The 115,343-nt window shown below is 41.4% G+C and carries 90 protein-coding genes, 5 tRNA genes and 5 rRNA genes (1 of these 100 running past the window's edge); 41 read left to right on the top strand and 59 right to left on the bottom strand.

Annotated elements, in window-relative coordinates:
- The 6 genes from QUE03_RS00500 to QUE03_RS00475 all read right to left on the bottom strand — a co-directional run.
- Positions 1 to 2,868, bottom strand: a 23S ribosomal RNA gene (locus QUE03_RS00500) (it extends 13 nt beyond the left edge of the window).
- 389 nt (positions 2,869 to 3,257) lie between these two features.
- Positions 3,258 to 3,333 (bottom strand) — tRNA-Ala (locus QUE03_RS00495).
- A 25-nt stretch (positions 3,334 to 3,358) separates the two neighbouring features.
- A tRNA-Ile gene (locus QUE03_RS00490) sits at positions 3,359 to 3,435 on the bottom strand.
- Positions 3,436 to 3,548: 113 nt separating this feature from the next.
- Positions 3,549 to 5,091, bottom strand: a 16S ribosomal RNA gene (locus QUE03_RS00485).
- The 16S and 23S rRNA genes sit together here with 2 tRNA genes alongside, the layout of an rRNA operon.
- A gap of 638 nt (positions 5,092 to 5,729) precedes the next feature.
- On the bottom strand, positions 5,730 to 7,085 hold the full coding sequence (gorA, locus tag QUE03_RS00480) for a glutathione-disulfide reductase (RefSeq protein ID WP_286264032.1): 1,356 nt from the start codon (positions 7,083 to 7,085) through the stop codon (positions 5,730 to 5,732).
- 76 nt (positions 7,086 to 7,161) lie between these two features.
- Positions 7,162 to 11,769: an EAL domain-containing protein gene (locus QUE03_RS00475; RefSeq protein WP_286264030.1), complete on the bottom strand. Its 4,608-nt coding sequence runs from the start codon at positions 11,767 to 11,769 to the stop codon at positions 7,162 to 7,164.
- A gap of 228 nt (positions 11,770 to 11,997) precedes the next feature.
- On the opposite strand from QUE03_RS00475, the gene prlC reads away from it, so the two are divergent.
- The 5 genes from prlC to QUE03_RS00450 all read left to right on the top strand — a co-directional run bounded on the left by prlC (position 11,998) and on the right by QUE03_RS00450 (position 18,197).
- Positions 11,998 to 14,043: an oligopeptidase A gene (prlC, locus tag QUE03_RS00470; RefSeq protein WP_286264029.1), complete on the top strand. Its 2,046-nt coding sequence runs from the start codon at positions 11,998 to 12,000 to the stop codon at positions 14,041 to 14,043.
- Between the two features lie 3 nt (positions 14,044 to 14,046).
- A complete protein-coding gene (locus QUE03_RS00465; protein ID WP_286264027.1) occupies positions 14,047 to 14,745 on the top strand; it encodes a DNA-3-methyladenine glycosylase I in 699 nt (232 codons plus the stop codon).
- Positions 14,746 to 15,537 carry a class I SAM-dependent methyltransferase gene (locus QUE03_RS00460; RefSeq protein ID WP_286264025.1) on the top strand — a complete coding sequence of 264 codons (792 nt, stop codon included), beginning with the start codon at positions 14,746 to 14,748 and terminating at the stop codon, positions 15,535 to 15,537.
- A gap of 117 nt (positions 15,538 to 15,654) precedes the next feature.
- Positions 15,655 to 17,613, top strand: a complete 1,959-nt coding sequence (locus QUE03_RS00455; protein ID WP_286264023.1) for a methyl-accepting chemotaxis protein — start codon at positions 15,655 to 15,657, stop codon at positions 17,611 to 17,613.
- 113 nt (positions 17,614 to 17,726) lie between these two features.
- Entirely contained in the window at positions 17,727 to 18,197 is a 471-nt protein-coding gene (locus QUE03_RS00450) for a c-type cytochrome (protein WP_286264021.1), read from the top strand.
- 49 nt (positions 18,198 to 18,246) lie between these two features.
- On the opposite strand, the gene QUE03_RS00445 is transcribed toward QUE03_RS00450, so the two are convergent.
- Positions 18,247 to 18,939, bottom strand: coding sequence for a cytochrome b/b6 domain-containing protein (locus QUE03_RS00445; RefSeq protein ID WP_286264019.1), 693 nt, complete (start codon positions 18,937 to 18,939; stop codon positions 18,247 to 18,249).
- Between the two features lie 138 nt (positions 18,940 to 19,077).
- Between QUE03_RS00445 and QUE03_RS00440 the strand changes: the two genes are divergently transcribed.
- The 3 genes from QUE03_RS00440 (at position 19,078) to ftnA (ending at position 20,386) form a co-directional block, all read left to right on the top strand.
- Positions 19,078 to 19,233, top strand: coding sequence for a hypothetical protein (locus tag QUE03_RS00440; protein ID WP_286264018.1), 156 nt, complete (start codon positions 19,078 to 19,080; stop codon positions 19,231 to 19,233).
- 22 nt (positions 19,234 to 19,255) lie between these two features.
- Positions 19,256 to 19,729 (top strand): peroxiredoxin, encoded by a 474-nt coding sequence (locus tag QUE03_RS00435; protein ID WP_286264015.1) that lies wholly within the window; start codon positions 19,256 to 19,258, stop codon positions 19,727 to 19,729.
- Between the two features lie 129 nt (positions 19,730 to 19,858).
- A complete protein-coding gene (gene ftnA, locus QUE03_RS00430) occupies positions 19,859 to 20,386 on the top strand; it encodes a non-heme ferritin (protein ID WP_286264013.1) in 528 nt (175 codons plus the stop codon).
- Positions 20,387 to 20,494: 108 nt separating this feature from the next.
- Here the strand turns inward: ftnA and QUE03_RS00425 are convergent, their stop codons facing one another.
- Together QUE03_RS00425 and QUE03_RS00420 are read right to left on the bottom strand one after the other, a co-directional pair.
- On the bottom strand, positions 20,495 to 21,178 hold the full coding sequence (locus QUE03_RS00425; RefSeq protein WP_286264010.1) for a response regulator transcription factor: 684 nt from the start codon (positions 21,176 to 21,178) through the stop codon (positions 20,495 to 20,497).
- A gap of 43 nt (positions 21,179 to 21,221) precedes the next feature.
- Complete coding sequence (locus tag QUE03_RS00420; protein ID WP_286264008.1) at positions 21,222 to 22,736, bottom strand: hypothetical protein; 1,515 nt, start codon at positions 22,734 to 22,736, stop codon at positions 21,222 to 21,224.
- A gap of 267 nt (positions 22,737 to 23,003) precedes the next feature.
- Between QUE03_RS00420 and QUE03_RS00415 the strand changes: the two genes are divergently transcribed.
- Positions 23,004 to 24,191, top strand: a complete 1,188-nt coding sequence (locus tag QUE03_RS00415; RefSeq protein ID WP_286267710.1) for a BaiN/RdsA family NAD(P)/FAD-dependent oxidoreductase — start codon at positions 23,004 to 23,006, stop codon at positions 24,189 to 24,191.
- A 131-nt stretch (positions 24,192 to 24,322) separates the two neighbouring features.
- On the opposite strand, the gene QUE03_RS00410 is transcribed toward QUE03_RS00415, so the two are convergent.
- Positions 24,323 to 24,484, bottom strand: a complete 162-nt coding sequence (locus tag QUE03_RS00410; protein WP_286267708.1) for an ATP-binding protein — start codon at positions 24,482 to 24,484, stop codon at positions 24,323 to 24,325.
- Between the two features lie 388 nt (positions 24,485 to 24,872).
- Between QUE03_RS00410 and QUE03_RS00405 the strand changes: the two genes are divergently transcribed.
- Together QUE03_RS00405 and QUE03_RS00400 are read left to right on the top strand one after the other, a co-directional pair.
- Complete coding sequence (locus tag QUE03_RS00405) at positions 24,873 to 26,669, top strand: Vgb family protein (protein ID WP_286264006.1); 1,797 nt, start codon at positions 24,873 to 24,875, stop codon at positions 26,667 to 26,669.
- A gap of 66 nt (positions 26,670 to 26,735) precedes the next feature.
- Complete coding sequence (locus QUE03_RS00400) at positions 26,736 to 27,449, top strand: PEP-CTERM sorting domain-containing protein (protein ID WP_286264004.1); 714 nt, start codon at positions 26,736 to 26,738, stop codon at positions 27,447 to 27,449.
- 206 nt (positions 27,450 to 27,655) lie between these two features.
- Here the strand turns inward: QUE03_RS00400 and QUE03_RS00395 are convergent, their stop codons facing one another.
- Entirely contained in the window at positions 27,656 to 29,722 is a 2,067-nt protein-coding gene (locus QUE03_RS00395; RefSeq protein WP_286264002.1) for a TonB-dependent receptor plug domain-containing protein, read from the bottom strand.
- Positions 29,723 to 29,973: 251 nt separating this feature from the next.
- Between QUE03_RS00395 and QUE03_RS00390 the strand changes: the two genes are divergently transcribed.
- From QUE03_RS00390 to QUE03_RS00380, 3 genes are all read left to right on the top strand, one after another.
- Positions 29,974 to 30,636, top strand: coding sequence for a hypothetical protein (locus QUE03_RS00390; RefSeq protein ID WP_286264000.1), 663 nt, complete (start codon positions 29,974 to 29,976; stop codon positions 30,634 to 30,636).
- Between the two features lie 63 nt (positions 30,637 to 30,699).
- Positions 30,700 to 31,725, top strand: coding sequence for a TolB family protein (locus QUE03_RS00385; RefSeq protein WP_286263998.1), 1,026 nt, complete (start codon positions 30,700 to 30,702; stop codon positions 31,723 to 31,725).
- 91 nt (positions 31,726 to 31,816) lie between these two features.
- Positions 31,817 to 33,889 (top strand): amidohydrolase family protein, encoded by a 2,073-nt coding sequence (locus QUE03_RS00380; RefSeq protein ID WP_286263996.1) that lies wholly within the window; start codon positions 31,817 to 31,819, stop codon positions 33,887 to 33,889.
- 421 nt (positions 33,890 to 34,310) lie between these two features.
- Here QUE03_RS00380 and QUE03_RS00375 read toward each other — a convergent pair whose 3' ends face one another.
- From QUE03_RS00375 to QUE03_RS00365, 3 genes are all read right to left on the bottom strand, one after another.
- Positions 34,311 to 34,979, bottom strand: coding sequence for a response regulator (locus QUE03_RS00375; RefSeq protein WP_286263994.1), 669 nt, complete (start codon positions 34,977 to 34,979; stop codon positions 34,311 to 34,313).
- Positions 34,980 to 34,992: 13 nt separating this feature from the next.
- Complete coding sequence (locus tag QUE03_RS00370; protein ID WP_286263993.1) at positions 34,993 to 36,459, bottom strand: ATP-binding protein; 1,467 nt, start codon at positions 36,457 to 36,459, stop codon at positions 34,993 to 34,995.
- Between the two features lie 405 nt (positions 36,460 to 36,864).
- The gene (locus QUE03_RS00365; protein ID WP_286263991.1) at positions 36,865 to 37,359 is read right to left on the bottom strand and encodes a helix-turn-helix transcriptional regulator; all 495 of its coding nucleotides are present in this window, start codon (positions 37,357 to 37,359) and stop codon (positions 36,865 to 36,867) included.
- A 138-nt stretch (positions 37,360 to 37,497) separates the two neighbouring features.
- Between QUE03_RS00365 and QUE03_RS00360 the strand changes: the two genes are divergently transcribed.
- From QUE03_RS00360 to QUE03_RS00345, 4 genes are all read left to right on the top strand, one after another.
- A complete protein-coding gene (locus QUE03_RS00360) occupies positions 37,498 to 38,037 on the top strand; it encodes a cytochrome b (protein WP_286263989.1) in 540 nt (179 codons plus the stop codon).
- Positions 38,038 to 38,108: 71 nt separating this feature from the next.
- Positions 38,109 to 38,351, top strand: coding sequence for a DUF4266 domain-containing protein (locus QUE03_RS00355; RefSeq protein WP_286263987.1), 243 nt, complete (start codon positions 38,109 to 38,111; stop codon positions 38,349 to 38,351).
- A complete protein-coding gene (locus QUE03_RS00350; protein ID WP_286263985.1) occupies positions 38,342 to 39,646 on the top strand; it encodes a DUF3570 domain-containing protein in 1,305 nt (434 codons plus the stop codon). The genes QUE03_RS00355 and QUE03_RS00350 overlap by 10 nt, the downstream gene beginning before the upstream one ends.
- Positions 39,647 to 39,664: 18 nt before the next feature.
- The gene (locus QUE03_RS00345; protein ID WP_286263983.1) at positions 39,665 to 40,570 is read left to right on the top strand and encodes an FAD:protein FMN transferase; all 906 of its coding nucleotides are present in this window, start codon (positions 39,665 to 39,667) and stop codon (positions 40,568 to 40,570) included.
- 7 nt (positions 40,571 to 40,577) lie between these two features.
- Here QUE03_RS00345 and QUE03_RS00340 read toward each other — a convergent pair whose 3' ends face one another.
- Positions 40,578 to 41,324 carry a hypothetical protein gene (locus tag QUE03_RS00340; RefSeq protein ID WP_286263981.1) on the bottom strand — a complete coding sequence of 249 codons (747 nt, stop codon included), beginning with the start codon at positions 41,322 to 41,324 and terminating at the stop codon, positions 40,578 to 40,580.
- A gap of 213 nt (positions 41,325 to 41,537) precedes the next feature.
- On the opposite strand from QUE03_RS00340, the gene QUE03_RS00335 reads away from it, so the two are divergent.
- Together QUE03_RS00335 and QUE03_RS00330 are read left to right on the top strand one after the other, a co-directional pair.
- Positions 41,538 to 41,960 (top strand): GFA family protein, encoded by a 423-nt coding sequence (locus tag QUE03_RS00335; protein ID WP_434019798.1) that lies wholly within the window; start codon positions 41,538 to 41,540, stop codon positions 41,958 to 41,960.
- 248 nt (positions 41,961 to 42,208) lie between these two features.
- Positions 42,209 to 44,392, top strand: coding sequence for a putative bifunctional diguanylate cyclase/phosphodiesterase (locus tag QUE03_RS00330; RefSeq protein ID WP_286263978.1), 2,184 nt, complete (start codon positions 42,209 to 42,211; stop codon positions 44,390 to 44,392).
- Between the two features lie 10 nt (positions 44,393 to 44,402).
- On the opposite strand, the gene QUE03_RS00325 is transcribed toward QUE03_RS00330, so the two are convergent.
- The 3 genes from QUE03_RS00325 to QUE03_RS00315 form a co-directional block, all read right to left on the bottom strand.
- Positions 44,403 to 45,152, bottom strand: a complete 750-nt coding sequence (locus QUE03_RS00325; protein ID WP_286263976.1) for a substrate-binding periplasmic protein — start codon at positions 45,150 to 45,152, stop codon at positions 44,403 to 44,405.
- 96 nt (positions 45,153 to 45,248) lie between these two features.
- Positions 45,249 to 45,998 carry a substrate-binding periplasmic protein gene (locus tag QUE03_RS00320; protein ID WP_286263974.1) on the bottom strand — a complete coding sequence of 250 codons (750 nt, stop codon included), beginning with the start codon at positions 45,996 to 45,998 and terminating at the stop codon, positions 45,249 to 45,251.
- 17 nt (positions 45,999 to 46,015) lie between these two features.
- The gene (locus tag QUE03_RS00315; RefSeq protein WP_286263972.1) at positions 46,016 to 46,417 is read right to left on the bottom strand and encodes an acyl-CoA thioesterase; all 402 of its coding nucleotides are present in this window, start codon (positions 46,415 to 46,417) and stop codon (positions 46,016 to 46,018) included.
- A 184-nt stretch (positions 46,418 to 46,601) separates the two neighbouring features.
- On the opposite strand from QUE03_RS00315, the gene ubiE reads away from it, so the two are divergent.
- The 7 genes from ubiE (at position 46,602) to QUE03_RS00280 (ending at position 52,149) form a co-directional block, all read left to right on the top strand.
- Positions 46,602 to 47,378 (top strand): bifunctional demethylmenaquinone methyltransferase/2-methoxy-6-polyprenyl-1,4-benzoquinol methylase UbiE, encoded by a 777-nt coding sequence (gene ubiE, locus QUE03_RS00310; RefSeq protein ID WP_286263971.1) that lies wholly within the window; start codon positions 46,602 to 46,604, stop codon positions 47,376 to 47,378.
- Positions 47,379 to 47,399: 21 nt separating this feature from the next.
- Positions 47,400 to 48,044, top strand: coding sequence for a ubiquinone biosynthesis accessory factor UbiJ (locus QUE03_RS00305; protein ID WP_286263969.1), 645 nt, complete (start codon positions 47,400 to 47,402; stop codon positions 48,042 to 48,044).
- Positions 48,045 to 48,049: 5 nt separating this feature from the next.
- The gene (gene ubiB / locus QUE03_RS00300) at positions 48,050 to 49,684 is read left to right on the top strand and encodes a ubiquinone biosynthesis regulatory protein kinase UbiB (RefSeq protein ID WP_286263967.1); all 1,635 of its coding nucleotides are present in this window, start codon (positions 48,050 to 48,052) and stop codon (positions 49,682 to 49,684) included.
- Positions 49,685 to 49,864: 180 nt separating this feature from the next.
- Positions 49,865 to 50,569 (top strand): DUF1538 domain-containing protein, encoded by a 705-nt coding sequence (locus QUE03_RS00295; protein ID WP_286263965.1) that lies wholly within the window; start codon positions 49,865 to 49,867, stop codon positions 50,567 to 50,569.
- Complete coding sequence (locus QUE03_RS00290) at positions 50,566 to 51,372, top strand: DUF1538 domain-containing protein (RefSeq protein ID WP_286263962.1); 807 nt, start codon at positions 50,566 to 50,568, stop codon at positions 51,370 to 51,372. Before QUE03_RS00295 ends, QUE03_RS00290 begins: the two co-directional genes overlap by 4 nt.
- A gap of 19 nt (positions 51,373 to 51,391) precedes the next feature.
- Entirely contained in the window at positions 51,392 to 51,742 is a 351-nt protein-coding gene (locus QUE03_RS00285; RefSeq protein WP_286263959.1) for a P-II family nitrogen regulator, read from the top strand.
- Positions 51,739 to 52,149 (top strand): CBS domain-containing protein, encoded by a 411-nt coding sequence (locus tag QUE03_RS00280; RefSeq protein WP_286263957.1) that lies wholly within the window; start codon positions 51,739 to 51,741, stop codon positions 52,147 to 52,149. Before QUE03_RS00285 ends, QUE03_RS00280 begins: the two co-directional genes overlap by 4 nt.
- A gap of 80 nt (positions 52,150 to 52,229) precedes the next feature.
- Here the strand turns inward: QUE03_RS00280 and rep are convergent, their stop codons facing one another.
- A complete protein-coding gene (gene rep, locus QUE03_RS00275; RefSeq protein WP_286263955.1) occupies positions 52,230 to 54,251 on the bottom strand; it encodes a DNA helicase Rep in 2,022 nt (673 codons plus the stop codon).
- Positions 54,252 to 54,401: 150 nt separating this feature from the next.
- Between rep and ubiK the strand changes: the two genes are divergently transcribed.
- On the top strand, positions 54,402 to 54,680 hold the full coding sequence (gene ubiK, locus QUE03_RS00270) for a ubiquinone biosynthesis accessory factor UbiK (RefSeq protein WP_286263954.1): 279 nt from the start codon (positions 54,402 to 54,404) through the stop codon (positions 54,678 to 54,680).
- A 31-nt stretch (positions 54,681 to 54,711) separates the two neighbouring features.
- On the opposite strand, the gene QUE03_RS00265 is transcribed toward ubiK, so the two are convergent.
- The 10 genes from QUE03_RS00265 to ilvG all read right to left on the bottom strand — a co-directional run bounded on the left by QUE03_RS00265 (position 54,712) and on the right by ilvG (position 66,278).
- On the bottom strand, positions 54,712 to 55,161 hold the full coding sequence (locus tag QUE03_RS00265; protein WP_286263953.1) for a hypothetical protein: 450 nt from the start codon (positions 55,159 to 55,161) through the stop codon (positions 54,712 to 54,714).
- Between the two features lie 3 nt (positions 55,162 to 55,164).
- Positions 55,165 to 55,833: a PEP-CTERM sorting domain-containing protein gene (locus QUE03_RS00260; RefSeq protein WP_286263951.1), complete on the bottom strand. Its 669-nt coding sequence runs from the start codon at positions 55,831 to 55,833 to the stop codon at positions 55,165 to 55,167.
- Between the two features lie 206 nt (positions 55,834 to 56,039).
- Entirely contained in the window at positions 56,040 to 57,545 is a 1,506-nt protein-coding gene (locus QUE03_RS00255; protein WP_286263949.1) for a S10 family peptidase, read from the bottom strand.
- A 93-nt stretch (positions 57,546 to 57,638) separates the two neighbouring features.
- Positions 57,639 to 58,355, bottom strand: a complete 717-nt coding sequence (locus tag QUE03_RS00250; RefSeq protein ID WP_286263946.1) for a helix-turn-helix domain-containing protein — start codon at positions 58,353 to 58,355, stop codon at positions 57,639 to 57,641.
- 205 nt (positions 58,356 to 58,560) lie between these two features.
- Positions 58,561 to 59,487 carry an SPFH domain-containing protein gene (locus QUE03_RS00245; RefSeq protein ID WP_286263944.1) on the bottom strand — a complete coding sequence of 309 codons (927 nt, stop codon included), beginning with the start codon at positions 59,485 to 59,487 and terminating at the stop codon, positions 58,561 to 58,563.
- A gap of 185 nt (positions 59,488 to 59,672) precedes the next feature.
- Positions 59,673 to 61,235 (bottom strand): threonine ammonia-lyase, biosynthetic, encoded by a 1,563-nt coding sequence (gene ilvA, locus QUE03_RS00240; protein ID WP_286263942.1) that lies wholly within the window; start codon positions 61,233 to 61,235, stop codon positions 59,673 to 59,675.
- Complete coding sequence (ilvD, locus tag QUE03_RS00235) at positions 61,228 to 63,111, bottom strand: dihydroxy-acid dehydratase (RefSeq protein ID WP_286263940.1); 1,884 nt, start codon at positions 63,109 to 63,111, stop codon at positions 61,228 to 61,230. The genes ilvA and ilvD overlap by 8 nt, the downstream gene beginning before the upstream one ends.
- A 189-nt stretch (positions 63,112 to 63,300) precedes the next feature.
- Positions 63,301 to 64,227 carry a branched-chain amino acid transaminase gene (locus QUE03_RS00230; protein ID WP_286263938.1) on the bottom strand — a complete coding sequence of 309 codons (927 nt, stop codon included), beginning with the start codon at positions 64,225 to 64,227 and terminating at the stop codon, positions 63,301 to 63,303.
- 129 nt (positions 64,228 to 64,356) lie between these two features.
- Positions 64,357 to 64,614: an acetolactate synthase 2 small subunit gene (ilvM, locus tag QUE03_RS00225; protein WP_286263935.1), complete on the bottom strand. Its 258-nt coding sequence runs from the start codon at positions 64,612 to 64,614 to the stop codon at positions 64,357 to 64,359.
- A complete protein-coding gene (gene ilvG, locus QUE03_RS00220; protein WP_286263932.1) occupies positions 64,614 to 66,278 on the bottom strand; it encodes an acetolactate synthase 2 catalytic subunit in 1,665 nt (554 codons plus the stop codon). Before ilvG ends, ilvM begins: the two co-directional genes overlap by 1 nt.
- A 353-nt stretch (positions 66,279 to 66,631) precedes the next feature.
- On the opposite strand from ilvG, the gene QUE03_RS00215 reads away from it, so the two are divergent.
- Positions 66,632 to 68,155, top strand: a complete 1,524-nt coding sequence (locus QUE03_RS00215; protein WP_286263929.1) for a YifB family Mg chelatase-like AAA ATPase — start codon at positions 66,632 to 66,634, stop codon at positions 68,153 to 68,155.
- Positions 68,156 to 68,178: 23 nt separating this feature from the next.
- Here QUE03_RS00215 and ilvY read toward each other — a convergent pair whose 3' ends face one another.
- A complete protein-coding gene (ilvY, locus tag QUE03_RS00210) occupies positions 68,179 to 69,060 on the bottom strand; it encodes an HTH-type transcriptional activator IlvY (protein ID WP_286263925.1) in 882 nt (293 codons plus the stop codon).
- Positions 69,061 to 69,210: 150 nt separating this feature from the next.
- Between ilvY and ilvC the strand changes: the two genes are divergently transcribed.
- Entirely contained in the window at positions 69,211 to 70,695 is a 1,485-nt protein-coding gene (ilvC, locus tag QUE03_RS00205) for a ketol-acid reductoisomerase (RefSeq protein ID WP_286263923.1), read from the top strand.
- Between the two features lie 229 nt (positions 70,696 to 70,924).
- Positions 70,925 to 72,850, top strand: a complete 1,926-nt coding sequence (locus QUE03_RS00200) for a methyl-accepting chemotaxis protein (protein ID WP_286263920.1) — start codon at positions 70,925 to 70,927, stop codon at positions 72,848 to 72,850.
- A 17-nt stretch (positions 72,851 to 72,867) separates the two neighbouring features.
- Here QUE03_RS00200 and QUE03_RS00195 read toward each other — a convergent pair whose 3' ends face one another.
- Positions 72,868 to 73,767: a LysR family transcriptional regulator gene (locus QUE03_RS00195; RefSeq protein WP_286263918.1), complete on the bottom strand. Its 900-nt coding sequence runs from the start codon at positions 73,765 to 73,767 to the stop codon at positions 72,868 to 72,870.
- Between the two features lie 116 nt (positions 73,768 to 73,883).
- Between QUE03_RS00195 and QUE03_RS00190 the strand changes: the two genes are divergently transcribed.
- The 3 genes from QUE03_RS00190 to QUE03_RS00180 all read left to right on the top strand — a co-directional run bounded on the left by QUE03_RS00190 (position 73,884) and on the right by QUE03_RS00180 (position 78,422).
- Complete coding sequence (locus QUE03_RS00190; RefSeq protein WP_286263916.1) at positions 73,884 to 75,515, top strand: amidohydrolase family protein; 1,632 nt, start codon at positions 73,884 to 73,886, stop codon at positions 75,513 to 75,515.
- 15 nt (positions 75,516 to 75,530) lie between these two features.
- A complete protein-coding gene (locus QUE03_RS00185) occupies positions 75,531 to 76,634 on the top strand; it encodes a dipeptidase (RefSeq protein ID WP_286263914.1) in 1,104 nt (367 codons plus the stop codon).
- Positions 76,635 to 76,784: 150 nt separating this feature from the next.
- Positions 76,785 to 78,422 (top strand): response regulator, encoded by a 1,638-nt coding sequence (locus QUE03_RS00180; protein ID WP_286263913.1) that lies wholly within the window; start codon positions 76,785 to 76,787, stop codon positions 78,420 to 78,422.
- A gap of 94 nt (positions 78,423 to 78,516) precedes the next feature.
- Here the strand turns inward: QUE03_RS00180 and QUE03_RS00175 are convergent.
- From QUE03_RS00175 to QUE03_RS00150, 6 genes are all read right to left on the bottom strand, one after another.
- Positions 78,517 to 78,601, bottom strand: a tRNA-Tyr gene (locus tag QUE03_RS00175).
- A gap of 44 nt (positions 78,602 to 78,645) precedes the next feature.
- A 5S ribosomal RNA gene (gene rrf / locus QUE03_RS00170) occupies positions 78,646 to 78,760 on the bottom strand.
- A gap of 162 nt (positions 78,761 to 78,922) precedes the next feature.
- Positions 78,923 to 81,803 (bottom strand): 23S ribosomal RNA (locus QUE03_RS00165).
- Between the two features lie 389 nt (positions 81,804 to 82,192).
- Positions 82,193 to 82,269, bottom strand: a tRNA-Ile gene (locus QUE03_RS00160).
- A gap of 29 nt (positions 82,270 to 82,298) precedes the next feature.
- Positions 82,299 to 82,374 (bottom strand) — tRNA-Ala (locus QUE03_RS00155).
- Between the two features lie 105 nt (positions 82,375 to 82,479).
- Positions 82,480 to 84,022, bottom strand: a 16S ribosomal RNA gene (locus QUE03_RS00150).
- 697 nt (positions 84,023 to 84,719) lie between these two features.
- Between QUE03_RS00150 and QUE03_RS00145 the strand changes: the two genes are divergently transcribed.
- Positions 84,720 to 85,262 carry a gamma carbonic anhydrase family protein gene (locus QUE03_RS00145; protein WP_286263911.1) on the top strand — a complete coding sequence of 181 codons (543 nt, stop codon included), beginning with the start codon at positions 84,720 to 84,722 and terminating at the stop codon, positions 85,260 to 85,262.
- 1 nt (position 85,263) lies between these two features.
- Here QUE03_RS00145 and QUE03_RS00140 read toward each other — a convergent pair whose 3' ends face one another.
- The 12 genes from QUE03_RS00140 to QUE03_RS00085 all read right to left on the bottom strand — a co-directional run bounded on the left by QUE03_RS00140 (position 85,264) and on the right by QUE03_RS00085 (position 94,591).
- A complete protein-coding gene (locus tag QUE03_RS00140) occupies positions 85,264 to 85,497 on the bottom strand; it encodes a hypothetical protein (protein ID WP_286263909.1) in 234 nt (77 codons plus the stop codon).
- A complete protein-coding gene (gene aroE / locus QUE03_RS00135) occupies positions 85,494 to 86,318 on the bottom strand; it encodes a shikimate dehydrogenase (RefSeq protein WP_286263907.1) in 825 nt (274 codons plus the stop codon). The genes QUE03_RS00140 and aroE overlap by 4 nt, the downstream gene beginning before the upstream one ends.
- A gap of 117 nt (positions 86,319 to 86,435) precedes the next feature.
- Positions 86,436 to 87,137 (bottom strand): OmpW/AlkL family protein, encoded by a 702-nt coding sequence (locus QUE03_RS00130; RefSeq protein ID WP_286263905.1) that lies wholly within the window; start codon positions 87,135 to 87,137, stop codon positions 86,436 to 86,438.
- A 216-nt stretch (positions 87,138 to 87,353) separates the two neighbouring features.
- A complete protein-coding gene (locus QUE03_RS00125; protein ID WP_286267935.1) occupies positions 87,354 to 87,605 on the bottom strand; it encodes a diacylglycerol kinase in 252 nt (83 codons plus the stop codon).
- A gap of 123 nt (positions 87,606 to 87,728) precedes the next feature.
- Positions 87,729 to 88,640, bottom strand: coding sequence for an oxygen-dependent coproporphyrinogen oxidase (hemF, locus tag QUE03_RS00120; protein ID WP_286263902.1), 912 nt, complete (start codon positions 88,638 to 88,640; stop codon positions 87,729 to 87,731).
- Positions 88,637 to 89,197: an L-threonylcarbamoyladenylate synthase type 1 TsaC gene (gene tsaC, locus QUE03_RS00115; protein ID WP_434020234.1), complete on the bottom strand. Its 561-nt coding sequence runs from the start codon at positions 89,195 to 89,197 to the stop codon at positions 88,637 to 88,639. The genes hemF and tsaC overlap by 4 nt, the downstream gene beginning before the upstream one ends.
- 76 nt (positions 89,198 to 89,273) lie before the next feature.
- Positions 89,274 to 90,413 carry a 5-(carboxyamino)imidazole ribonucleotide synthase gene (locus tag QUE03_RS00110; RefSeq protein WP_286263901.1) on the bottom strand — a complete coding sequence of 380 codons (1,140 nt, stop codon included), beginning with the start codon at positions 90,411 to 90,413 and terminating at the stop codon, positions 89,274 to 89,276.
- Positions 90,414 to 90,423: 10 nt separating this feature from the next.
- Positions 90,424 to 90,906 (bottom strand): 5-(carboxyamino)imidazole ribonucleotide mutase, encoded by a 483-nt coding sequence (gene purE, locus QUE03_RS00105; protein WP_286263899.1) that lies wholly within the window; start codon positions 90,904 to 90,906, stop codon positions 90,424 to 90,426.
- Positions 90,907 to 91,055: 149 nt separating this feature from the next.
- Positions 91,056 to 91,616 carry a DNA topoisomerase family protein gene (locus tag QUE03_RS00100; protein WP_286263895.1) on the bottom strand — a complete coding sequence of 187 codons (561 nt, stop codon included), beginning with the start codon at positions 91,614 to 91,616 and terminating at the stop codon, positions 91,056 to 91,058.
- Positions 91,617 to 91,719: 103 nt separating this feature from the next.
- Positions 91,720 to 92,196 carry a DUF494 family protein gene (locus QUE03_RS00095; RefSeq protein ID WP_286263891.1) on the bottom strand — a complete coding sequence of 159 codons (477 nt, stop codon included), beginning with the start codon at positions 92,194 to 92,196 and terminating at the stop codon, positions 91,720 to 91,722.
- 2 nt (positions 92,197 to 92,198) lie between these two features.
- A complete protein-coding gene (gene dprA / locus QUE03_RS00090; protein WP_286263887.1) occupies positions 92,199 to 93,299 on the bottom strand; it encodes a DNA-processing protein DprA in 1,101 nt (366 codons plus the stop codon).
- A 140-nt stretch (positions 93,300 to 93,439) separates the two neighbouring features.
- Positions 93,440 to 94,591 (bottom strand): LysM peptidoglycan-binding domain-containing protein, encoded by a 1,152-nt coding sequence (locus QUE03_RS00085; protein ID WP_286263886.1) that lies wholly within the window; start codon positions 94,589 to 94,591, stop codon positions 93,440 to 93,442.
- Between the two features lie 115 nt (positions 94,592 to 94,706).
- Between QUE03_RS00085 and def the strand changes: the two genes are divergently transcribed.
- The 5 genes from def to QUE03_RS00060 all read left to right on the top strand — a co-directional run bounded on the left by def (position 94,707) and on the right by QUE03_RS00060 (position 100,031).
- Positions 94,707 to 95,225 carry a peptide deformylase gene (gene def, locus QUE03_RS00080; protein ID WP_286263881.1) on the top strand — a complete coding sequence of 173 codons (519 nt, stop codon included), beginning with the start codon at positions 94,707 to 94,709 and terminating at the stop codon, positions 95,223 to 95,225.
- 16 nt (positions 95,226 to 95,241) lie between these two features.
- Positions 95,242 to 96,219 carry a methionyl-tRNA formyltransferase gene (fmt, locus tag QUE03_RS00075; RefSeq protein ID WP_286263879.1) on the top strand — a complete coding sequence of 326 codons (978 nt, stop codon included), beginning with the start codon at positions 95,242 to 95,244 and terminating at the stop codon, positions 96,217 to 96,219.
- Positions 96,204 to 97,493, top strand: a complete 1,290-nt coding sequence (gene rsmB / locus QUE03_RS00070; RefSeq protein WP_286263875.1) for a 16S rRNA (cytosine(967)-C(5))-methyltransferase RsmB — start codon at positions 96,204 to 96,206, stop codon at positions 97,491 to 97,493. Before fmt ends, rsmB begins: the two co-directional genes overlap by 16 nt.
- Before the next feature lie 41 nt (positions 97,494 to 97,534).
- A complete protein-coding gene (trkA, locus tag QUE03_RS00065; RefSeq protein ID WP_286263874.1) occupies positions 97,535 to 98,911 on the top strand; it encodes a Trk system potassium transporter TrkA in 1,377 nt (458 codons plus the stop codon).
- Positions 98,912 to 99,068: 157 nt separating this feature from the next.
- Positions 99,069 to 100,031 carry an SEL1-like repeat protein gene (locus tag QUE03_RS00060; protein WP_286263871.1) on the top strand — a complete coding sequence of 321 codons (963 nt, stop codon included), beginning with the start codon at positions 99,069 to 99,071 and terminating at the stop codon, positions 100,029 to 100,031.
- A gap of 9 nt (positions 100,032 to 100,040) precedes the next feature.
- On the opposite strand, the gene QUE03_RS00055 is transcribed toward QUE03_RS00060, so the two are convergent.
- The 4 genes from QUE03_RS00055 to QUE03_RS00040 all read right to left on the bottom strand — a co-directional run bounded on the left by QUE03_RS00055 (position 100,041) and on the right by QUE03_RS00040 (position 105,522).
- Positions 100,041 to 101,492: a TrkH family potassium uptake protein gene (locus tag QUE03_RS00055; protein WP_286263867.1), complete on the bottom strand. Its 1,452-nt coding sequence runs from the start codon at positions 101,490 to 101,492 to the stop codon at positions 100,041 to 100,043.
- A 43-nt stretch (positions 101,493 to 101,535) separates the two neighbouring features.
- Positions 101,536 to 102,153, bottom strand: coding sequence for a YigZ family protein (locus QUE03_RS00050; protein WP_286263864.1), 618 nt, complete (start codon positions 102,151 to 102,153; stop codon positions 101,536 to 101,538).
- Positions 102,154 to 103,473, bottom strand: a complete 1,320-nt coding sequence (gene pepQ / locus QUE03_RS00045; RefSeq protein WP_286263861.1) for a Xaa-Pro dipeptidase — start codon at positions 103,471 to 103,473, stop codon at positions 102,154 to 102,156. It lies immediately after the preceding gene.
- A 126-nt stretch (positions 103,474 to 103,599) separates the two neighbouring features.
- On the bottom strand, positions 103,600 to 105,522 hold the full coding sequence (locus QUE03_RS00040; protein WP_286263857.1) for a transglycosylase SLT domain-containing protein: 1,923 nt from the start codon (positions 105,520 to 105,522) through the stop codon (positions 103,600 to 103,602).
- A gap of 203 nt (positions 105,523 to 105,725) precedes the next feature.
- Here QUE03_RS00040 and tusA point away from each other — a divergent pair, with 203 nt between their 5' ends.
- Positions 105,726 to 105,977 carry a sulfurtransferase TusA gene (gene tusA / locus QUE03_RS00035; protein ID WP_286263854.1) on the top strand — a complete coding sequence of 84 codons (252 nt, stop codon included), beginning with the start codon at positions 105,726 to 105,728 and terminating at the stop codon, positions 105,975 to 105,977.
- A gap of 30 nt (positions 105,978 to 106,007) precedes the next feature.
- Here the strand turns inward: tusA and glyS are convergent, their stop codons facing one another.
- From glyS to dnaA, 6 genes are all read right to left on the bottom strand, one after another.
- On the bottom strand, positions 106,008 to 108,074 hold the full coding sequence (gene glyS, locus QUE03_RS00030; protein ID WP_286263851.1) for a glycine--tRNA ligase subunit beta: 2,067 nt from the start codon (positions 108,072 to 108,074) through the stop codon (positions 106,008 to 106,010).
- On the bottom strand, positions 108,074 to 108,994 hold the full coding sequence (gene glyQ / locus QUE03_RS00025) for a glycine--tRNA ligase subunit alpha (protein WP_286267931.1): 921 nt from the start codon (positions 108,992 to 108,994) through the stop codon (positions 108,074 to 108,076). The genes glyS and glyQ overlap by 1 nt, the downstream gene beginning before the upstream one ends.
- Before the next feature lie 143 nt (positions 108,995 to 109,137).
- Positions 109,138 to 111,576 carry a DNA topoisomerase (ATP-hydrolyzing) subunit B gene (gene gyrB, locus QUE03_RS00020; RefSeq protein WP_286263848.1) on the bottom strand — a complete coding sequence of 813 codons (2,439 nt, stop codon included), beginning with the start codon at positions 111,574 to 111,576 and terminating at the stop codon, positions 109,138 to 109,140.
- 3 nt (positions 111,577 to 111,579) lie between these two features.
- Positions 111,580 to 112,671 (bottom strand): DNA replication/repair protein RecF, encoded by a 1,092-nt coding sequence (gene recF / locus QUE03_RS00015; RefSeq protein ID WP_286263846.1) that lies wholly within the window; start codon positions 112,669 to 112,671, stop codon positions 111,580 to 111,582.
- Positions 112,671 to 113,774 carry a DNA polymerase III subunit beta gene (dnaN, locus tag QUE03_RS00010; protein WP_286263844.1) on the bottom strand — a complete coding sequence of 368 codons (1,104 nt, stop codon included), beginning with the start codon at positions 113,772 to 113,774 and terminating at the stop codon, positions 112,671 to 112,673. Before dnaN ends, recF begins: the two co-directional genes overlap by 1 nt.
- A 32-nt stretch (positions 113,775 to 113,806) precedes the next feature.
- The gene (gene dnaA / locus QUE03_RS00005; protein ID WP_286263840.1) at positions 113,807 to 115,168 is read right to left on the bottom strand and encodes a chromosomal replication initiator protein DnaA; all 1,362 of its coding nucleotides are present in this window, start codon (positions 115,166 to 115,168) and stop codon (positions 113,807 to 113,809) included.
- Between the last annotated feature and the right edge of the window lie 175 nt (positions 115,169 to 115,343).

The following is a 115,343-nucleotide window of genomic DNA, read 5'->3' as shown; positions in this document are numbered from 1 at the left end:
ACGGGCAATTAGTATCAGTTAGCTCAAGGCCTCACAACCCTTACACACCTGACCTATCAACGTTGTAGTCTCCAACGACCCTTTAGGGGACTTAAAGTCCCAGTGAGAACTCATCTCAAAGCCTGCTTCCCGCTTAGATGCTTTCAGCGGTTATCAGTTCCGAACGTAGCTACCGGGCAATGCCATTGGCATGACAACCCGAACACCAGAGGTTCGTCCACTCCGGTCCTCTCGTACTAGGAGCAGCCCTCTTCAATTCTCAAACGCCCACGGCAGATAGGGACCGAACTGTCTCACGACGTTCTAAACCCAGCTCGCGTACCACTTTAAATGGCGAACAGCCATACCCTTGGGACCGACTTCAGCCCCAGGATGTGATGAGCCGACATCGAGGTGCCAAACACCGCCGTCGATATGAACTCTTGGGCGGTATCAGCCTGTTATCCCCGGAGTACCTTTTATCCGTTGAGCGATGGCCCTTCCATACAGAACCACCGGATCACTATGACCTGCTTTCGCACCTGCTCGACGTGTCTGTCTCGCAGTTAAGCTGGCTTATGCCATTGCACTAACCGTACGATGTCCGACCGTACTTAGCCAACCTTCGTGCTCCTCCGTTACTCTTTAGGAGGAGACCGCCCCAGTCAAACTACCCACCAGACAGTGTCCCCAAGCCCGATTAGGGCCCTAGGTTAGAACATCACGCATACAAGGGTGGTATTTCAAGATTGGCTCCACCACATCTAGCGACGCGGTTTCAAAGCCTCCCACCTATCCTACACATGTAGGAGCAATGTTCACTGTCAAGCTATAGTAAAGGTTCACGGGGTCTTTCCGTCTAGCCGCGGGTATACGGCATCTTAACCGCAAATTCAATTTCACTGAGTCTCGGGTGGAGACAGTGTGGCCATGATTACGCCATTCGTGCAGGTCGGAACTTACCCGACAAGGAATTTCGCTACCTTAGGACCGTTATAGTTACGGCCGCCGTTTACCGGGGCTTCGATCATGAGCTTCGCAGAGCTAACCCAATCAATTAACCTTCCGGCACCGGGCAGGCGTCACACCGTATACGTCATCTTTCGATTTTGCACAGTGCTGTGTTTTTAATAAACAGTTCCAGCCACCTGGTTACTTCGACTCTCCTGTGCTTACTCCGCAAGGGATTCACACTAGAGAGCGTACCTTCTCCCGAAGTTACGGTACTATTTTGCCTAGTTCCTTCACCCGAGTTCTCTCAAGCGCCTTAGTATTCTCTACCTAACCACCTGTGTCGGTTTGGGGTACGGTTCCTATATATCTGAAGCTTAGAAGCTTTTCCTGGAAGCATGGCATCAATGACTTCAAACCCTTGGGTTCTCGTCTCGTATCTCAGCCTTAAGAAGACCCGGATTTACCTAAGTCTTCAGCCTACATACTTTCACACGGACTACCAACGCCGTGCTCACCTAGCCTACTCCGTCCCTCCTTCGCAATATATAGAAGTACAGAAATATTAATCTGTTTCCCATCGACTACGCGTTTCCGCCTCGCCTTAGGGGCCGACTTACCCTGCCCTGATTAACATGGGACAGGAAACCTTGGTCTTTCGGCGGGGGAGTTTTTCACTCCCCTTATCGTTACTCATGTCAGCATTCGCACTTCTGATACCTCCAGCAAACCTCTCAGTTCACCTTCAACGGCTTACAGAACGCTCCCCTACCACTTAACTTAAAAGTTAAATCCGCAGCTTCGGTGCATAGTTTAGCCCCGTTACATCTTCCGCGCAGACCGACTCGACTAGTGAGCTATTACGCTTTCTTTAAAGGATGGCTGCTTCTAAGCCAACCTCCTAGCTGTCTGGGCCTTTCCACATCGTTTCCCACTTAACTATGACTTTGGGACCTTAGCTGGCGGTCTGGGTTGTTTCCCTCTTCACGACGGACGTTAGCACCCGCCGTGTGTCTCCCGGATATCACTCATCGGTATTCGGAGTTTGCAAAGGGTTGGTAAGTCGGGATGACCCCCTAGCCTTAACAGTGCTCTACCCCCGATGGTGTTCGTCCGAGGCTCTACCTAAATAGATTTCGGGGAGAACCAGCTATCTCCCGGCTTGATTAGCCTTTCACTCCGACCCACAAGTCATCACCGCATTTTTCAACATACGTGTGTTCGGTCCTCCAGTTGATGTTACTCAACCTTCAACCTGCCCATGGGTAGATCGCCGGGTTTCGGGTCTATTCCTTGCAACTAAACGCGCAGTTAACACTCGCTTTCGCTACGGCTCCCCTAATCGGTTAACCTTGCTACAAAAAATAAGTCGCTGACCCATTATACAAAAGGTACGCAGTCACCCGAAGGCTTCCACTGCTTGTACGTATGCGGTTTCAGGTTCTATTTCACTCCCCTCACAGGGGTTCTTTTCGCCTTTCCCTCACGGTACTGGTTCACTATCGGTCAGTTAGGAGTATTTAGCCTTGGAGGATGGTCCCCCCATATTCAGTCAACATTTCACGTGTGCCGACCTACTCGATTTCATGGTAAGTTTGTTTTCGTGTACGGGGCTATCACCCTGTATCGCTAAGCTTTCCAGCTTATTCCACTAACTTACAAACCACTTAAGGGCTAATTCCCGTTCGCTCGCCGCTACTAAGGAAATCTCGGTTGATTTCTTTTCCTCGGGGTACTTAGATGTTTCAGTTCTCCCGGTTCGCCTCACTTAGCTATGTATTCACTAAGTGATAGTGTCTTATGACACTGGGTTTCCCCATTCAGAAATCTGAGTCTATAACGGTTTTTATCACCTCAACTCAGCTTATCGCAGATTAACACGTCTTTCATCGCCTCTAACTGCCAAGGCATCCACCACATACGCTTAGTCACTTAACCATACAACCCTAAGTAGTCTTAGAATGTTCGGAGACTAATCCGAACTAATCGTACAGCCTGACATTTTCACGTACTCTCACATCTTTCGATGTAGATGAGTTACTTGATTTAGATTTTTTATTAACATTCTCCGAGGAGGAGAAGTTAATCAGCTTGTTCGATAAACGATAAGGTTATCTCACTCGCTGTTGGTATCTATATGTTGATGTATTGAAACGCGCGACACGTTCAACACCATATAAACACCGGGTATTTATATCAGCTTTCCAGATTGTTAAAGAGCTTCAAACTAGCGCGCATTCGGCTAATTCGTGGTTTAAAAAAACCAAATTGAAAACATCTATCAGATATCTTTAATTTGGCTTCCCTATTCTCTATGAAGAAGTAAGTGGTGGAGCTAAGCAGGATCGAACTGCTGACCTCCTGCGTGCAAGGCAGGCGCTCTCCCAGCTGAGCTATAGCCCCATCTGGGCAACACGTAGGTAGAACTTGGTAGGTCTGGGCAGACTTGAACTGCCGACCTCACCCTTATCAGGGGTGCGCTCTAACCAGCTGAGCTACAGACCTATATTTATATGTCCGAAGCTTACATGTTAGGACTTCTTCTAATTTGTTATCAGTGCAATTTGTGTGAACACTCATGAAACCCGAAGGCTTCCATTAGGCGTTTTACTTCAAGATAAGGAGGTGATCCAACCCCAGGTTCCCCTAGGGTTACCTTGTTACGACTTCACCCCAGTCATGAATCACAAAGTGGTAACCGTCCTCCCGAAGGTTAGACTAGCTACTTCTTTTGCAACCCACTCCCATGGTGTGACGGGCGGTGTGTACAAGGCCCGGGAACGTATTCACCGTAGCATTCTGATCTACGATTACTAGCGATTCCGACTTCACGGAGTCGAGTTGCAGACTCCGATCCGGACTACGACGTACTTTATGGGATTCGCTCCACCTCGCGGTCTTGCTGCCCTTTGTATACGCCATTGTAGCACGTGTGTAGCCCATCCCGTAAGGGCCATGATGACTTGACGTCGTCCCCACCTTCCTCCGGTTTATCACCGGCAGTCTCCTTAAAGTTCCCGACATAACTCGCTGGCAAATAAGGATAGGGGTTGCGCTCGTTGCGGGACTTAACCCAACATTTCACAACACGAGCTGACGACAGCCATGCAGCACCTGTCTCAGAGTTCCCGAAGGCACTAAACTATCTCTAGTAAATTCTCTGGATGTCAAGGGATGGTAAGGTTCTTCGCGTTGCATCGAATTAAACCACATGCTCCACCGCTTGTGCGGGCCCCCGTCAATTCATTTGAGTTTTAACCTTGCGGCCGTACTCCCCAGGCGGTCAACTTAGCGCGTTAGCTACGCTACCCACAGATCAAGTCTACAGACAGCTAGTTGACATCGTTTACGGCGTGGACTACCAGGGTATCTAATCCTGTTCGCTCCCCACGCTTTCGTACCTCAGCGTCAGTATTTGTCCAGGTGGCCGCCTTCGCCACTGATGTTCCTTCCAATCTCTACGCATTTCACCGCTACACTGGAAATTCCACCACCCTCTACAATACTCTAGTTTGCCAGTTCAAAATGCAGTTCCAAGGTTGAGCCCTGGGCTTTCACATCTTGCTTAACAAACCGCCTACGCACGCTTTACGCCCAGTAATTCCGATTAACGCTCGCACCCTCCGTATTACCGCGGCTGCTGGCACGGAGTTAGCCGGTGCTTCTTCTGTCGCTAACGTCACAGTACTAGTTTATTAAACTAGCACCTTTCCTCACGACTGAAAGTGCTTTACAACCCGAAGGCCTTCTTCACACACGCGGCATGGCTGCATCAGGCTTTCGCCCATTGTGCAATATTCCCCACTGCTGCCTCCCGTAGGAGTCTGGGCCGTGTCTCAGTCCCAGTGTGGCTGATCATCCTCTCAAACCAGCTAGAGATCGTCGCCTTGGTAAGCCTTTACCTTACCAACTAGCTAATCTCACTTGGGCTAATCAAATGGCGAGAGGTCCGAAGATCCCCCCCTTTGGTCCGTAGACATTATGCGGTATTAGCAGTCGTTTCCAACTGTTGTCCCCCACCATAAGGCATATTCCCAAGCATTACTCACCCGTCCGCCGCTCGACGCCAAAGTAGCAAGCTACTTTTCGTTTCCGCTCGACTTGCATGTGTTAAGCCTGCCGCCAGCGTTCAATCTGAGCCATGATCAAACTCTTCAATTAAAATCGTTTGTGCATCATAAGATGCGGCTCAATGAATTCTGTACATTTAAAACATATGTTCTTATAACCCGAAGGTCATAAGTAGTTTTGCGTGAACTTCATCATTAAGCTGTTTTTTTTGTCCCGAAGGACTATGTAAAATCAACACTAATGTGAGTGCTCACACAAATTGCATGATAACTAATTGTTAAAGAACACTACTTGATTAAGTAGTCAGTGTAAGTCGCATTCGCTTATCACTGTTTGCTTGGAGCTGGCTAGTAGCCTGTCCCGAAGCGAGATGCGCATTCTACGCAACTCAGTTTTGATGTCAACAACTTTTTGAAAAATAATTTAACTTGTTTTTCTAAGTTATCTTCGAGCTTAACCAAACTATTGTTTAACTAAACTGTTCAAAACAACCTCTTGGGCTTGTCCCGAAGAAGTGGAGCGCATTTTAGGGATTTTTAGGAAAGGATCAAGCTTTATTTTAAATTAATTTACTGTTCGTTTAATTAGTGTGCAAACCGCTTAATTAAAGGCTTTTATGGTGATTAAAACAACAAATATTTAGGCGTATTAGTTTTTACGCGCAAGAACTTAAAAAAACAAAAAAGCGTAAGCCTATGCAGTGGCTACGCTTTTATTTAACTCACCGATTAGGTCAAGGTAACAAATTCTTCAGCCGAAGTTGGATGAATTGCCACTGTATTATCAAAATCAGCTTTGGTTGCCCCCATTTTCATAGCAACTGCAAATCCTTGTAAAAGTTCATCACTGCCAAAACCGATAGAATGAATACCAACTATCTTTTCTTCTTTACCAACACAAATGAGCTTCATGCGTGTTGGATCACGGTATTCTTCAGTCATCGCCTGGTATAAAGCAGTGAATTGCGACTTATATACCTTTACCTGATCTACCCCGTATTCGGTAATTGCTTCATTTTCAGTCAAACCTACAGTACCAATCACGGGGTGACTAAAAACAACCGTAGCAATATTGGAGTAATCAAGATGTTCATAAGTTTTATTATTGAATAACCTTTCTGCCAAGCGACGACCCGCTGCAACAGCAACTGGCGTTAATTGTGCTCTTCCGGTGTTATCACCTACCGCATAGATATTATCAATATTGGTGTTTTGATATTTATCAGTATCAATATAGCCTTTCTCGTTAAGTTCAACGCCTGCCGAAGCGAGATTGATATTATCTGTTGCTGGTTCTCTACCAATCGCCCATACAAGGGTATTTACCGGACCGATAGTTTGACCGTTTTCCAAGTGTACTAATAATCGGTCATCATCGAGTTTCTCTACTTTAGTCGGTACGCTATGAGTGTGAAGCGCAGGACCATGCTGGGCCATTTGCTCAACTAAAGTGTCACTTAGCATATCGTCAAATGAACGAAGTGGCTTTTCTTTACGAACAATAAGGTGGGCCTGAGAGCCTAAGGCGTGAAAGACACCTGCTAATTCAACTGCAATATACCCCGCACCAACCACAGCAACTGTGTCAGGTTGCTCAGTTAACGCAAAAAAACCGTCTGAATCAATGCCATATTCAGCGCCTTCGATATTAGGTATTTGTGGGCGACCACCTGTGGCTATGACAATATGATCGGCAGTAATCCGCTCTCCATTAACTTCTACTGTATTGCGATTAACAAATTTACCGAAACCCTCAATCACTGTTACATTATTGGCAGAAAAACCACGTTGATATGCCGCATGTATACGTTCGATGTAAGCTTCGCGGTTTTTAACCATGGTTGACCAATCATAATTACCCGTGGTGATATTAAAACCATAATCTTTACCGTATTTAATAGCATCAGCGATTTGCCCTGCATACCACATTGCTTTTTTGGGTACACAGCCTACGTTGACACATGTACCACCTATTGCTTTTGCTTCGATTACCGCTGCTTTCATGCCATGCTTGGCTGCTCTGTTCGCTGAAGCTATTCCACCGCTACCTGCGCCAATTGCCAAAAAATCAAAATGTCGAGTCATATTAAGTGTCCTTTGGGGGTCATCTTATGATCACCTATGCGTTATAAAATAGGTACGAAAGCAAGTTTTACAAGCACTAATTGATGATTAAGTTGTCGTTGTTACTACTAGAACCGTTAGGCAGTAATTTAGTTTCAACTTTATTTTCCTCTATATGTTTATAAATCTCATCCGCAGACAGGGGCTTGTAATAAATATAACCTTGGATCAAATTACATTCTCTATCTACTAAGTATTGAAGTTGCTCATCTGTTTCAACGCCTTCTGCGATGCATGACATATGAAGGCTTTTAGCTAGCACCAGGGTTGCATCAACAATCGCTTCATCAGTTTTTTCAACCGCAATACCTGAGACAAAGCTTCGATCGATTTTGATGATATCTAACGGCAATCTCTTCAAGTAAGAAAGTGATGAAAAGCCAGTACCAAAATCATCTAACGACAACATGACACCCAAAGACTTCAGATCATTCATAGTTTTTATTGCCTGTTCAGGATCAGAGATAAATGCATTTTCAGTTACCTCTACCTTCAGTGCATGGGCAGGTAAACCATGCTTGGCTAGTATTTTTTCAATCGAAGGGACTAAATCGTCAAAGGTAAAATGAACTGCCGAAAAATTAACAGACAGATAAAAGTCACTTCTTAGCTGTCGCCACTTCTTCAGCTCTACGAACCCTTTTTCCATCGCCATATCGGTCATCATTAATATCAAACCTAATTCTTCCGCAAGCGGAATAAACTCTATCGGAGAGACAACCTTCCCTTTGTGCTCCCATCTCATCAATAACTCAGCACCTACCGCTTTACCGGTATTGGCATTAACTATGGGTTGATATAAATTAAAAAATTCATCGTTACTAACTGCTAGTTTCAGATTTAATTCTTTGCTTAAGCGCTGCTTTGCTTCTAAGTTCATACGTTCAGTAAAGAACTGGTAATTATTTCTTCCTTGTTGTTTAGCGTGATACATCGCAACATCCGCATTCCTTAGCAGCTCATCAGAACTTGCTGAATCTTCTGGATACATTGATATACCTATGCTTGCGCCAATACTGACATCATGACTATTCAACGATACCGGCTGCTCAAGCGCATTAATAATTTTTTGTGCGATACGACTAAGCTCATTGTTATTTTTGTATGACTCTAACAATACTACAAATTCATCACCACCAATGCGGGCAATAGTATCGTCAACACGTAAATTATGATTCAAGCGAATCGTAACTTCTTTGAGTAGCAAGTCTCCGTAATCATGACCAAGAGAGTCATTAACTTGCTTGAAACGGTCTAAATCAATAAAAAATAAAGCTATCGAGTTAGCTTTGCGAGAAGAATATTCCATTGCATGGCTTATTCTATCCAATAGTAAGGTTCTGTTAGGCAAACCTGTTAAGTGGTCATAATTTGCCATATAGCGGAGTTCATTCTCTGCAAACTTTTGCGCCGTAATATCCGTCAAGACACAGATGAAATGGCTGCTCTCTAAATGATCTCCCTGACTCAGGCTGATATTAATAATCACGTGATATTGTTCACCACTTGGTGTAGTGATCAATTCTTCACCACGCCAATGCCCTTTAGCTCGAATTTTTGGAAATAACCTAGTATAGAAACTAACGCGTTCTTGGCTCAAGCCTAATATATTTCGTTTAAAGCTAAGCTCTTCCTGTTGCCAACCAAACACTTGTGCCATTGATTTATTAACACGAATTTTTGAAAAATGTTCATCAATAATTATTACCCAATCTTTGGTTTGTTCAAATGCCGCGCCATAATATTGGGCGCGCTCCATATTTGCTTTGGACTCAGTAATATTGGTATATGACCCTGTCACCCGCTGAGGTAGTCCATCCTCATTAAAAGCGACTATTTTGCCTAGATCTTTATACCAAAGCCATTCACCATTGGAGGCACGTAAACGATAACTGCATTCAAAGCTTTGCTCTTGATCACCATTGACCATAAACAATTGCCACTTAGTTAAGAAGTTATTGCGGTCTTCTGGGTGGATTAGGCTAAGGTGTTCATCAAAACTATGACTTAGAGTTGCTTCGTCATAGCCCAAATCATCACTTAATCGTTTACCAAAAATTACATTATTTTTTTCTTTCCAGTCCCAAACTTCGCTGTTACTACCACTTAATGCTAGCTGCAGTCGGTTTTCTCTGTATGCCACCTGCTTGTGAGCGTTGATGAGTGTTTTCTGTCTTAAGTATCTATTTCGTTGCCAATAGAAAACCAGCATACAAATTAATACGATATAGATAGTTAACGCGGTTGGTGAACGCCATGGCGCAAAACTGACATGAATCTCTACACGTGCTGGCTCAGAATACTGTCCAGTGGAAGGAGATTTTGTTTTCACTTCTAAAACATGGGTACCCGAATCAAGCTCTGAAAACACAGCATAATTTTGTTTTGATGCCGGGTAACTTACGCCATTAATGAATCGATATTCGTATAACGGTTTCTCTTGGTTACCATAAGCGAAGTTAGAAAAATCTAGGCGAATACCAACATCATCATAGGCCAAATTGATCACAGCATTGCTTTCAATATTCAAAGGTAAATTGAGATCTCTAGACAATGTACTGACCCCAACAATAGATACTTGTGAAGCCATTTTGGTATCATTTTGACCTAACGATGCTGGGGCAAAAATACTGAACCCAGATACTCCACCATAGGCTAAGAAGCCGTTTTTTAACTTAACATTTGCTTCCGCATTATGTTCTTTACTTACAAGACCGTCATTTAAGCCGAATGAGCGTATATGCCGACTCTCAATATTCAAACGATAAAGCCCTGCATGACTTGAAAACCACAAATTATTTTCTTCATCTAAGTTGAGGCCATAGATATCATTGTTGATGCCTGAGTTCGCCTGAGTATACATCCTTTCTAGCTCATAACTTTCTCCGGAAAACACCAAAATACCAACACCTGTAAATAACAACCAAAAGCGGCCATCTTTATCAACCTGCCAACTATCAAAATAATTAAATGACGAACTTTTACTGTCCGGATGACGATAAATTTCTTTAAATTTATTGGACTTAGCGTCAAATAACCATAAGGCATTATTAGTAGAAACAAACACTTCATCTGCATTACCAGAAGGAGCTGGCATAAGGTTATACACTTGATTCAAATGCATTGACGTAGGCAAATTATCAAATTTTGTCCGTGAGCCGGTTTTAATATCTAGCTGATAAAATCCGTCTTCTGAAACAACCCAAAACTTTCCCTTTTGAAGCAAAGTAACAGCAAATAAATCCGTTAACCATGTTGAAATCTCTGGCATATAATCAAATGGGCGTAATTGTTTACTCTCTGTATCAAACAATCTCATCCCTAACGCAGTGTTTAGCCATAAATTATGCTGTTCATCTTCTGCAATGGTATAAATATTCCCCTCAGTCTCTGTCGTTTTGTAATTTTGGACTGCCAAAAAATGTTCCACTGAATTTCGGCTTATGTCGACCAAATTCAGCCCAACTTCGGTACCAACCCACAATAAATTTTCATCACGACTTGATTGTATAATCGACGATACAGAGCTTGCAGTTAAGCTGTTAGCGGCATTTTTCCGGTATTGATAAACGTCCACCTGGGCCGTTACAGGATCCCAACTAAAAGCGCCAGCAGCACTCGAACCGAGCCACACCAACCCGTCTTGATCAATATATAGGCTTCTAACCTCAGAGTTGGCCACAGACGGATCATAATCTGAATACTCTAGTAATTTCTCATGCTCATGAGTTAGCACATTGAATTGGTGTAAACCATCTGTTGAGGCTACATATGCTTGTTGTTTATGAATTTGGATATCCCAAACCGACACATTAGGCACAACAAGTTCATAACTAATTTCATGGTTCGCGCCTTCGATAAACTGTTCTATATCTGTAAGCGAAACACTAAAAACACCATCATTACTCCCTACATAAATAAGGCCGTCATGGACAGTGAAACTATATATTTTTTCAAGTTCTTTTTGAGACAAATGGAATTGGTTGTACCTGTCTGCCTCAATAGCTGGCAATCTAAATAATTTGTCGTAGTTCAATGAGTAAACAAAAGAACCCACTCGCGTGGCAATATAAATATTTTCATCAACAATCATCGCATAATGAATATAGCCCCATTTAAAATCCAATTGTTGAGCAAGATCGATGCGCTTTACTATTTTTTGAGTTTGCGGTTGATACAATAGGAGTGACTTTTCAGTCACAATCCATATTCTATCGCTGTTTGGGTCTATCAAGATATCAGACGTTGGCGATTGGGGGTTCTCTGGATCTGAGTCCAAGATAAATTCATAGGTATTGGTTTTTGGGTCAAAGGTATATATGCCATTGTTCCAAAATGACATCCATATTTTACCTGTTTTATCTTTTCGAAGGTAATAATTAGCAAGGTTAGTAAATTCACCATTTGGCCCAGGTAATACTTTAACGCTATAGCCATCGTAAATATTGACACCACTTTCATTGCCAAACCACATAAAGCCAGCATCATCTTGCAAAATGGTATTAATTGTTGCTTGAGACAGGCCATCATCAACGGTAATTTGTTCTAGAACAACATTATTAACTTTCGCATGCACAGCAATTGGCAATGCTAGAAGGAAAATAAAAAACAATGCCAAAAAATAATTAACTACATTATTACTCATAGTGATGTTTTATCATTTCTCATATGTCCACAACTAATCAAATCAATGCTAAGTACTGCCCTAATAATTATGTCACAAAATGTTATCACTGTATGTATAGCATACAATTTAGTAACATATGGGCCAACCGTACTAAAATAATTGGCTTCACTATACCTCTTCCCCTTGATTTAACCACTTAGAAACATTACATCTATCTCAATGATTAAATTTGAGACCGTTTCACTTATGAGCAACCCACTTCTTCAACAACACGCCTTACCGCTATTTTCCCAAATCAAGCCTGAACATGTGAAGCCTGCAGTGGAAAAGGCTATCAATGATTGCAAACAAGCCATAGAAAAGGTGCTCAATGAAAATACTGTTTATACATGGAGCAATCTGGTCGCACCAATTGACGACGTTGACGATGTATTAGGCAAGCTATGGTCACCTGTTTCTCACATGAATTCCGTGGTTAATTCTGATGAGCTACGTGACGCACACGAAAGTTGCCTACCTTTGCTGTCAGAATACGGCACTTATGTTGGTCAACACGAAGGCCTGTATAACGCATACAAACAATTATCAGAAAGTGAGCATTATCACACTTTAGATACCGCTCAGAAGAAAGTCATTGATAATGCTATGCGCGATTTTAAACTGTCAGGCATAGCACTCGCGCCAGAAGAAAAAAAGCGCTACGGCGAAATCGCCACTCGATTATCCGAGCTGGGTTCAAAATTTAATAACCATTTACTCGATGCAACTCAAGCCTTTAAAGTATTCATTGAAGATGAAAATGAGCTATCTGGATTACCAGATAGTGCCAAAGCAGCAGCTGCAGCTCTTGCTAAGTCCGAACAGAAAAAAGGCTGGTTATTTACGCTCGACTTTCCAAGCTACCTACCAGTGATGATGTATTGTGACAATGCCAACTTACGCAAAAAAATGTATACCGCTTTTGTTACGCGAGCTTCGGATCAAGGACCGAACGCAGGCGAGTTTGATAACAGCGAGGTGATGGCTGAACTCCTGAAATTACGCCACGAACTAGCACAATTGCTTGATTTTAATAACTACGCTGAAAAATCATTAGCCACTAAAATGGCGGGCAATATTGAAGAAGTATTAGCTTTCCTTAACGAGCTAGCGTCTAAATCAAAAGAACAAGGGCGAAAAGAATTAGATGAAGTACTCGCCTTTGCCAAAAAAGAGCACGACACCGAACACTTGAATCCGTGGGATTTGCCTTACTACAGCGAAAAACTTAAACAGCAACGCTATGCGATTTCAGACGAAGAATTACGTCCCTATTTTCCTAAAGATAAAGTGGTGGATGGTCTATTCGAGGTTGTTCATCGCTTATTCGGTTTAACCATCAAAGAGCGAGAAGGTGTTGACGTTTGGCATGAAGACGTCAAATTTTACGATGTGTATGACAGCAATAAATCCCTGCGCGGGAGTTTTTACCTTGACCTCTACGCGCGAGCGAAAAAACGTGGTGGCGCTTGGATGGATGAATGTGTCGGTCGACGCGCATTAACTGAAAATGCCGTTCAACTTCCTGTCGCTTATTTAACCTGTAATTTCAATGGGCCGGTTGGCGATAACCCAGCTTTATTCACGCACGATGAAGTGGTCACTCTATTCCATGAATTTGGCCATGGTATCCATCACATGCTGACACAGATAAATGCGGCGGGTGTTGCTGGCATCAGTGGTGTGCCGTGGGACGCCGTTGAGCTACCGAGCCAATTTTTGGAAAACTGGTGTTGGCAACCTGAAGCACTCGCGTTTATTTCCTGTCATTATCAAACAGGCGAATCATTGCCACAAGCATTACTCGATAAAATGCTTGCGGCAAAAAATTATCAATCAGCCATGCAAATGCTGAGACAACTCGAATTTAGCCTATTCGATTTTACCATGCATGCTGAATATAGCCCTGAGCAAGGCGATCAAATTCAACAAGTACTTAATCGCATTCGTGATAAATATGCCGTAGTGAAAGCTGCTGATTTTAATCGTTTTCAACACAGTTTTGGTCATATATTTGGTGGCGGTTATGCCGCGGGCTATTACAGCTACAAATGGGCTGAAGTACTTTCCGCCGATGCCTTTAGTCGTTTTGAAGAAGAAGGGGTATTTAATACCAAGACAGGCCGTGATTTTTTAGAGAACATATTGGAAAAAGGCGGTTCACAAGAGCCAAGCGAATTGTTCAAGGCATTTCGAGGCAGAGCACCACAAATTGACGCCCTACTTCGTCATAGCGGGATAGATGCGGCTTAATTCATGAAAAATCTTGAGTCTTTTGACGCGCTTTATCAGCGTGCCGCCGAACGAAAACACGGCGTAAAAGCCCTAAATGCACTTTTGGGGCCCGCTGAAAACCAAGCAGCGTTACTTGAGCTATCTGATGATCGCTACTTAGCGGCTATGACCAAGAAAGTTTTTCAATCTGGCTTCGTTTGGCGAGTGGTTGAAAATAAATGGCCGGATTTTGAAGATGTCTTTTTCGGTTTTAACATTGAGAAAGTGTTGATGATGCCTGAAGAAATGATGGAGCGAAAAGCCAGTGATCCGAAAATCATTCGCAACTTTAATAAAGTCAAAACCATCAAACAGAACGCACAGATGATCTTCGAAGAGCAACAAAACGGACACACCTTCGCAGAGTTTATCCAACGCTGGCCTTGTGAAGATATAATAGGGTTATGGGCTTATTTAAAGAAAAATGGCTCACGCCTTGGTGGTAACACAGGTCCTTATGCGCTAAGAGCCTTGGGCAAAGACACGTTTCTTTTATCTCGCGACGTAGAAGCGTACTTTAGAGCCCAAGACCTGATCTCGGGAGGTCTTCAAACCAAATCAAGTTTAGCGACCATTCAACAAGCCTTTAATCACTGGCAACAAGAAAGTGATTTAACACTTTCACAACTGAGTCGATTAGTTGCCTACGCCACAGGCGATAACAGTGTCCAGTTAGGGTAAATGATGATAAATGTAGCGGTTGCCTATCAGCACCCCGAAGACGCAACGCAAGCAAAAACGATTGCTGCAAAATGGGATTTTACCTATATCGGTGATTTTGCTGCTACATCGAACCATCCAGATCTCGACTTTATTTTAAGGGTAAATGAGCAGGTATTAGAGCTAATTAAGCTCGATGAGCCAAAGCTTTCTCCAATCAAAGTCGACTTTGTTGAAGGAGCCAGTGCTCACCGACGAAAATTCGGCGGCGGTCGTGGTCAAGACATTGCTAAAGCCGTTGGCTTAAAGCATGGCTTTGAACCCACCGTACTTGATGCAACTGCCGGACTGGGCAGAGATGCCTTTGTACTAGCTAGTTTAGGCTGCAAGGTTACCTTAATGGAGCGAAATCCAGTCGTTGCCGCATTACTAGACGACGGTATTGCACGGGGCATACTCAACGTTGATACACAGGCCATCATCAACAATATGTCGCTCGTTCATGCCTCATCAATAAAAGAAATGGCTGAACAACCACAACATGACATTGTTTATCTGGATCCTATGTACCCGCATAAAGGAAAATCCGCGTTAGTGAAAAAAGAAATGCGTGTTTTTCAATCATTGGTCGGTGAAGACCATGATGCCGATGCACTCTTAGCACCGGCAAAAGCGATCGCCGAATATCGTGTGGTAGTGAAGCGACCCAATTATGCCGAACCAATCAATGGTCAAAAACCATCAACAACGATAAAAATGAAGAAAAATCGCTTCGACATTTATGTCAATAAAGGCATTCCTAAACAACACTAATCAACATTTTTTGGTTACGACACTGCGTGAGCTAATAACTGCAACCTCAACCGTAACAAAACTGTCATAAAAACTTAGTAGACTCAACCGCATAGACATAACTTACGGATTTGAATTGTGCGTGTTTCAACTTTTTCTAAAATTTCTGCGATAGGCATTTTTCTCTTTGCCATGACCTTTCTACTGGCGATGTACCAAGTGGCAAACACTCTCGCCAGTAACAGGCTCCAGCTCGCTGAGTATCAACATTTAAAATCGCTAACTACAGTTGATTTTTATCGCACAATCGCCGACTACCTCCAAACCGGCGACGCAAGCCTATTAAATAAAGCAGAAATACAACTGAAGGAAATCAATGCGAATGGTCAGCGTATTGATATTGCCGATCTCGCCGCACGTATTAATGAAAAAACAACGACACTCCAACAAGACATCAACGAAAAGTACCGAGCGTGGGGGAAACTCAGTGGTGATCCTCTGGCACTGCTACGCAATAGTGAACAAGGACTCATTGCAATTGGCTTTAATCTGGCCACATTTGCTAAACAAAGCAAAGAATTAACAGGCACACAGCGCCTAAACTACCTCTCTACGCTCGATGAAACTCTGCTAAATCTGCACAATATAATCCGGATCAGAGAAAAACTATTTGGCAGAGAAAATACCAATATTCTCGCTATCGATCGGCCTCTAAAGGAGCTCAATCGATTAACCGTTAAACTACAACAATATCCCCTACTGGGTATCTTTGAACAGTACGATGACAATGATGAGCTGAGCGATGATGAATTACTCATCGATGACGATAAAGTACAGGCCGATTTAAGTGAAGATGCACTAAACGAATTTGCCTCACTCATCAGTCGTTACCGCAGTGAACTAAACAAAACCCTAGCGCAAGAACATCAACGTAGAGAAGGATTTATACAACTCAACCAAGATGTGAAAATAATAGAAGATATGATCTTACTTGGTGAAGCCGATATCCAGAATTCACAAAACAATATTAACAACAAGATCACTTGGGCAGTGATTATCTTACTGACCATGTTAGTAGTCTTCTTGGCCGCTAATTTTTGGTTAACCCGCCGTGTTGTTTTGCAACCACTGAGACGCCTTAGAGATAGTTTCGTCTTACTTGTTGACCAAGGTCGCGTTGAGTTTATTACTGGTATTTCGGCAAAAACAGAATTAGGTCAAATATCCGCCAGTTTCAATAAAATGGTCTCGCAACTTGCAGAAGAAGGTAAACAAAAAGCGCAACAATTAACCTTAGTATCACATGCGATGCAAACCATGGAAACTCAAGCGCAAACCATTTTATGTTCATCCACAAGCACCAGTGAGCAATTGATCGCCGTTGATGAAGTTATGCGATCATTATCACAAGTTTCAGACACAGTTAATTCATTATCTAAGCAAGTGGTTGATACGGCACAAGCGACTCAACAAGCGATGGACGACAGTCAAGCAAAGGTAGCGGAAGTACTAGTCGCCAGTGAAGTTACCAACAAAGCCGCTAACGCCGGAAAATTGGCGATAGAATCACTGACACAATCGGTAGACAGCGTTGGGTCAATTGTTGATGTCATTAGCTCTATTGCCGATCAAACCAATTTATTAGCGCTCAATGCGGCAATTGAAGCCGCTCGCGCCGGCCGTCATGGTCGCGGATTTTCGGTTGTCGCCGACGAAGTCAGACAGTTGGCAGGAAAAACACAAGACTCGTTAAAGCAAGTCAGCTCTCGACTCGCGCAACTCAATCATGCGAATAAAACTCTTGAAGACAACATTCACGGCATTGAACAAGCGTCAGAGCAACAAAAAAGCATTGCGGTTGTACTCAGTGATAATGCGGCTAGCGTTGTGACTCAAGCAATTACCTCGGCAAATGTAGCGGCACAAACCTTAGCGCAAATAAATCAACAACAAAGTCATTTTAGCCAATTTGAATCAGCCATGGAAAAAGTGAACAGCGAAGTGTCTCAGTCTAAACAGCTGGCTGAGAACATCTCTAAAGACGTTGCCAATCAAGTCAGCGATATTAGCCAAACATTAACGCCAGTGACTTGTTAGTTGCACAATCATCGCAAAAACACGGTGGGCTATCGAAATAATGTGGGTTCGTAAGCCAAACTCGTGTTAAATAGACGTTAAAAAAATAACACGAGAAATCTGGAGTCTATTTAATGAGAAAACTAACTAAGTCAATTGTTGCTGCAGTGGCTGCACTGACATTATCATCTGCATTCGCTCAAACCGTAAAAACTGAAGACCAAGCGAAAAAGGTGATCAAGCATCGCCAATCAGTGTTTACTCTACTTGCTAGCAATATGGGGCCGCTTGGCGCCATGGCAAAAGGTAAAATGCCATTAGAGAGTAGCAAAATTGAAAAATACGCCACGCGTATTGAGCAACTCAGCTTAATGATGCCGGACTATACTAAGTTTGATACATCACACTTCAAACTCAAGACCGAAGCACTACCGAAGATTTGGCAAGAGCCGGCTAAATTTGCAGAAAAAGTACAAGCACTACAAAAAGCGGCCGCCCACTTACGTTCAGTTGCCAATAGCGGCGATAAATCAACAATAAAGAAAGCCATTGGTGGTGTTGGCCGTTCTTGTAAAGGTTGCCATGACGCCTTTAAAGCGGAATAAAACATAGATTAGATAACTACTCATGGCGCACAGCGCGCCATGTTATATCTTAGAAATAAAGCTCTTCAACAACAGGGGCATTGGTCACAACCAGCCAGTAAACAAAACAGATAACCGCCGCAATAACGATGCTGGCAATAATCAGTTTAGAATGCGGAATGTCATCACCCGGGTTAATTTCTTTTGCATCTTTTTTCCCCGTAACCATCGGCTTAACTAAACTCTTCTTTTTTACTGTTTTATAGTAAACAACTGCGCCAATATGCAGCGCGATAGCACCTAGAAGAACGTCAAACAGGTTGTGATGAATAGTCGCCATCACTTTTTCCCAAGTAGCATTGAGCACTCCATAGTAAGGGCCTGATGAAAACACATCATCAGTGATGAATAAACCACTGAGTGCCTGCAACAAAACCAAGAAGAGAAGCGTTACCACCATTAAGCTACCTAATGGGTTATGCCCAGCATACCTAGCTTGCTCATTATTCGATGATGCATGGACGTACCTTTTCAGCGTTGAAAATGATGGAACAAATTGGCCAAAGCGCGCATGCTTAGTACCAACGACCCCCCAAATAAGCCTGAACAAAACTAAACCCAGTGCTACATAGCCCAATTGCATATGTAGGTCGACCATATCGCCCTCTTGCTCAGAGGTATACCATAATGCGCTAAGCATTATCACTAAACTCCAATGAAATGCTCTTACGGGTAAGTCCCATACAAGATATTTCTGTGTCATCACGTTACTACCTTATTAGCCGTTATTATTCCTAATGGAGATAACGAAACATTCAAATTCTGATAAAATAAAGTTGCCATGCTACCTGAAAAATATCGCTATTTCTCGTACAATGAAGAAGATTGATGAGGTTTTATTATGGCTAAATCCCTGTGTAAATGGAAAAAGAAAGATATTGAACGCGATATCCATGAACTTATTCATATCGTCGACAAACCGCGCTTTGTTTGTAAAGATTGTGCACGAGCAGCACACGACAAAGGCTTTTTGTGTAAGGCCCTCAAACTAAAATAACAACAGCTTGTTTAGGAGAATTATGATCACACTTAATGAAAAAATGCCAATCGGACAATTACAGCAATTAAAAGATGGCAACCTGATCACCCACAATACCGCAGAATTATTCGCCAATAAGAAAGTCGTGCTATTTGCTGTACCTGGCGCGTTCACCCCAACCTGTTCTGCTGCTCACCTACCGGGCTATGTTGTTGGTGCGGATGATCTAAAAGCAAAAGGCGTTGATGAGATTATCTGCTTATCGGTTAACGATGCCTTTGTCATGTCGGCATGGGGTGAGTCACAAAATGCTGAGCATTTAATGATGCTGGCAGACGGCGATGGTAGTTACACTAAAGCATTAGGATTAGACATGGATACTGCGCATTTCGGTGGCGTTCGCTCACAGCGTTACGCGATGATAATCGAAAACTGCGTTGTAACAAGCTTACACATTGAAAAACCTAAGGAATTTGATGTCAGTAAAGCCGAGGTTATTTTAGACGCGCTTTAAAACCGTAATGGAAACAATTATCATTATTTATATATTTGTTTTTATTAGGTTTTTGTTAAAATTTTAATTTGATAATTTTTGTCAATATTGGCAAAATTAGGTCATTATATTCTCAAATAAGGTCATCAAATGTTAAAACCTGAAATGGTTGAGCAGTTAAACGAGCAAATAAATTTGGAGTTTTACTCTTCTAACTTATATTTGCAAATGAGTGCATGGTGCGAAGAACAAGGTTTTGAAGGTGCTGCAGAATTTATGCGTAAGCATGCATTAGAAGAAATGGATCATATGACTCGCTTATTCACTTATGTTAGTGAAACCGGCGCTCTTCCTATTCTAGGCGCCATTGAAGCGCCCCCACACACGTTTGACTCTTTAGCTGATGTGTTTGAAAAAACCTATCAACACGAATGTGATATTACCGAGCGCATTAATAAATTGGCTCATCAAGCATTTAGTAACCAAGACTATTCTACGTTTAACTTTCTGCAGTGGTACGTAGCAGAGCAACACGAAGAAGAAACACTATTTAAGAGCGTGTTAGACAAGATAAACCTTGTCGGTCACGATGGACATGCTCTATTTTTTGTTGATAAAGACTTGGCTGAAATGGCAAAAGCTGGCAACAGCAGTGTCATGACAGATACCGCGGTATAAAACAGGATTGCACAATTAGTAAATAAAAGGCTTTCTTCTATACCTTGTGTAGAAGAAAGCCTCTTTTGTTTTTGTGCGAAGGAAAGCTTCCAAAGGCTTTATGTATGGTTAAAGAAATACGTAACCTGCACCTCGCACGGTTTTGATCGAACTAGAGTCGCTGACTTCTTTTAGTTTTTTTCTTAAATTTGACACATGCATATTCAAACTACGATTACAGTAAGAAATATTTCGTTTAAATACACATTTGCCAATGGCCCCTCTTGAAACAATGTCACCAGCATTCGACATCAACAAATAGAGCAATTCAAATTCAAGCCCCGTAATCGCAATTTTGATGTCATTGCATTTCACTTCCCTGCTACTCATGCATAAAGAAAAACCATTAAGCTCTAATCTTTTGTGAGGCCGATGAGAATCAGTTGCTTTTGCTCTGCGCAAGCAAACATTGATCCTCGCTATCATTTCACGCACTGGTGCCGTTTTTAGCACATAGTCATCGGCCCCCGCTTCTAGCACATTGATGTGGTCGATTGTATTTAGCTCCTGAGAAAATACCATTACAGGACTTGTTGATATGTTAACAAGGTGCACCAAAAGGTCTATGTAATCATGCATAGATTTATTATTATCAATAATAATCAAATCTATTTGCTGGCTTTTTAGTGTATAGAAAGCTTCTACCGGTGTTTGACATAGATGCACGTCATGTTCATATCCAGCAATAAAATCTGCATAAGGAATTTCACCCTCTGCATCAAGACATAAAATTAATAATTGCTTCTTTAGCATCGGCTTATTTTCTCGCTATATGCTTTTGATTAAGGGCTTAACGCTAGGTTTCATTCTGCTCAGCAAGCGTTATTTTGTAGCCTGTTGCCGAGAGTTCATCCCCCTCAATAACTAAAAACAGTTCTTTAGACTCTTCATTTAAGGTCAGCTCGAAGCTAGATAAAATGATGTCACTACTGTTTTGCTGGGCAATCGCAAAAACCTGATATGTATTATTCAAAAGGTTAAGCGACAAAGACTGAGCGTAACCCACGCTTTTGTAATACAGTGCGCTGTCGATGGTTTCATCGCTACGGACGAAATAAAACTTCACTAAAGAAAAATCATCACTATCCACTAAATTGATCATCGCAATATTGTGATCGTAAATGCTTTCTCGCTGACTATTATCAACCACCAACGAATTGACCGATATTTCGATTTCATCAACAATGCCATCACCATCTTCATCAACATCGCCATCATTGTCATGATCAACGTCATCTTCTTTTAGATAGAAAAACACGGTTTTATTAGCGTCTTCAGGCAAAGTTAGTAGGTGGTTTTTAAGGATGCGTTCCTCTGTGCCTGATGCAACAAGGTCTACACTGTAGTCGCCGTTAGGTTGTACTAAAGTTTCACTTAATGCCCCCATCGCTAGCGAGGTTATCTCTGCTTGGTCGTCAACACCATTTAAATGTACGTCAAACTCACTTTGATAGTGCGGCAATAAATCGTGGCGGTTAATCGCGTTATATACTCTAACATTCGCTGCTGAGTTGGCATCTAAGTATTCAACAGTTGATGATGTAGAAACCCAATCGACAGCGTAAGGAGACGTACTGGCGGCAGCGCTTTCTCTCACCACTAATACATATTGTGATGGATAGTCGTAATCTATTTCACCTGATTGAAATAACACCTCATTACTGCCCGCTTGTGTGATATAGACAACATATTCATCCTGATCTAATTTTTGATTGTCTGACAATTGACCGTTAGTGAACTGCCCTATTAAAGTAGCTTCGTTGAAGGTTTCATTTGATTTTGACATGTAGACATCCACACCCGCGTCATCTGATGCTAAATTTAATAACCTTAAATTAAACAGATCTTCATCTTCGTCAATATCGTCATCAATTACGTCTATTTCGTATATTTGAACCTGAGGTGACGCAATGTCTTCGCTTAATACGATAAATTGAATGACATCTTTTTTTACTGAAAGTTGCCCTTCACTAATTAGCGCAAGATCTTCTCTATCATTCGAATCTTCATTTTGCCATGCCAATTCATAGTAATAATGTTGATCGGCCACTTCTTTAGCTGAGGTAGCCACGCCATATTCAACTGCACTGTATGTGATCTCAATTTCATCTTCATCGTCTTCATTGAGGTTTTCATCAATCGTGAGGAACACCGCAGGCGCATTTTTTGAACCATTATAAAATTGCAGATAACCATTACCGCTATCACCATCGCTACTGGAGCCACAACCTGCTAACAATAAAGTAAAAGAAATCAGTGCCAACACCGATAAATTTGTGCCTATAAAAGCACTTCGTAAATAACTCATCATCTAATCCATTCCCAATATATCAACGTGACAGACAAAAATTGCCACAAATTTAGCTGTACCTACTATCGTGTAAGGCTTAAAGCTGCCTTAGTAGAACAAGTTGAGAAGGAATAGTTCTGATATTTACACAATCTTTGCACTTCTTTATCTTTGTTTGCACAAGCTTACGTTGCTGCACATTATTTGCATATTTCTCGCGACATATTCGCGACCTGAGCATAACTCACGTATAATGCCGGCCAATAAATTGATGACCGAGTTTTGCTTTTGATTTCTACTGATGTACTTGTTTTAGGCGCAGGCGCCGCTGGACTAATGTGTGCTGCCACAGCGGGCTATCGAGGTAAAAATGTCATTGTGGTCGACATGGGGAAAAAACCAGGCAGAAAAATTTTGATCAGTGGCGGTGGCCGTTGTAACTTCACTAATGAAAATGCCAGCCCCGAAAACTATCTGTGCCAAAATCCTCACTTTGTGAAGTCAGCATTGAGTCGCTATACCCAGTTTGATTTTATTGACTTAGTTGAGCGTCATGGCATGCCCTTCCATCATAAAACCCTAGGCCAACTGTTTTGTGACAATGGCGCTCAAGACATTGTTGATATATTGATGACCGAATGTGAATGGGCAGGTGTTGAAGTGCACCTGAGAAGCGAAGTACTTCACATTGAAAAGAGCGATAGCGGTTATATTGTAAAAACCACTGACAAAAGTTTTCAATGTCAGTCTCTTGTTGTTGCTTCGGGTGGCCTTACTATGCCCAAGTTAGGCGCAACGCCAATCGGCTATAAAGTGGCAGAGCAATTTGGTCTCGAAGTACTGCCGACCAAAGCAGCACTAGTGCCCTTTACCTTACATGAACACGATAAACAGCGTTTCGATGGTTTATCCGGCATTAGTATTCCAACAACGGTTTCAAGTGAAGACGGTACCAGTTTTAAGGAAAATATATTGTTTACTCATCGCGGTTTATCTGGTCCTGCGATCTTACAAATATCGTCTTTTTGGCGAGCAGGCCAAACGGTCACCATTGACCTACTACCAGAATCAGCAATTTCCGATTTGATCCAACAATGGCGTGAAACACAAAGTCAAAAATCACTTAAGAATTTACTATCGACCGTGCTCCCAAAGCGGTTTGTTGAAAGCTTAGTGAATCATAAAGACATTACCGATAAAGCCATCAATCAACTTAGCAAAGACGACGTTGCTTATTTAGTCCAGTACTTACATCACTGGCAAATCAAGCCTAATGGCACTGAAGGTTACAGAACGGCAGAGGTTACTCTAGGCGGCGTCAATACTGATGAACTTTCCAGTAAAACTTTCGAAGCTAAAAAAGCCAAAGGATTGTACTTTATTGGTGAAGTAATCGACGTGACCGGCCACCTTGGCGGGTATAACTTTCAATTTGCTTGGTCTAGTGGTGTGGCTTGTGGACAAGCAGTAAGCTAATGATTTGATGAAATTAAAACGAAGACAATCTTTTGATTAAAAAACCTACTTAAGGCTTAACCACTTAATAATTTAAAGACAGTCTTCGGTGAAAAACGGCGCTAAGCAGTCTTTATTTCTTCTTGATAAACTCAAATTGGCAGCTCTATTTTAAAAAACGCACCGCCAAAGCTCAAATTAGAAGCACTTATTTCTCCCTCAAGTTGATTTACTGCACTCTTCACAATCGCTAACCCTAGTCCTATTCCACCTGTTTTTCTGGTGCGACTATCATCTAGTCGAGCGTAAGGAATAAAATTGTCTTCGTTATCATGATGTCTACATCACTAATCGTTACCCTAAAATAAACAGATACAAAAGCGATTCAATATCAACTAGCTCACTCTCCATAAACTCTTTCTCGACAGGTCAATTCTAATGGCGCTTAAGTCAGCCAGCGGCAAAACCACAAATATTGTCAGGGTATTTTACAGTTGACTAAATCGGCTCCTCATAACCGTTTGTTAAATCTATGCTTTATATTTCGGCTCAATATATGCTTATTTTTCAACCATTCTGTGCGCTCGACACACTGATACTGTGTTTAGCGTTTAATTTGAATACTTAGAAATGAGAAAGTTGTTTGTTGTTTAGTTGTCTCTCATTGATGACACTTTTCCGAAATGATAAAAGGATATTCTCATGAATAAATTGACAGTATTTCTGTCTGCATTTCTAGCGTCACTTGTTGGCTTTGCAGGCAGTACATCTGCGAATACTTATACCACCAATGCCCAGTTTGATCTGGGTATCCTAAACAGTGTTAACCACGACAATCCAAATGATGACCAACTGCAACTCAGTACAACCGGTAGTACCTTCCCGTTATTGTGGGCGGCTAACGCTGGTGAAGACTCTGTGTCTAAAGTTGATACGGATGCTGACTGTGAAGTTGCTCGCTATGCTACATGGCATATAGGCCCTTTCCACTCAGCGTGGAGTGGACCTGCACCCTCACGTACCGCAGTTGACTCAGAAGGTAATGTCTTTGTCGCCAATCGACAGTTTGATGGCCGTCCGATGAATGTATTGAAGATTTTATCGGAAGGTGGTGTAGATCGTAACGGCAATGGTGTTATTGATACATCGACCGATGTCAATGGTGACTGTATCATTGACCGAAGTGATCCAGCAGAATTTCTGCCACCGGTAGATGATAACCTTGATGGCATATTACAAACCTCTGAAATAAGAGATGAGCGAGTTGTATGGATCAATCATGTTGGCCCTGCGAATAGTTTAGGTCGCTCTTTGTGTATCGGTACCGACGGCAATTTGTGGATGGGAGACTATACCAATAGAAGCTACTACAAAGTTCAAGCATCTGATGGTGCAGTGCTTGCAGGGCCAATAGCCACAACAGGCTCACTATCGCCATACGGCTGCTTAGTAGATGGTGACGGTATTTTATACAGCTCTTCACTCTCTTCGACCATGGGCATCCTTGATACCAATACCAATACGTGGCTAGCAACGTTAAATACTGGCGCTTCGGTTTACGGTATAGCTATAGGCAATGGCATGGTTTACACCAGTGGTAGCGGTAGTTATAGACAATATGATCAAAATTCAGGAGTTGGCGAACCAGATGGCAATCCTGCCACCGGCACATTCTCCTCTCCAGGCGATGTCGGTAACTCTACCTTGGGGATTTCCGTCGATGGCGATGGAAGTATTGTTTTAGGCCAATCGCCAATCCGTAAATATAGCTCAGCTGGCGTCACACAATGGGCTACACCAAATGCGGCAAGCGATACACGTGGCGTTGTTCCTGATTCTAACAATAACATTTGGGCAGTAAATAGGGGCAGTAATAACTCCACCAAATTTAACAAAGATACTGGGAATTTGATGGCGACAGTGCCTCTTGGCAATCAGCCTTATACCTACAGTGATGCAACAGGTTTTGCCGCAACAAACACCACTGACCCATCAGGTATTTGGACAATAATTGAAGATGGCGGCGACGCAGGTAATCCTTGGGACGAGATTAGTTGGAATAATGAGCCCGAAGGCAGTATTCCTGCTGGAGGTAGCATTACCGTAGAAGCACGAGTGTCTGATACGCAAGTAGGTTTGGGTTTAGAAACCTATGCCGCAATGACTAATGGATTATCAGGAATTGCAATGAACGGTAGATTTATACAAGTACGTGCCACCTTAAGACCGGGTGATAACGGCGAAAGCCCAGTACTTTCAGACCTTAGTATTGAACCTTTAGTCATTGTTAACGAGGTTAAAATTTGTGATGTGGACCTTGATGATGATATCGACAGAGTTGATTTAAGAGCAATTAGCCTAGCCCGTAACCAAACAGCATTACCTGACGACCCTAGAGACGCCAACTTTGACGGCACTATAACTCCGTCAGATATTAAAGTGTGTATACCACTTTGTACCTTGCCTCGTTGCGCCATAGTCGATAACGGACCACTGTAATTTTTACCCAGAATTTATTACAAAACTGATTTAACGAAAATTAGATTAATAATAAGGAACATATATATGAGAAAATTTATACTAATAGCCAGTTTACTGTTCTCAATGAATGCCAACGCGGTACTGTTGACCGAATTATTAAATGGCGGCTCAATTACTGTCGGCGATAAGTTATTTGATCAATGGGAAGTAATATTTGAAGACTCCAGTGATTTTTCTTTCAATGGCGTAAACACTGATGATATTGACGTTACCGGCTTACCGGATGGCGGCTTAGATCCTGGTCCTGGCTTACACTTTGAGGTAGCGAACGACGCCCTAAGTATTTTAGGAGACGGGTTGTTTTTTTCCTACTTAGACTTTCACTTTGGTTTTAGGGTTTCAGTGCTTGATGATGATTTTCTAATAAAAGATAATTCATTGTATTTAACAGATTATGGATTGAGTTTGGATCCTTTGGGCTTGCAAGCCGGTGTCTTTATTGAAGAATGGATCCATTCAGACGCCACTCGTCTTAATCAAATAGGTCATAAAGATGTTTATGCATATGATGAAGGATTTGGTGAAGATACTAAACTCTCTGATGCAGCAGATTTTACTCCTACCAATGAAATTTGGGTCAGAAAAAACATTTTAGTGTCGGCGACAGAATTTGGCGATTTTGCGACATTGAATAGTTTTGAACAACGCTTTTCACAAACCACTATACCGGAGCCAAGTATGTTTTTACTGCTAGCCTTAGGATTATTTGGTATCGCCGTGAAAAGAAAACGTAGCTAACGTTAATAAACTGAAAAAACGCGAGAGTGCTTTTACCTAACAAACAAAAATACTAGCATTGAATTGAAAACGAACCTAAGGGTTCGTTTTTTTTTGGCCGCTCACTTATCAGTGATTTGAATGCTGTTAAGTTAAAATACTCTGCTAACGCAATAGTTTTATATGACAACACTATCTATCGCCGTATCGGTAAACCGTACTCCGTATTAAAACTGATAACTGATGCTACCGATGACATTTATCCCCGCTTCATTTTGTCCAGAGCCGTGGACGCGATAGTCTTTATCGAGAAGGTTGTGGACATTGAGGGTAAACAACATAGTATTTGAAAACGTGTAGCTGGTGTTGATATTCCATACCGCATAACCCGGCGTACCGTTGGGTGGAATACGTTGGGCATCTTTACTATCACGCGTAGAGAGTTTATCAGCCGTAGCAAAAGCAATTATTTCCGTGTTGAGCCACCAGCTAGAATTAACTGGTGCATAAGTCATACCTACTCGGCCATTAACCGGCATTAATCGATCTAAATATTCTCGTTCGATAACGGCTTCAGAGGTTGGAAAAGTATCCACTTTCCCTTCTATGTAAGCAAAATTGGCGGACAGAGTAAGTTGTTCGTTCAAGTAGTATTTAAGATCAAACTCACCACCATACGCATAGCCATCACCAATGTTCTTTTTGGTAATTTCAAATTCTCCATCCGAGTTTTGATAACCGGTTGGCACGCGTTGGATTTGATCATCAATATCGGTGTAATAAACAGACAAATCGTAATCAAAGGTAGTTGAACGATATTTAATGCCCGTATCTATGGTAATAAAATGTTCTGAGTCTAAATCAAGCGCGGGGGTTTCAAATTCATTGGTTCGCGCACTGTCAAATCGTGTTAAATCCGATAAGTTAGGGGCTCTAAAGCCTTGTGATACGCCAAAATAAATACTTTGCTGCCCCAAAATGGGTTGAAAGTTCATGCGTATATTGCCAACCAAGGCGTTCCAGTTTTCGTCCAACTGAATAACATTGCCACTGATAGGATCACTCACTTTATCCGCGGTGGCTTTCATATAATTCCATCTAAGGCCGACATCAATATAGACCTGCTTGTTTAATGCATACTTATTTTGGCCATACAGCCCTAGCCATTGATAATCAGCCTCGTCAGCAACTGGACCTTGCACCGTATTTTTGCTCGAATAGCTATCAACATCATCTTTATAAAATTCAACACCATAAATAAAGTCACTATCAGTGAACTGTTTATAAAAATGTGCATTCAAGCCCAATGTGTTGACATCAATACTTTGAAAGTCACGCCTGTCTCTTGTTCTTAATCGCCTTCGGCTTTCACTTTGATTTTGATAAGAAAGGGTGAACTCCGCTTGATCAGCAAAATAACCTAACTTAGCGGCTGATAGCTTGATATAAGCAAGCTCCCTGTTTTGGTCTAAATTTCGTTGTAACTCACTACCAACGCTCGTACCTGCATAGCTCTTTCCATATATGGTTTTGTGGGTTCTTGGTACATCATTTTGACGTGTTTTAAAATAGGCACTGATGAACTTCCAGTCATTCGACAAGTCGTATAGCCATTTCAAATCCAGATTGAATTCGTCGTAACCTGTTTCAGCGAGCTCATTGGTATCACCACCAGCAATTAAATCACCGAAATCTTTATTAGAAAAGCCGAGCGACAACGCGGACTGTTTTGAAAGTTTAGTTTCATAAGTCGTTCTAATTTGATGTGATTTTTCTGCTGTTGAACCTCGATAAAAAACAGTTATCGGGTTTTCTATATTAACCTCCTCAATAGACTGATTTCGAGTAATTGCATTTATTGTTCCGCCAATGGCGTCTGAGCCATAAACGACAGAAGTTGGCCCTTTAACCACTTCAAACTTACCAATTGAAAATGGATCAACCGTATTCCAATATTGATTGGGGCCATCCCTAAATATCGAGTTATTGAGTTTGATACCATCAACTAGGAATAAATTGCGAAAACCGGTAAATCCCCGAATATAAGGTGAGCCTTGGCCATGCGCCGTTTTTTGCAATAAAACACCGGATACGCTGCCGATGGCATCTACGGTTGAACGGTAACCTTGCTTTATGAGTTGGTCCTCGTAAATGACTTCCGTATTATAGGCGCTATTGAGTTCATTTAGAGCAAGTCTATCAGCCGTGATCACAATAACTTCATCAACGGCACTAACATGAAAAGGTAGGTGTGAAAACGAAAGGAAAATGAATGCATAACTTACATGTTTCAATGGTGTATCCTTACCTAGTTTGATAATAAGGTTTCTATTTGTTTTTATTAATAAAGTCCCTACTTAATTTTAGATCTTGACCGCATATATGCAAATGAGATGCTTCGCTTTTTTACAATAAACTACTGTTTTATACTTTTTAGAATTATATGCCGTTCAAACCCTGTTTCTACGATAAAATTCGCGCAAAATTGATCGATTTTTTGTATTTATACTATCTTTAGTAAAGAGAGTAATTTAAGAGATGGGTAATGGAATTAACAGTAATCAAGAAGGCACTAATTTTAAGTGCCTGTGTCATATTGATATCTCTGTATTTTGGCGGCCCAGAGCAAATAATTCAGACAAATGAATATTTAAAAACTACACCTCCTAAAGAGCTGGCTAATGAAAAGGTTGAAGTGTCAACCAGTGCATTAAAATCTACAGATAAAAACACTAGCAAAGTAATATCACATGATGAAGCTTCAGCTAACTCCTTGGCTCAAAGACAATCATCCACTCAAAAACAAAACAATTACAATGAACAAGAAAAAATTAGTTTTGCTTTGGCTCACATGCCAATAAGTTATCATCCCTTGTTCAAATGGGTTGGCGGTGAAGACAGCGAGCTAATCAATGACTATATGGTGCTGAATGAATCACCAGAAAACGCGCAGATAGACACAGAGCTAGAAGCAAGATTGTCAGCGTATATTTATCAGCATGAATTAAGCTCAAATATACAAATTGAAAGGTTGAACTGTTCACAAACAAATTGTGAGATTTTTGGCAGTGAAACTGGCTCAAATACGTGGAATTTTATTATTGAGTCTGGACAGCACCAGACTTGGTGGACTTTTAAGAAAGAAACCACACGAAACGGTGTCAGCACCAATGGCGAATTAATTTTTCTAACGATTATTCAACGATAGATAACATTCGATTACTCATGAAAATACTGCTTTAAGCAGCAAAGCTAATAAGAGGGATTTTAAATGATAACATCAATATTTGATTCATTAAGTAGAAAATTGATGGTGCTTTTTCTATGCTACTTCAGTGTCTTTTCAGTGTTAGGCGAGGAAGTGCTTTACTTATCCAATGCTGATGGCGATTTAGAGTTGTATGTCAGTGATTTAACCACGGGAAAAACACGACAACTGACGCATAACGAGCTTGATGATAACCAAGCATCTTGGTCACCTGACGGTCAATGGATAGTTTACACAGGAAGAGTCGGCGGTGATTTAGAGATTTTCCTTATCTCATCTGACGGTAAAAAAACACAGAAATTAACCCACAATGAAGCAGGTATTGATTACTCACCGCAATGGTCATCAAATGGCGATAAAGTCGTTTACATCTCTCAAGCTAACAACAAGCATGCGCTTAAAGTGTTTAATATCAAAAAAAATCAGCATTCGGTTCTTGTTGAAAGTGAGTTTGAATTAATGTCGCCAAAGTGGTCACCTAATGACGAGTTGATCTCCTACGTTTTAGTAAAAGGTAAAGTATCTCACTTACAACTGGCTAATGTCGTTACAAAGAAACAAATCGCATTAACGAGCTACCAAAAAGAGCAACAACTCAGCCACAGTTGGTCACCAAACTCAGAAGAAATAGTGTTTTGTGCAAGAAGAGATAAAGTTATTGACCTGTTTAGCATAAATATTACAACCAATAAGGAAAAGCAATTAACTGACCTGTTCACGCTTGATACAGAACCCGCGTTTTCACCGGACGGCAGTCAATTATTATTTCTCAGTGCTCGAAATGACAAAGTTAGAAGACAGTTATTCGTTGGAAATAAATCGTTAGAAAAAATTGATGCGATCACGCCAAAAAATACGGAAGTTCTTGACCCTAGCTGGTCAAACTCTGGTGATCAAGTAACCTTTTCACTTTATAGCAAGAAACGCTTTGTTGTCATGATCACCGATCTAAAAACAGGAAAACATAAAGTGCTCAACCCACAAGATAAGGGATATCAATATCAACCTAAATTTCGACCTACAAGTTAACAATACTAATATCGAATCTTTTTACAGGATATTTTAACTCGGAAATATCTACTATTATTCAACGCACACTAACAATAAGAACACTAATAAAATGAATAAATTACTGGTTACCATACTACTGAGTTGTTGCTTGCTCAGCTCCTGCAGTCAGGTGACGCCTAAAAATGTAACAATGGCCATAGTCGCAGTACCTGCGACGCAATCTTTTGATGTACTGACCAACGGTACCTTGATTGGACACATGAAAGTAGCAACCAATCAATCAAACATTAGTATTGATTTTGATTATAAAGACAATGGCAGAGGTCCCACGCTTACAGAGCAAATATTACTTGATTCGAATGGTTTCCCAGTGAATTGGAAAATTAAAGGCAATTCAACCTTTGGTAATGCAATAGACGAGTCATTTGAGTTTAGCAATGATATCGCAACATGGACCGATGCGACGGGATCTGATCAGGCTAATTTGGCGAAGCCAAAGCTCTATATTAATCAATATGGCAGTCCATATTCTTTGTTTATTTTTGCCAATGTATTACTGAAAGCTGAAGAGCATCGACGACGCGTTTTACCCGCTGGAGAATTGTCAATAAAGGTGATGGAACACATCTCTATTACCAAATTTGACAATGCAAATGAAATACTCCCTCTGACCAGTTACGCCATTAGTGGTGCAGACTTGAATCCATCGTACTTTATCTTGGATGAAAATCATCACCTATTTGCGTATATCCATCCGAGTTTTGCTGTTGTTAGAGATGGTTACGAAGCTCACGATGAAAAACTAAGAGCAATGGCTGCAAAATATTCTGCCGAGCGCTATGAAAAAATTCAATCGGAAGTTGCTCACCAATACAATGGTCCGGTTAGAATTCGAAATGTTCGAATTTTTGACCCTGTAACGTTGAGTTTAACAGAAGCTGTTTCTGTAGTAGTAAACGGCGATAAAATCAGCGCCATTGAATCACTCAAGGTTGCTACTCTTCCGTCAGAAACTGAGATTGATGGTGCTGGAGGCACCTTAGTTGCGGGGCTTTACGATATGCACGGACATATGGGCGCCGAAGATGCATTACTCAATATAGCGGCTGGTGTAACATCGGTACGTGATATGGGGAATTACCTTGAAGTATTAGGTGAGCTGATAGGAAAAATTGAAAGTGGAATATTGGCGGGCCCCAGAATAACGCGCTACGGTTTTATCGAAGGTAAAAGTAAATTCAGCAGCAACAGCGGTACCATGGTAGAGTCAGAAACAGAAGCTATTGCTGCCGTTCAACGTTATTCAAACTTAGGTTTTCCGGCAATCAAGCTCTACAACAGCATGAATGGCGATTGGGCGCCAGCCATAGCAAAAGAAGCGCATCGACTAAATATGAAAGTTACAGGTCACGTACCCGCGTTTTCTAATGCGAATAGCATGATAGCCGCTGGCTATGACGAGTTAACTCATATCAATCAAGTAATGCTTGGTTGGGTATTAAAGCCCGACGAAGACACTAGAACCTTATTACGTTTCACCGCAATGAAGCGCTTCCCAGATTTGAATTTACACGGTGAGCAAGTGCAATTCACCATCAGCCAAATGGTGGAACATGGTGTTGCCATTGATCCAACCCTTGCTATTCATGAGCGTGGCATGACAACGCGCAATGGTACAACAGCCTTAGGCGTTACTGACTACATAGCGCATATGCCCGCCGCGGTTCAACGAAATGCAAAGGTAGCTTGGATGAAAGTGTCATCGTCCAAGGAAGATAAAGATTATCAACTCGCGTATCAGAAGATTCTGGAAACGGTAAAAATGATGAAAGATCGTGGAATTCAACTGCTCCCAGGCACAGATCTAGGTGGCGGCTTTGAATTACATCGAGAATTAGAGCTTTATCAAGAATTAGGCATGAGCTCGGCTGAAGTTATCAAGCTTGGCAGTACTGATATGGCGCGTTATTTAGGTCACGACAATTTAGGCAGTATCGAAAAAAATAAATTGGCGGATTTCTTTCTAGTACCCGGCGACCCCACCCAAGACTTCAAAGCCATTAAGGCAATTTCCATGGTGTCTAAAGGTGGTGTGTTTTATTACCCCAGCGAAATATATCCTAAGTTTGGCATCAAACCATTTACTGCTATGCCTAAAATTACAGTTGCTGGGATACATTAACGTAGGAATAAGCAGCATGGCTTTAGTCTAATATTGCATTGGGACTGTTGCCATGTAGCTTTTGTAACTATTCAGGCACGGGTGTCAATAATTGAATCACCTTGATCCAGTCCAAACTGCTAGAATACTTGGTTGTATACCCGCTTGAGACAAGTCTCTTCTTTCGGCTTGATGATCATCACGTGGTAGTTTTTATTCCGAGAGTTCATTTAGTGAAATTGACCATCGGCATTTACGTCTAAAGCTTCAAAATCAGGACGCCCGTATGCCTCACTCTATAAAGCGCTGGACACACCGAATAGCGATAAAAATGAGACCAAACATAATCTGTACCTATACATAGAAGTTTCCTGTTAGTTGATGTGAGTCTCAAATACTAACTGGAGAATTTGCAAATATTGTGTAAGAAGAAAGGAAGTTGTCATGCAATAACCAATCGATAACCAGCACCATACACCGACTGTATAAGCTCCTTTCCTTGGCTGATTTTATCTAGCTTTTTACGGAGTTTCTTCACATGACTGTCTACGGTTCTATTGTTGACAATGCGATAATCCGAATACATCACTTCCATGATCTGCTCTCGACTAAAGATACGACTTGGATAAGCCGCTAATTGCTTGAACAACTTAAACTCAACGGCTGTTAACATAACTTTTTGCCCTTTATAGCTAACGACTAATTGCTGTTCATCTAAGGTGAGTTCAGTATCACGGGTTACAGTTTTATCTGTTCGTCTCAATACTGCCTTGACCCTAGCCACCACTTCACGCGGACTAAAAGGTTTGCAAATATAATCATCAGCGCCAAGCTCTAAACCAAGTAATCGATCAATTTCTTCAACTTTAGCCGTCACCATCAAAATTGGTACTTGCGAGAACTGTCTGATTTCTTTGCAAATTTCTACGCCACTTTTGTGAGGCAACATAATATCAAGCAAAATAGCTTCTGGTTGATTGTCTTTAACCCAATCGATCACCGTATTACCGTCTTGAATAATATGCGGTGAGTACCCCGTTACGCGAAAATAGTCAGCCAACAGCTCTGCTATTTTTAGTTCATCTTCAACGATTAATATCGAGCTGTTCATAAGCATGTTTTCTCTATTTTACGGATTGAACTGGCAATTCTATGACAATAGCTAAGCCACCTAATTCTGATGTTTCTGCATATATATTCCCGTGATGTGCGTTAACAATATGGGCACAAATCGATAACCCTAAGCCTGAACCACCTGTACTGCGATTACGAGAATCATCAACGCGATATAAATACTCAAACAAGTGCGATAAATGTTTTTCATCCACGCCAAGACCATCGTCTGCGATGGTAACCCTGATCCACCCTGGTTGCTTATTCTCCTTGCTTAACGACAGTGTTACCCTTGATGCTTGAGCATATTTAATCGCGTTGGCAAATATATTATTCAATAATTGGCTCAAACGATCTTTATCCGCGATGATGTCGATGTTGTCATCAAACGCGTTGAGCTCAAAAGCAATATTGGCGTCGCTGAGATAATCTTTATATTTGACCAACTCATTCACTAACCAACGGTTTAAATTGATCGGCTTCATCGTATAACTTAAGCCACCAATGTCTGCACTCGTTAGCTGCTGTAAATCATTAATCAAATGCTCTAAATGAGCGACTTCATCAGATAAAGAGATAATACTAGGCTTATTCATCGGCCGTATACCATCAAGTATGGCTTCAAGCTCCCCCCGTAAAATTGACAATGGCGTTCTAAGTTCATGTGAAGTATTGGCCAGCCATCTTTTTCGCGCTTGCTCGTTTTCTAACAAGGTTATCGATAACTGATTAAAGTCTTTACTCAGAGCGCCTAGCTCATCTTGCCGATCAACAGTCAGAGCTTGTCGATAGTCCCCCTGTGTTAATTTTGCCATGCCGCCGGCAATTCTGTTGATAGGACGAACAATATGACTAGCTATGGGGATGGTGACTAGAACAACGGCCAGCATAACTCCTAAGGCGATCAACAAGAAATAATGTTGTTGCTGTTGTAGAAAGTCCAGTTCGTAGCCTTGTGTTAATCGATGCCGTTTAAGTATGGCAAGATAACCAACCGTTATTTGTTCGACTTTTATATCAGTATAACTGTACTCCAAATCCTGATTATATCGACCGACAATCTTCTGTCGTTGATGATCTAATACAGCATATTGTTCTTCCATTTTTGGCGGTAGGTATGGCCTTCCTCTGCGCTCGTGCGGCGGTGGTCTGTTTTGCAATTTGTCATTTACAGGTAAGGGCTTAACGCCCCCATGCCTTTTCGGCAGCAGTGGCCATGAAAACTCGCTATTTCTTAGGTAAGCATTCAACATTCGATGAAATTTGCGGTGCTGATTTTTTAGTGGTTGCCAACTGTCCTCTCGTTGATATAGCTGCCCCAACTCTTTGGTAAATGGCTCCAGCGCATCCTCTTCTTTAGCATTAACATACTCCACCATTCCTTTGCCGATACTCCATTGCATCAGCAAAACAAGGCTAACAACCAGCAAAGCGCTAAAACAAAAAAGCATGAAGAAGAGTTTTTTCTGGATTTTCATATCAAATGCTTAGGCACTCCCTGGTGCTGCACCATAAACGAACTTATACATACAGTTTAAAACAAGACAACTTACTATGTGGTGCGCCTTTATTTGTGTTTCATCCTTTAAGATATATTGCTTAAGCGTATCAATAGTCATTGGACGACTCTATTTTACCAGCAGTATAACAAGGAATTGTGCAAATATTGTGAATGATAAGACCAAAGTCATGCAGCGAATTTAGCCATATTTGAAATGATATTATGTGTGTATTCAGTTCAAGAAAATAAGTTTTCTCGTCAAAGCGTTATACATTTTGCTTTTAAAATCGGGGTTTTACTCATCGCGAGTCTAAAATCTATGTCGGGGATACGCACATTGCTAGGATCTATACGCGCGTTCATAGCCTGCGCTCTCAATGGTTTAATCAGCCATAAAGTCTTCTAAAAACCATGCGGAAAATTCATGACGCCCCTCTACATCAGCCTTTGCATAAAGACTAGAAGCCTGCTGGCGAACTGTTTTTTCTTTTGTCTCCCTAACGCCACTGATTTCCTTAAAGCTCAGACCTTTTAACAACAACATAGCGACTTGTTTTTCACTTTCGCTGAGTTGCCATTGACTGAACTGTTTAGCAATAACTTCACTGTAATGAAGTCGTTCATCTTTCATTTCTTGTGAAATATTCTTTAATTGATTATCTGATATCGTAAGCTTTTCTTTTAGTGTCGCCATATGCCTAGTACGTGCGCGTATATCTGCAATCAAATAAAGCGCACCCAATGCAGATACTAATACAATGATACTTTCCTCGACAATATGCCAAAACGGCACGCCCAAAGAAATATCAGCAATGACGTCGAAAAAATTTAATGTCATGATAATACTTAACATCACCGCAATTATTTTATCTTTCATTTGTACTCTAGCCTTTTAAAAACGAAAACACACAAGCCAAGTAGAATAGTAAAAATGTTAAAACTCAAAAGGTTTAATGCCATGGTACATCTGTACGATGTGTGAATCTAATACTTACTATATGCTTTAGATGACTTAATGCAGTATATCGAGGTAATCATGAGCTTGTCTTCATTTTCTAAATACAGTCGCGCCATCATTTATATGCACTGGTTTATGTTATTCCTTATAGTTGGCACTTATCTATTCATTGAATTTCGTGTTATTTTTCCTAAGGGTACAGATGCAAGAACGTTGATGAAAGTCGCTCACTTTAGTTTGGGATTAACTGTGCTTTTATGTGTTTCTATCAGAGTCTATCTAAAACTCTCCGCACAGCAACCAAATAGTCACCTATCATTTGCAGCAAGGCTGGGGCATGTTGGACTTTATTTTTACCTCATGATCATGCCTATTTTAGGCTGGTTAGTGGTCAGCGCGGAGGGAAAAGAAGTGACCTTTTATTTCTTCACTCTACCTCCACTTATTGCGGAGAATGCAGATTTGGCACACGACATTGAAGAGTGGCACGAAATACTTGGCGAATTAGGGTACTGGCTAATAGGGGGTCATGCTTTAATGGCTTTGTATCATCATTATTTTAAAAACGACCCAACATTTAGGCGTATGATACCCTAATCAACTCAATAGAATTTTGTGTAAAATTAAGCACTAATATAACAGTTAAAATCAGATAAAGTGGAATAGTAATGAGTCACCAGATCAAGCCGCATAACTTAATATTTGTGCTCGCAAGCATAACTAGCCTTTCAACTTTGACTGGGTGTGCCTCTATGGGCGTCGAACCATGGGAGCGTGACTTACTGGCTAAAAAGGAAATGGCATTAACATCATCCCCCATTGATACCGCTTTGGATGACCATATTTATTTCAGTAAAGAAGCTTCCAGTGGTGGCCGTAGCTTTGGCGGTGGAGGTTGTGGGTGCAACTAGAAAAACATAACAAAACACCAAACTTAAAAGCCCTACTCACAACTGCAACTTGTGCTTTATTGGGCTCGGCGACTAACTCAGCGTCAGCACAAGATAATTGGGAGCTAGATACGGCATTGATGTACTACGGTGAAAGCGATCGTGTAACGGCCATCGAAGCCATCATTGCTGGTCAAAAGACATATGATAATGACGAAGTTTTAAGCCTTAAACTGACCCTAGACTCATTGACCGGTGCTTCAGCCAACGGCGCGGTAGCACAGCCACAAGCGCAAACTTTTACTCGCCCTTCAGGCAATGGCTCATACACAGAAAATGCAGGAAAAACACCGCTAGATGATACCTTTAAGGATACCCGTCTTCAGCTGACAGGACAGTGGACACAACCGCTTACCTATGCTGAATTTGAAGACTATACGCTGAGTATCGGCGGCAATGTGTCAAAAGAATATGACTATTTGTCTGTATCTATTAATGGCAATTTAGCTAGGGATCTTAATAATAAAAACACTACACTTTCAGCAGGCCTCGCCTATTCATTTGACAAGATAGAGCCTGAAGGTGGCATCCCTAAACCCCTTGCAACAATGGTTATTGGCGATAATGATAGCGAAACTTTTGAACAGGCATTTGAGCAAACCCGTATTCGCGCAGATGACGATAAAAAGACGCTGGACTTGTTACTCGGCTTAACCCAAGTGATCAATCGTAGAATGATCGTGCAACTGAACTATAGCTACTCAAGTGTTGACGGCTACACCACAGATCCATTCAAAGTAATCAGTGTTGTAGACAGCGAAGGTTATACACAAAGATATCTTTATGAAAATAGGCCTAACGAACGGGTAAAGCACGCATTTTTCGGCCAAGCTAAGTATCATTTTGAAAGTACAATCTTAGATGCGTCTTATCGATTCATGACCGACGATTGGGAAATTGATTCTCATACAATAGATCTTCGCTATTACATTCCGCTTAGTCGTGGTCACTACATTGAGCCGCACGTGCGCTACTACACACAATCGGCAGCAGAATTCTATCAGCCTTTCTTAATTCAAGGGCAAGTCACACCAACCTATGTCAGCGCCGACTACCGTATTGGCGACATGAATGCTTATACGTTAGGCATTAAATACGGTATGCCTTTGAACAGCGGTGACCGTTTAGCATTTCGCGTTGAATATTATAAACAGTCGCCCAAAAGTAATGGAACGAATGCCATTGGTGTACTTAATGACGTTGAGCTTTATGAAGAGATTAACGCAGTCATTGCGCAAATCACCTACTCTTTTTAACCACATATCAGGCTAGTTTTGAATCAAAACACATCACAAAGAACGGTAATTTGCACGACACGAGACGGTGGTTATAGCCTCACTTTTGAAGCAATGGCCAGCCCATGCGAGGTATTACTTGATCACACGGATAAAGAGCGTGCCATTGCTATTGGTGATGCCGTAGCAACAGAGGCGTGGCGTATTGAAGACAAGTATTCACGTTATAAAAGCGACAGTGTTTGTGGGCAGTTAAATGCAAATGCAGGTCAACAGTGCGCCATTGATCAAGAAACGTTTCAATTACTGCAGTTTGCACAGCAATGTTATGACATCAGTGAGGGCCTATTTGATATTACCTCGGGCATTTTACGCAAAGCATGGCATTTTGATGGCTCTGAAAACATCCCTACCCAAACTTCAATCGATTCCCTCATGCCGCTAATAGGCTGGCAGCGAGTAACATTCAATTCCGAGCAGTATAAAATGCTAGCGGGCATGGAGATTGACTTTGGCGGGATAGGTAAAGAATATGCCGTAGATAAAGCTTTAATGCTTGCGCGCGAACTTACCGATGCCCCGATGCTCATTAATTTTGGGGGTGACATAGCCGTCAGTGGCCCCAGAGCAGAAAACACCCCTTGGATTATTGGCATAGAGCATCCCAGTTTTGATGAAGCTCATGTCGTTTACGTTAAAATTACCCACGGCGCCATTGCAACCAGCGGCGACGCCAAGCGCTTTTTACAAGTAGGTAACAAACGCTATGGCCATGTACTTAACGTTAAGACTGGCTGGCCCGTTGAAAATCCGCCTAGTTCCATCACCATCGCAGCCCCCAAATGTGTCCAAGCTGGTATTCTAGCAACCCTTGCTTTGCTCCAAGGCGAAAATGCCGAAAGCTATTTAGCTATGGCCGACATTCAGCACTGGATCATCAAATAGGTGTAAGTCATAGGTTTAAAGAAAAACCATCAAATTCATAGCTGTAGGTAAAGCCTATTTTTTCATCTGAGCCAAAATCATCATCAGATGCAAACATATAAGTATTAAATGATTGGTGCGCATCTATTTTGTAACTTGCGCCAACGCCATACCAATGGCCATTATAGTCATCAGAGCCTTTTGACAATCCACCGAATGACAAGGCTGTCCATTTTTCAGTCATTGGTCTAAATGCAAAATAACCTATGTACCCGCCTATGCTACTGGTAGGCAGTAAAACGTAACTTTGTTCGAGCGGCGTGTCTTGGTTTTTGACTGCCATATCGCCTTCATTTTTTGAAAGCCCGGCCATCGGAAATATTTCAATATCAAACGGTTTCACATCAAATGAGGTTAGCGGTATAAAAGTGCCAATACTGTAACCGTCTTTTTTCGCGCCATGATCAAATTCACTGTGGCGAATATTAAAATTCACAATGCCGTGTTTGAATAACCAAGAGCCACCAACTTTCCAATTAGAACCATCCTCATTAATATTTGCGTTGAGTTTTCTCACTTCATCCAAACTAATCGCCCCTGAAAGGGTCAAGTCTTCGTTATAACCTAGCGCCAATTTAGTGATCACCTTAGTTGGGTCTTCATGATGGCGCTCAGCTGCCCCTATGCTGACGTCTGCCTGACTCTGTTTATCCGCAAGTACGGGAGTCGCAAAGATTGAACATGTAAACACCAGCAAAAAGAATCTTTTATGCATTGAAAATACAACCTATAGGCAATAAATTAGCCACTGTGACAATATTAATGCTGTTATTTTAACCTGATATTAAGATCGTGACTGTAACTCGACAACCGCAAAATGTAGTTTATTGGCGTTCGAGTGTAATCTTTATGCATACTTAGGATCTTTAGCTGAGCGTTGCAAAGGAGCTATTACCAGCACTTAACAGTAAGGCGAGGAAAAGTGAATATGGAAATGTTTATTTCAGGAGCGTGTCATTGCGGTTCCATTAAATATCAAGCAGCGGTGAATCCGGAGCAAGTGATAATTTGTCATTGCGAAGATTGCCAACAACTCTCAGGCAGCGCCTTTAGAACTGTTGTCATGTCAAAAGAGGTGACGTTTATTCAAGGCACACCTAAAGAATATATAAAAATCGCTGAAAGCGGTAATCGACGAGCTCAAGGTTTTTGTGGTGATTGTGGCTCCGCACTTTACGCAACTTCCGTTGACCATCCATCTATCAATACAACCAAAGTGTATGGTCTTCGTGTGGGGACGATAAAAGAAAAAAACCAGCTGACACCTAAGGTTCACATATGGTGTCGTTCAGCACAAGCATGGCTTAAACAAATGCCAACAATGAAAATGTTTGACTGTGGGCCCAACTAACCTCGTTTTAATTCACTATAAGTAGGTTTGTAGTCGAAGCATTGGCGTTGAATTCTCAAATGGAAGTTAAGTGTAGCGCCCCGGCTGAACTAAAGATGTCCAATTATAATTAAAAATAATGTATCAACAGCTCAGCTCTTTAATGCGCAATTTATCTTGGATACACCTGCATTAATCAGGATAAAAGATGTTGCTCATATCACGTTAATTTTGTAACGTGAAGAGATTGGACATTAAGTGTGTAGTGTATGCCCTTAGTCAAAGCAAGAATAGATTTATCCAGTTCACGAAAAATTGTGGTTGCCACATGCCTAGTTTTGCTCGGGCTCATTTTCTGGAATAAATATTCTGCAATTAAGTTACATCAGTCATATCAACACGCCCTGATGGATTCCGTAACTAACAGTGTCCTATCCGATTACCAAGAACATTTAACCAAACTTCGCGCTTCCATTGATCAATTCCAATACCAACACTTTCAACAAATTAAGCGCTTTGCTGAACTTGGCCCTGTTATATCAGAAGAAGAGTATATGGCGCTATTAGCGCAGCTGAAAAACGATATCCCTAATGTAAAGTTATTCTCCATTGTCGACAACAATGGACAAGGCGTTTTAAAACACATCACTGGAGATTTTTTGCCTGATTGCAAGGAAGAAATTCGAAGTACTATAGACAGCGGCACTCAAGAGCACATTTTTCTTCATCGCAGCAAAACTAGTATACATTTTGATTTACTCGAACCACTAGTCACGCACGCTAGTGGTAGATGGTTCTTTTTTGTCGCGTTTGATACACAAGTGTTCAAAGAGTTGTTGAATAAATATCAGTTGCCGCATCAGCAAATGTTTCTTCTTCGACAGGATAATATTGGAAAAATAGAACTCAGTACTGAAATAAACCATGATCAAGAAATTGATAACACCATGCTTATGTCTGAGCATGAAATTCAGCGATTCAATTTTCTAAAAAAGATCCCACGTACTCGTTGGCAATTAGCGATCCGCCTATCACCACAGTACACCAATAAAATGATCCGAGATGGCGCCATAAAGGCGTTTGCTTTGTGGTTATTTGCTAGTGGATTAATTTTTATTTTCTACAAAGCATTAAGACAGCGGATAACAAAGCAGCAAGCCGTGGAAAAAGAACTTGAATTTGAAAGCTCACATGATTCCCTTACTCGTACTATAAACCGAGCAACATTTGAAAAATCACTCGAACATACCATATCGGCAAATCAACGCTCGCAGAGGACAGGTGAAAAATTAGGTACGATCTACCTGATTGATATTGATAACTTTCAACTAATTAACAACACATATGGCTATAGCGAAGGTGATAACTGTTTGAATTTGTTATCACGTTGGTTAATCAGCTTCTTACCCACCCAAGCAACAGTCAGTCGCCTAGGTAATGATGAGTTTGCGGTATTACTACCCAACATGCCTCATGATAAGGCCGAAGAGTACGCCAATACCATCAGAGAAGACATCTTATCGCTCAAATTCAAACATCTAGCAGAGCAATTGAGTGTATCTGCCAGTATTGGTGTTTTCAATTTCGATGATGCGCAACAGGACGTTGGTGCGGTATTAAATTCTTTAAGCCAAGCCGTTAAGCTAGCTAAGCAGAAAGGTAGGAATAGGATTCAATTGTATCAAAGCAATGACGATGAGCTTAAACAGCACGCCCAAGAAATGGCAGTGATCAAAGATGTTCGTCATGCACTCGCCGATGATCACTTTGTGCTTTACCGACAAAAGATAGTTGATCTGCATGGTAAGAATATCAATAAGTATGAGGTATTGATCCGCTTGAGGGATAAAGAAGGCGTCCTTATTCCGCCTAGCACATTCATCCCTGCCTCTGAAAAGTACGGCTTGATTAAACAAGTCGATCGCTGGGTTATTAACGCTACTTTTAAAGAAATTTCTACAAACGAAGGAACGCTTGATACTAAGTACAGCATCAACCTTTCAGGGATTACTTTAGCTGACAATGACATCTTTGACTATGTCAGTGAGTTACTCAGCCAATACAATATTGACCCTAGTCGAATAGGGTTTGAAATAACTGAAACCTATGCCATTACTCACTTAACCTCCGCACTAGATTTCATTACCCGAATGACAGATTTAGGTTGTGAATTCTCACTTGATGATTTTGGCAGTGGCCTGTCTTCATTTAGTTATTTGCAAAAACTTCCTGTGCATTATGTGAAAATTGATGGCTCCTTCGTCCACGATATATGCAGCAATCGATTAAATCAGGTGTTTGTTGAATCAATGCATAAAGTAGTAACAGAAATGGGTAAAAAGACGATTGCAGAATTTGTTGAAAACGAACAAACGTCACAGCTTTTAGCGGAATTAGGCATCAACATGGCGCAGGGGTTTTACTGTCATAAACCAGAGCCGTGGTTAGTTTAAAGCAGCCAACCTATAGAGATAGTCCATGTTGCTCTAAGACGCTAATGTGCTGTTCTCTGACATTATCTAGGGCCTGTTGAAATTGATTAATCAATCGATCCGGCGTTGAACGATTAAAAGCATAATAATTACCGTTAACACTTAACGTCCACACCCGCTTAAATTCAGACTCACTCATGTCGTTTTGTACCACCAATGCGGGTAACGATTCATAGGTCAGTAACATCAAATCCGCACGTTTAGATTTTATCATTTTTAGGGCTTGATCTAACTTAGTCACACTGAACATCTTGAGCTTTGGAAACCCTGTTTTAATCAACTCAAATTCCGAGACGTCATCACGGACAGTCACTACCGTATATTCAAAGGTATCTTTGACATCATTGATATCATGATTAAAATCACTGGATGAAATAAATGCGAGGCTATTAGTAAAAATTGGCCCCACCCATTTAAACAAATTTTCACGCTCTGGCGTTCTGATCATTGAGAACAGTACAGTCAAAGGTTGCTTAAGAGTATTACGGTAGCCTCTCGCCCACGGTACCATTTTAATGCTTTGCTCAGCGACCCCCATGTCTCGCCAAATAAGCTTTAATGTATCAACTGAAGCCCCTGTTAATACATCATTTTCAACGTAATTTGCTGGAGCGTAACTTTCAGTATAGTAAGTAAATAATGTCGGTGTGATGGTATCTATTGGCTCAGCACATGCGTAGCCAAAAACAAAACACCAACAAAAAGCGACTTTTTTCCACATTAGAAAAACACCTGAAAATTTACTGTATCAATAAAACTGGAAAACACTACACAAGGTGTTAGCCTCATGTAAACAAGGTGTTACATCATAGCTATTTTAAGGGCTGAGTCCATACTTTTTAAGAATTTCTAGACGCTGCGCTGTAACATTATCAAAGGATTGTTGAAACTGTTTGATCAGCCGATCTGGCGTACCATGATGAAATGCATAATAATTTTCATCGGCGCTTATTGTCCACACCCGCTTAAAGTTGCTTAGTTTCATGCCATTTTTAATTACCAACCGCTCTAGCGCTTCATGAGTTACAAACATCAAATCAGAGCGCTTGGAGTCGAGCATCTTAAGTGCCTGACTCATGTCCGTCACTTTGATCATGTTGATGGCTGGAAAAGCCGTCTTCATCAACGCCAATTCAGAAAAGTCGTCCCTGACAATGACAACTGTGTGCTTAAACGTATCTTCAACCGAGTTAATTTCGCCCGTAAAATCAGATCGAGAAATTAGTACATGAGTATCAGTAAAAATAGGCCCAACCCATTTGAAATGCTTTTCACGCTCTGGCGTTTTGACCATGGAAAACAGCATAGACAGTGGTTTAATCAGGGTTGTTTTATAGCTCCTTGCCCATGGCATCACACGAATCTTCTGATCAGGTACTCCCATGTCTTGCCACATGAGTTTTAATACTTCTACGGAAGCTCCGGTTACCTCGCCATTTTCAATGAAATTTAACGGGGCATAGTTTTCGGTGTAATAATTAAATAATGTCGGTGTAATGACGTCCACCGGTTCGGCCATTACCGAGCCGATAAAACAAAACCATAAAACCCAGACGCTTCTTATCATTCTTTATTTACCACTCATTACTGCTTGCATTCTTTTATTCCGTGAGGTTTAGGTGCCATTGTTTCAGGATCAACACAAACAAAAGTAACATCATTCACTTCACAAATAATGCTGTGTGTAGACTTGTTCCTTACTAAGACATCAACCGTGATAGAAGTTCTCCCTAACATTGTGGTTTTCATGCCAAATTCAATAATATTTCCTTTATGGGCGGGCGATCTGAAATTGATTTCACCAAAACGTGCAGTAACCATGGTCATGTCATCTTGGTTGCCAAGTTGGCATTTGGCATAAATATAAATCTCTTCATCAATCCACGACATCATCGTGCCACCAAACAATGTGTCGTTATGGTTTAAATTACCGGTTTGCACTAAGCGACGTCCATAAAACGTCCAAGGCTGATTATTACTGCTCACTTACGTCTCCCAAATACAACAATATAAGTTAAGTGTAGCAACAACTTATCTATCCCTCAGAAATACATTCAAACTATTTATTTGATATAGCGCGGTTATATCGATTTTACTTAAATTATGGTGCTGATTTTAATAGGCAGTTACAGTAAACTAGCGAGCATTATTGAAGATAAGTGAATGTCTAATGTCAGATTCAGAACAAAACACGCAACAAGATCAAGAGAACACCACCCATTTTGGCTTTAAAACCGTAGAGTCTAAAGACAAAGCGTCAATGGTTGCAGGCGTATTTCACTCTGTAGCCCAACAATATGACATCATGAACGATCTTATGTCTTTTGGTATTCATCGTTTATGGAAGCGTTTTACCATAGATGCCAGCGGCGTTCGTCCGGGCAATAAAATACTCGACTTGGCCGGCGGAACCGGTGACTTAACCGCTCGTTTTTCACAGCTAGTAGGCCGTGAAGGTAAGGTAATCTTGGCCGACATTAACAGTTCTATGCTTAACGTAGGTCGAGAAAAACTGCGCAACAAAGGCTTAGTACAAAACATCGAATACGTGCAAGCCAACGCTGAATACTTACCATTTGATGATAATACTTTTGATATTGTTACCATCGCCTTTGGCTTAAGAAATGTTACTGACAAAGACAAAGCATTAGCTTCAATTTTTCGAGTGTTAAAGCCTGGTGGTCGATTGTTGGTGTTAGAGTTTTCCAAGCCTGAGCACGAGTTATTGAACAAAGCCTACGATTTTTATTCGTTTAATATTTTACCGAAAATGGGTGAAGTTATCGCGAAAGATGGCGACAGTTATCAGTATCTGGCTGAGTCTATCCGCATGCATCCAGACCAAGAAACTTTGAAGTCAATGATGGAAGCGGTGGGTTTTGAACAAACTACCTATCACAATTTAACCGGTGGTGTGGTTGCCTTGCATAAAGGCTATAAGTTTTAACAAGCTATGCTACGACAATTTATGCACATTCAACTGCTGAGCTCGACCATCGAGCTGATATTGAATCAAGCGTTAAAGCTCAGCAATCAGTCAGCGTCGGCACTAACCCCTTTGACCAACAAGTCACTGGCGATTGAATTGAGTGAATTAAACGCGGTACTTTGTTTGACGGTTCACGAACAGCAGCTTGTGGTCTCGAGTCCAACACTTGATGACGATGGTTATGATTGTAAAATTACCACCAGCGTAAAAACACTGGTGCAACTAAAAACAGAACAACAGCTTACCCAGTTAATCAAAGATAATCAGTTAGATATCACGGGCGATATTAAGGTTGCACAACAGTTCGCCAGCATTTTTGAGACTCTTAACATTGATTGGCCTAGTGAGTTGGAAAAACACATTGGTGATATCGCTACCCACAAGCTGTTAACACTATTCAAAAGCGTTGATAAAAAAGTGAAATTTGCCCAAAGCCAAATCAGTAGTGACGCCAGCGAATATCTTGTTTATGAAAAAAAATGGCTTGTCACAAGGTTAGAAATTGATAATTTTGCTAAAGATGTCAAAGCGATCAATCACAAATACCAAGATATAGAGCAACATTTTTCGGCTTTTTCTGACAAGCTCGAACACATTCATCAACGTATATTCAAAGAAGGTTAATCACTGTGCGTATCAGACGTTTATATAAAATAGTCAAAACCTTTTTGCAGTTCGGCTTAGATGAGTTAATCCCTAAAAAAGCTTTACCGTGGTATGCAAAATTGGCTCGCTACAGTTTGTTTTGGTTACGTAACCAACATAAAGATAAGTCCAAAGCTAAACGACTTAAGCTAGCCATCGAATCCCTCGGTCCAGTGTTCATAAAATTTGGCCAAATGCTGTCAACACGCCGAGATTTATTGCCTGATGAATACGCTGAAGAATTAGCGATTTTACAAGATAAAGTCACGCCTTTTGCTGGCAATGTCGCCGAGCAACAAATTCGTCAAGCAATGGGCAATGACGCTTTTGAACATCACTTTACTGACTTTGACACCGTCCCCTTGGCATCAGCGTCTATCGCACAAGTACATACTGCAACACTGTTAACCGAAGAACAGCAGCAAAATGTCGTTATTAAGGTATTAAGGCCAGGGATCGAAAAAATCATCCATGCTGATCTTGATGTCATGCAAATGTTTGCAGCTATTGTGGCGAGATGGCTAAAAGAAGGTAAACGTCTTCGCCCTATTGAAGTTGTCAAAGAATATCGGAAAACCATTTTAGACGAGCTTGACTTGAACCGTGAAGCAGCCAATGCTATCCAACTAAAGCGTAACTTTTCACAGGGTAGTGAGAAAGATCATGCCTTATATGTACCCGAAATTCATAGCCAATACTCCTTTAAAAACGTACTGGTCATGGAACGTATTTATGGCATTGGCGTTGGTGAAATTGACACCTTAAACTCACTGGGTGTCAACATGAAATTACTTGCCGAGCGCGGTGTCGAAGTATTCTTCACGCAAGTCTTTCGCGACAGTTTCTTTCACGCAGACATGCATCCAGGTAATGTCTTTGTTGATGCAACCAATCCAGCAGATCCAACATGGATTGCCATTGATTGCGGTATTGTAGGCACGTTAAACAAAGAAGATAAACGCTATTTAGCGGAAAATTTTGTTGCGTTTTTCAACCGTGATTACCGCAAGGTCGCGCAGCTACATGTCGACTCTGAGTGGGTACCACGTGGTACAAATGTCGATGAGTTTGAATTTGCTATTCGTACCGTTTGTGAGCCCATTTTTAATAAACCACTGTCGGAAATATCTTTTGGGCAAGTATTGATCAATTTGTTTAATACAGCCAGACGCTTTGATATGCAAGTACAGCCCCAGCTAGTGTTACTGCAAAAAACCTTGTTGTATATTGAAGGGCTTGGGCGTCAGCTTTATCCTCAACTGGACTTATGGCAAACCGCCAAACCTTTCTTAGAAGAATGGGTCAAAGAGCAAATGGGCGTTAAGGCGATTCTTAATAAAGTTAAAGAGAATGTGCCGTTTTGGAATGAGAAGTTGCCTGAAATCCCAGATCTAGTCTATGACTATCTAAGTGCCGGCAAAGAAGCGCAATTTCAGCAAGCGCAATTACTCAAAAAAATACACCAAGAGCAAAGTGCCCAAAACAAGAAGCTTGTTTATGGTGTACTGGCCGCTGGCTTTGTCATCACCTTTGCTTTGTTGATTGATTCGTCTCATCACACACTAATGGCTGCAGGAGCACTTTCCGCCTTGTTTTGTCTTTTTAAAGCAATAAAATAGCTAAACCGACGCGCCAAATTGTAGAGATTTGGCCACAATATCTTGTCTAAAACACGTTAATAATGAACGGTTAAATTTGTTTTAAATCAATGTAATATAATTTGTAGTTCATATACTTAAACAACAATCACATTAACGGAACTAACATTGTTTGAAACGCTTAAAAAGTTAGCTAAGTTTATGATCGATAGCATAAGAGATTTAGCTCCGATTGTGCTGGTTATACTCTTTTTTCAGCTAGTCATTATCCAACAACCTTTACCTAATCTAGACCAATTAGTCATTGGTGTCTTCTTTGTTTTACTTGGCCTCACCTTTTTTATTCATGGATTGGAGCAAGGTTTGTTTCCCATTGGCGAATCCATGGCCCACGCATTTGCTCAAAAAGGCAGTGTTGCTTGGCTGTTACTATTTGCTTTTGCCTTAGGCTTTGGCACCACCGTTGCTGAACCAGCCTTGATCGCGGTAGCTGCAGAAGCGGCGAAAGTGGCTGCCAATGGCAATATGATTGCATCAAGTGATCAAGCCATGGCCAGTTACGCATCAGGATTACGTTTGACCGTCGCTTTCTCTGTTGGTTTTGCTATTGTTTTAGGCGTATTTAGAATTTTAAAAGGTTGGCCAATCCAATGGCTGATTATTGGCGGGTACGTACTCGTGGTCATCATGACTATATTTGCTCCCGTTGAAATCATTGGCATCGCCTATGACTCTGGCGGTGTAACCACCTCGACCATCACGGTCCCGCTAGTCACGGCCTTAGGAGTTGGATTAGCCTCTTCAATAAGTGGCCGAAATCCGATGATTGATGGTTTTGGCTTGATAGCCCTGGCCTCCCTCACACCGATGATATTTGTCATGGCTTACGGCATGGTGATGCTATGACAATGCTAGATATGATTACTCAAATTTGGTCGACAATGGTCGCTACTGTTACTGACGTACTTCCCATAGCCGCGATATTATTTGGCTTTCAATTTGCCGTCATTCGCAAACCACTACCTAACTTTGCCAAAGTCGTTGCTGGGTTTATTTGGGTACTAGTCGGGCTATCTTTTTTCTTGATCGGCCTAGAGTGGGCACTATTTCCCCTAGGTAAATTGATGGCGCAGCAACTAACTGATCCGGTATTTATCAGTGGCGCTTCAGAAGCGGTAAGTGCCGCAGAAGCCGCCGCAGATTTACATTGGCAAGATTATAGCTGGGTATACTTATTTGCGTTTTTGATTGGCCTTAGTACCACCATCGCTGAGCCTTCTTTAATTGCTGTTGCTATTAAGGCCAATGAAGTATCAGGTGGTTCTATTGGCATATGGGGATTACGAATTTCTGTCGCTCTTGGGGTTGCTGTAGGTATTTCCTTAGGTTGTTACCGTATTGTAGTTGGCGATCCTATTCATTGGTATATTATGGTGGGTTATGTGGTAGTAGTCATTCAAACCATGTTTGCCCCTAAATTGATCATACCTCTCGCTTATGATTCGGGCGGCGTTACAACGTCAACGGTTACTGTCCCGCTTGTCGCCGCATTAGGCTTAGGTCTAGCGGAGACCGTACCAGGGAGAAGTCCACTGATTGATGGATTTGGACTCATCGCGTTTGCCAGCCTATTCCCTATTATGTCAGTTATGGCGTATGCTCAACTGTCAGAGTGGCGAACAAACAGAAGTAAAAAACATTCAACATGAATCGCTTGGAGAAAATTACATGCATTTTAAAATGATCATTGTGTTCGTTGAAAACAGCGCCACTGATGACGTGATGAAATCCGCTAGAAAAGCCGGAGCTACTGGTGCCACTGTCATCAATAACGCCCGCGGTGAAGGGTTGAATCAATCGAAGACTTTTTTTGGTCTGAGCTTAGAGACTCAACGGGATGTGCTGTTATTTTTAGTAGAAGAACATTTAAGTCGCCATATTTTAGAAGAAATTGCCCGTGTCGGTAAATTTGAGGAAAAGCCCGGTACCGGTATTGCGTTTCAACTTGACGTTGAAGACGCTGTTGGTATTAGCCACCAAATAAGCCAATTAACGTCAGCAGTGGAGAATGAACTGTGAACAGTAAAGTACAAATCAAAGCACAAGAAGTGATGACTGAAGGCTTTGTCATGCTCGATGGCATGAAAACAGTGAGAGACGCGCTAACAGCCATGAAAGAGCAAAATACCAGTGTGGTTATTGTTGAAAAGCGGAATGAACATGACGCCTATGGTATTGTATTACTCGCGGATATCGCCAAGCATGTATTAGCCAAAGATCGCTCACTAGATAGGGTCAACATATACGAAATTATGTCCAAGCCAGTGGTCTCTGTACCACCTCAAATGGATGTACGTTACTGTGCTCGTCTGTTTGAAAAATTTGGTTTGTCTTGTGCACCGGTGATAGATTCAGAAGAAATTCTCGGACTGGTTGGCTATAAAGAATTACTGCTTAACGCATTTGAACACGATCAATTTGAATAATAGTCTTTTCAGTTTACCGATCAGATCTTTATACGACATAGCATAAAGATCTGATACAAGCTACGATGAGTAATTGATGATTAACCGTCTTTCTTTTTCAACATTTCTCGTAGGTTAGCAACACCTTTTTGTGCCGTTTGTTTCTTTTCTTCATGAGATTTTTGCGGTCGATCATTTTCCCACATTAGATCGTCTTGAGGTAATTCATGCAAAAAACGGCTAGGTTCAGTACGTGCCAACTCACCAAACTGTCTACGCTCTTTAGCGTAGGTGAAAAACATCTCACGTTGTGCGCGGGTGATACCTACATAGGCTAATCGGCGCTCTTCATCGACATTGCCTTCATCGACACTGGTTTGATGGGGTAATAACCCCTCTTCCATGCCTATTAAAAACACATACGGAAACTCAAGTCCCTTTGATGCGTGCAGGGTCATCAATTGCACTTGATCAGAGAATTCTTCTTCTTCGTTTCGCTCCATCATGTCACGTAGAGTTAAGCGCGTAACTACTTGCGCCAGTGTCATCGGTTCTTCCATGTCGTCACCTTCTAACATTTGCGTGACCCAACTGAATAATTCGGTGACATTTTTCATGCGCATTTCAGCAGCTTTACCGCTAGGCGAAGTATCGTATAACCAGTCTTCATAGTTAATGTCGCGGATCATTTTACGCAATACTGAAGGCGTTTCCCCACGTTCGGCATGATCGGCAGTTTCAACAAGCCAACGGGTGAATTTTTGTACATTGACCAAGGCGCGTCCAGTCAATGTCTGTTCTAAACCTAATTCAAAACTTGCAGCAAACATACTTATTTTTCGCTTGTTGGCGTAATTACCCAACTTTTCCAGCGTGGCAGGACCAAGTTCACGGCGTGGCACATTAACGATTCGCAAAAACGCATTATCATCATCAGGATTTACTAGCACACGTAAATAGGCCATCACGTCTTTGATTTCTGCTCGAGAAAAGAACGAAGTACCACCACTGATTTTATAAGGAATACGGTTAGTGGTTAACGCTTTTTCAAGTAACCTTGACTGATGGTTGCCGCGATAAAGTACTGCATAATCTTTGTAATGAGTTTTATTTAAGAATCGATGACCAATGAGCTCACCCACTACACGTTCCACTTCATGTTCTTCATTTTTAGTTTGCAGCACTTTCAACGGCATGCCGTAATCTAGCTCACTAAATAATGCTTTATCGTAAACATGCGGGTTATTAGCAATCAAAATATTGGCTGACTTTAAAATGCGGCCACTTGAGCGATAGTTTTGCTCAAGCTTGATCAATTTCAAATTCGGGTAATCTTGCCCCAGTAGTACCAGATTTTGTGGTTTCGCACCGCGCCATGAATAGATAGATTGATCATCGTCACCTACTACGGTCAGACGTCCGCGCTCGCCAGTGATCAGTTTAACGAGTTCGTATTGGCTGGCGTTAGTATCTTGATACTCATCTACCAGCATATAACGAATTTTTTTCTGCCAGCGTTCCCTAACTTCTGCGTAATTTTTTAATAACAACGTAGGAATAAGAATTAAATCATCAAAATCCAGCGCATTGTATGCGCGCATATGTTGATGGTAGCGCTGATAATATTCAGCATACTCGGCTATATCAGCATCACCTGCTTGCTTTAGTACCTGATCGGGTAGTAACAAGTCATTTTTCCAGTTGGAGATCATCGACTGGAGCTTACTTAACAAATCTTTATCACCGTCTAACTCTTCTTCCGTCAGCTCTTTTAATAATGCCAGCGTGTCTTGATCATCAAATAAGGTGAAACCAGGTTTATAACCTAGAGTTTTTATTTCTCGGCGGACAATATCTAGTCCTAATGAGTGGAATGTAGAAACGGTTAACCCCCTGGATAAGTCTTTGCCCAACATTTTTGAGACACGCTCTTTCATTTCACGGGCCGCTTTATTGGTAAAAGTTACTGCGGCAATATTGCGCGCTTTGTAATCACATTTTTGGATGAGGTACGCTATTTTTTGACAGATCACACCGGTTTTACCACTGCCTGCACCAGCAAGCACTAAACAAGGGCCACTGATGTATTTTTTGGCTTCATCCTGACGAGGGTTTAACTTCATTTAATTAGGTTACGTAAAGGCTTCAAGGCGCAGATTTTACCTTTTTTTACCGCTAACTACAGTAATCAAACAGAATTTATCTGTAATACTCATGGGATTATTAAGGGAATTGTTTACAATATGGGGAATTAACCACTAAGTGTAGAAATTATGATTAACGCTAAAAAAATTGAAGAAATCGCCAAACAAGTTTCAGAATCAATCCCACCAAGCCTAAAAAACATGGCTACCGATATTGAAGACAAAACTAAAACAGTTTTGCAGCGCAAACTATCGCAGCTTGATGTGGTGACAAGAGAAGAGTTTGATGTGCAAACACAGGTGCTGATTAAAACCCGTGAAAAGGCGACAATATTGGAAGCAAAACTTACTGAGTTTGAAGAAAAATTTGCTCAACTGGAGCAGTTATTGGCGCAAAAAGACACGTAGCATCACATTAAATCGAAGACGTAATTTGCTTTTACTCAATGAGAAAGCGAATTGATTCGAATGTTTTTTGTGCTAATTGATGGTCAGTATCATCAACGAATTGAATTTCGATAGAAAGCTTCATGTATGAGCCCATGCCTGGGATTTCCCTTACTTGTGCAACATGTAGTGCGATAACTTTTTGACTGATAAATTTTATCGCATCTTTTCCATCTACTATTACCTCTGTGATTTTTGCATCAGATAATTCATCAAAATCAGAAGAGTAGCGACCATAATCATACATTAGCTTCATTGATTCACTCGACAATGTACCAGCCGTAGAATCAATAGTTATACTGCTATCAGCAATAAGCTCTGCTGGATAATCAAAACAGAATTGACCATCCACACAGAGTGTTTTCCATTCATGTGCCATGAGAGGCCTAACCATAATCAGCAGTAACGTTAACGCCAGTAAAAACTCTCGTACATTAGTCACTAACTATTTTGACACTCTTTTACGGACAAGAAACATGAGTGACAATAGCATCAAGGTTAACGTTTCCGGCTCCGGAATGTCGGGCGTAGCTTCAGCCACTATTAAAACAGGTAAGATATTGATGAATAAACGGTTATTAGCATCGGTTTGTACCAGGTTACTGGCTAAAATAGTTGCGACTTCAGCATCGTTTAATCCAATCCCGCCATTGATGGTTGGATCCATTAAGTTACCAACCCCATTACGGTGAGCTAAATTCAAGTTGTGACCAAGTTCATGAGCAAGAAGTTCGGCATTATTAGGACCACTGGCAAAGACTGATTCCACAACAAAATCGTTACCAGGTAAATCTCCACAGCCGACATAATTCACATTTATGTTACCGCACCATGTTAAATCATCTAAGAACCAGAAATTAACTGTATTCACACCGCCATAATGATTACCATTTAAGGTGTTCCATTTGGCAAGAGAATCCATATTTAACAAGTTTGGATCAACATGTTCCACCGCTGGCCCGATTCTAATATCAATGGTGTTATTGCCAAAAACTGCCTGCGAGAACACTGCATCTAGCCCAGCTTCATCAATGGTTATAAAGGCAGCATGAGCTGCGTTTGCCAACGACATCAACACTAACATTGCCATTGTTTTCAAAGTTAAATTTTTCATTCAACACTCCTGTCCATAGTACCGAAAATATTGACTTGTCCATGTATTAGCAATAAAAGAGCCAAATATTAACTACAAAAATATCAATTAGTTGTATTGAACAAAATTACTTGAAGTGAATATATGTAAACAATGCTGACAATAATATGCTGCTCACAACGGACAAGTTAATAAATGACTTGTCCATTGTGACATTAGTATTTAGATTAATACTTAGCTGCTTTATTTTTAGCAGGCAAAGACGCTTTCATAAAAGCACGAATATCTTCATTGGACTGCTCTAGGTCAGCACGACGAAGATACATCATATGACCACTTTCATACCCTTTAAACGATAAACGCGATTTCATTATCCCACTTGGGTCTAATTGCCACATAGTATACTTAGCATCAAAATAGTTGGTCGCACCGTCGAAGTATCCTGCTTGAATCATCACGTTAAGATAGGGGTTTTGTGCCATTGCTTGACGCAAATTTTCACCTGTTTTATTGTTTTGTCTATTCCACGGTCTGACCGGACCAAACATGTTGTATTTAGTGTCAGTAACATAATCAAGCTCTTCACGCAGGTAATAGTTAATTGCAGGTGTGAAACTGTGAAGCCAAGAAGTCAGCTCGGCATTGTAATCAGGTTTACTGCCGACCACTTGCTTGTCGATACCTAAATAGCGCGAGTCTAAACGACCAATAGTTTGCTTGCGATCTCGTAAAAGTTCTTTCCAAAAGTATGAAGTGGCAATGTCCAAATTACTGTTAAGAACTTCTTCTACCGCTAAGCCCGAATAGTGAGACACTTTGTTGGCAATCGCTTGTTTTTCCTGTGCTGAAATAAAACCACCTTTGGCAAGCGCCGGCATATACTCATTGACGGTAAAATCTTCAACCTCATTGAGAAGGGTTAGCAGTTTTTTATCTTGTAAAGATTGTTCTAATGCATTGTGATACCACGCTGCTGCGGAAAAATATGGGAGACGATTGGCCGACTTAACCGGACCATCACGCTTAATGCCGATATCAGTAGGCGAAACCAAAATAACACCGTTTAGATACATCCATTGGCGATTTTGTAGCTCTAAGGAAAGACCAGAAACACGGGTTGTGCCGTAGCTTTCGCCAATTAAATATTTAGGTGAGCGCCAGCGTTCGTTACGTGAGACAAAGGTGGTGATCCATTCGGCTAAATATTTCACATCCGCATTCACACCAAAGAACATCTTTTTCTGCTCTTCTTTGCTCGGCATTTTTCCTTCTTTAGTTGGCAAAACGCGTGAGTAACCGGTATTTACTGGATTGACATAAACAATGTCGGCAACGTCTAAGACAGAATAAGGGTTTGTTTTCACACCGTAAGGTTGTAACGGATAACCTTCATCATCAACATTTAATACACGAGGGCCTGTATAAGCTACGTGCATCCACACTGAAGCTGATCCGGGGCCACCGTTGAAGGAAATTAACAATGGACGAGTGCTGTTATTTTTAACATCTGTACGTTGATAGTAGGTATAAAATAATGTTGCTGTAGGATCGCCATCGCTATTCCACACAGGTTGAGTGCCCGTAGTTGCAGAATAGTTAATTTTTTTCCCTTTGATTTTCGTTGTATGCTCGGTTGTATTTTTAGCGTCAATCTCTAATGTACGTTTGTTGTCTGCCCAAGTTTGGCTCAAGGTACAAACATACAAAGACACGAGTAATATTATTCTTTTCATTAAAAAGCTGCCTTATCTTTGCATTAGATTAGACAGCCTAGAATAAGATGAGGGAATTGTCAGAATTTATCGCCGAATTACCACTTTTGCAGGTTAAGTGCGACCAAATAACTTCCTTTCCAAGACAAACCCCATAATGCCACATGAAAACAGAAACACGGCAATCACTTGCAGCCACGCATTGATGGATTGTTTGACCTTTTCTTCTTTATAGAATTGGTAATATCTAACGCCTCGTTCGGTAGGCTTTGATAGAGTTTCTCCGCGCCAATCATCCATTACAATCACGTCTACATCTTTACGCTTTTCCATTTCCAATCGCTTATTTTCTCTGACGGTATGAGCTTCTGCGCGTGGCATTAGTCTGATCCAATTTTGAAAAATATCTTTGGGCTCTCCATCCAAAACAACCCCCTCTGAGCGATAAATGTATTTCGTTTCACTGAACAATAATTTTGTAAAACCTGTAAAAAATAGCGTCACTGCAATAACAATAAACACACAGGACGTTAACAAATAATGTCGCCTCTTTTTGAAGTCTATTTGTGCTTTTTGTGTCAACCAATTATCGACATCGGCAATTTGCTTCAATGTCGATTTAATTTCCGATTGTTCAAATAGCGCCAAAAAATCATCAAGGTTAATATTTAGCGCACTGAGTAAGCGCCTAAATATTTCATTCGAAGGTATTGATTTGTCGTTTTCCAATTTAGATAAGTAAGATTGTTCTATACTTGCCAATTCTGACAACTCTGGCTGACTTAAATTTTTTGCTTGTCTTAATTGTTTTATCTGTTCACCTAACGTCATAAGTTTGTCCTTGTATTGAATGAGTGTTGTAGGACTTAGCCGGCTGCCTGATACCTATTCTTAGTTATTCCTATAGAAATATGAAGCTGAATAATCGTGAATGTTAAAGAATATGCCCTGATTTTTGGCGATTAGTCATTAGACATAAAAAAAGCCAAGCGACGGCTTGGCTTTAATATTCAAAATAAAAGCAAAATGGGTTGTGTTACTTTTCCTTCATGTTCCACAAAATATCTTGCCCTGAGCCCATCACCGTAGTGGGCAACTTACCGTCCCATTGCTGCGCTTTGACGTACTCAACTAGGACTTTACTTGTTTTAATCGCTTCTGCTTTTTTATGAATCGCTTCTGCTTCAGCAAGACCTTTGAGTTTTATTGCTTCTGCCTCAGCGCGTGCTTCTGTGGTAATTGCATAGGCTGAGCCATCTGCTCGGGCTTTTTCTGCATCACGTTTGGCTTCTGCGGTATTCACCTCCCGCTGTGCTTCGAGTTTTTGACGCTCAAGACGGTGTTTTTCTGCCGCCGCTAAGTTTTTCTCGGTTTGCTTGGTTTCAATACTCTGCAAATACTTTGCCGGTAGAATTAAGTTTTCTATCTGCACGCTATCTAGTTTTACAGGAAACTCAGCCATGGTAGAAAGCAAGGTTTCTTCAATTTGTTGAATTACCTTACCGCGATTTTGAACAATTTCTTCGGCCTTAAAACGCGCTAACGCATCTTTAGCTGCTGAGCGCAAACGAGGATCCAGTATGCGATTTTCAAACTGATCTAATCCGCCATAATTTTTGTATAGCTCGAAAGCTTCTGGACGAATCACAGTCCAGTTCACAGAGACTTCAGCTTGGACTGGCATTTGCTCGAATGTAGACGCTTTTAGTGTTTCTGCGTTTTTTCGAGTTCGAATTTCTAATTCTTCGACTGAATCAGCAAATGGGACTTTAAAATGAAGACCAGGATTCACTTGACTTGTGGCTTCACCAAAACGTTTCACAATACCAACATGACCTTCATCAATCGTATAAAAAACCGTCCAAAATATTGCTGCTGCGACAGCTAATGCAGCCACAACTTTTGAGTTTTTGACCACACTTTTTGTATTGAGTGATTTATTTTCTAATCCGTTATTTTGCATATTAATACTCCTGTTTTATCGGCGAGTTTTACAGGACCCGACCGACATAATATGTCATACATTTTTGTTTCTTGCAAATAGACTGAAATAACCAAAAGATATATAGAGATGTGGATTTGTGAAAATTCAAAAGGAGACAACCAGCAAAAACTTTGTATTAACTGGCTGTTTTATATAAGTTAAGCTTATTTATTGTTGGAAAGAAAAGCGTGATAGGCTTGATTTTGTGTTTCTTCTTGCCACTCGTAACCTAAGTCTTTTAGGTGTCTGAAAAAAGCCAATTGCTGGTTGTCATTGACTTCAAAACCCGCTAAAACTTGGCCAAACGCGGCGCCATGGTTGCGATAATGAAATAAGGTAATATTCCAATGTTCTCCTAACGTATCTAGAAATTTTTCTAACGCCCCAGGGTATTCAGGAAATTGGAACCTAAAAATACGCTCATCTTTATTCTCAGCACTTTGACCGCCAATCATATACCTTACGTGCAGTTTGGCGAGTTCATTGTCAGTAAAGTCTCGTACTTGATATTGAGATTGTGTGAGGTTTTGCAATAAAGAGACACGTTCCTCAACACCGCCTGATATTTTAACCCCAACAAATATATTCGCTTCCTTACTTCCCGCATAACGATAATTAAATTCAGTAATGCCTCGGCCCGACAACGCTTGGCAAAATTTTCTGAAACTTCCTTTTTCTTCAGGAATTGTCACCGCGAGTACCGCTTCTTTCTGCTCACCCAATTCGCAGCGTTCAGACACATAACGAAGGCTATGAAAATTCATGTTTGCACCTGACAAGATGGCAACTATTGATTCGTTACCTTGACTGGTTTGGCAATACTTATTCACGCCAGCAAGTGACAGCGCCCCTGCGGGTTCGGCAATAACTCGGGTGTGTTCAAAAACATCTTTTATTGCGGCACAAATTTCATCACTAGAAACAGTGATCACATCATCGCAATAGTGTTTTATTAAACCAAAAGTATGCTCACCGATTCGTTTCACCGCAACGCCATCAGCAAACAAGCCGACATGACTTAAATCCGTTGGTTCGCCCTGCTCCATCGCCGCTAATAAACAAGCAGAATCTTCAGCTTCAACCCCGATAATTTTTATTTCAGGACGCAGCTGCTTTAAATAGACTGCCATTCCAGCAAGCAAGCCTCCGCCTCCTACAGGGACAAACACCACATCCGCATGAGGTAATTGTTGCAGCAGTTCTTTAGCAACCGTGCCTTGACCAGCAATAACATCTGGATCGTCGAATGGGTGAATTAACGTTTTGTTCTCGTCTTCAGATATTCCTTGTGAAGCCGTTTGTGCTTCGTTGAAACTTTTTCCAATTAAGCGTACTTCGGCCCCTAAACGTTTTACGTTATCAACTTTAATTTCAGGCGTAGTGATCGGCATCACGATAGTCGCTTTGATGCCAAGTTTGCTGGCCGCCAGCGCAAGCCCTTGAGCATGGTTACCAGCACTTGCAGCAACAACGCCGTGCAAACATTGCTGCTCACTTAAATGACTCAACTTATTGTAGGCACCGCGGAGCTTAAACGAATGTACTGGCTGTTGGTCCTCACGCTTTAAAAAAATTTGATTATTTAAACGCGACGAGAGCTTGTTGAGAGGTGTAAGCTCGGTTTCTTTCGCAACGTCGTAAACCGGTGCCAACAGTATGCGCCTTAGATAATCTAAAGCGATTTCTTCTTGGCTTAGCGTGATTTTGTCTGGATTGGTTTTAGTCATTATCCGCCTCTTTTGCAGGCTGAGTTTCACCGTCGAGTAATGCTCTGTTACGTACAGCACCTTTGTCAGCGCTTGTTGCCAACATGGCATAGTTTTTAAGAGCATAACTGATTGGACGTACGCGATCTTTAGGTTTCCATGACGCCTTACCTTTAGCATTCATGGCAACCTTGCGCGCCGCTAGTTTTTCATCAGATATTTCTAATTTAATTGAACGGTTTGGAATATCAATATGAATAATATCGCCCTGCTCCACAAGCGCAATCACACCTCCACTTGCGGCTTCTGGGGATACATGGCCAATCGATAAACCTGATGTACCACCTGAAAAACGACCGTCCGTTAGCAACGCACACGCCTTACCTAGGCCCATTGATTTGAGGTATGTCGTTGGGTAAAGCATTTCTTGCATGCCAGGACCACCTTTAGGACCTTCGTAGCGAATAACCACGACTTCTCCGGCTACAACCTTGCCGTCTAAAATACCCGCTACGGCATCATCTTGGCTTTCAAAAACATGAGCTGGGCCTGTGAAAGTCAAATTATCATCACTTACGCCAGCGGTTTTAACGACACAACCATCAACAGCAATATTGCCAGAAAGTACAGCTAGACCGCCTTCCGTTGAAAACGCGTTATCGATTGAGCGAACACAGCCGCTTTCACGATCATCGTCCAATGTGTCCCATCGACAATCTTGACTAAATGCTTTGGTGGTACGAATACCCGCAGGACCGGCACGATAGAATTTTTTAACATCTTCATCAGAAGTGATTTTGATATCATATTTTTCAATAACATCAGCTAGTGAGGTTCCAAGTACATTAGGTACATCGGTTTTCAATAAACCTGCACGTGCTAACTCACCTAAAATGGCAATAACACCACCGGCGCGATGGACATCTTCCATATGATATTCAGGCGTTGACGGAGCAACTTTACATAATTGCGGCACAATACGAGAAAGCTTGTCCATGTCTTCCATGGTGTAATCAATTTCAGCTTCTTGAGCTGTCGCTAATAAATGCAATATTGTGTTAGTTGATCCACCCATAGCGATATCTAGACACATGGCATTATGTAACGCGTCTTTATTAGCAATGTTACGTGGTAACGCACTTTCGTCGTTGTCCTGATAATAGCGCTTTGTCAATTCAACTATTTGTGAGCCTGCTTTTAAAAATAACTGTTCACGATCTGCATGAGTGGCCAACATTGAGCCATTGCCCGGTAACGCTAGGCCTAAAGCTTCAGCTAAACAGTTCATTGAGTTAGCGGTGAACATACCAGAACAAGAGCCACAAGTCGGACAGGCAGAGCGTTCAATTTGATCACTTTGCTCGTCAGATACTTTAGGATCCGCCCCTTGAATCATCGCATCAACTAAATCAAGTTTAATGATTTGATCTGACAGTTTAGTTTTTCCTGCTTCCATTGGGCCACCGGAAACAAAAATGACCGGAATATTGAGGCGCATAGCTGCCATTAACATCCCCGGTGTAATTTTGTCACAGTTCGAAATACACACCATGGCGTCAGCACAATGAGCATTGACCATGTACTCAACAGAATCTGCTATTAAGTCGCGAGAAGGTAAACTATAAAGCATACCGCTGTGTCCCATCGCAATTCCATCATCTACCGCTATAGTGTTAAATTCTTTGGCAACCCCTCCCGCTTCTTCAATCGCGCCAGCAACCAGTTGTCCCATATCTTTTAAATGAACATGCCCAGGTACAAATTGAGTAAAAGAGTTAACCACAGCAATAATCGGCTTGCCAAAATCACCATCCGTCATCCCCGTAGCGCGCCACAATGCTCGTGCACCCGCCATATTACGACCTTGGGTTGATGTTGCTGATCTAAGTTTTGGCATTATCTTCTCTTCCTACTAAAAATGTTCATTTAAAAAATTTGTTATATTTATAACGATGAGTATTTGTCTTCTTTAGCTCTGTTGAGCGTAAAGAAAACGAGAAATTAAGAGCTCAATTTAAAGGCGGGAACGCGCTGCTTATAACTATAAGTGAGCATTCCCAACACAGAAATGAGCTCTTAAGGCTTGTTATTCAACGCTTTCGAGCCAGCCCCACTTGTCTTCTGTGGTACCATCAAAAATACCGAAGAAGGCTTCTTGTAAAGATTTAGTCACTGGACCACGAGAGCCACTACCAACGGGTAAACCATCAACAGTTTTCACCGGTACGATCTCGGTTGCTGTCCCCGTCATAAAGAATTCATCCGCAAGGTATAGTGATTCACGTGAGATAGGCTCTTCACGCACTTCATAGCCTAAATCTTTGGCTAATGCCATGACTGCGTCACGCGTCAATCCCGGTAGGATTGACGAAGTACTCAATGGTGTATAGATCACACCTTTACGCACTAAGAATAAGTTCTGACCCGCTCCTTCACTGACCATATTGTTAACATCTAAAGCAATACCTTCGGTATAGCCATGACGACCTGCTTCCATAGAAATAAGCTGTGAAGACAAGTAGTTACCGCCAGCTTTTGCTGCTGTTGGCATTGTGTTTGGTGCTAAACGGTTCCAACTAGAAACCCCAACATCAACTCCACCTTCAATAGCATCAGCACCTAAATAGGCTTCCCAGCTAAACGCTGCGACCATTAAATCTGCTTTAGCATCTAATGGTGGACGAAGTCCCATACCGATATCGCCTAAAAATGCCAATGGGCGTAGGTAAGCAGATTTCAGCTCATTTTTAACAACAGCATCTTTACACGCTTTGACCACTTCTTCATTGCTGTAAGGAATGTTCATACGGTAAACTTTTGCTGAATCAAATAAACGGTCGACATGTTCTTGCAATCGAAAGATACACGTACCTTTATGGGTGTTATAAGCACGAATGCCTTCAAAAACTGAAGAGCCGTAGTGCAATGCATGGCTCATTACGTGAACCGTAGCGTTTTTCCAAGGCATGAGTTCGCCGTTAAACCAAATCAGCTCTGCATTAACTTTTGCCATTTTCTTTTCCTAATTAGTCTATTTCTATCCATTTAACGTATGGGTTATCCATCGTTAACTATTGTTTGTAACGGGTATTAATTACTCAACCAAATACCTAAGCAATATTTACCCGCAAATTATAACTTGTTACGCATTAATTTGCTGTGCCACATCATTGTCTACTTTGACTTCTTTGATGTCGATCAGTTTGTTGATTTGATCGGTCAATAGTGAAATGGGACGCTCACTTCGGACCGATAAAACTATGGTGCCTATATGGGTTCCTGTGTTCACTTCTGCGTGGATACCGCTAATCAAAAACCCACGATAACGAGTCACTTGTAAGATCCGTTCTAACACCACTTGTTTGTCATCAACTTTGATGGTTAATTGGTAGTTATTCATTACGTCTTCTCCATCATTTGGTCGTTAGCAGTTTCAGGTGGTACTAAAGGCCATACATTTTCAGCTGCGTCTATTTTCACTTGTAATAAATAAGGGCCATCATGATCTAACATTTCTTCAATCGCTTCAGCCACTTCACTCTTTTTGGTAATCTGTTTTGCTTTGATATCAAAAGCACTGGCTAACGCAACAAAATCAGGGTTATCGGATAAATCTGTTTCACTTAATCGACCATCGAAGAACAAATCTTGCCACTGGCGTACCATGCCCAGTTTTGCGTTATCAATCAGGACTATTTTCACTGGTAACTGAAAGCGTTTTATTGTCGAAAGTTCTTGAACATTCATCATAAAAGAACCGTCTCCAGTAACGCCAATAACGCAGTCATGGGGGCGACTCACTTGTGCGCCAATTGCTGCGGGAATACCAAAACCCATGGTGCCCATCCCACCACTAGTTAAGAAGTCACTGGGGTCATCAAACGACATATGCTGTGCCGCCCACATTTGGTGCTGACCTACATCAGTGGTCACACACGTTTTCGGTGGCATTCTATTACTGATTTCGTGCAAAACAGCTGGAGCAAAAATGTTTTCTCCTGGATGGTTATAATCCCATGCAAAGCTGTCTTTCATGTGCTGGCATTGCATGCGCCAGTCATCGATATTCAATGGAATTGCCATAGCGGGTAAATTGATTTTCAAATCACCCAAAATTGCTGCATCAACAGCGCGTCGCTTGCCTATTTCTGCCGTATCGATATCAAAATGAATCACTTTGGCATTCGGCGCAAACTCTTTTAGCTTACCTGTAACCCGATCATCAAAACGCGCGCCAACAGCAATCAATAAATCACATTCTTGCACGGCAATATTCGCCGCTTTAGTGCCATGCATTCCTAGCATGCCTAAGTAATATTCGTTATCTGAATTTACCGTTCCTAGACCTTTTAAGGTTGATACGCTGGGCATGCGCGTTGTATTGGCAAAGTCTCTTAGTTCATCTATCGCACTAGCCATACCAACGCCGCCGCCAACATAAAGTACTGGTTTTTTGGCTTTGTTTAACAAAGCGATAGCACGGCCAACATTGGCTGGTGGCAAATGAACTTTATTTCTCAATTTGGAGAAATCTTCAAGTGTGCTTGTCACATTGGCCAATTGAATGTCTTTAGGAATATCCACTAAAACAGGGCCTTGACGCCCTTCCAAAGCAATAGCAAAGGCCTTATGAAGCACTTTAGGTAAATCATTTACATCAGTGACTTGAAAGGAATGTTTAGTACACGCAAGTGACAAACCGAAAATATCTATTTCCTGAAATGCGTCAGAGCCCATGGCCGCTGTAGCTACCTGCCCTGTAATTGCGACGATAGGGATTGAATCGGCCAATGCGTCTGCAAGTCCAGTGATTAAGTTAGTGGCGCCTGGACCAGATGTCGCAAAACATACCCCTACTTTGCCCGAAGCACGCGCATAACCGATGGCAGAAAAAGCAGCACCTTGCTCATGTCGACATAAAAAATGGCTAACATCACTGTCATAGAGTGCGTCGTAAATAGGCATGATCGCGCCACCAGGGTAACCAAACACATGCTGGACACCATGTTGTTTAAGCACCTCGAACAACAATGACCCACCGGTGAATGAACTTTCGTTAACCATTTTTCTTTATCCTTTAAAACGAAAAACCCCCGGTCCTTTCGGAGCGGGGGTTTGTATTTGCTAATTTCAGAATTTTCTAGCGCAACAAGTATCCCCGCGATGATTTAATAATCACCACGACGAGAATGTTAATAATCACTGCGCTTGTTATTTGCATATTTATTTAGTTTTTCTGAAATTATATTAAATTGGTTTGTCTTTTTAAATTAGTACCATAGCTCTAGAACGATTAGCAAGCCTTTTTGTTATTGTTTTTTTAGCATTTATCTTGGTTCTTGTTATAACGAATTAGCGACACGCCAATTTAATGACTACACTTGATAGGTTATGGATTGATTTTAAATGGATTTTTTATGTCTCTCGCCAAAGTTTATAGTCGTGCCAGGCTTGGGCTCGACTCACCGTTAGTCACTGTCGAAGTGCACATTTCAAATGGTTTACCGGCTTTTTCAATCGTTGGTTTACCAGAAACATCTGTCAAAGAAGCCAAAGATCGTGTGCGCAGCGCCCTACTTAACTGTGGGTACGAGTTTCCAGCTAAACGCATTACCGTGAATTTAGCACCTGCGGATCTCCCCAAAGAAGGTGGACGATTCGACTTACCTATCGCCGTAGGTATACTCGTTGCTTCTTCGCAGCTACCGAAACAAGACATTGAAGATTATGAATTTGTTGGAGAGCTCGCATTGTCTGGTGAGTTACGCCCCATTATTGGTGAAATACCAGTAGCACTCGCTTGCAGAGACAGTAGCAGAAAGTTGATACTGCCTAAAGACAATGGTGAAAAGGCACGCTGGGTTCAGCACAGTGAGCTGATCCCGATTGAACATTTGCAACAACTCTATCCGCATTTCGCACGGCAAAATCAATTGCCCTTGTTGGATACACAACTGAAAGCTGTACCCGAAGTTAATTGTCATTTAGACATTGCCGAAGTTGTGGGCCAACCCTTGGCCAAACGCGCATTAGAAATTTCCGCAAGCGGTGCGCATAACTTACTTTTTGTTGGACCTCCTGGCACAGGAAAAACTATGTTGGCCAGCAGGTTACCAGGAATACTTCCAACAATGACTGAACAAGAAGCGGTTGAGTCTGCTGCGGTTCAGTCCATCAGTCAGCAAACCATAGATGAAAAAACCTGGCTGGTGCGACCATTTCGCGCGCCGCATCATACCGCTTCCTCCGCAGCGCTTGTTGGGGGTGGAGGACAACCCAAACCAGGTGAAATTTCTCTTGCACACAACGGTGTACTCTTTCTGGACGAATTACCCGAATTTGAACGTAAAGTGCTAGATGTGTTGCGAGAGCCAATGGAGTCAGGCGAGGTAACTATTTCACGAGCAATGCAAAAGGTGACTTTTCCAGCCAATTTCCAATTGGTTGCGGCAATGAATCCAAGCCCTACCGGATTTTATAACGACAAGCGCAGTACACCTGAGCAAGTTTTGCGTTACTTAAATCGACTTTCAGGACCATTTCTTGACCGAATTGACATCCAAATTGAAGTAGCAAGGTTGCCTAAGGGCATGTGGTCAAATAGCGATAAGGCTCAAGAAACCAGTAAAGACATTCGAGTGCGAGTACAAAACTGCCGTTCACGGCAAATTAAACGACAGGGAAAAGCAAATTCACAGTTGAGCAGCGCCGAAATTCGTCAGTATTGTCAGTTGACTAAAGACGATAATGAATTTTTGGAGCTAGCGGTTGAAAAGCTGGGGCTTTCAACCAGGGCGCATCATAAGATTCTAAAAATAGCGCGTACCTTGTCTGACATGGATGGCCTTGATCAAATCGCTCATGAGCATTTAATCGAGGCATTGTCGTATCGCGCGATGGACAGAATTATTCGTCACTTAACTGAGGCAGTAGCTGTTTAAATAAAGTGAAATAATACAATTCGTTAGGCATTAATGGCATCAAAGAATGCCTTTAGCAGTGGTTGTTCTTTTCTAATGTTCAAGCAACAAACGCCCAGCTCAAACGGATCAATGTTGTGCTCAATATCCAGTGCATAAACACGATCTTTGACGGGGCTATTCTCAATCACAACTTGCGGCGCAATACCCACGCCACAACCAACCGCCACCATACTGACAATGGCTTCGTGGCCAGAGACGGTCGCATAAAGTTTCGGCTTACCAAACTGCATGGTGCGATACCATTTTTCAAAGCGAGTCCGCGCTGAGCCATGTTCGGGCAAAATGATCGGCACTTGTGACCAATCAACCATAGCTTGTTGCAGTTTTTGTTGGACATTGCAGGCGATGGTAGGTGCAATCAGGTGTAACGGGATATCAGCTAAATGATTGAAAAAATAGCTCGACGACAAATTGTCTGGCTTCGCGGCAATAGCTAGGTCTGCCTGTTGCTGCTGGATTTGAGGTAAAGCATCAGCCGCGTCCCCAGTGGTTAGCATGATTTCAACCAAAGGATGGCGCTGCCTGAATTTGTCAATCAGCATTGGCAAATGACTATAGGCCGCAGTCACTGAACAATAAATATGTAGCTTTCCGGTTAATTGCGCTTGGCTTTGGCTTAACGACAGTTTTAATAACTGCAGTTGGTCCAATTGTTGCTCTGCGTATGCCTTAAGTTTGCTTCCTTCATCAGTCAATGTGGCGGTGCGATTATCCCTAACCAACAAAGTACAGCCGAGCTCCTCTTCTAGTCGTGAAATTGTTCGACTTAGCGTTGACGGACTAACATGGAAAACTTCCGCTGTTCTTCCAAAATGTAATGCTGTGGCTAAATGATGAAACATCGCCAGTGATTTTGAATCCATGTTTATTCCGGCCTTCAACTTACGTTGCATATATTGCAACATAATAATGCATATATATCACTTTAAGCAACATAATGACTGTCTTATGCTAAATACATCGAGCGTAGGTAGCTACGTTTTCACAATGAATTAGAAAGACAGGAAACTATCATGGCAAATTATTTCAACACCTTAAGCTTACGTGAGCAATTGTCTCAGTTAGGCAAATGTCGCTTCATGAAACGCGACGAATTCAGCGACGGCTGTAACTTTATTAAGGACTGGAACATTGTCATTGTCGGTTGTGGCGCTCAGGGTTTAAACCAAGGTTTAAACATGCGTGATTCTGGTTTAAACATTTCATACGCATTGCGTGAAGCAGCCATTGCAGAGAAACGCCAATCATGGAAATGGGCAACTGAGAATGGATTTACCGTGGGTACCTATGAAGAACTTATTCCACAAGCTGACTTAGTATTGAATTTGACGCCTGATAAACAACATACTTCAGCAGTTTCAGCGGTTATGCCATTGATGAAGCATGGCGCGACATTATCTTACTCACACGGTTTTAATATCGTTGAAGAAGGTATGCAAGTGCGTCCTGATATTACCGTTATCATGGTGGCGCCTAAATGCCCAGGTACAGAAGTACGCGAAGAATATAAACGCGGTTTCGGCGTACCTACATTAATCGCGGTTCACCCTGAAAATGATCCAAATAGTAACGGCTTGGCTATCGCCAAAGCGTATGCTAGCGCGACAGGTGGTGACAGAGCCGGTGTACTTGAGTCATCTTTTATCGCAGAAGTAAAATCAGATTTGATGGGCGAACAAACGATTCTTTGTGGCATGCTACAAACAGGTGCTATTTTAGGCCACCAGCAATTAGTAGCCAATGGTGTTGATGCAGCTTACGCTCGTAAATTAATCCAATACGGTTGGGAAACCGTAACTGAAGGCCTTAAGCATGGTGGCATTACCAACATGATGGATAGACTGTCAAATCCGGCCAAGATTAAAGCCTATGATATGGCTGACGAATTAAAAACGATTCTTCGCCCATTATTTGAAAAACACATGGACGATATCATTGATGGCACATTCTCTACCACCATGATGGAAGATTGGGCAAACGATGATACAAACCTACTGACTTGGCGCGCTCAAACAGCTGAAACTTCTTTTGAATTAGCGGCTGATACCGATGCAGAAATCACTGAACAAGAATATTACGACCGAGGAATTTTCTTAGTCGCAATGATCAAAGCTGGGGTTGAATTAGCTTTTGATGCAATGGTTGCGGCAGGCATTATTGATGAGTCAGCCTATTATGAGTCACTTCATGAGACACCTTTGATTGCGAACTGCATTGCACGTAATAAACTTTACGAAATGAATGTTGTTATTTCTGACACCGCGGAATACGGTAACTATTTATTCAGCCACGCTGCTGTACCGTTATTATCTGATTTTGTTAGCAAGCTAACATTAGAAGATTTAGGCGAAGGTATTGTAGATAAATCAAATGGCGTTGATAACGTTCGTTTAATTGAAGTTAATGAAGCTATTCGTAGTCACCAAGTAGAAATTGTGGGGCAAGAATTACGTGGTTACATGACAGACATGAAACGTATCGTTGAATCTGAGCTTTAAAAAGAAGCTTATTATTCAATAATATCTAGTTAAGAATTTGCTCGCTGCAAATGGGCGATACACAGTTAGGCTGGTATCGCCTTTTTTAACTCACACCAATCTCTTCACATATTTCAAACAATCAATCTAAAAGGTAAGGCATGTAACTAAAACCGTGTAAAGCTATCTCATGAGGTTTATAATTAAAGTCTGCGTCATTGTCACCGTTACTTTGTTATAGAGAAATTCAATGTTAAATAGCTTGTCTATTAATCAAAAAATCACCTTTTCCTTAATCACTTTTGTACTGCTCACCTCTATTCTTGTTGGTTCATTTGGGCATTGGACTGCTCAAAGTACCGTTGAGAGCCGAATGCTAAATCAGGAGCTGCCCAACACCGTCAAATTTATTAGTAGTAAAATTGATAAAGAAATTTCAGTGATGAGCGCTGTTGCAAAACAAGTGGCGAATGATGTTCATATCTTACAGTGGAATAAGGAAGGCGCTGATAAGACAGGTGAGCAATTGCTGGTAGAAAAATTACGGTCTATTACAGAAGAAAATAACTTTGGTAAAGCATCATTCGCTGATCGCCAGACTGGGAATTATTGGAACCAAGACGGTTTCTTACGCCAATTAAAAAACGATAATATCGATGGTTGGTTTTACGCATACCGAGACAGTGGGCAACCTTCTTCTGTCAGTATTTATATTTACCCTGACTCAACAGATATCGATTTATTTGTTAACTTCCAACAGCTTAATGGTCGTGGTTTAGCTGGGATCGCCAAGTCTTTTGAAGATGTGGTGCAATTACTTAATTCATTTAAATTAGAACAATCTGGCTTTGTTTATCTGATCAACAGCGAAGGGATCATTACTTTGCATAAAGACAAAGCAATAATTGGCAAGCACATTAGAGAGATATACGGAAATAGGGCCAGCGATTCATTATTGAATCAACAAGCATTTAATTTGACAGATACGATGGTTGCGCAAGACAAACTGTTGATCTCATCAAGTTTTATCGAAAGTGCCCAATGGTTTGTGGTTGCACAAGTGCCAGAAGCAGAAGTTTTCGCTTCTATTAATGAGGCTGGCATCCAAATTATTCTATGGACACTTTGTGTAGCGCTGATTTCAGCGTTGGTTGCGTTTTTTATTGCGCGTTCTATTACTAACCCTATTGCTAAGCTTTCTGAGTTATTTTTACAAATGGGCCAAGGAAAAGCCGATCTATCTTACCGACTACCAGAAACAGGTCAACAGGAGTTAGTGCAAGTTGCTCAAGGCTATAATGCCTTTTTGAGTAAACTTGAACATTTGTTTCTCACCATTGTAGAAAGTAGCCACCAGTTAAAAACAATTTCTGACACGCTATACAGCAAAACCAGCGAAACCTTGGCCAGTTCAAAGTTAAACGACAACAATACCCAACATATTTCGAGTGCACTAAGTCAGATAGAACAAACTATTGCTGATATAGCGCAAAATGCGATTAACGCGTCAGATATTGCCCAGAATATTCAGTCAAATGGCCAAGACATCAATTCAGTTATCATCAGAACCAAACAAGATATAGATGAATTAGGGCAAAAGATCACCGATGTTTCTCAAGTCATTGAAAACCTCACCACTAACACGGAAACGATTGCAGATGCACTTTCTGTTATTGAAACTATCTCGGATCAAACCAACTTACTTGCCTTAAATGCAGCGATTGAAGCTGCCCGAGCAGGTGAACATGGACGCGGTTTTGCGGTCGTTGCTGAAGAGGTTCGTAATTTAGCGGGCAAAACATCGACATCAACAACTCAAATTCAAACCATCATGGATCAGCTAACTGTGACATCGTCTGCAGCCAACAAAGAGATAAGTCAGATCATTGAGCAGTCGACAATGACAATTGCCTCTATTAGCAAAGCCGAAGAAATACTTTCCATTAGCGCAGAATATACAAACAGTATTTCTGACACCAATCACTTAGTTGCTACAGCAACTGAAGAGCAATCCATTACCCTAAAAGACATTAATTCTAATATGGTAGACATTACGCATAATGCCGAAGCGAACATGGCCAGTACAAAAACCATGGCCGATGATGCCGTTTCGTTAAATCAATTGGCGGAAACGTTAGACAGTTTAGTGAGTGAATTCAGCGGCAACAAAACCTAGCTATTTCAGCAAAAGTATTAGTCTATTTCATGTTCGCTGAAATAGACTTTTAGTTCTTCAATAAAAGTTTTAATGCTAATGGAAAACTCATAGCTGTGAGGGTAAACTGCCGATATTGTCAGCTTGTCGATACTGTGTTGTGGCATTATCTCGACAAGTTCTCCTTTTTTTACATATTGAGCAACAGAATAGCTCGGCGCTTGTATAATACCTTGCCCTAATACTGCCGCTTCATTTAATAACCGACCATTATTGCTTTGCCAAGCCCACGGTAATTTCATTTCAAGCGTTTGCCCTTTATCGTTAAATATCCATTGATCTGAACGAATACTATGACTGAAAAACAACAGTTGATGCTGGCGTAAATCTTCCAGCTGCTCAGGACAACCTGAACTCGTGATGTAATCAGGACTGGCCCATAAAGCCAGCCTTGACTGACAGATAGGTCGAGCAATAAAGCTTGCGCTCGGTAGTTGAGGGGCGACCCTTAGGGCAATATCTATTTTGTCTACCCATACATCTTCAGGTTGATTGGACAGATCAACGTTTATTTCTACTTCTGGGTAACGCTGTCGATACTGTGAAATAACGGGCGCTAAGTATTGTCCGCCAAACTCTAGGCTCGCCGACACCGTTAACTTCCCCTTAGGTTGCTGGTTAAATTGCAACATACGGCTGTTTATCTGCTCAAGCTCACTGATCACAGGAGTTATGCTTCGCACATAACTTAAACCCGCTTGAGTGATATGAACTTTTCGTGTGTTTCGTTTAAGCAATAAACAGCCGAGTTGATTTTCTAGTTGTTTAACATAGCGACTGACCATTGTTGGTGACACGCCCAGATCTTTAGCGGCCCCAGCAAACGAGCCATGCTGGCATACCGCACAAAATGCTCTTAATGCTTCTAGTTGATTCATCGTTACTATTACAAACTAATTGTAGATAGACCATAAACTTAAATGCACTAGTAAACAATAACATTAACGACCAGAATAATATGATTAAATCATAAAGTTGTCTCAAGGATCTGTAGATGAAAGCTCTATTGCAAATAAGTTCACTCGCCATACCTTTGCTGTTTACTCAACCAGTGTTCGGTCAAAACATTGCACTTAAGCATGTGAACGTCATTGATGTAATAGCCCTTGCGGTGAAAAAGAATCAGACCGTGGTCATCAAAAACGATCGTATTCACAAAGTGGGCAATGCAGATGATGTCGATATAGACAAAAACACTATATCGATAGATATGTCAGGTAAGTATATGGCTCCGGGACTGATTGACGGACATGTTCATCACGCAACAGATCCTGATGATTGGGACAATCGAAAAATCACCGAGCAACGATTAAGAACCCTATTACGAGGTGGTGTTACTTCTGTTCGCGACATGGGGGGCGACAACCGCGTATTGTCTAGCTTAGCCAGAGATGCGATGCTCGATCAAATTCAATCTCCTGATATTTATTATTCCGTCATTGTCGGTGGCCCAGAGTTCTTTGCCGATCCGCGTACTGTTTCTTCTGCTAAAGGGCAAAAATCGGGTCAAGTTCCTTGGATGGCATCCATTACAGAGAAAACGAATTTAGACCACGTTATGTTAAAAGCGCTTGGTACCGGCGCAACTGGCATTAAAATTTATGCAAAAGTGCCTAAAAATCTGATTCCCAAATTATCAAACGCAGCCCAAAAGCACGGATTAAAAGTGTGGTCTCATGTCTATATCGGCCCTACGACACCGAGTGAAGCCATTATGGGCGGTGTAGAGACCTTATCTCATGTACCGGACTTTTCAGCAGAGATTATTGAAAATTATGCCAAATGGCGCCGACAAAACATTGCGCCAGACCCAACACAAGAAAATGCCTCGTATAACCCTGACTCTTATGGTGGCGTTTTTGACTTAATGCTAGAGCATAACACGATACTGGATGCCACGATGACTGTGTTTGAAAGTCGCAAACAACTCAATGAAAATACCCAAAAGCGCTATCGGCATACCAAAATGTTGACACAGCTCGCCCACCAAAAAGGCGTTACAATCTCTGCGGGAACCGATGCGTTTAGCGATACTGAAGTGCAGTTGTATAAAGAGCTTAGTTTGCTTGTTTACGACGGGGGGCTAAGCCCTATCCAAGCTTTACAGGCAGCAACAATAAACAATGCAAAAGTTATTGGCCAAGCAAACAATATCGGCAGTATTAATGCAGGTAAGAAAGCAAATTTGATCGTCTTTAGCGCTGACCCAACGCAAAGTATTGCAGACATCAGCAGCGTGAAACATGTTATGAAAAATGGAAAATTTATTTATCGTGGTGACAATCCAGAACTTCCGTTTAGCAGTGCCAAAAAAGTCGGAAATACATTATGGATGTCAGGACAAATTGGTAACCTACCATCGACAATGGCATTAGCTTCTTCAACGATTGAAGGACAAGTACGTCAAACCATGGAGAACATTGGAATAGTTCTACAAGAGCACGGTTTGAGTTATGGGGATGTCACAAAATGTACAATGATGCTTGCTGATATTAACGAATGGGCAAAGGCAAGCAATACTTACAAGTCGTACTTTACTGGGGCACTGCCAACAAGAAGCGCTTTTGCCGCCGCTGGATTGGCCCTTGATGCGAAAGTAGAAATCGAATGTTTAGCTCATTATTAACAAGGACGCAATAACATGCAAAGAAGAACATTTTTGCAATTTGCAGCAGCTAATGCCGCTCTTATCGTACTACCAAGCACAACCACCTATGGGAAAAGTCTTTCTTGGGCAAACTATAATAAGGCTATTGTCATAGATGGGCTTAGCGGCATATTTAGTGGCAAAACTGAGACTTTAACTGCTAGTCAACTCGCAACAATTAAAAATTCAGGAATCACTGCGATCAATGCAACCGTTCCTTATCCGGGTATGAATTTTGAGCAAACAAAGAAGCGCATCGAGCTGACTAAAAGAGTCGTGAGTAAATATCCTTCAGCACTAAGTCTTATCACTTCAACTGATGACATCCTAGTGGCCAAAAAAGAAAAACAAGTTGGCGTTATTCTTGGATTTCAATCGACAGAAATGTTCGCTGATGATTTAACCCGCATTAAGTATTTTGCCGATAATGGCGTTCGCTACATGCAAATGACTTACAACAATAAAAGTCAATTTGGTGATGGAGGACTGGTAAAAAGAAATAATGGCCTGACAACTCTTGGCATCAACGCACTAGCAGAGATAGAGGCAAATAAGGTACTCGTTGATCTATCTCACTCGGGGCAACAAACTGTAGCCGACGCGGTCGCTGCATCAACGCGTCCATTAACCATTTCGCACACGGGCTGCAATAGCATTTACAGACACCCAAGAAATAATGACGATCAGGAATTAAGAGCCGTTGCCAATAAAGGTGGTGTTGTTGGTATTTATCTAATGCCATTTTTAGAAGGGGGGAATGGCGTGATAACCGCAGAATCTGTAATGAAGCATCTCGATTATGCTATTAATCTATGTGGCGAAGATCATGTAGCCATAGGCAGTGATCAAGGAGTCATCCCCGTTAAAGATGGCCCCAAGTATAGAGAAATGATCAGAAAAGACGTCGAGATAAGAATGGCAAAAGGCATATCAGCACCAGGAGAAACACCTAACCGCCCTCCTTTTGTCCCTGAATTAAACTCGGAACGGCGTATGGAGCTCATTGCTTTTCATATGCAAAAACGAGGACATAGCTCGTCAACGATTGAAAAAGTTCTTGGATTAAACCTGTTCAACTTATACAAACAAGTTTGGTAAGTCACTAACTAAACATCCATCACAATCTCACGATGCATGTTTAGCCAATATTTGTATAATTCTCATACCACATACATGCTTATTCATGTCATAGTATGATTATCTAGCAAGAATTTTAGCCATCTTGTCAGAACAGACGCAAGGAGTGATATGACAGCGATAGATTATAGAGATAAACGATTCCTGATCGTTGATAGTCTTAAGCCTTCTAGAGATATTCTTAAGAACCTTGCATTCAATCTTAATCCAGCCGACGTCCAGGCCAGCTCCTACGCAAGTGATGTGCTCACTAAATGTGCAGAGCAGAACTTCGACATCATACTGCTTGGATACGACTTGGGCGAAAAACAAAAAAATGGTCAACAACTTCTTGAAGAGCTACGGTCAGAAAAACTAATCAATCGCAATACAATTGTCATTCTAGTTACCGGTGAATTGTCTCAGGCTATGGTTTTGGCAGCACTAGAACACAAACCGGACGATTACCTAACTAAGCCTTATACAATCAGGGAGCTGTCAAAACGACTACATCGATGTTTTGTTAAAAGAAAAATAATGTCTGACATCTACACCGCATTAGATGAAGAACAATCGGATCAGGTAATAAAGTTGTGTGATCAGGCTATACAAGATGGCTCTCCATATACAACAGAGTGCTACGGCATAAAATCACGGCAACATTTTAATTTAGAACAATACGATATAGCCACCGACATTTATCGGGCTCATCGAAACATTTCTAACTGTCAATGGGCGACAATGGGATTAGGGAAAATAGCCCTTAAGAAGAACAAACCACTTGTTGCAATTGAGTATTTTTCCCAACTAAAACGCAAGTACCCGATTTATTTAAGTTCATATGACTGGCTCGCTACAGCACAAGAAGAAATTCTGCAATTTATTGCCGCAGAAGAAACACTTGAAGAAGCTATAACTATCAGTCCCCTGTCCGTTAAACGCGTTCAACGCTACGCAAACTTATGCCTAAAGAACGGTCATTTTGACAAAGCAACCTCGGCATTCGAACAAAATTATCTGTTATCGTACAACTCTATTCATCATAAACCCGAAAATGCACTGAAATTTGCTTATGCGGCAACAGAGTACTCTCATGATCTAACTGATTTTCAAAGAAAGACTCTTAAAAATAAAGTATTTTCTGCGTTGGCAGAAACCGTGAAGACTTTTGACAAGATGCCTACTCGGTTGCAATCTCAATTGCTTACTGTCGATTTGATGAGAAAAACCAACGAAGTCGACTTTGCCAATAAGCTATTGGAATCTACTGAAAAGCTACTTAATAAAACACAAAATGACTTGAAACCAGAAGATGGTATTGAGATAGCCAAATTATTGATACACCTTGATAGACGACCACCAGCCAATACCTTAATTAATGATATTGTGCAAAATCACCATGATAGACCAGGTTTGATGACTGAAATAGATAAGCTCGTCGATGAGAACCACGAAAATAGAGCGCAAAAAGAAGCCCAAGCAGCGTTAGATCGTGCACTAACGTTTTATCATAATCAGGAATACAACAAGTCTATTATAAAGTTAGAGGAAGTGAGAAAGCTATACCCACAACATTTAGGCATTCAATTAAACTTAATCCAAGTGTTGCTGACTTATTTCGAACAGGATACATCAAAAGTATCGTTAATGAGAAAAGCGGGAGCTTTACTTAATAGAATTGACGGATTATCCACCGGAAATGGCGCATTTCAACGTCAGAAGGCTTTAGAACTTAAGTTTCAACGACTTAGTAAATTAATTAATTCCTGAGATAAAAGAGATAACGCCGTAGATAATTTTGTCTTATCTATTACCTTTCTAAAGATATAAAAAAACCGTCCTGAATAGGACGGTTTATTTTATATGGTGGAGGGAGGTGGATTCGAACCACCGAAGGCGGAGCCGTCAGATTTACAGTCTGATCCCTTTGGCCACTCGGGAACCCCTCCAAATAGGGTAAGCCTAGCATGGTACTGCTAGGCTTTAAATAGAAGCTTGACAATGTCCTACTCTCACATGGGAACTCCCACACTACCATCGGCGCTATTGCATTTCACTTCTGAGTTCGGCATGGGATCAGGTGGTTCTACAACGCTATTGTCGTCAAGCAAAAAAACTACAATCTTGAAAGCTGATGACGTGCACGAATGCACTAATACCGCAATGACATGGATGTCAGTGAGCGATGTAAATACTTATCTAAATCTAATCAGTAACACGAGTACGTGACTTTTATTCATGTCAGACACACAAAACCACTTGGGTGTTGTATGGTTAAGCCTCACGGGCAATTAGTATCAGTTAGCTCAAGGCCTCACAACCCTTACACACCTGACCTATCAACGTTGTAGTCTCCAACGACCCTTTAGGGGACTTAAAGTCCCAGTGAGAACTCATCTCAAAGCCTGCTTCCCGCTTAGATGCTTTCAGCGGTTATCAGTTCCGAACGTAGCTACCGGGCAATGCCATTGGCATGACAACCCGAACACCAGAGGTTCGTCCACTCCGGTCCTCTCGTACTAGGAGCAGCCCTCTTCAATTCTCAAACGCCCACGGCAGATAGGGACCGAACTGTCTCACGACGTTCTAAACCCAGCTCGCGTACCACTTTAAATGGCGAACAGCCATACCCTTGGGACCGACTTCAGCCCCAGGATGTGATGAGCCGACATCGAGGTGCCAAACACCGCCGTCGATATGAACTCTTGGGCGGTATCAGCCTGTTATCCCCGGAGTACCTTTTATCCGTTGAGCGATGGCCCTTCCATACAGAACCACCGGATCACTATGACCTGCTTTCGCACCTGCTCGACGTGTCTGTCTCGCAGTTAAGCTGGCTTATGCCATTGCACTAACCGTACGATGTCCGACCGTACTTAGCCAACCTTCGTGCTCCTCCGTTACTCTTTAGGAGGAGACCGCCCCAGTCAAACTACCCACCAGACAGTGTCCCCAAGCCCGATTAGGGCCCTAGGTTAGAACATCACGCATACAAGGGTGGTATTTCAAGATTGGCTCCACCACATCTAGCGACGCGGTTTCAAAGCCTCCCACCTATCCTACACATGTAGGAGCAATGTTCACTGTCAAGCTATAGTAAAGGTTCACGGGGTCTTTCCGTCTAGCCGCGGGTATACGGCATCTTAACCGCAAATTCAATTTCACTGAGTCTCGGGTGGAGACAGTGTGGCCATGATTACGCCATTCGTGCAGGTCGGAACTTACCCGACAAGGAATTTCGCTACCTTAGGACCGTTATAGTTACGGCCGCCGTTTACCGGGGCTTCGATCATGAGCTTCGCAGAGCTAACCCAATCAATTAACCTTCCGGCACCGGGCAGGCGTCACACCGTATACGTCATCTTTCGATTTTGCACAGTGCTGTGTTTTTAATAAACAGTTCCAGCCACCTGGTTACTTCGACTCTCCTGTGCTTACTCCGCAAGGGATTCACACTAGAGAGCGTACCTTCTCCCGAAGTTACGGTACTATTTTGCCTAGTTCCTTCACCCGAGTTCTCTCAAGCGCCTTAGTATTCTCTACCTAACCACCTGTGTCGGTTTGGGGTACGGTTCCTATATATCTGAAGCTTAGAAGCTTTTCCTGGAAGCATGGCATCAATGACTTCAAACCCTTGGGTTCTCGTCTCGTATCTCAGCCTTAAGAAGACCCGGATTTACCTAAGTCTTCAGCCTACATACTTTCACACGGACTACCAACGCCGTGCTCACCTAGCCTACTCCGTCCCTCCTTCGCAATATATAGAAGTACAGAAATATTAATCTGTTTCCCATCGACTACGCGTTTCCGCCTCGCCTTAGGGGCCGACTTACCCTGCCCTGATTAACATGGGACAGGAAACCTTGGTCTTTCGGCGGGGGAGTTTTTCACTCCCCTTATCGTTACTCATGTCAGCATTCGCACTTCTGATACCTCCAGCAAACCTCTCAGTTCACCTTCAACGGCTTACAGAACGCTCCCCTACCACTTAACTTAAAAGTTAAATCCGCAGCTTCGGTGCATAGTTTAGCCCCGTTACATCTTCCGCGCAGACCGACTCGACTAGTGAGCTATTACGCTTTCTTTAAAGGATGGCTGCTTCTAAGCCAACCTCCTAGCTGTCTGGGCCTTTCCACATCGTTTCCCACTTAACTATGACTTTGGGACCTTAGCTGGCGGTCTGGGTTGTTTCCCTCTTCACGACGGACGTTAGCACCCGCCGTGTGTCTCCCGGATATCACTCATCGGTATTCGGAGTTTGCAAAGGGTTGGTAAGTCGGGATGACCCCCTAGCCTTAACAGTGCTCTACCCCCGATGGTGTTCGTCCGAGGCTCTACCTAAATAGATTTCGGGGAGAACCAGCTATCTCCCGGCTTGATTAGCCTTTCACTCCGACCCACAAGTCATCACCGCATTTTTCAACATACGTGTGTTCGGTCCTCCAGTTGATGTTACTCAACCTTCAACCTGCCCATGGGTAGATCGCCGGGTTTCGGGTCTATTCCTTGCAACTAAACGCGCAGTTAACACTCGCTTTCGCTACGGCTCCCCTAATCGGTTAACCTTGCTACAAAAAATAAGTCGCTGACCCATTATACAAAAGGTACGCAGTCACCCGAAGGCTTCCACTGCTTGTACGTATGCGGTTTCAGGTTCTATTTCACTCCCCTCACAGGGGTTCTTTTCGCCTTTCCCTCACGGTACTGGTTCACTATCGGTCAGTTAGGAGTATTTAGCCTTGGAGGATGGTCCCCCCATATTCAGTCAACATTTCACGTGTGCCGACCTACTCGATTTCATGGTAAGTTTGTTTTCGTGTACGGGGCTATCACCCTGTATCGCTAAGCTTTCCAGCTTATTCCACTAACTTACAAACCACTTAAGGGCTAATTCCCGTTCGCTCGCCGCTACTAAGGAAATCTCGGTTGATTTCTTTTCCTCGGGGTACTTAGATGTTTCAGTTCTCCCGGTTCGCCTCACTTAGCTATGTATTCACTAAGTGATAGTGTCTTATGACACTGGGTTTCCCCATTCAGAAATCTGAGTCTATAACGGTTTTTATCACCTCAACTCAGCTTATCGCAGATTAACACGTCTTTCATCGCCTCTAACTGCCAAGGCATCCACCACATACGCTTAGTCACTTAACCATACAACCCTAAGTAGTCTTAGAATGTTCGGAGACTAATCCGAACTAATCGTACAGCCTGACATTTTCACGTACTCTCACATCTTTCGATGTAGATGAGTTACTTGATTTAGATTTTTTATTAACATTCTCCGAGGAGGAGAAGTTAATCAGCTTGTTCGATAAACGATAAGGTTATCTCACTCGCTGTTGGTATCTATATGTTGATGTATTGAAACGCGCGACACGTTCAACACCATATAAACACCGGGTATTTATATCAGCTTTCCAGATTGTTAAAGAGCTTCAAACTAGCGCGCATTCGGCTAATTCGTGGTTTAAAAAACCAAATTTAAATCATCTTAAAAAAGATAGCTTAAATTTGGTCATTTAATTCTTTGTGAAGAAGATTGGTAGGTCTGGGCAGACTTGAACTGCCGACCTCACCCTTATCAGGGGTGCGCTCTAACCAGCTGAGCTACAGACCTGCATAAGTACCTAAGTACTACACAATAAGTGGTGGAGCTAAGCAGGATCGAACTGCTGACCTCCTGCGTGCAAGGCAGGCGCTCTCCCAGCTGAGCTATAGCCCCTTATTATGCTAGGGTTTTACTTTTCTTCTTCTAATTTGTTATCAGTGCAATTTGTGTGAACACTCATGAAACCCGAAGGCTTCCATCAGGCGTTTTACTTCAAGATAAGGAGGTGATCCAACCCCAGGTTCCCCTAGGGTTACCTTGTTACGACTTCACCCCAGTCATGAATCACAAAGTGGTAACCGTCCTCCCGAAGGTTAGACTAGCTACTTCTTTTGCAACCCACTCCCATGGTGTGACGGGCGGTGTGTACAAGGCCCGGGAACGTATTCACCGTAGCATTCTGATCTACGATTACTAGCGATTCCGACTTCACGGAGTCGAGTTGCAGACTCCGATCCGGACTACGACGTACTTTATGGGATTCGCTCCACCTCGCGGTCTTGCTGCCCTTTGTATACGCCATTGTAGCACGTGTGTAGCCCATCCCGTAAGGGCCATGATGACTTGACGTCGTCCCCACCTTCCTCCGGTTTATCACCGGCAGTCTCCTTAAAGTTCCCGACATAACTCGCTGGCAAATAAGGATAGGGGTTGCGCTCGTTGCGGGACTTAACCCAACATTTCACAACACGAGCTGACGACAGCCATGCAGCACCTGTCTCAGAGTTCCCGAAGGCACTAAACTATCTCTAGTAAATTCTCTGGATGTCAAGGGATGGTAAGGTTCTTCGCGTTGCATCGAATTAAACCACATGCTCCACCGCTTGTGCGGGCCCCCGTCAATTCATTTGAGTTTTAACCTTGCGGCCGTACTCCCCAGGCGGTCAACTTAGCGCGTTAGCTACGCTACCCACAGATCAAGTCTACAGACAGCTAGTTGACATCGTTTACGGCGTGGACTACCAGGGTATCTAATCCTGTTCGCTCCCCACGCTTTCGTACCTCAGCGTCAGTATTTGTCCAGGTGGCCGCCTTCGCCACTGATGTTCCTTCCAATCTCTACGCATTTCACCGCTACACTGGAAATTCCACCACCCTCTACAATACTCTAGTTTGCCAGTTCAAAATGCAGTTCCAAGGTTGAGCCCTGGGCTTTCACATCTTGCTTAACAAACCGCCTACGCACGCTTTACGCCCAGTAATTCCGATTAACGCTCGCACCCTCCGTATTACCGCGGCTGCTGGCACGGAGTTAGCCGGTGCTTCTTCTGTCGCTAACGTCACAGTACTAGTTTATTAAACTAGCACCTTTCCTCACGACTGAAAGTGCTTTACAACCCGAAGGCCTTCTTCACACACGCGGCATGGCTGCATCAGGCTTTCGCCCATTGTGCAATATTCCCCACTGCTGCCTCCCGTAGGAGTCTGGGCCGTGTCTCAGTCCCAGTGTGGCTGATCATCCTCTCAAACCAGCTAGAGATCGTCGCCTTGGTAAGCCTTTACCTTACCAACTAGCTAATCTCACTTGGGCTAATCAAATGGCGAGAGGTCCGAAGATCCCCCCCTTTGGTCCGTAGACATTATGCGGTATTAGCAGTCGTTTCCAACTGTTGTCCCCCACCATAAGGCATATTCCCAAGCATTACTCACCCGTCCGCCGCTCGACGCCAAAGTAGCAAGCTACTTTTCGTTTCCGCTCGACTTGCATGTGTTAAGCCTGCCGCCAGCGTTCAATCTGAGCCATGATCAAACTCTTCAATTAAAATCGTTTGTGCATCATAAGATGCGGCTCAATGAATTCTGTACATTTAAAACATATGTTCTTATAACCCGAAGGTCATAAGTAGTTTTGCGTGAACTTCATCATTAAGCTGTTTTTTTTGTCCCGAAGGACTATGTAAAATCAACACTAATGTGAGTGCTCACACAAATTGCATGATAACTAATTGTTAAAGAACACTACTTGATTAAGTAGTCAGTGTAAGTCGCATTCGCTTATCACTGTTTGCTTGGAGCTGGCTAGTAGCCTGTCCCGAAGCGAGATGCGCATTCTACGCAACTCAGTTTTGATGTCAACAACTTTTTGAAAAATAATTTAACTTGTTTTTCTAAGTTATCTTCGAGCTTAACCAAACTATTGTTTAACTAAACTGTTCAAAACAACCTCTTGGGCTTGTCCCGAAGAAGTGGAGCGCATTTTAGGGATTTTTAGGAAAGGATCAAGCTTTATTTTAAATTAATTTGCCTTTTTGTTCTAAGTGTTTCATTTTCATACAAACCTTATATTTATTGAGCTGATAGTGCTGTTTTAATCTCTAAATACGATTGGGCATCTATGTTGTAGCTGCTAAAGCCGTAGTCACGATATTGTTATATAACTTCTGTTATATTGGCAAATATATAAAAACAAAGTTAATATTTTGTTGGAAATCTTATTAATTCTTTTTATAGGCTTATATATGAAACTTACCACTCGTCCGTACAAAGGCATTTATCCCAAAATAGGTAAAGATGTCTATATAGATACGTCTTCAGTTATCGTAGGTGATATTACTGTTGGGGATGATGTGAGTATTTGGCCCCTAGTTGCCGCTAGAGGAGATGTTAACAGTATTACGATTGGCAAACGTACAAACATTCAAGACGGTACCGTGCTTCATGTTACCCACAAAAGTAAGATAAACCCTGATGGTTATGCACTTATAATTGGGGAAGATGTAACTGTTGGGCATAAATGTATGCTTCACGGGTGTTCACTCGGCGATCGTATTTTGGTTGGTATGGGCGCAATCATCATGGATGGCGTCGTGGTTCAAGATGATGTCTTTATTGGTGCAGGTACTTTAGTACCGCCCAATAAGACGCTAGAAAGTGGCTATTTATATGTAGGAAATCCAGCAAAAAAAATAAGAGCGTTAACTGAGAGTGAGTTATCTTTTCTAAGTTACTCTGCCAACAACTACGTTAATTTGAAGAATGACTATTTAATAATGGATAGTTAACCTACTTCATTTCTATATGGATCTCATTTTGCTCTGGTTCGTGTTTTTCCAACCAGAGCTCGACAACTTCTTCTAAATCGTACTTAGTACAGGTATCTATTTTGTCGAGTTGTTTCAGCCCGTATGAATGAAAATAGACTTTAACTGATTGCCCTGCCACTAGTGCGGTCATGCTCCAAGCATCCGCACTTTTATCAAATACTAAGTCATCATTGAATAAAATTGACTGGTTCATGATTGATTCCCGTTAATTTCAGCCCTTAATAATTTTAATACAGGTTCAACATCTGGCATAACATTTCGCCACAACATAAAGCTTTCAGCAGCCTGCCCTACTAACATGCCTAATCCATCTATGACATGATTAACGTTCAACTGCTTTGCTGTTTGCAAGAATGGCGTCGGCGTTTTACCGTATACCATGTCATAGCATGCGCCAGCCTTTGAAATAATATGTTCTGCTATGGGCAACGCTTGCTGAGAAAGACCCGCTGATGTTGCATTAATAATGATATCAAATATTTGCTCATTCGCTTGTTCGAAGGTACAGGCCGAAAAGTTATCGATATTGTATTGAGAGACTATAGTCTCCGCCTTGCTTAGCGTTCTGTTAGCGATAACCAATTTGCTCGGCTTTTCATCCAGCAAAGCTTGCACAACACCTTTGGCAGCCCCACCAGCACCCAATAGTAATACACGTTTTTCCGAGATCCCTACGGCATGTCGCTTTAAGTCACTCACTAACCCCAGTCCGTCAGTGGTGTCACCATATATGCCATCCGTATTAAAAAGTAAGGTATTTACTGCACCAGCCATTTGCGCCCGTTCGGAGAGATGATCGCACAATTGATAGGCTAACTCTTTAAAAGGTGCCGTAACATTCGCCCCTTTGCCATTATTTTTTATTAAACTTTCTACTTCTGCTAAAAAGGTATCGTCTTGTGCAAGTTGGGCTCGATAATTAAGCACTTGCTTAGTGGACAAAGCAAATTGTTGGTGAATAAATGGAGATTTAGATTGAGCAATCGGATTGCCAAAAACGCGATATTGATCCATGTGTGTTAGCGGTTAGGTTAGTTTCGCCTAGCCTAGCCCAAAGGTTATAAGAAGGAAATAAAAAAAGCAGCCATGAAAGACTGCTTTTATCGTATAGAGAGACTTTTTCGTTATAAATTAAAACTTATAACCAAGCATGATGGAATAAACCATAGGGTCAACATCAATTTCTGCCGAGCCTTTAATGTCATCACCGATTTTGAAGCTTACATCTGTATCGATATCAATATAACGTACAGATGCGTTAACGTGCCAGCTGTTGTCAATTTCATAATCGAAACCTACTTGCGGCGACAAACCAAAAGAAGTATCAGCATCTAAACTATTAAAACCTAGGCTTTTTGGAGCAGACTTAAATTCCTCTTCAAAGAATATAGTGTAGTTAATACCTAAACCGACGTATGGTTTAAACTTTGAAGCACTGTCGAAATAGTAAATAGCGCTCAGCGTTGGTGGTAAATGAGTTACTTCAGCTAAAGTTAATCCATCAACATTAACGCCAAAGACACCCTCAGAAATACCTTGTGGATCCTGAATTTTAACATCATGGGTGTAAGGCGTTGCCGCTAATAACTCTACCGCCCAATTATTGTCAATAAAATAGACAAAGTTAAGGCCTAACTGTGTGTTGTCATCAACTGACACAGTCAGCGGTGTATCGCCACCAAGCGCTTCAACATAGACACCTGTTTTGTCGCTGTCTGGATCAATTAACGTCGCACCGCCGCGTACTACAATGTCTCCAGCTTGATAACCTTGCGAAAAAGCAGCTACGGAAAGAGAAGAGAGAAGTGCTAAAGTTAATATTTTTTTTGTCATGGTTTAATCCCCTAGATAATTTATGGGTATTTTATCCACGTAAGGCTTCGTAAAACTTGATTTACCTCAAGTACTATCAGTTAACTATTAACCATATCTTTTTTACGGAATTAAACATGATCTGCATCAATATATGGATGCAGATATATTTGATTTTACTGGAAGTGTTGGCGGTATTGTATTTCCTTACTTCAGTTACAGTTTAGTTTCAACATGCTATCCGTTGAAATACACCACCAGTTTATAATCCCAAACTATGAGAAAATATAAGATAGAAACAAGAACCGCAGCTGAGCCAAGATCTTTCGCTCGGCCACTAAGCTCATGATGCTCAAACCCAATACGATCAATTGCTGCTTCTACACCACTGTTGAGCAATTCAATAATGAGAATAAGAAGCAACGCGGATATTAGAATAGCAAATCCTATAATACTCGAAGAAATTAACCAGGATATAGGTAATAAAATGAGTATAAGGAAAGCCTATTGTCTAAAGGCTATTTCATGCTTGTATGCTGCCTTAATGACTACCAGCTATTTTTGGTTTAGACCGAAACGTTGAAGGTCTCCTTGGTTGATTTATTTCACTGTTTAGTTCGCTAACCAATTTTTAGGAACGAGATATTCAGATAACAACCCTTCTTCACTTGAAGCATCAGGTGAAAAATTATATTCCCATCGCGCTAAAGGAGGCATCGACATTAAAATAGACTCAGTGCGTCCACCTGATTGCAACCCAAACAAGGTACCGCGATCAAAAACTAAATTGAATTCTACGTAACGTCCACGGCGATACAATTGAAATTGTCGTTGACGATCACCATATTCGGTGTCTTTTCTTTTTGACATGATCGGCACATAAGCATCAATAAAGCCATGCCCAACCTCTTTAATGTAATTTAAGCAGGTCTCAAAATCCCACTGATTTAAATCATCAAAAAATAGTCCACCAACACCGCGGGTTTCATTACGATGCTTAAGATAAAAGTACTCGTCACACCATTTTTTGTGCTCTTGATATACCTTTTCTCCAAAAGGCTGGCATAAATTAGCCGCAGTTTGGTGCCAATGTTTAACGTCTTCAATAAATGGATAGAAAGGAGTTAAATCAAAGCCACCGCCAAACCACCATACTGGCGCCTCACCTTCTTTTTCAGCAATAAAGAAACGTACGTTAGCATGAGATGTTGGTATATAGGGGTTTTTGGGATGAATAACCAATGAGACGCCACAAGCTTGCCATTTTCTACCTGCCAATTCAGGGCGATGTGCTGTAGCGGATGGCGGTAATTTATCCCCTGAAACCAAAGAGAAGTTGACCCCGCCTTGCTCAATAACGGTGCCATTGGTCAGTACACGAGTACGGCCACCGCCCCCTTCAGGTCTTTGCCAATTATCTTCGACAAATTTACCGCTACCATCTTCCGTTTCTAAGGCATGGCAAATATCGTCTTGAAGAGTTTTTAAAAATTCAATGACTGTTTCTATATTAACGTTGCTCATTGTCGAAATACCTTTCCGGTCAAGCCATCAATAATTCTTGATGGTTGTTGATAGTTTAACGTGCTGCCCTTGATGACATAATCAATTTTATCAGACAGGTTTGGGTCTAGTGTTTGCCATGTTGTAGCGGGTTGAAGACCTGATAAATTAGCACTTGTTGATACGATTGGTTTTTGAGTTTGCGCACACAAGGCCGTTACATCTTGCTGATCTGTCACTCGTACCGCTATAGTTCTAAAATTTCCCGTCAAAAAAGGCGATATTGCAGGATCAGCAGGTAAAACTTGAGTGACTCCATTAGGCCAACGACTTTTAATTTGACTCAGTTGTTGCTCGCTAAGTACCGAGACATCAAGGTAGGGCTCTAACTGAGCAAACTGTCCTGCAAGCAATATCAAACCCTTTGCTTTAGGTCGCTGCTTTATCTCGAGCAATTTCTTTAGCGCTGTTTCATTGTCAGGATCACATCCTAAGCCAAACACTGCTTCAGTAGGGTAAGCGATTATGCCCCCCTGAAGAAACGTATCTACTGCTGAATGCCTTTTATTCATCTGCATAACTTTATTATTTTCAAACACTAAAATGGCTACCTCAATAGTAGCCATTTCCATCTAATTTATTCAACAAGCCACATTAGCTTAAGTTGTTGATATAATCCGCAACATCAGGAAAGTCTTTTGTTGGTAAAATATCGGCCAACAACGCCAACCGATGCAACAATTCTGTTTTATCTTGACCAGATACATTGATATGGCCCATTTTTCGCCCTGGTCGCTGAGTTTTACCATACCAATGCATTGATACACTAGGAATTGACAGTATATTTTCGGGCACCGTGTCGACACCTAAGACATTGATCATTGCTGTTGGCCTGACTAGTGTTGTAGAGCCTAGCGGCTTTTGACAAACCGCTCGCACATGATTTTCAAACTGACAGGTATCAGCACCTTGTTGCGTCCAGTGACCCGAGTTATGAACTCGTGGCGCAATTTCGTTAACTAGCAATGAACTTCCCACTTGGAAAAATTCGATCGCAAGTACGCCAACGTAATCTAAGGCATTAGCGATTTGATCAAACGCCTCAGACGCTTGAGCTTGCAATCCTTGATGCTCATTTACCGCTAATGAAACACTTAACACACCTTTACTGTGATGATTTTCCGTTAACGGATAGGCAAATGTCTCACCATTTTTGCTGCGAACACCTACCATTGAGACTTCTCGATCAAAGGGTACCATTTGCTCAGCAATAATTGCTTGTTGACCGCTCACATCACCTTCGATAAATGATTGAATATCTGACCAAATATCTTCCGCTTGTGCAATATCCGTCATGCGCCATTGGCCCTTACCATCGTAGCCTGCTAACGCACTTTTTAGTATTAACGGTAATGTTAGCGTTGAAATCGCATCATCAAAGTCAGTTTTATTATTGACAATTTTGTGGTTCGCATTAGCCACACCCGATTGCTCAAGTAGTGCTTTTTCCAGTCTCCGATCACCACCGACTTTAATGGCTTGGCTACTAGGATAAAGTTTTCCAGATGCTTCACACACATCCAACACATCATGATTAATATGCTCAAATTCAGCAGTGATTGCATCAGCGTAAGCAATACCATCAGCTAAGTCACCAAACGTCGTGCTTGTTGATAACGGATCTACGACTAAGCCGCTGCCTACATCATAAGCTCGAACATCAATATTGAGTGGTTTGCTTGCTAATGCCATCATTCTAGCAAGTTGACCAGCGCCTAAAACTAAAACCTTCATCTTCTTTCGCCTATACCGACGGATCTGGATTATCTAAGATATTCTTAGTTTGCTCGGCTCTGAATTTTTCGATTGCAGCCATCACAGTTTCATCATGAGTACCAATGATCTGTGCCGCAAGTAGCCCCGCATTAGCAGCTCCCGCGGTACCAATTGCCAATGTGCCAACAGCAATACCTTTTGGCATTTGAACAATCGACAATAAAGAGTCTTGTCCGCTTAAGGCTTTAGACTGAACAGGAACGCCAAGTACTGGAAGACTTGTAAATGCAGCCGCCATGCCTGGTAAATGAGCCGCACCACCCGCACCAGCAACGATTACCTTAATACCTCGAGATTTTGCATTTTCTGCATATTCTGCAAGTAAATGAGGGGTTCTGTGCGCCGATACAACTTTTGTTTCATAGGGAACATTAAGAAGATCTAACATATCTGTAGCATGTTTCATTGTCGGCCAATCCGACTTAGAACCCATGATAATACCTACTGTCATGACTAAACGCCTTTTATCTAAGAAGTTAATATCACTTCGTTTGAAGTGTTAAGAGGCGCGTATTATAACCTTGTTTTTTGGCGGAGAGAAACTAGCTAATGGTTAAAACTTAACGGAGTTTTCGATATTAATTATAAGTTAGTTTGTTGTTACCGTTTTTGTTTGTGGTTACATTTCTTTTGCGGGCACATCAACACTAATCCACTGGCCATTTTTCTTTCCACTAAAATCGGCCAATGACATACAGGACAGGGCTGGTCAACAGGTGCGTAATTTATAACATACTTACATTTAGGATATCGATCACATGAGTAAAATGTTTTGCCGTAGCGATTAGTTTTTTCGAATAACTCTCCATTTTTACATTCTGGGCACGCAACGCCACTATCTTCTTTTGGATTAGTATCTTCAATATGGTGGCAATCAGGAAAATTACTACAACCAATAAACATGCCATATCGACCTTGCTTGACTGCAAGTTCATGACCACACTCAGGGCACTCGCTGCCGAGTAATATTTTGTCATCAACTTGCTCATGCTCTACCACTGGACGTGTGTATTGACAAGTTGGGTAACTTTGACAACCTAGAAACGCACCTGCTTTACCATTCTTTATAGCAAGCTCGGAGCCGCAATCAGGACAAACACCATAGGCTTGCTCTAAAGCATGTTCGTGTTGTGAAAACAGAGGTTTATCGGCGTTAGACATGGTTAATACTCAAGTGAAGTTAAGTAATTATGCCATAATATTCTAATTAAAGAGAACGATTAATCTATTGGGATGGTTTTAGGTTGGGGTTAAGCAAGGACCACTAGTGCAGCGGTCCATCAGGTTGTTCATCAAAAATAAGATCTTCCATTTGCGAATAAGCGGACTCATGGCCCGGCACGTTAAACAAGACCATCAACACGACCCACTTTAGATCATCTAAATATAAATCTTTGGTTTCAAGCTCCATGACACGGTCAATAACCATTTCGCGAGTGGTCACATCCAATAAATTGACCTGCTCTAAAAACATCAGGAAACCACGACACTCAGGATCGAGTCGCTGCATTTCATCCGCGGTATATATTCGAACAGAAGTACCAGTAACTTTGGTTAAATATGGATGTGTGTCGGTATTTTGCAACTCAGCTAATTTTTCCAACCAAGCCAGTGCTTTATATATCTCGTCCGAATGAAAACCAGCGCGCGTCAACTCATCGGTGAGTACATCGTGGTCCACCATGACCTCAGCTTCTGAGTGAATGTAATTCTCAAAAAGGTACATAAGAATGTCGAACATAACTACCCCCTATTCAATCTAAGATAGCCACCTGGTACCGCAGACACCAGACCTCTAAGCTCAAGCATCGTTAGCCGGGTTAACACTTCATCTGTGGGAAGTTTACTCCGGGAAACCACCGTATCTACGGGAGTGGTTTCATAACCCACACTAGCTAACAATGGATCGATAAACAAGTCTTGTTGACAATTTTTTTCGCCTTTTTCCTCGTTCATATTTATATGACCGGAGACTTGAGGAAAATCTAACTCATCCAATATATCGGCGGCAGATTCTATTAGTTTAGCACCTTGTTTGATTAAGTGATGGCAACCTTTGGCGCCAGGGTTATTAATCGAGCTCGGCACGGCAAATACGTCTCTATTCTGTTCAAGAGCGCAGCGAGCTGTAATTAATGAGCCACTTTTTATCTCTGCTTCAATAACCACTACACCTTCACTTAATCCACTGATCAAGCGATTTCTTTTTGGAAAATTACCAGGCTTGGGCTGAACTCCAGGTTGAAACTCACTGATGACAAGTCCGCCTAAATTAATAATATCAGTCTCCATGGCTCTATGCCTTGAAGGGTATACACGGTCCAAACCTGTGGCGACAACAGCTATAGTTTTACCTGAAACAGCCAGTGCTCCTCTATGCGCTGCGCCATCGATTCCAATAGCGAGTCCGCTGGTTACCGTTAAATTTTGTTGGCTGAGCTCTCGTGCAATCAAGCTTGCTGTCTCACGCCCTGCGATACTTGCGTTTCTGCTGCCAACAATAGCTATTTGACGCTCTTTTAGTAACGAAATATTACCGCGGTAAAATAATAGCAACGGTGGATCATAAATTTGTTTCAATAACCTTGGATAGGCTTCGTCTTGGTAAGTTATGAGCTGACAGCACTGTTTCGCTGAAGCGATGATTTGATCTATTTTCTGTACGTCAGGATGCAAGATTGCGGTTTGCTGAAGTAAAGTTAACCCAAGTTCTTTTAGCTCTTTTTGTGGTAATGTAAATAGGGCACGGATGCCAATCTTTTCAACCAACGCGACTTTTTTATGAGCAGCAAGCCTTGGGATTTGTTTTAGTGCCAACCAATACCATATTTCGTCGCTATTCATTCATCTCCTCCTTAAGATAAATTTACATTAACTACCTACTCGCTTACTGATTGAGTTTATATGACTAGTTATTTTCTTTTGAATCAAAAAAGACACATCGACTACAACATCGAATGTGCCTTTAATTCAATTATCATGTCTTATTCTGGTGATGCGACTGAATCCAATAGTCGTGCTGGTTGGCTCGATGTAAGTATCAATGCCATGCTCGCTTTCTCATAAACCTTAAAGACCATCATTTGACCGAAAGGTTCTTCAGGCATGTCATATGCTGAGCCTTCTTGCGCTGACATTCTGCTCCAGCGAGACGCATCAGAAGTATACTGTGGGCCATTTATCGTTTCCACAACACCGGGGCTTTTGCGTAATAAACTCAAAACATCCCCTTCTTTGACCATATGCTCGCTACCTCGGTTGATCATAACCACTTCTAATTTACCAAACTCTCTACCACCACTTGAAGATTTAATTATCTGACCTTTAACCGAGTCATCAGCTTTTTGCATAGTGAAGAATGACGGATACATTTGGCCTTGGTTAATGGGCAATACAATATTGCCAGCTCTAATTTCACGAGTTGAAGAGCTTACAAGCAACGTTCCCGGACGCTTATTATCCATATCACCAAGTCGGACTGCTTGTGCCGTACCAGTAAGCTTCATGCTGTAACCAAGTGGTAGCTCTGTTTCAGGATCTAAAACTTGTTCACCTTTTTGATAAATGGCATATGATTTTGCTAACTCTAAGTTATCAGTCACATAAATTTTGAAATTAGTGATGCCTGATTTATAGCCATGTTCATTACCAATAACATAAGGTGCATCATCAATTTGTTCTTGCGTGAGCAAGCTGTCATATTGAATATAAGGCGCGATTACGTGCAAAGGTAAGGTACTGATTGGATTTTCTTTTAGATCTTTACGCGCTTCAGGCGACATTTTTTTCGTCGGCTTCTCTCTGACAATTTCTACCGGTGGCTCATACGCTTCCTTTATAATTTCTTCGACTACAGGTTCTTCAACCACGAGTTGTGGTTCACCTTGATCGTTATAAACCAGTTTTAATACATCGCCAGGATAAATAAGGTGAGGATTGCTTATTTCAGGATTTAGCCGCCACAGTTGAGGCCATAGCCATGGTTGTTCAAGGAATAGGGAAGAAATATCCCATAATGTATCCCCTTCTTCGACTATGTATGTTTCCGGTGCTCTGTCATTTAACTGAAGTTCATCAGCCACCGAAATCAAAGGCAAAGCGAAGAATGCAGCCGATAATATAATTTTTTTTAGCATGCTACTTCTGTCCATTTTATACAATTACCTTAAACCACTATTATTAATGTTATTTAATGGCTAAAATTAAAACATAACATTCTAGATTCATTATCGCTATTTTTTTGTAATAATTATGACCATTTTATCCGTTTTACGCTTTCCTGACGAAAGATTGAGAACAAAAGCAGCCGAAGTCACCGAAGTCTCTGATGCAATTCGAAAAATTGTTGATGACATGTTTGAAACCATGTACGACGAAAATGGCGTTGGCTTAGCCGCAACCCAAGTTAATATTCATCAGCGCATTGTTGTAATCGATGTCAGTGAAGACAAAGAAGACCCTATCGTTTTAATTAACCCTGAAATTATCGCGATGAGTGAGAAAACCTTTATCAATGAGGAAGGTTGTTTATCTGTTCCTGGTAACTATGCGAAAGTGACTCGTCATGAAACAGTCACCGTTAGAGCACTTGATTATAATGGCAACGAATTTACTCGTGATGGTGATGAGCTTTTAAGTATCTGTATTCAGCATGAATTAGATCATTTAGCAGGTATTTTGTTTATCGACTATTTATCGCCTCTTAAGCGCCAGCGTATTAAAACCAAGCTTGAAAAAGAAGCTCGACTTGCTAAAGCCAACGGCTCTTAATCACTAGGAAAACACTTTGCAACCTCTGAACATTATATTTGCTGGTACGCCTGATTTTGCCGCGCAGCATTTACAAGCGTTAATCGATTCCCCTCATAACGTTGTTGCGGTTTATTGTCCGCCTGATAAACCTGCTGGTCGCGGTAAGAAATTAACCGCATGTGCCACCAAACAACTCGCTTTAGCTCATGATTTATTTGTTGAGCAGCCTGTCAATTTTAAAAGTGAGGAGGCACAACATCAATTAGCGCAATATAACGCAGACGTTATGGTCGTTGTAGCCTACGGTTTATTGTTACCTAAAGTTATCTTAGATACACCTCGCTTGGGTTGTATTAACGTTCATGGCTCCTTATTACCTTTATGGCGTGGCGCTGCACCAATTCAGCGCTCTTTGGAAGCTGGTGACGCAGAAACAGGTGTCACCATAATGCAAATGGATGTTGGTTTGGATACCGGTGATATGATTTTAAAAGCGTCTTGTCCGATTGAATCGAAAGATACCAGCGCCAGCCTGTACGAAAAATTAGCAGCACTTGGTCCGAGAGCTTTAATTGAGACGTTAGCAAAAATGGCCTCTGGTGATTATTCTAAGGAGCCACAGCAAGATGACTTATCAACCTATGCAGCAAAACTGGATAAAAGTGACGCTACTATTGATTGGCAATTAACCGCGAAAGTCATCGATCGTAAAATTCGTGCATATATTCCTTGGCCAGTAACGCAATTTACATTGACCGATAGCGACCAAAAGCAACATAAGATTCGTATTTGGCAAGCCAGTATCGTTGAAGCGCAATCCGCCCCTGCCGGTACCATTATCCAAGCTGATAAGCATGGTATTGTCGTTAGCACTGGCGACCAAGCTATCCGACTAGAGTCATTACAGCTCCCTGGAAAAAAAGCGATGTCAGCCGCAGACATTTTAAACGGGCGCAGTGATTGGTTTATTGTTGGGCAACAAATCACAGGTACATTATGTCAGCCAATGTAAGAGCATTAGCAGCAAAATGCTGTTTTTCGGTTATTGATAAAGGCCGAAGTATCGCTGACGAGTTACCTCATCAACAGGCCAAAGTAGAAGGCAAAGACAAAGCGTTGTTACAAGAGCTTTGTTATGGTGTGCTACGACATTTACCAGAGCTTGAGCATCATGTACGTCAATTTGTTGATAAACCATTAAAAGGTAAACAGCGGGTATTTCACTTTTTACTACTCGTTGGCGTCTATCAACTAAAGTATACACGCATACCTGATCATGCAGCGCTCAATGAAACGGTTGCCGCTACCAATGCACTTAAGAATAAACATCTTAAAGGCATGATCAATGCTGTACTTAGAAATTACATGCGAAAACCCGAAGTGAGCACCAACTTACTTAATGATGCTGTTATATACAATCACCCGTCTTGGCTAATTAATAAATTAAAGGCAGCTTATGATGATTGGCCAAGCATTATGTCAGCTAATCAAGAAAAGCCACCAATGTGGCTTAGAGTCAATCAATTACATACTAGCAATGAGTCTTTCCTTGCTAAGTTAAATGAAATTGAAATAAACGTTGATGCTATTGATGAGCTAAGTGGCGCAATTAAATTAGGCCATGCGGTAGATGTACTAAGATTACCCGGTTTTGAACAAGGAGATGTTTCAGTTCAAGATGCAGCAGCTCAACAAGCAGCAAGGTTACTCGACGCACAGCCAGATGAACATATTTTAGATTGCTGCGCAGCTCCGGGTGGTAAAACTTGTCATGTGCTAGAAATGTCTCCGCATATAGCCTCAATGACTGCACTTGATATCGACGAAAATCGCTTAGCACGGGTACAGGAAAATTTAACTCGATTACAATTATCAGCAAAATTAATCGCCGGTGATGCAATAGAAACTGATAATTGGTGGGATGGTAGGTTGTATGATCGTATCCTATTAGATGCGCCTTGCTCTGCTACAGGTGTTATTAGAAGACATCCTGACATTAAATGGTTAAGAAAAGCCGACGACATTGATGCGCTTGCCCAGTTGCAAGCGGATATATTGAGAAAAATGTGGTCTTTGTTAAAACCCGGTGGTACGTTGCTATATGCAACTTGCAGTATTTTGCCACAAGAAAACTCTGCACAAATAGAACAGTTTTTGCAATCACAAACAGATGCTCGCTTAGTTGAACTTCCTGAATATCAAGGTAAAACGGGCTGGCAAATATTACCAAGTGAATCAGGCATGGATGGATTTTACTATGCCAAGCTTGAAAAGGCGGCAACGTAAAATACGTGCCTGTTTAAGACAATAAGTGGTGTAACTAAGGCGTGAAAATAATAATCATTGGTGCCGGACAAGTCGGCGGTACCCTCGCAGAAAACTTAGTCGGTGAACGAAACGAAATCACCTTAGTCGATGTTGATAATGAGAAATTACGTGAATTGCAGGACAAACTCGACCTCAAAGTAGTAACTGGGCAAGGTTGTCACCCTGATGTACTGACCAACGCAGGCGCAAACGATGCTGATATGATAATCGCCGTTACCAATGATGATGCGACGAACATGATCACTTGCCAAATTGCCTATTCGCTTTTTAGCACACCCACTAAAATTGCTCGCATTCGCTCTGATCAAATTTTGAAGTTTGGTGAAAAGCTGTTCCATAACGATGATATTCCCGTTGACCATATTATTGCACCAGAACAGCTAGTCACGAGAGATATTGCTCGACTGATTGACTACCCCGGTGCACTGCAAGTGTTAGAATTTGCCGATGGTCGCGTCAGCCTAGTGGCGGTAAAAGCCTATTACGGTGGTCTGTTAGTAGGCCATGCGCTTTCCACGTTAAAAGAACACATACCTAATGTTGACACCCGAGTTGCCGCAATATACCGAAATGGACGCCCTATTCGCCCATTAGGCACTACCGTTATTGAAGCTGACGATGAGGTCTTTTTCATTGCTGCCAGCATCCATATTCGAGCAGTAATGAATGAGTTGCAAAAACTTGAGCCTGCTTACAAAAAAATTATGATTGCAGGTGGTGGAAATATTGGCGCTGGTTTGGCTAGGATTCTAGAAACCAACCATCAAGTCAAACTCATAGAGCATTCGCCAGAGCGTGCGGCTAACCTCGAGTCGTCTTTGAACAATACTTTGGTTTACGCGGGTGATTCTTCCGATCAGGAATTATTACTCGAAGAGCATATTGATCAATTTGATGTTTTCATCGCGGTAACGAATGATGATGAAGCTAATATCATGTCATCGTTATTGGCCAAAAAACTTGGTGTCAGAAAGACCATGGTACTCATACAGCGCGAAGCGTACGTAGATTTAGTACACGGTAGTAATATCGACATTGCGATTTCACCTCAACATGCAACCATTTCTGCACTGCTTACCCATGTCCGTAAAGGCTCCATCGATAATGTTTACAGCCTGCGTGGTGGTGCCGCTGAAGCCATTGAAATAGTGGCTAAAGGCGATAAACATTCATCGAAAGTAGTCGGCCGTGAAATCAAATCCATTAAATTACCACCAGGCACTACCATTGGCGCTATAGTTCGTGGTCAAGAAGTGCTAATTGCCCATTCTAATACCGTGATCAGAGAAGAAGATCATGTCATTTTATTTTTGGTCAACAAGAAATATATTGTTGATGTAGAAAAATTGTTCCACGTTGGGGCGATTTACTTTTAATCGCCCTCTTTAGATATGGATAAACTATAATACCCACTCGATATACATACACCTTCCTTCTTTAATGTTCAAAGTACGAAATGATTAGTAAATAACAGCTGTACTTTTTTCAGTCACACGATATATTAGAATGAAATAAGCTAAAGGAATGGTGCGAATGACACAAAAAGGTATATTAGACTCTCCCTATCCACATAGTGCCTCTACCCCAAAAGCTAAATCAACGAAAAACCTAATTGTCGAGTTTAACCTTGTTGGCCTTTATAGAAAAATTCAAGCTACGTTGACAACAGGTTGGGTTCCCGTAGTACTTAAAGTATTAACCTTAATCACGATTATTTTCTATAGCTTGTACACATTGAAAGAAGTGAAGCAGGAAACTCAACAAACCAACCAATACATTACTCACCCCAAAATTGGGGATATCTATTTTTTGGACTATAGGCTGCTGGTTAAAGCTCTTCGTCCAGAACAACGCTTTAGGCTCGCTAAATTGGTCGACATTACTGGAAATGTACTAACGTTTCGCTACGGCAATTTATATTACACAAGCCAACACGCTATTGAGCAAAGTATTCACTTTGGTCAACTCAGGTATGGCAAATATTTTGAACCCAAGAGATATGACTTTTCTCATGAAACGGTTAAATCAATGGCCAAACAAGAAGCAATTTATATGGTGAAAAGGCCTATACGCGATCAGCTTTTTGGTAGTTTTGTCAGCCCGGCTCGTGTCAAACAAAAATCACAACTTAACCTACCCGGCAGAAGAGAAAACCTTGAAGGGCTTGAATGGTTAAAGGTGAAACATCGTGAAGACAATTTACATCTAGCATTTGACGCCTTTGAACGCTCAGCAAACTTGAATTTTGCTCCGGGACAAGTCAATTTAGCGCAAATGTACTTAACTGATAGTCCAGCTGTTAACAGCCGAGAACAAGCGCTTTTCTGGCTAATGAAAGCCTCCCTGCAAAGCCACAAGCCTGCCATTTTAAAATACGTTATTGTCTGTCAACAAGTTGCTAGCTGCAGTGAAGTGGCCTTTTATCAAGAGCTGATCAATGCAGGCGTCAGTATTAAAGTCCGAGCACTCAGTAATAAGATAACGATTGATCAATAAGTGTATAAGCTAGTTGCGCCAGAACGCTGGCGTAAACAGCACCAACAGAGTGAATATTTCCAGTCGGCCAAATAACATGGCGACAATTAATACCCACTTACTAAAGTCACTGATAGACGAAAAGTTTGCTGCAACTTCACCAAGACCTGGGCCTAAATTATTCATACAAGCGGCAACGGCGGTAAACGCCGAGATATCATCCATGCCTGTACTCAGTAATAACAACATACAAATAACAAATACAGCCGCATAAGCAGAGAAAAAGCCCCATACTGCCTCTATTACACGATTAGGCAGCGCTTTATTGCCTAATTTGATACTAAATACCGCTTTGGGATGAACAAGTTTGTTGAGCTCTCTGAGCCCTTGTAGATATAAAAGAATAATCCTAACAACTTTCATCCCTCCCCCTGTGCTGCCAGCACAGCCACCAATAAAACTGGCAAAAATGAGCAAAATAGGTAGCAATGTTGGCCAATCAGCAAAAGACGTCGTGGCAAATCCGGCAGTGGTGCTGATAGATACTGATTGGAATAGCGCCTGGTCTAGGGCGACATCAGCATCACTAAACGTACCGTGAAACATGAGTACAGAAAAACAAATAAGGGTGAGCACTACTTGAATAAAAATAAAAATTTTGAATTCTGGATCATAAAAATAATTCTTGATTGAACGACTTTGTACGACGGAATAATGCAAAGCAAAATTGACCCCCGCGATAATCAAGAAAAAAACACAAACTAGGTTTATCACTGGACTATTAAAATAGCCCATACTGGCATCATGCGTTGAAAACCCCCCAATTGCTATCGTTGAAAAAGAGTGACAAATGGCATCAAAAACACTCATCCCTGCTAACCAATAGCCGGTAGCACAGCAGACCGTTAGCGCTAAATAGATATACCAAAGATGTTTGGCCGTATCGGCTATGCGCGGTGTCATTTTTGAATCTTTAACAGGCCCAGGGGTTTCCGCTCGGTAAAGTTGCATTCCCCCTATTCCTAACATCGGTAGTACAGCAACGGCTAAAACAATAATCCCCATCCCCCCGAGCCATTGGAGTTGCTGGCGATAAAACAGCACCGCATGAGGTAAGCCATCAATTTGTGACAGTATTGTCGCGCCCGTTGTAGTCAAACCTGAAAAAGACTCAAAGAAAGCGTCGGTAACGGATAGATTGGGCGTATCTGACAATATGAGCGGAATCGCTGAAAAGCTTGCCAGTACAACCCAGAAGAGTACGACAATAAGAAAGCCTTCTCTGGCTCTTAAGTCACCTTTTTCATTTCGATTTGGATACCAAGACAAAATGCCGGTAATTAAACACCACAAGAAGGCGAGTAAGAATGGCACACCTCCACCATCGCGGTATATAAGAGAAACTAAAGCGGGCGGGATCATCGTGACACTCAGTAGTGCGACTAATAACCCTAAGATGCGAATGATATTTTTATATTGCACTTGCTAGTTTTTCTTCTTGTCGAAATAAATACTAAGGAATTACTTAGCTATCCTGTTTGGTCAAAATTAATTGGCCCGCGGACAAGGTAAGCAATTGTTGTTCAAATAGTTTAAGTTGATCCTCAGGGATAGCCAACACAAATATCACTTTTTCTTGATAATCTTGGCTGTTAACTGAAGATTGCGTTAACTCTACGAGATGGAGTACATCATTAACTTGGTGATATTCACACGACAAGGTGCGAAATTTCATCGGTATTTTGACTACGGATTGAAGGTGTACTAAGGCATTTCTAACACTCGCCGAATACGCTCGTTGCAAGCCGCCTGTGCCTAATTTAGTACCGCCAAAATAACGAACAACGACTGCGCAAACCTGCCCTATTTCACTGCCTTGCAAAGTCGCCAACATTGGACGCCCTGCGGTACCAGAGGGTTCTCCATCATCAGAAAATCCATAAAGTTGGCTATCGTTTGGCGCACCCGCTAAAAAGGCATAGCAATGGTGATTTGCCTGAGGGTGTTCTGCTTGTAGTTGTTTGACATGATGCTTGGCTTGTCCAGCACTATCACAGGGAAACAAATAGCAAATAAAGCGGCTACGAGTAACAATGGTTTCTTCAATGACCTCGTTACTCGCTATATGGTAGCTCGCGCTCATCTAATCTAGTTTTAAGTCGCGCGTCATATTTTCGTTGTGAGTTTGATGGACAATAATATTGTCTTCAATACGAATGCCGCCGAACGGGCGCATTTCATCAACAAGTAGCCAGTTCACCATGTTCGCGTGCGCTGACTGTTTTAATGTCGATAGCAAGGAGTCAATAAAATATAGCCCTGGCTCAATGGTAAACACTTGGTTCGCTTCAATAACACGTGAAGTTCTTAAAAAGCCATGCGGCTCTGGCGCGTTGATATGAGTGCCTCGTTCATCAGCCATAAATCCACCCACATCATGGGTCTGTAATCCAAGGTGATGACCTAAACCATGAGGGAAGAAAGTTGATATTATTCCTGTTTCCACCGCAGTATCCGCTGAGCAAGTAATAAAACCGAATTCTGCCAACACGCTACCTATTTCCTTGTATGTTTCAATATGCAGGTCAACATAGCTTTTGCCTGGCTTTAAGCCATCAACAGCCTTAAGCATCAACTGATCCATGCGAGCGATGAGTTCAGCGAAACGATTTTGTTCAAACGCATACGTTCGAGTAATGTCTGATGCATAGCCGTGAAATTGCGCACCAGCATCAATTAAGAATGAGCGTGGTGTTTTCGGTAGCTCTCGATCTAATGCTGTGTAATGCAAGATTGACGCGTTTTCATTTAAAGCAACAATATTTCCGTAAGGCGTTTCGTTATCCGTGTGGTGCGTCGCTTTAAGGTACGCTTGTTGAATATCAAACTCACTAGCGCCAGACATAAATGCTGCTTGAGCCGCTTTGTGGCCTGATACAGCTATAGTATTAGATTGACGTAAACACTCTTGTTCATACGTTGTTTTATAGGCGCGATGATAATGAACGTAGTTTAACAATGGCTCAGGGTTTATGGTGTCAAAACCCAGTGCTTTAGCAACTTCAATATGACCGCCGATGTAAGCAAAACCTTTTTTGTCATACGGCAGTAACTTTTCAACCTCGGCAGCATTGGTCAGTACTTGAATATCAAAAAACTCATTCCAATAATCATCGGCGAGTTCGATAACTTTATGCCAAAAGTCTACAGGTTGATAATAAATAAGAGTTGGTTTTCCTGTACCATTTACAATTAACCAACAGTTTGGAATATTGACCAAAGGTAGCCAATGCTTAAAATGTGGGTTTACCTTAAATGGATAACCGTAGTCATCAAGAAACACTTTAATCTCTTGTCCTGAATGAATCACAAGTCCATCTAAGCCCTCTCTGGCAAGCACTTGTTTAGTTCTTTGTTGTAGCTCTTGTACATGAGCCGGATATAAATTGGCTAAGGTTGTCATGATGACGCCTCTGTTGTTAATGTCGTAATCAATTAATGTTCTATTTTATATTGCGAACATTATACCAAGTTGTCAGCAAACTAAAGATGACCTTTGATAATATCTATGGTTTTATCCGTTATTTTCTTAAGGTTGCTTAATTTGCATGCCGATCAATTCCTTAAAAACAGATTGTTGCTGTTCATCAAGGTGATATTGGTAGATTTGCTGATAGGCCAGTACGCTTTTGACATATTCTCTTGTTTCTTTAAACGGAATATTCTCGATCCAAATATCAGCAGGTAAATCATCTAATTTGGTTAGCCATTTTTTCACACGATATGGCCCTGCATTATAAGATGCGGTCGCCAAAACTCTATTACCTTGGTATTTATCAGACAATTGCTTCAAGTAACGAGTGCCGAGTTTGATGTTGTTATCCGCTTTGAGCAGGTAGCGTTTGGATACCGACCGTCTCTCTAATTGCTTTGCTGTATTAGGCATTATTTGCATCAAGCCCCGAGCACCTGCTCCCGAGTACGCATCCGTCATAAAAGAACTTTCTCGTCTAGAAATCGCCATGGCCCACGCAGTATCAATACTGACTTTGTCAGAATAGTGCTGAAATTTTTCTTCATATGCCATCGGGAAACGCATGCTTACATCATCTAGGTAACCTTGATTTGCCAACGTAAATATTGGTCGGTCAAACCAACTTTTTTCATAGGCAATCGTTGCGGCGATTAATTTTTCTGTTTTTGTCAGCTGGCTCAGCCAGAAATTCCACTCTTTTCGGGCATGACTAAAACGTTCAAGGTGAAATAACTCAAATGCCCTCTTAGCCGCTGGGTTAGCTAATAATTCCTGTTTTTCCTGATCTGTATACAACAGCGGCTGATCCTGTAAGCTTGCCTGTTGACTCAGGAGACTTGAAGCTAGAAAGCCGTAGTAATGACGAGTCTGCGCCAATTTGGCGAGAACGGTTGTACCTTCTACGCTTTGGTCATTTTCAACAAGGCTACGACCATACCAATATTGCCACTGCGAACTTGTATGTAATTCCTTCGGTAATGATTCGAGGTCTGCTTGAATTTTTCTCCAATCTTGGCTTTTTAACGTTTGCGCCAAACGCCATTGGACAAGGTCCTTCGATAAATAGTTTGCTGGCACTTTGTCCATCCAACGTTGAGCTTGTGAATGATTTTTGCTGGCCAGCGCGATGGCGAATTTAGCGGTGATTTCGTGACGTTGTTGGATTGTAAAGGGATAAGCCCCAATTACATTTTCATAAGCTTTCAATGCATTTGACGGTGCACGCCAGATAAGTCGTTTTAACCCGTAAGTCAGTATTTGCACTTCTTTGTTGTTTTTATTTGGAAACTTATTAAGCCGACTTACATTGGCAGGATCACGTCGTACTGAGTGCCATAGTTTTCCCAGATAACGCTCGTGTGGTGGTAACAATTTGGTTAAGTAAGGGATTAAGGTATGTTTGCCACCGTCTGCAGCTAGTGCAATACGCTGCCACACCAAGTCTGGGGTTAAATGCCCAGCCGCTATCCATTTTTTAAACAAAGGGTCACAGGTTTTGTCTTGAGATTTACCAACTAACCACCACTTTTTAACTTGTTTAAGAATAGTTGACTCTGCATCCCCTTTATCTAGCTGATATTGTAAGTAGGTGCAATTAAGCTTGGCGTTATTATTGGCTTTAAAGTGCTCAAGAAAAAGAACTTTGCGTTTGTGCTTCGAAAGGTAATTTAGCCACTTTTTTCGCAACGGCCAATCAAGCGGTGAATGCTTATATTTTTGTAAAAATGCATCAATTTCAGGTGCATCTGATAATCGAATGTTGTGCATCAGTCGCTGCTGATCGAGATAAGGTTGTAGCGGATAATAGTGCAGTTGATCGTAAAGGCTCTTGTAGGTTTTAGCTTGGGCTTGCCAAACATACTTTTCGGCCTGCAAGAACGTTTTGCGTAGATTATTATATTCTTGTGCTAATACTTGAAAGCTTGGAATTACAAGAACAATCAAAAGGCAAAGTGATTTGTAAATTATTTTTTTCATCGAAAGCGAGATACGATTTTTCACTGAATTAGAGAAGTATTCACTGTACACGTAGAACGCAAGTTGATCTATCGGCTTTAACAGATTTATAACACAAACAGGTTATTAACGTCGAAGATGGGTGTACATAGTGAATAGTGCCGCTTTCATGAAAACACATAGTGCGTTACTATCTGCGAAATTAGCAACTTTTGAGATTTTTTATGGTAGAGCAAACATTTGATAAGGCCTCTGCTCAGCTAGATACAGTTGGCTTACGATGCCCAGAGCCTGTGATGATGGTTAGAAAAGCGATCAGGTCTATAGAAATCGGTCAAACTTTGCTGGTTAGTGCTGATGATCCATCCACGACTCGAGATATTCCAAGCTTTTGTCGGTTTATGGAACATGAGCTAGTATCAAAACAGACGGTTGATAAGCCTTATTTATATTTGATCAAAAAAGGAGGAAACTAGGTCCTCCTTCTTAATGCGCATTAAGTTTAATTACTGTAATTGTGAGATATCAGCAATCGCTAGAAAGCTATTTCGAATTTCATTAAGTAGTGTTAGGCGATTAATCTTAACTTGCTCGTCTTCAGCCATCACCATCACTTGATCAAAGAAATTGTCTACTTCCACTTTAATCGTCGACAAACTCGTCAATGCAGATTGATAATCTGCATCAGCTATAAAGCCAGCGACCTGCCCCTTAACACCTGTAAATGCGTCAGCCAATACCGTTTCAGCATTTTCTTGTGCAAGTTCACTATTGAACGAGTCATATAACTGGCCATCAAATTTAGCCAATATATTGCCCACACGCTTGTTAGCTGCAGCTAATGTAGCCGCTTCTGATAAATTTTTGAAGTGACTAACGGCTTTAATACGTTTTTCAAAATCTAGTGGTGCTGTTGGCTTATTTACAAGCACTGCCTGAATGACATCAACTGAAATAGATTGCTCTTCATAGAATGCTCTAAAGCGCCCCATGACAAAATCAATGACATCTTTAGAAGTGTTTTCATTGGTCAACTTATCGCCAAACAAGGTTTTGCTGCGCTCGACTAAATCCGCAATATCTAGCGATAATTGCTTTTCAATAATGATACGAATAACGCCAATCGCCGCACGACGTAATGCAAACGGGTCTTTATCACCTTTGGGTGCTTGGCCAATTCCAAAAATACCCACTAATGTGTCAATCTTATCGGCAATAGCTACCGCACAACCAATATTTGCCTCTGGCAACGCATCTCCGGCAAAACGTGGTCGATATTGATCTTCCAATGCCTGTGCTATTGCTGGCGATTCACCATCATGCTGAGCATAATATTTACCCATGGTGCCCTGCACCTGTGGAAACTCAATAACCATTTCAGAAATTAGATCTGTTTTACACAGTAAGCCCGCACGGTAAGCATCATCATGTTGCTCACCAATTTTATTGGCAATATGGCCACTCAAGCCCGCTATGCGCTCTGATTTATCTTTCAAAGTACCGAGTTGTTTCTGAAATAGGACAGACTCCAAACCGAGCAGTCTAGATTCAAGTGTTTGTTTTTTATCTGTTTTAAAGAAAAATTCTGCATCAGCTAATCTTGGACGAATAACCTTTTCGTTACCAAAAACGACTTGCTTAGGATCTTTACTCTCAATATTTGTTACAAAAATAAACTTATTGATTAAGTTGCCGTCTTTGTCATTTACAGGGAAGTACTTCTGGTGATCTTTCATTGAATAAATCAATGGCTCCGCCGGTACATTCAAGAAAGCTTCGTCAAAGCTACCGATTAAAATCACTGGCCACTCTACTAATGCTGTTACTTCGTTTAGTAAATCATCATCGATTAAGGCAACTGCTTCTATCTGAGCCGCAGCTTTATTAATACCATCAACGATGGTTTGCTGACGCAGCTCGAAATCGGCCATCACATAGGCTGATTTTAGCGTTTCAAGGTATTTATCTGCGTGCGATAGTGTAATAAGCCCTTGTGAATGAAAACGATGACCTTGTAGTTGATCACTTGCTTGTATACCTAAGGCTTCACCTGCAATTACTTCACTTCCATACATCATCGTAAGCGTGTGCACAGGACGTATGAACTGAACACGTTCAGCGCCCCATCGCATAGGTTTTGGAATAGGTAACTTAGAAATAGCATAGTTGACCATATCAGGAATCAATGTGCTAATGTGCTGGCCTTTCTCAGTTGCCTGATACAGTAACCATTCGCCTTTGTCGGTTTTAAGACGATCGGCTTCAGCAACTGTAATACCATTGGATCGAGCCCAACCTTCAGCAGCTTTAGTAGCATTGCCTTCACCGTCAAACGCGACAGATACTGAAGGTCCGCGTTTTTCAACAGTCTTATCTTCCTGCCTAGCTTGTAAGTCATCAATGACTACGGCGAAGCGTCGTGGAGAGGCAAACCATTTGATTGAAGAGAAAGTCAAGTTTGCTTTAACGAGCTGTGCTTTTATTTGATCATGAAAGCTCAACGTTAATGTTTTTAGAGATTTTGGTGGTAGCTCTTCTGTACCTAGTTCAATCAGGAGAGTATCTGTAATCATTATTTGTCCCCTTGCTGAGCGTTATTCTTACAAAGAGGAAAGCCTAGCTCTTCTCGTACTGTATAGTAGGCTTCTGCACAGGCTTTTGATAAAGCCCTTACTCGTAAAATGTAACGTTGACGTTCAGTTACAGAAATAGCATGTCTTGCATCTAGTAAGTTAAAAGCATGTGACGCTTTCATGACTTGTTCATATGCTGGTAGTGGTAAACCTGCTTCAATTAACTTTTCGCTGTCTTTTTCACATTGGTCAAACTGGGCAAATAGCGCATCAACGTCTGCGTGTTCAAAATTATAAGTGGATTGCTCAACTTCATTCTGATGAAAAACATCACGATAAAGAACTTTACCCATTGGACCATCTGTCCATACCAGATCGTAAATGCTGTCAACGTTTTGGATGTACATAGCCAAACGTTCTAAACCATACGTGATTTCACCAGTCACAGGGGCGCATTCTAAGCCACCTACTTGTTGGAAATAGGTAAATTGTGTTACTTCCATACCGTCTAACCAAACTTCCCAGCCTAGTCCCCAAGCACCTAATGTTGGTGATTCCCAATTGTCTTCTACAAAGCGGATATCATGTACTAATGTATCAATACCTAATTCTTTCAATGAGTTAAGGTATAACTCTTGAATATCTTTAGGTGATGGTTTTAACATTACTTGGAACTGATAGTAATGTTGCAAACGGTTTGGGTTTTCACCATAACGACCATCAGTAGGACGGCGACACGGTTGAACATAGGCACTGCTCATTGGCTCTGGACCAACAGCTCGAAGAAAGGTCATAGGATGGAATGTACCAGCCCCTACTTCTAAATCAAGTGGTTGGATAATGACACAGCCTTGGCGAGACCAGTAATCTTGTAACTGAAGAATCAGTCCCTGGAAAGTTTTAATATCAAAGGTATTCATAATTTTCATCTTTGGCACCTTTAAGGTGCACAGTATAGTCATTAAGCTAAGAGCAATTGTAAAAGTAGAACATTTCTCTTAGACGATTTAATAATAAAAAAGCCCGATTTGATAACCGGGCATATTTATTCTTGCTGGTTTAACTAGACATCCAAGTTAGACACATTCAACGCGTTCTCTTCAATGAAGTTTCTTCTTGGCTCTACATGATCGCCCATTAACGTATTGAATAATTGGTCTGCTGCAATAGCATCTTCAATAGTTACTTTAAGCATTCGACGCGTTTCTGGATCCATTGTAGTTTCCCAAAGTTGGTCAGGGTTCATCTCACCTAGACCTTTATAGCGTTGGATGTATTGTCCTCGTTTAGATTCAGCCATTAACCAATTTAACGCTTCTTCAAAAGATTCGATATGGTTAATCTTCTCTCCACGTTTAACATATGCACCTTCTTCCATAAGGCCGTTAATTGCTTTATTTAATTCCATAATAGCGGTGAACTCTTTCGATTGGATGAACTCCCAATCACAACGGTATTCTTTATCGATACCATGTTGTCTAACGTTGAAGCACGGATAATATACGTTGCGCTCTTCGTCATGTTTTACCTTTGCTGTATAGATAGAGCCGTTACCATCTTGGTTATCTAATTGATTTAGCAAATTAGTATTCCAAACTTCTACTTTAGATTGATCGCTAAAATCTGCTTTTTCTATTACATTGCTGTAGACCATTTTTTCTAAAATGTCTCCAGGAATTTGACGGGATACGCGAGCAATCGTTGCCATTGTATTACGGAATTGATTTACTAATTGCTCTAAACCTACTTCTGAAATAGCTGGTGCAGATTCATTGACATGAATTTCAGCGTTTTCTAGGGCTAGTGTAGTTAAGTATTCAGTTAGTGCTTCATCGTCTTTGATGTATCTTTCTTGCTTACCTTTTTTCACTTTATAAAGTGGAGGCTGTGCAATAAAAATATGACCACGTTCCATAATTTCAGGCATTTGACGGTAGAAGAAAGTGAGCAGTAATGTTCGGATGTGTGAACCATCGACATCGGCATCGGTCATGATAATAATGCTGTGATAACGAAGCTTTTCAGGATCATATTCATCCCGACCAATACCAGTACCTAACGCTGTGATTAAAGTGCCAACCTCTTGAGAAGATATCATCTTATCAAAGCGTGCTTTTTCAACGTTAAGTATTTTACCTTTCAGTGGCAAAATTGCTTGGTTTTTACGATTTCGTCCCTGCTTTGCAGAGCCACCAGCGGAATCACCCTCCACTATATATAGTTCGGATAGTGCGGGATCTTTTTCCTGGCAATCTGCAAGTTTACCTGGTAAACCAGCGATGTCTAAAGCGCCTTTTCTTCGTGTCATCTCACGAGCTTTTCGCGCTGCTTCACGAGCTCTGGCGGCATCGATGATTTTCATTAAAATGGTTTTAGCCGTACCAGGATTTTCTAGTAGATATTCACCAAGTTTTTCGCCCATTGCTTGTTCGACAGCAGTCTTAACTTCAGAAGATACTAACTTGTCTTTTGTTTGAGAAGAAAATTTAGGATCAGGTACTTTAACTGATATTACAGCCGTTAATCCTTCGCGAGCATCATCACCTGATGCATTTGTTTCCGCGCCTTTTTTACTTTTATTTAGGCCTTCTTTAACCATATAAGAATTCAATGTTCTAGTTAACGCTGTTCTAAAACCACTTAAATGAGTTCCACCATCACGCTGTGGGATGTTGTTGGTGAAACAGAATATATTTTCTTGGAAGCCATCATTCCACTGCATAGCAACTTCGACTACAATCCCATCTTCTCTCGCTAAATCGAAATAGAAAATTTCTTCGTTAACAGGTGTCTTGTTGGTATTTAAGTAATCAACGAATGCCTGAATACCACCTTCGTAATGAAAATGCTCACCCTTACCTTCTTCTCGTTCGTCGACTAATTTGATCGATACACCAGAGTTAAGAAATGATAATTCTCGAATACGCTTAACAAGAATGTCGTAATGAAACACAACATCAGAGAATGTTTCTGCACTGGGCCAAAAACGTACTTGTGTACCAGTTTTATCACTCTTACCTATTTCAGCAAGTGGAGCAACAGGTTCACCCATACTATAGTCTTGTTCAAATAGTTTACCATCACGACGGATAGTTAAAGTCAGTTTTTCACTTAGTGCGTTTACTACTGAGATACCTACGCCATGTAGACCACCAGAAACTTTATATCCCGAGTCTTCTCCACCAAATTTACCACCCGCATGAAGTACTGTCATGATAACTTCAGCCGCTGAAACTCCTTCTTCGGGGTGAATTTCTGTTGGAATACCACGTCCATCATCTTTCACCGATACTGAACCATCAAGATGGATAGTTACAACAATATCACTACAATGTCCGGCTAAAGCTTCATCTATTGAGTTATCTAGTACCTCAAATACCATATGATGTAGGCCTGTGCCATCATCTGTATCGCCGATGTACATGCCTGGTCTCTTGCGTACTGCGTCCAAACCCTTCAGTACTTTGATACTGGAAGAACCATATTCATTTTCTACTGTCATAGCTTATAGCCTATTTGTCTCTGATATTTCACCATGTTCCACGTGAAACATTTTATAGTTGTTGTCTTCTAAAATCATCGGTTCCAATGCTGCAACATCGATAGCAGTCATTACAACTTGACACCCCAATTCTTTGATTGACGTTGCAAGTAGAGTTCTTGATATATCATCTAGCTCTGCCCCTACATCATCAATAAGTAAAATTGGTTTTACTGGTGTTACTCGTTTCATCAATTTGCTTTGTGCAAAAGTTAACGCCAATAAAAACAACTTCTGTTGTCCTCTAGACAACTTTAAGTCTAAAGGTTGTTTTTCAATTAAAAATCTAAAATCGAATTTTTGAGGCCCTGCTTGCGAATACCCCTGCTTCAACTCTTTGTCTCTTGCCTCGTCCAATACCTCAGCCAAACTTTTCTTTTGATTCCAACCTCGATAATACTGAATTTCAATACTATCGCTTACTTTAGGTAAAAGTATTTTAAGCCATTTGGATAATTCAACTTTCAGTTGTTGAGAATATTGAGACCTAAATTCATTTAGATGAATCGAAGCTATACAAAATTGTTCCGTCCAATATGCAATATGCTCATTTTGGTCTTGATTTCGCAAACATGCATTTCTTTGTTTCAGTAATTTGGAAAATGTCTTCCAATATTGTTGAAACGAATGTTCCACGTGAAACAATCCTAAATCCAAAAATTTGCGTCTCTCTTTTGCTCCACCAAAAAATAACTTAAAGCTCTCTGGTGTTATAACTTGAATTGCTAGCGTTTTTGCAAGCTCTGACAGCCTATGCCTTTTCTCCCCGTTAATTTTAATAGAAAAAGCGGCTTCACTTACTTGCTTACTAACACCTAAGGTATTACCTTCTGAATCCTTAGTGTTAACAAAAAAAACATCTTTTCCTATTGTGACCAAATTATCTGATTTAGTCGTTCTGAATGATTTACCATGACCAATAAAAAATAATGCTTCAAGCAAACTGCTTTTACCACTACCGTTATCACCGATAATAAAATTCAATTCACTATTAAAATCAATAGCTTGTTCATTCAAATTTCTGAAATTCTTTGTGTATAAGCGCTCTAAAGCCATTATAAACGCATAGGCATAACAACATACAAGGCTTCGCCTGCATCACTACCTTCAATAACGACACTGCTATTTGCATCTGCTAATGTGAATTTTACATTTGTGTCTCTAATCGCATTTAAAACATCTAATACATAACTAACGTTAAAACCGATTTCTAGTTCTTCATATGGAAAATTTATATCAATAGTTTCTTCTGCTTGTTCCTGCTCAGGGTTATTGGCAGTGATTTTCAAATCACCCTCTGCAAAGTTTAATCGTACACCTTTGAACTTCTCGTTCGACAGAATTGAAGCGCGAGACAACACTTGACGCAATTCATCCTTATTTGTCTCAAGAACTTTGTCCCCATTACGTGGCAATACACGTCTGTAATCTGGGAACCGACCATCCACTAATTTGCTAGTAAACGAGAACTCAGTGTCAATAATTCGAATATGATTTGAACCTAAGAACACTTGTATTTCTTCATCAACAGGATCGAGCAGTCTAATGATTTCCAAGATGCCTTTACGAGGTACAATAACTTGTCGAGCAGGCAAACTTAATTGTTCATTAGAAATTTTACATATTGCAAGACGATGGCCATCAGTAGCTACCGAACGTATTTCATTACCTTCAGTTTCAACAGACATGCCATTTAAGTAATAGCGTACGTCTTGATTGGCCATAGAGAAATGTGTGCTTTCTATTAGGCGTAGCAATTCTGACTTATTAAGCCTAAACTCTACATCTCCTTTCCATTCTTCAATGTTTGGAAAGTCAGTAGCAGATAATGTGACTAAAGAATATTTGCTTCGGCCCGTACTAATTTTAATCGACTCACCGATTAATTCAAAAGTAAGAATAGAGTCTTCCGGTAAGCTCTTACATATATCAAGTAATTTTTTCGCAGGAATAGTTATTTTCCCATCATCGCCTTGATTATCAATTTGAGTATGAGAAACCATCTCAAGTTCTAAATCAGTCGCTGTTAAAGTTAGTGACTGCCCACTAACCTCTAAGAGTATGTTACTTAAAATAGGCAACGTACTCTTACGCTCTACCGCACCTGAAACCAATAAAAGTGGCTTCAACAATAATTCCCTGCTTAACGAAAACTTCATTCTTATTAACCTACTTATGATTTAAAAGCCTACTAGGACGATAATGTTCTTATTAAATTTGAGTAATCTTCTTTTATATCATGCGTTTCTTCACGCAAATCTTTTACTTTTCTACAAGCGTGTAATACCGTTGTATGGTCGCGACCACCAAAAGCATCACCAATTTCAGGTAAACTATGATTAGTCAGCTCCTTAGATAATGCCATCGCAATTTGCCTAGGTCTAGCTACAGATCGGCTGCGACGCTTTGACAATAGATCAGCTATCTTGATTTTATAATATTCAGCAACTGTTTTCTGAATATTATCTATAGTAACAAGCTTATCTTGCAGCGCTAATAAATCGCGCAAGGCCTCCCTAACAAAGTCTATAGTTATTGCTCTACCCGTGAAATTGGCATTGGCAATAACGCGGTTTAATGCGCCTTCTAATTCTCTCACATTTGAGCGCAGACGTTTAGCAATAAAAAAGGCAACTTCATCAGCAAGGTTAATTTGATTTTCCTGAGCTTTCTTTTTAAGGATCGCAACACGCGTTTCTAATTCGGGTGGTTCGATAGCAATGGTCAATCCCCAACCAAACCGAGATTTTAAACGATCCTCTACGCCATCTATTTCTTTAGGGTAACGATCACTAGTTAAAATGATCTGTTGGTTTCCTTCTAATAGCGCATTAAAGGTATGAAAAAACTCTTCTTGTGTACGTTCTTTGTTGGCAAAAAACTGAATATCATCAATAAGTAATGCATCAACAGAGCGGTAATACTGCTTAAATTTCTCGATCGCATTATTTTGAAGCGCTTTAACCATATCCTGCACAAAGCGCTCTGAATGCATATAAGCAATTTTTGCCTTAGGATTATTTAATAGAATACCATTACCTACAGCGTGAAGAAGATGGGTTTTACCTAACCCGGTACCGCCATAAATAAATAAAGGGTTATACGCTGTACCTGGGTTGTCAGAAACTTGTGAAGCAGCCGCCCTAGCGAGTTGATTCGATTTACCTTCAACAAAATTATCAAACGTATATTTATTTCTTACATTTGTAGTTTTTGGAATATTACTTTCAGGGACATGTTTTGGCTTAGGTACAGCTTGTGGTGGCGAAAGAACACTATCAACCGATCTATTAACATTGGTCGCAACAGGTTTACTGCCAACGTCGAACCTTAATAACGGAGGATTAGATGTATCTTGCAAAGTAACTAATTCACTAATTCTATTAACATACTTATCTCTAACCCAGTCAAGAACAAACCGATTAGGTGCATATAACGTTAAAATATTGTCCTCAAACTCAGACTGCAATGGTCTGATCCACATATTAAAATGCTGAGCTGGTAATTCTTCTTGCAAAACTGATAGGCATCGATGCCAAAGTGAATGATCCACCAAAACTCCTGAAAAAACTGTCGGTAACGCTATTAGGAAAAACGATCTTTATGATTTGCTACTAAGACAGGATTACATAATTATTTTTTATATCTCCCCATTATCTCTAGAGTTATCCACAAGTGCAATACCGATCACACAGGTTATATAAACAAAAAATAGGACATAAGCCTTA

The sequence above is a fragment of the Thalassotalea atypica genome (assembly GCF_030295975.1).
GTDB lineage: Bacteria > Pseudomonadota > Gammaproteobacteria > Enterobacterales > Alteromonadaceae > Thalassotalea_F > Thalassotalea_F atypica.
The sequence above is the reverse complement of the archived record's forward strand: the minus strand, read 5'-3'. Positions and strand labels throughout refer to the sequence as shown.

Bases quoted from the DNA above. Each gene is read 5' to 3' on its own strand.
- gorA (WP_286264032.1), bottom strand. From the start codon at position 7,085: ATGACTCGACATTTTGATTTTTTGGCAATTGGCGCAGGTAGCGGTGGA.
- QUE03_RS00475 (WP_286264030.1), bottom strand. From the start codon at position 11,769: ATGAGTAATAATGTAGTTAATTATTTTTTGGCATTGTTTTTTATTTTC.
- prlC (WP_286264029.1), top strand. From the start codon at position 11,998: ATGAGCAACCCACTTCTTCAACAACACGCCTTACCGCTATTTTCCCAA.
- QUE03_RS00465 (WP_286264027.1), top strand. From the start codon at position 14,047: ATGAAAAATCTTGAGTCTTTTGACGCGCTTTATCAGCGTGCCGCCGAA.
- QUE03_RS00460 (WP_286264025.1), top strand. From the start codon at position 14,746: ATGATGATAAATGTAGCGGTTGCCTATCAGCACCCCGAAGACGCAACG.
- QUE03_RS00450 (WP_286264021.1), top strand. From the start codon at position 17,727: ATGAGAAAACTAACTAAGTCAATTGTTGCTGCAGTGGCTGCACTGACA.
- QUE03_RS00445 (WP_286264019.1), bottom strand. From the start codon at position 18,939: ATGACACAGAAATATCTTGTATGGGACTTACCCGTAAGAGCATTTCAT.
- QUE03_RS00440 (WP_286264018.1), top strand. From the start codon at position 19,078: ATGGCTAAATCCCTGTGTAAATGGAAAAAGAAAGATATTGAACGCGAT.
- QUE03_RS00435 (WP_286264015.1), top strand. From the start codon at position 19,256: ATGATCACACTTAATGAAAAAATGCCAATCGGACAATTACAGCAATTA.
- ftnA (WP_286264013.1), top strand. From the start codon at position 19,859: ATGTTAAAACCTGAAATGGTTGAGCAGTTAAACGAGCAAATAAATTTG.
- QUE03_RS00425 (WP_286264010.1), bottom strand. From the start codon at position 21,178: ATGCTAAAGAAGCAATTATTAATTTTATGTCTTGATGCAGAGGGTGAA.
- QUE03_RS00420 (WP_286264008.1), bottom strand. From the start codon at position 22,736: ATGATGAGTTATTTACGAAGTGCTTTTATAGGCACAAATTTATCGGTG.
- QUE03_RS00405 (WP_286264006.1), top strand. From the start codon at position 24,873: ATGAATAAATTGACAGTATTTCTGTCTGCATTTCTAGCGTCACTTGTT.
- QUE03_RS00400 (WP_286264004.1), top strand. From the start codon at position 26,736: ATGAGAAAATTTATACTAATAGCCAGTTTACTGTTCTCAATGAATGCC.
- QUE03_RS00390 (WP_286264000.1), top strand. From the start codon at position 29,974: ATGGAATTAACAGTAATCAAGAAGGCACTAATTTTAAGTGCCTGTGTC.
- QUE03_RS00385 (WP_286263998.1), top strand. From the start codon at position 30,700: ATGATAACATCAATATTTGATTCATTAAGTAGAAAATTGATGGTGCTT.
- QUE03_RS00380 (WP_286263996.1), top strand. From the start codon at position 31,817: ATGAATAAATTACTGGTTACCATACTACTGAGTTGTTGCTTGCTCAGC.
- QUE03_RS00375 (WP_286263994.1), bottom strand. From the start codon at position 34,979: ATGAACAGCTCGATATTAATCGTTGAAGATGAACTAAAAATAGCAGAG.
- QUE03_RS00370 (WP_286263993.1), bottom strand. From the start codon at position 36,459: ATGAAAATCCAGAAAAAACTCTTCTTCATGCTTTTTTGTTTTAGCGCT.
- QUE03_RS00365 (WP_286263991.1), bottom strand. From the start codon at position 37,359: ATGAAAGATAAAATAATTGCGGTGATGTTAAGTATTATCATGACATTA.
- QUE03_RS00360 (WP_286263989.1), top strand. From the start codon at position 37,498: ATGCAGTATATCGAGGTAATCATGAGCTTGTCTTCATTTTCTAAATAC.
- QUE03_RS00355 (WP_286263987.1), top strand. From the start codon at position 38,109: ATGAGTCACCAGATCAAGCCGCATAACTTAATATTTGTGCTCGCAAGC.
- QUE03_RS00340 (WP_286263981.1), bottom strand. From the start codon at position 41,324: ATGCATAAAAGATTCTTTTTGCTGGTGTTTACATGTTCAATCTTTGCG.
- QUE03_RS00335 (WP_434019798.1), top strand. From the start codon at position 41,538: ATGGAAATGTTTATTTCAGGAGCGTGTCATTGCGGTTCCATTAAATAT.
- QUE03_RS00330 (WP_286263978.1), top strand. From the start codon at position 42,209: ATGCCCTTAGTCAAAGCAAGAATAGATTTATCCAGTTCACGAAAAATT.
- QUE03_RS00325 (WP_286263976.1), bottom strand. From the start codon at position 45,152: ATGTGGAAAAAAGTCGCTTTTTGTTGGTGTTTTGTTTTTGGCTACGCA.
- QUE03_RS00320 (WP_286263974.1), bottom strand. From the start codon at position 45,998: ATGATAAGAAGCGTCTGGGTTTTATGGTTTTGTTTTATCGGCTCGGTA.
- ubiE (WP_286263971.1), top strand. From the start codon at position 46,602: ATGTCAGATTCAGAACAAAACACGCAACAAGATCAAGAGAACACCACC.
- QUE03_RS00305 (WP_286263969.1), top strand. From the start codon at position 47,400: ATGCACATTCAACTGCTGAGCTCGACCATCGAGCTGATATTGAATCAA.
- QUE03_RS00295 (WP_286263965.1), top strand. From the start codon at position 49,865: ATGATCGATAGCATAAGAGATTTAGCTCCGATTGTGCTGGTTATACTC.
- QUE03_RS00290 (WP_286263962.1), top strand. From the start codon at position 50,566: ATGACAATGCTAGATATGATTACTCAAATTTGGTCGACAATGGTCGCT.
- QUE03_RS00285 (WP_286263959.1), top strand. From the start codon at position 51,392: ATGCATTTTAAAATGATCATTGTGTTCGTTGAAAACAGCGCCACTGAT.
- rep (WP_286263955.1), bottom strand. From the start codon at position 54,251: ATGAAGTTAAACCCTCGTCAGGATGAAGCCAAAAAATACATCAGTGGC.
- ubiK (WP_286263954.1), top strand. From the start codon at position 54,402: ATGATTAACGCTAAAAAAATTGAAGAAATCGCCAAACAAGTTTCAGAA.
- QUE03_RS00260 (WP_286263951.1), bottom strand. From the start codon at position 55,833: ATGAAAAATTTAACTTTGAAAACAATGGCAATGTTAGTGTTGATGTCG.
- QUE03_RS00255 (WP_286263949.1), bottom strand. From the start codon at position 57,545: ATGAAAAGAATAATATTACTCGTGTCTTTGTATGTTTGTACCTTGAGC.
- QUE03_RS00250 (WP_286263946.1), bottom strand. From the start codon at position 58,355: ATGACGTTAGGTGAACAGATAAAACAATTAAGACAAGCAAAAAATTTA.
- QUE03_RS00245 (WP_286263944.1), bottom strand. From the start codon at position 59,487: ATGCAAAATAACGGATTAGAAAATAAATCACTCAATACAAAAAGTGTG.
- ilvA (WP_286263942.1), bottom strand. From the start codon at position 61,235: ATGACTAAAACCAATCCAGACAAAATCACGCTAAGCCAAGAAGAAATC.
- ilvD (WP_286263940.1), bottom strand. From the start codon at position 63,111: ATGCCAAAACTTAGATCAGCAACATCAACCCAAGGTCGTAATATGGCG.
- QUE03_RS00230 (WP_286263938.1), bottom strand. From the start codon at position 64,227: ATGGCAAAAGTTAATGCAGAGCTGATTTGGTTTAACGGCGAACTCATG.
- ilvM (WP_286263935.1), bottom strand. From the start codon at position 64,614: ATGAATAACTACCAATTAACCATCAAAGTTGATGACAAACAAGTGGTG.
- ilvG (WP_286263932.1), bottom strand. From the start codon at position 66,278: ATGGTTAACGAAAGTTCATTCACCGGTGGGTCATTGTTGTTCGAGGTG.
- QUE03_RS00215 (WP_286263929.1), top strand. From the start codon at position 66,632: ATGTCTCTCGCCAAAGTTTATAGTCGTGCCAGGCTTGGGCTCGACTCA.
- ilvY (WP_286263925.1), bottom strand. From the start codon at position 69,060: ATGGATTCAAAATCACTGGCGATGTTTCATCATTTAGCCACAGCATTA.
- ilvC (WP_286263923.1), top strand. From the start codon at position 69,211: ATGGCAAATTATTTCAACACCTTAAGCTTACGTGAGCAATTGTCTCAG.
- QUE03_RS00200 (WP_286263920.1), top strand. From the start codon at position 70,925: ATGTTAAATAGCTTGTCTATTAATCAAAAAATCACCTTTTCCTTAATC.
- QUE03_RS00195 (WP_286263918.1), bottom strand. From the start codon at position 73,767: ATGAATCAACTAGAAGCATTAAGAGCATTTTGTGCGGTATGCCAGCAT.
- QUE03_RS00190 (WP_286263916.1), top strand. From the start codon at position 73,884: ATGAAAGCTCTATTGCAAATAAGTTCACTCGCCATACCTTTGCTGTTT.
- QUE03_RS00185 (WP_286263914.1), top strand. From the start codon at position 75,531: ATGCAAAGAAGAACATTTTTGCAATTTGCAGCAGCTAATGCCGCTCTT.
- QUE03_RS00180 (WP_286263913.1), top strand. From the start codon at position 76,785: ATGACAGCGATAGATTATAGAGATAAACGATTCCTGATCGTTGATAGT.
- QUE03_RS00145 (WP_286263911.1), top strand. From the start codon at position 84,720: ATGAAACTTACCACTCGTCCGTACAAAGGCATTTATCCCAAAATAGGT.
- QUE03_RS00140 (WP_286263909.1), bottom strand. From the start codon at position 85,497: ATGAACCAGTCAATTTTATTCAATGATGACTTAGTATTTGATAAAAGT.
- aroE (WP_286263907.1), bottom strand. From the start codon at position 86,318: ATGGATCAATATCGCGTTTTTGGCAATCCGATTGCTCAATCTAAATCT.
- QUE03_RS00130 (WP_286263905.1), bottom strand. From the start codon at position 87,137: ATGACAAAAAAAATATTAACTTTAGCACTTCTCTCTTCTCTTTCCGTA.
- hemF (WP_286263902.1), bottom strand. From the start codon at position 88,640: ATGAGCAACGTTAATATAGAAACAGTCATTGAATTTTTAAAAACTCTT.
- tsaC (WP_434020234.1), bottom strand. From the start codon at position 89,197: ATGCAGATGAATAAAAGGCATTCAGCAGTAGATACGTTTCTTCAGGGG.
- QUE03_RS00110 (WP_286263901.1), bottom strand. From the start codon at position 90,413: ATGAAGGTTTTAGTTTTAGGCGCTGGTCAACTTGCTAGAATGATGGCA.
- purE (WP_286263899.1), bottom strand. From the start codon at position 90,906: ATGACAGTAGGTATTATCATGGGTTCTAAGTCGGATTGGCCGACAATG.
- QUE03_RS00100 (WP_286263895.1), bottom strand. From the start codon at position 91,616: ATGTCTAACGCCGATAAACCTCTGTTTTCACAACACGAACATGCTTTA.
- QUE03_RS00095 (WP_286263891.1), bottom strand. From the start codon at position 92,196: ATGTTCGACATTCTTATGTACCTTTTTGAGAATTACATTCACTCAGAA.
- dprA (WP_286263887.1), bottom strand. From the start codon at position 93,299: ATGAATAGCGACGAAATATGGTATTGGTTGGCACTAAAACAAATCCCA.
- QUE03_RS00085 (WP_286263886.1), bottom strand. From the start codon at position 94,591: ATGCTAAAAAAAATTATATTATCGGCTGCATTCTTCGCTTTGCCTTTG.
- def (WP_286263881.1), top strand. From the start codon at position 94,707: ATGACCATTTTATCCGTTTTACGCTTTCCTGACGAAAGATTGAGAACA.
- rsmB (WP_286263875.1), top strand. From the start codon at position 96,204: ATGTCAGCCAATGTAAGAGCATTAGCAGCAAAATGCTGTTTTTCGGTT.
- QUE03_RS00060 (WP_286263871.1), top strand. From the start codon at position 99,069: ATGACACAAAAAGGTATATTAGACTCTCCCTATCCACATAGTGCCTCT.
- QUE03_RS00050 (WP_286263864.1), bottom strand. From the start codon at position 102,153: ATGAGCGCGAGCTACCATATAGCGAGTAACGAGGTCATTGAAGAAACC.
- pepQ (WP_286263861.1), bottom strand. From the start codon at position 103,473: ATGACAACCTTAGCCAATTTATATCCGGCTCATGTACAAGAGCTACAA.
- QUE03_RS00040 (WP_286263857.1), bottom strand. From the start codon at position 105,522: ATGAAAAAAATAATTTACAAATCACTTTGCCTTTTGATTGTTCTTGTA.
- tusA (WP_286263854.1), top strand. From the start codon at position 105,726: ATGGTAGAGCAAACATTTGATAAGGCCTCTGCTCAGCTAGATACAGTT.
- glyS (WP_286263851.1), bottom strand. From the start codon at position 108,074: ATGATTACAGATACTCTCCTGATTGAACTAGGTACAGAAGAGCTACCA.
- glyQ (WP_286267931.1), bottom strand. From the start codon at position 108,994: ATGAATACCTTTGATATTAAAACTTTCCAGGGACTGATTCTTCAGTTA.
- gyrB (WP_286263848.1), bottom strand. From the start codon at position 111,576: ATGACAGTAGAAAATGAATATGGTTCTTCCAGTATCAAAGTACTGAAG.
- recF (WP_286263846.1), bottom strand. From the start codon at position 112,671: ATGGCTTTAGAGCGCTTATACACAAAGAATTTCAGAAATTTGAATGAA.
- dnaN (WP_286263844.1), bottom strand. From the start codon at position 113,774: ATGAAGTTTTCGTTAAGCAGGGAATTATTGTTGAAGCCACTTTTATTG.